At 65.3% G+C, this 112,622-nt stretch carries 103 protein-coding genes, 1 pseudogene and 1 riboswitch (2 of these 105 only partly in view); of the genes and pseudogenes, 46 read left to right on the forward strand and 58 right to left on the reverse strand.

From position 1 onward, the window contains the following. Together cphA and ACPEE1_RS19535 are read left to right on the forward strand one after the other, a co-directional pair. A protein-coding gene (gene cphA / locus ACPEE1_RS19530) for a cyanophycin synthetase (RefSeq protein ID WP_116924538.1) crosses the window boundary here: on the forward strand, positions 1-2,427 show its 3' portion. 156 nt of this gene lie to the left of the window's left edge; the window shows 2,427 of its 2,583 coding nt (coding positions 157-2,583); its start codon lies beyond the left edge, outside the window; the stop codon is at positions 2,425-2,427. Positions 2,428-2,492: 65 nt separating this feature from the next. Beyond that, positions 2,493-2,981, forward strand: a complete 489-nt coding sequence (locus ACPEE1_RS19535; protein ID WP_021025503.1) for a CreA family protein — start codon at positions 2,493-2,495, stop codon at positions 2,979-2,981. 818 nt (positions 2,982-3,799) lie between these two features. On the opposite strand, the gene cobA is transcribed toward ACPEE1_RS19535, so the two are convergent. From cobA to ACPEE1_RS19635, 20 genes are all read right to left on the reverse strand, one after another. Then, positions 3,800-4,606 carry a uroporphyrinogen-III C-methyltransferase gene (cobA, locus tag ACPEE1_RS19540; RefSeq protein ID WP_116924537.1) on the reverse strand — a complete coding sequence of 269 codons (807 nt, stop codon included), beginning with the start codon at positions 4,604-4,606 and terminating at the stop codon, positions 3,800-3,802. A gap of 20 nt (positions 4,607-4,626) precedes the next feature. Continuing rightward, positions 4,627-7,488: a nitrate reductase gene (locus ACPEE1_RS19545; protein ID WP_182345006.1), complete on the reverse strand. Its 2,862-nt coding sequence runs from the start codon at positions 7,486-7,488 to the stop codon at positions 4,627-4,629. A gap of 26 nt (positions 7,489-7,514) precedes the next feature. After that, positions 7,515-7,943, reverse strand: a complete 429-nt coding sequence (gene nirD / locus ACPEE1_RS19550; protein WP_116924886.1) for a nitrite reductase small subunit NirD — start codon at positions 7,941-7,943, stop codon at positions 7,515-7,517. A gap of 23 nt (positions 7,944-7,966) precedes the next feature. After that, positions 7,967-10,477, reverse strand: a complete 2,511-nt coding sequence (gene nirB / locus ACPEE1_RS19555) for a nitrite reductase large subunit NirB (RefSeq protein WP_116924535.1) — start codon at positions 10,475-10,477, stop codon at positions 7,967-7,969. 295 nt (positions 10,478-10,772) lie between these two features. Further along, a complete protein-coding gene (locus ACPEE1_RS19560) occupies positions 10,773-11,606 on the reverse strand; it encodes an ABC transporter ATP-binding protein (protein WP_116924534.1) in 834 nt (277 codons plus the stop codon). Further along, the gene (gene ntrB, locus ACPEE1_RS19565; protein WP_182345565.1) at positions 11,603-12,484 is read right to left on the reverse strand and encodes a nitrate ABC transporter permease; all 882 of its coding nucleotides are present in this window, start codon (positions 12,482-12,484) and stop codon (positions 11,603-11,605) included. Before ntrB ends, ACPEE1_RS19560 begins: the two co-directional genes overlap by 4 nt. Before the next feature lie 97 nt (positions 12,485-12,581). Then, entirely contained in the window at positions 12,582-13,877 is a 1,296-nt protein-coding gene (locus tag ACPEE1_RS19570) for a CmpA/NrtA family ABC transporter substrate-binding protein (RefSeq protein ID WP_182345004.1), read from the reverse strand. 309 nt (positions 13,878-14,186) lie between these two features. Then, complete coding sequence (locus ACPEE1_RS19575) at positions 14,187-15,503, reverse strand: nitrate regulatory protein (protein ID WP_182345003.1); 1,317 nt, start codon at positions 15,501-15,503, stop codon at positions 14,187-14,189. Between the two features lie 78 nt (positions 15,504-15,581). After that, positions 15,582-16,400 (reverse strand): M55 family metallopeptidase, encoded by an 819-nt coding sequence (locus ACPEE1_RS19580; protein ID WP_116924531.1) that lies wholly within the window; start codon positions 16,398-16,400, stop codon positions 15,582-15,584. Between the two features lie 4 nt (positions 16,401-16,404). After that, entirely contained in the window at positions 16,405-17,499 is a 1,095-nt protein-coding gene (locus ACPEE1_RS19585; protein WP_260718876.1) for a P1 family peptidase, read from the reverse strand. Then, on the reverse strand, positions 17,492-18,529 hold the full coding sequence (locus ACPEE1_RS19590) for a tripartite tricarboxylate transporter substrate binding protein (protein ID WP_423934514.1): 1,038 nt from the start codon (positions 18,527-18,529) through the stop codon (positions 17,492-17,494). The genes ACPEE1_RS19585 and ACPEE1_RS19590 overlap by 8 nt, the downstream gene beginning before the upstream one ends. Before the next feature lie 142 nt (positions 18,530-18,671). Then, positions 18,672-19,139 (reverse strand): GNAT family N-acetyltransferase, encoded by a 468-nt coding sequence (locus ACPEE1_RS19595; RefSeq protein ID WP_116924529.1) that lies wholly within the window; start codon positions 19,137-19,139, stop codon positions 18,672-18,674. A 57-nt stretch (positions 19,140-19,196) separates the two neighbouring features. Continuing rightward, on the reverse strand, positions 19,197-22,070 hold the full coding sequence (locus ACPEE1_RS19600; RefSeq protein ID WP_182345001.1) for an Hsp70 family protein: 2,874 nt from the start codon (positions 22,068-22,070) through the stop codon (positions 19,197-19,199). A gap of 315 nt (positions 22,071-22,385) precedes the next feature. Next, positions 22,386-22,796 (reverse strand): GNAT family N-acetyltransferase, encoded by a 411-nt coding sequence (locus tag ACPEE1_RS19605; protein WP_182345000.1) that lies wholly within the window; start codon positions 22,794-22,796, stop codon positions 22,386-22,388. Positions 22,797-23,234: 438 nt separating this feature from the next. After that, on the reverse strand, positions 23,235-23,444 hold the full coding sequence (locus tag ACPEE1_RS19610; protein ID WP_116924526.1) for a DUF4287 domain-containing protein: 210 nt from the start codon (positions 23,442-23,444) through the stop codon (positions 23,235-23,237). A 398-nt stretch (positions 23,445-23,842) separates the two neighbouring features. Beyond that, a complete protein-coding gene (locus tag ACPEE1_RS19615) occupies positions 23,843-24,073 on the reverse strand; it encodes a hypothetical protein (protein ID WP_182344999.1) in 231 nt (76 codons plus the stop codon). 100 nt (positions 24,074-24,173) lie between these two features. Beyond that, a complete protein-coding gene (locus ACPEE1_RS19620) occupies positions 24,174-24,665 on the reverse strand; it encodes a hypothetical protein (RefSeq protein WP_116924524.1) in 492 nt (163 codons plus the stop codon). A gap of 90 nt (positions 24,666-24,755) precedes the next feature. Continuing rightward, on the reverse strand, positions 24,756-25,340 hold the full coding sequence (locus ACPEE1_RS19625; protein WP_182344998.1) for a TetR/AcrR family transcriptional regulator: 585 nt from the start codon (positions 25,338-25,340) through the stop codon (positions 24,756-24,758). 107 nt (positions 25,341-25,447) lie between these two features. Further along, entirely contained in the window at positions 25,448-26,206 is a 759-nt protein-coding gene (locus ACPEE1_RS19630; RefSeq protein WP_420093982.1) for a hypothetical protein, read from the reverse strand. A gap of 313 nt (positions 26,207-26,519) precedes the next feature. Continuing rightward, positions 26,520-27,398 (reverse strand): alpha/beta hydrolase, encoded by an 879-nt coding sequence (locus ACPEE1_RS19635; RefSeq protein WP_182344996.1) that lies wholly within the window; start codon positions 27,396-27,398, stop codon positions 26,520-26,522. 361 nt (positions 27,399-27,759) lie between these two features. Here ACPEE1_RS19635 and ACPEE1_RS19640 point away from each other — a divergent pair, with 361 nt between their 5' ends. Next, positions 27,760-28,095 carry a four-helix bundle copper-binding protein gene (locus ACPEE1_RS19640; RefSeq protein ID WP_423934521.1) on the forward strand — a complete coding sequence of 112 codons (336 nt, stop codon included), beginning with the start codon at positions 27,760-27,762 and terminating at the stop codon, positions 28,093-28,095. Positions 28,096-28,229: 134 nt separating this feature from the next. On the opposite strand, the gene ACPEE1_RS19645 is transcribed toward ACPEE1_RS19640, so the two are convergent. The 7 genes from ACPEE1_RS19645 to ACPEE1_RS19675 form a co-directional block, all read right to left on the reverse strand. Then, entirely contained in the window at positions 28,230-29,120 is an 891-nt protein-coding gene (locus ACPEE1_RS19645; RefSeq protein ID WP_182344995.1) for an NAD(P)H-binding protein, read from the reverse strand. Then, a complete protein-coding gene (locus ACPEE1_RS19650) occupies positions 29,117-30,217 on the reverse strand; it encodes an ABC transporter substrate-binding protein (RefSeq protein WP_182344994.1) in 1,101 nt (366 codons plus the stop codon). Before ACPEE1_RS19650 ends, ACPEE1_RS19645 begins: the two co-directional genes overlap by 4 nt. 24 nt (positions 30,218-30,241) lie before the next feature. Next, entirely contained in the window at positions 30,242-31,864 is a 1,623-nt protein-coding gene (locus ACPEE1_RS19655; protein ID WP_423934525.1) for an ABC transporter substrate-binding protein, read from the reverse strand. Positions 31,865-31,896: 32 nt separating this feature from the next. Then, the gene (locus ACPEE1_RS19660; protein WP_423934528.1) at positions 31,897-33,126 is read right to left on the reverse strand and encodes an acyl-CoA dehydrogenase family protein; all 1,230 of its coding nucleotides are present in this window, start codon (positions 33,124-33,126) and stop codon (positions 31,897-31,899) included. Continuing rightward, entirely contained in the window at positions 33,123-34,676 is a 1,554-nt protein-coding gene (locus ACPEE1_RS19665; protein WP_423934531.1) for an amidase, read from the reverse strand. Before ACPEE1_RS19665 ends, ACPEE1_RS19660 begins: the two co-directional genes overlap by 4 nt. Then, on the reverse strand, positions 34,673-36,262 hold the full coding sequence (locus ACPEE1_RS19670) for an ABC transporter substrate-binding protein (protein ID WP_182344991.1): 1,590 nt from the start codon (positions 36,260-36,262) through the stop codon (positions 34,673-34,675). The genes ACPEE1_RS19665 and ACPEE1_RS19670 overlap by 4 nt, the downstream gene beginning before the upstream one ends. Before the next feature lie 132 nt (positions 36,263-36,394). Beyond that, entirely contained in the window at positions 36,395-37,579 is a 1,185-nt protein-coding gene (locus ACPEE1_RS19675; RefSeq protein WP_260718860.1) for an LLM class flavin-dependent oxidoreductase, read from the reverse strand. A 436-nt stretch (positions 37,580-38,015) separates the two neighbouring features. Between ACPEE1_RS19675 and ACPEE1_RS19680 the strand changes: the two genes are divergently transcribed. The 7 genes from ACPEE1_RS19680 to ACPEE1_RS19710 all read left to right on the forward strand — a co-directional run bounded on the left by ACPEE1_RS19680 (position 38,016) and on the right by ACPEE1_RS19710 (position 46,601). Further along, a complete protein-coding gene (locus ACPEE1_RS19680) occupies positions 38,016-39,002 on the forward strand; it encodes an ABC transporter permease (RefSeq protein ID WP_423934534.1) in 987 nt (328 codons plus the stop codon). Continuing rightward, positions 39,002-40,027: an ABC transporter permease gene (locus tag ACPEE1_RS19685; RefSeq protein WP_182344988.1), complete on the forward strand. Its 1,026-nt coding sequence runs from the start codon at positions 39,002-39,004 to the stop codon at positions 40,025-40,027. The genes ACPEE1_RS19680 and ACPEE1_RS19685 overlap by 1 nt, the downstream gene beginning before the upstream one ends. Beyond that, on the forward strand, positions 40,028-41,023 hold the full coding sequence (locus tag ACPEE1_RS19690; protein WP_182344987.1) for an ABC transporter ATP-binding protein: 996 nt from the start codon (positions 40,028-40,030) through the stop codon (positions 41,021-41,023). 7 nt (positions 41,024-41,030) lie between these two features. Then, a complete protein-coding gene (locus ACPEE1_RS19695; protein ID WP_182344986.1) occupies positions 41,031-42,011 on the forward strand; it encodes an ABC transporter ATP-binding protein in 981 nt (326 codons plus the stop codon). A gap of 21 nt (positions 42,012-42,032) precedes the next feature. Then, positions 42,033-43,073 (forward strand): aldo/keto reductase, encoded by a 1,041-nt coding sequence (locus ACPEE1_RS19700; protein ID WP_182344985.1) that lies wholly within the window; start codon positions 42,033-42,035, stop codon positions 43,071-43,073. An 18-nt stretch (positions 43,074-43,091) separates the two neighbouring features. Continuing rightward, positions 43,092-44,318, forward strand: a complete 1,227-nt coding sequence (locus ACPEE1_RS19705) for an acyl-CoA dehydrogenase family protein (RefSeq protein ID WP_182344984.1) — start codon at positions 43,092-43,094, stop codon at positions 44,316-44,318. Between the two features lie 234 nt (positions 44,319-44,552). Then, positions 44,553-46,601 (forward strand): DUF5979 domain-containing protein, encoded by a 2,049-nt coding sequence (locus ACPEE1_RS19710; RefSeq protein ID WP_182344983.1) that lies wholly within the window; start codon positions 44,553-44,555, stop codon positions 46,599-46,601. Between the two features lie 90 nt (positions 46,602-46,691). On the opposite strand, the gene ACPEE1_RS19715 is transcribed toward ACPEE1_RS19710, so the two are convergent. The 5 genes from ACPEE1_RS19715 to ACPEE1_RS19735 all read right to left on the reverse strand — a co-directional run bounded on the left by ACPEE1_RS19715 (position 46,692) and on the right by ACPEE1_RS19735 (position 55,998). Beyond that, a complete protein-coding gene (locus ACPEE1_RS19715) occupies positions 46,692-48,548 on the reverse strand; it encodes an Hsp70 family protein (RefSeq protein WP_423934539.1) in 1,857 nt (618 codons plus the stop codon). Between the two features lie 3 nt (positions 48,549-48,551). Further along, positions 48,552-49,226 carry a DUF2760 domain-containing protein gene (locus ACPEE1_RS19720; RefSeq protein ID WP_182344981.1) on the reverse strand — a complete coding sequence of 225 codons (675 nt, stop codon included), beginning with the start codon at positions 49,224-49,226 and terminating at the stop codon, positions 48,552-48,554. Between the two features lie 409 nt (positions 49,227-49,635). Continuing rightward, positions 49,636-51,780, reverse strand: a complete 2,145-nt coding sequence (locus ACPEE1_RS19725; protein WP_423934542.1) for a TonB-dependent receptor family protein — start codon at positions 51,778-51,780, stop codon at positions 49,636-49,638. A gap of 82 nt (positions 51,781-51,862) precedes the next feature. Then, positions 51,863-54,193 (reverse strand): helicase C-terminal domain-containing protein, encoded by a 2,331-nt coding sequence (locus ACPEE1_RS19730; protein WP_423934545.1) that lies wholly within the window; start codon positions 54,191-54,193, stop codon positions 51,863-51,865. After that, positions 54,190-55,998 (reverse strand): VRR-NUC domain-containing protein, encoded by a 1,809-nt coding sequence (locus ACPEE1_RS19735; RefSeq protein ID WP_423934547.1) that lies wholly within the window; start codon positions 55,996-55,998, stop codon positions 54,190-54,192. Before ACPEE1_RS19735 ends, ACPEE1_RS19730 begins: the two co-directional genes overlap by 4 nt. 301 nt (positions 55,999-56,299) lie before the next feature. Here ACPEE1_RS19735 and ACPEE1_RS19740 point away from each other — a divergent pair, with 301 nt between their 5' ends. The 4 genes from ACPEE1_RS19740 to ACPEE1_RS19755 are packed head-to-tail and all read left to right on the forward strand — an operon-like array spanning position 56,300 to position 58,957. After that, positions 56,300-56,785 carry a hypothetical protein gene (locus ACPEE1_RS19740; protein ID WP_423936475.1) on the forward strand — a complete coding sequence of 162 codons (486 nt, stop codon included), beginning with the start codon at positions 56,300-56,302 and terminating at the stop codon, positions 56,783-56,785. Continuing rightward, positions 56,782-57,276, forward strand: a complete 495-nt coding sequence (locus ACPEE1_RS19745; RefSeq protein ID WP_021028932.1) for a hypothetical protein — start codon at positions 56,782-56,784, stop codon at positions 57,274-57,276. Before ACPEE1_RS19740 ends, ACPEE1_RS19745 begins: the two co-directional genes overlap by 4 nt. 55 nt (positions 57,277-57,331) lie before the next feature. After that, positions 57,332-57,958 carry a superoxide dismutase gene (locus tag ACPEE1_RS19750; RefSeq protein WP_423934550.1) on the forward strand — a complete coding sequence of 209 codons (627 nt, stop codon included), beginning with the start codon at positions 57,332-57,334 and terminating at the stop codon, positions 57,956-57,958. 60 nt (positions 57,959-58,018) lie between these two features. Then, a complete protein-coding gene (locus ACPEE1_RS19755) occupies positions 58,019-58,957 on the forward strand; it encodes a ZIP family metal transporter (protein ID WP_423936477.1) in 939 nt (312 codons plus the stop codon). Between the two features lie 80 nt (positions 58,958-59,037). Here the strand turns inward: ACPEE1_RS19755 and ACPEE1_RS19760 are convergent, their stop codons facing one another. Together ACPEE1_RS19760 and ACPEE1_RS19765 are read right to left on the reverse strand one after the other, a co-directional pair. Beyond that, positions 59,038-59,445, reverse strand: a complete 408-nt coding sequence (locus tag ACPEE1_RS19760; protein WP_423934552.1) for a hypothetical protein — start codon at positions 59,443-59,445, stop codon at positions 59,038-59,040. A gap of 188 nt (positions 59,446-59,633) precedes the next feature. Next, positions 59,634-59,918, reverse strand: coding sequence for a helix-turn-helix domain-containing protein (locus ACPEE1_RS19765; protein WP_182344975.1), 285 nt, complete (start codon positions 59,916-59,918; stop codon positions 59,634-59,636). A gap of 88 nt (positions 59,919-60,006) precedes the next feature. Here ACPEE1_RS19765 and ACPEE1_RS19770 point away from each other — a divergent pair, with 88 nt between their 5' ends. After that, positions 60,007-60,435, forward strand: coding sequence for a hypothetical protein (locus ACPEE1_RS19770; protein ID WP_423934556.1), 429 nt, complete (start codon positions 60,007-60,009; stop codon positions 60,433-60,435). A 680-nt stretch (positions 60,436-61,115) separates the two neighbouring features. On the opposite strand, the gene ACPEE1_RS19775 is transcribed toward ACPEE1_RS19770, so the two are convergent. Next, positions 61,116-62,111 (reverse strand): TonB-dependent receptor, encoded by a 996-nt coding sequence (locus ACPEE1_RS19775; RefSeq protein WP_423934558.1) that lies wholly within the window; start codon positions 62,109-62,111, stop codon positions 61,116-61,118. A gap of 99 nt (positions 62,112-62,210) precedes the next feature. On the opposite strand from ACPEE1_RS19775, the gene ACPEE1_RS19780 reads away from it, so the two are divergent. The 10 genes from ACPEE1_RS19780 (at position 62,211) to ACPEE1_RS19825 (ending at position 67,422) form a co-directional block, all read left to right on the forward strand. Beyond that, entirely contained in the window at positions 62,211-62,834 is a 624-nt protein-coding gene (locus tag ACPEE1_RS19780; protein WP_027011382.1) for a TetR/AcrR family transcriptional regulator, read from the forward strand. 397 nt (positions 62,835-63,231) lie between these two features. Then, a complete protein-coding gene (locus ACPEE1_RS19785) occupies positions 63,232-63,459 on the forward strand; it encodes a hypothetical protein (RefSeq protein WP_116927743.1) in 228 nt (75 codons plus the stop codon). A gap of 78 nt (positions 63,460-63,537) precedes the next feature. Then, positions 63,538-63,873: a DUF4148 domain-containing protein gene (locus ACPEE1_RS19790; RefSeq protein WP_116927742.1), complete on the forward strand. Its 336-nt coding sequence runs from the start codon at positions 63,538-63,540 to the stop codon at positions 63,871-63,873. Between the two features lie 58 nt (positions 63,874-63,931). Beyond that, positions 63,932-64,714 carry a DUF692 family multinuclear iron-containing protein gene (locus ACPEE1_RS19795; protein ID WP_182344973.1) on the forward strand — a complete coding sequence of 261 codons (783 nt, stop codon included), beginning with the start codon at positions 63,932-63,934 and terminating at the stop codon, positions 64,712-64,714. Next, positions 64,687-64,968 carry a putative DNA-binding domain-containing protein gene (locus ACPEE1_RS19800; protein ID WP_182344972.1) on the forward strand — a complete coding sequence of 94 codons (282 nt, stop codon included), beginning with the start codon at positions 64,687-64,689 and terminating at the stop codon, positions 64,966-64,968. The genes ACPEE1_RS19795 and ACPEE1_RS19800 overlap by 28 nt, the downstream gene beginning before the upstream one ends. Continuing rightward, entirely contained in the window at positions 64,931-65,386 is a 456-nt protein-coding gene (locus tag ACPEE1_RS19805) for a DoxX family protein (RefSeq protein ID WP_232539524.1), read from the forward strand. Before ACPEE1_RS19800 ends, ACPEE1_RS19805 begins: the two co-directional genes overlap by 38 nt. A gap of 12 nt (positions 65,387-65,398) precedes the next feature. Next, on the forward strand, positions 65,399-65,968 hold the full coding sequence (locus ACPEE1_RS19810; protein WP_182344970.1) for a sigma-70 family RNA polymerase sigma factor: 570 nt from the start codon (positions 65,399-65,401) through the stop codon (positions 65,966-65,968). After that, positions 65,965-66,180, forward strand: a complete 216-nt coding sequence (locus ACPEE1_RS19815; protein ID WP_423934564.1) for a hypothetical protein — start codon at positions 65,965-65,967, stop codon at positions 66,178-66,180. Before ACPEE1_RS19810 ends, ACPEE1_RS19815 begins: the two co-directional genes overlap by 4 nt. A 147-nt stretch (positions 66,181-66,327) precedes the next feature. Continuing rightward, a complete protein-coding gene (locus ACPEE1_RS19820) occupies positions 66,328-66,729 on the forward strand; it encodes a DUF3224 domain-containing protein (RefSeq protein WP_423934567.1) in 402 nt (133 codons plus the stop codon). A gap of 207 nt (positions 66,730-66,936) precedes the next feature. Next, complete coding sequence (locus tag ACPEE1_RS19825) at positions 66,937-67,422, forward strand: hypothetical protein (protein ID WP_423934569.1); 486 nt, start codon at positions 66,937-66,939, stop codon at positions 67,420-67,422. A gap of 126 nt (positions 67,423-67,548) precedes the next feature. On the opposite strand, the gene ACPEE1_RS19830 is transcribed toward ACPEE1_RS19825, so the two are convergent. Then, complete coding sequence (locus ACPEE1_RS19830) at positions 67,549-68,757, reverse strand: TonB-dependent siderophore receptor (RefSeq protein ID WP_423934572.1); 1,209 nt, start codon at positions 68,755-68,757, stop codon at positions 67,549-67,551. Between ACPEE1_RS19830 and ACPEE1_RS19835 the strand changes: the two are divergent. Next, positions 68,756-69,534, forward strand: a pseudogene (locus ACPEE1_RS19835) (ATP-binding protein). The gene ACPEE1_RS19830 and the pseudogene ACPEE1_RS19835 sit on opposite strands and share 2 nt — an antisense overlap. 84 nt (positions 69,535-69,618) lie before the next feature. Here the strand turns inward: ACPEE1_RS19835 and ACPEE1_RS19840 are convergent. After that, positions 69,619-70,026, reverse strand: coding sequence for a BLUF domain-containing protein (locus ACPEE1_RS19840; RefSeq protein WP_116927733.1), 408 nt, complete (start codon positions 70,024-70,026; stop codon positions 69,619-69,621). A 204-nt stretch (positions 70,027-70,230) separates the two neighbouring features. After that, complete coding sequence (locus ACPEE1_RS19845; protein ID WP_116927732.1) at positions 70,231-70,797, reverse strand: hypothetical protein; 567 nt, start codon at positions 70,795-70,797, stop codon at positions 70,231-70,233. Here ACPEE1_RS19845 and ACPEE1_RS19850 point away from each other — a divergent pair. Next, positions 70,796-71,161, forward strand: coding sequence for a hypothetical protein (locus tag ACPEE1_RS19850; RefSeq protein ID WP_423934575.1), 366 nt, complete (start codon positions 70,796-70,798; stop codon positions 71,159-71,161). The genes ACPEE1_RS19845 and ACPEE1_RS19850 overlap by 2 nt on opposite strands. Then, positions 71,143-71,664, forward strand: a complete 522-nt coding sequence (locus ACPEE1_RS19855) for a DUF6314 family protein (RefSeq protein ID WP_116927731.1) — start codon at positions 71,143-71,145, stop codon at positions 71,662-71,664. The genes ACPEE1_RS19850 and ACPEE1_RS19855 overlap by 19 nt, the downstream gene beginning before the upstream one ends. Positions 71,665-72,058: 394 nt before the next feature. Here the strand turns inward: ACPEE1_RS19855 and ACPEE1_RS19860 are convergent, their stop codons facing one another. Further along, on the reverse strand, positions 72,059-72,604 hold the full coding sequence (locus ACPEE1_RS19860; protein ID WP_260718848.1) for a MarR family winged helix-turn-helix transcriptional regulator: 546 nt from the start codon (positions 72,602-72,604) through the stop codon (positions 72,059-72,061). Between the two features lie 64 nt (positions 72,605-72,668). Between ACPEE1_RS19860 and ACPEE1_RS19865 the strand changes: the two genes are divergently transcribed. The 3 genes from ACPEE1_RS19865 to ACPEE1_RS19875 all read left to right on the forward strand — a co-directional run bounded on the left by ACPEE1_RS19865 (position 72,669) and on the right by ACPEE1_RS19875 (position 75,375). Beyond that, on the forward strand, positions 72,669-73,541 hold the full coding sequence (locus ACPEE1_RS19865; RefSeq protein WP_260718847.1) for an EamA family transporter: 873 nt from the start codon (positions 72,669-72,671) through the stop codon (positions 73,539-73,541). Between the two features lie 45 nt (positions 73,542-73,586). Beyond that, positions 73,587-73,787 carry a nitroreductase family protein gene (locus ACPEE1_RS19870; protein ID WP_116927728.1) on the forward strand — a complete coding sequence of 67 codons (201 nt, stop codon included), beginning with the start codon at positions 73,587-73,589 and terminating at the stop codon, positions 73,785-73,787. A 121-nt stretch (positions 73,788-73,908) separates the two neighbouring features. Beyond that, positions 73,909-75,375: a hypothetical protein gene (locus ACPEE1_RS19875; protein ID WP_423934579.1), complete on the forward strand. Its 1,467-nt coding sequence runs from the start codon at positions 73,909-73,911 to the stop codon at positions 75,373-75,375. A 53-nt stretch (positions 75,376-75,428) separates the two neighbouring features. On the opposite strand, the gene ACPEE1_RS19880 is transcribed toward ACPEE1_RS19875, so the two are convergent. Both ACPEE1_RS19880 and glmS read right to left on the reverse strand, forming a co-directional pair. Next, entirely contained in the window at positions 75,429-75,719 is a 291-nt protein-coding gene (locus ACPEE1_RS19880) for a putative quinol monooxygenase (protein ID WP_423934582.1), read from the reverse strand. 368 nt (positions 75,720-76,087) lie between these two features. Further along, positions 76,088-77,977, reverse strand: a complete 1,890-nt coding sequence (glmS, locus tag ACPEE1_RS19885) for a glutamine--fructose-6-phosphate transaminase (isomerizing) (RefSeq protein ID WP_423934584.1) — start codon at positions 77,975-77,977, stop codon at positions 76,088-76,090. Positions 77,978-78,113: 136 nt separating this feature from the next. Between glmS and ACPEE1_RS19890 the strand changes: the two genes are divergently transcribed. Further along, a complete protein-coding gene (locus tag ACPEE1_RS19890) occupies positions 78,114-78,623 on the forward strand; it encodes an Lrp/AsnC family transcriptional regulator (RefSeq protein ID WP_423934587.1) in 510 nt (169 codons plus the stop codon). 303 nt (positions 78,624-78,926) lie between these two features. Beyond that, positions 78,927-80,030 (forward strand): GGDEF domain-containing protein, encoded by a 1,104-nt coding sequence (locus tag ACPEE1_RS19895; RefSeq protein WP_182344959.1) that lies wholly within the window; start codon positions 78,927-78,929, stop codon positions 80,028-80,030. Between the two features lie 87 nt (positions 80,031-80,117). Here the strand turns inward: ACPEE1_RS19895 and glmU are convergent, their stop codons facing one another. Beyond that, positions 80,118-81,536 (reverse strand): bifunctional UDP-N-acetylglucosamine diphosphorylase/glucosamine-1-phosphate N-acetyltransferase GlmU, encoded by a 1,419-nt coding sequence (gene glmU / locus ACPEE1_RS19900; RefSeq protein ID WP_423934591.1) that lies wholly within the window; start codon positions 81,534-81,536, stop codon positions 80,118-80,120. Positions 81,537-81,811: 275 nt separating this feature from the next. Further along, the gene (locus ACPEE1_RS19905; RefSeq protein ID WP_116927721.1) at positions 81,812-82,234 is read right to left on the reverse strand and encodes a DUF2917 domain-containing protein; all 423 of its coding nucleotides are present in this window, start codon (positions 82,232-82,234) and stop codon (positions 81,812-81,814) included. 272 nt (positions 82,235-82,506) lie between these two features. Here ACPEE1_RS19905 and ACPEE1_RS19910 point away from each other — a divergent pair, with 272 nt between their 5' ends. Then, the gene (locus tag ACPEE1_RS19910; protein ID WP_260718843.1) at positions 82,507-83,481 is read left to right on the forward strand and encodes a LysR substrate-binding domain-containing protein; all 975 of its coding nucleotides are present in this window, start codon (positions 82,507-82,509) and stop codon (positions 83,479-83,481) included. A 156-nt stretch (positions 83,482-83,637) separates the two neighbouring features. Continuing rightward, positions 83,638-84,621: a Bug family tripartite tricarboxylate transporter substrate binding protein gene (locus ACPEE1_RS19915; protein ID WP_260718842.1), complete on the forward strand. Its 984-nt coding sequence runs from the start codon at positions 83,638-83,640 to the stop codon at positions 84,619-84,621. 261 nt (positions 84,622-84,882) lie between these two features. Here the strand turns inward: ACPEE1_RS19915 and tyrS are convergent, their stop codons facing one another. Continuing rightward, the gene (gene tyrS, locus ACPEE1_RS19920; protein ID WP_116927718.1) at positions 84,883-86,115 is read right to left on the reverse strand and encodes a tyrosine--tRNA ligase; all 1,233 of its coding nucleotides are present in this window, start codon (positions 86,113-86,115) and stop codon (positions 84,883-84,885) included. 246 nt (positions 86,116-86,361) lie between these two features. Between tyrS and ACPEE1_RS19925 the strand changes: the two genes are divergently transcribed. Both ACPEE1_RS19925 and ACPEE1_RS19930 read left to right on the forward strand, forming a co-directional pair. Next, positions 86,362-87,726, forward strand: coding sequence for a peptidoglycan DD-metalloendopeptidase family protein (locus ACPEE1_RS19925; protein ID WP_423934595.1), 1,365 nt, complete (start codon positions 86,362-86,364; stop codon positions 87,724-87,726). A 110-nt stretch (positions 87,727-87,836) separates the two neighbouring features. After that, entirely contained in the window at positions 87,837-88,958 is a 1,122-nt protein-coding gene (locus ACPEE1_RS19930) for an anhydro-N-acetylmuramic acid kinase (protein ID WP_423934598.1), read from the forward strand. A 3-nt stretch (positions 88,959-88,961) separates the two neighbouring features. Here the strand turns inward: ACPEE1_RS19930 and mdtD are convergent, their stop codons facing one another. The 4 genes from mdtD to rplM all read right to left on the reverse strand — a co-directional run bounded on the left by mdtD (position 88,962) and on the right by rplM (position 91,855). Then, the gene (gene mdtD / locus ACPEE1_RS19935) at positions 88,962-90,386 is read right to left on the reverse strand and encodes a multidrug transporter subunit MdtD (RefSeq protein ID WP_312989413.1); all 1,425 of its coding nucleotides are present in this window, start codon (positions 90,384-90,386) and stop codon (positions 88,962-88,964) included. A gap of 98 nt (positions 90,387-90,484) precedes the next feature. Next, a complete protein-coding gene (gene erpA / locus ACPEE1_RS19940) occupies positions 90,485-90,850 on the reverse strand; it encodes an iron-sulfur cluster insertion protein ErpA (RefSeq protein WP_021026899.1) in 366 nt (121 codons plus the stop codon). A gap of 172 nt (positions 90,851-91,022) precedes the next feature. After that, positions 91,023-91,415 (reverse strand): 30S ribosomal protein S9, encoded by a 393-nt coding sequence (gene rpsI / locus ACPEE1_RS19945; RefSeq protein WP_021026900.1) that lies wholly within the window; start codon positions 91,413-91,415, stop codon positions 91,023-91,025. An 11-nt stretch (positions 91,416-91,426) separates the two neighbouring features. After that, a complete protein-coding gene (gene rplM, locus ACPEE1_RS19950) occupies positions 91,427-91,855 on the reverse strand; it encodes a 50S ribosomal protein L13 (protein WP_021026901.1) in 429 nt (142 codons plus the stop codon). A 332-nt stretch (positions 91,856-92,187) separates the two neighbouring features. On the opposite strand from rplM, the gene ACPEE1_RS19955 reads away from it, so the two are divergent. Further along, positions 92,188-93,075 (forward strand): 23S rRNA (adenine(2030)-N(6))-methyltransferase RlmJ, encoded by an 888-nt coding sequence (locus tag ACPEE1_RS19955; RefSeq protein ID WP_021026902.1) that lies wholly within the window; start codon positions 92,188-92,190, stop codon positions 93,073-93,075. 105 nt (positions 93,076-93,180) lie between these two features. On the opposite strand, the gene ACPEE1_RS19960 is transcribed toward ACPEE1_RS19955, so the two are convergent. From ACPEE1_RS19960 to ACPEE1_RS19980, 5 genes are all read right to left on the reverse strand, one after another. Then, a complete protein-coding gene (locus ACPEE1_RS19960) occupies positions 93,181-94,044 on the reverse strand; it encodes a septal ring lytic transglycosylase RlpA family protein (RefSeq protein WP_260718839.1) in 864 nt (287 codons plus the stop codon). Between the two features lie 70 nt (positions 94,045-94,114). After that, positions 94,115-94,942, reverse strand: coding sequence for a methylenetetrahydrofolate reductase [NAD(P)H] (gene metF / locus ACPEE1_RS19965; RefSeq protein WP_021026904.1), 828 nt, complete (start codon positions 94,940-94,942; stop codon positions 94,115-94,117). 24 nt (positions 94,943-94,966) lie between these two features. Next, the gene (locus tag ACPEE1_RS19970; protein ID WP_260718838.1) at positions 94,967-96,178 is read right to left on the reverse strand and encodes a TlyA family RNA methyltransferase; all 1,212 of its coding nucleotides are present in this window, start codon (positions 96,176-96,178) and stop codon (positions 94,967-94,969) included. 134 nt (positions 96,179-96,312) lie between these two features. After that, positions 96,313-97,743 carry an adenosylhomocysteinase gene (ahcY, locus tag ACPEE1_RS19975; RefSeq protein WP_116927713.1) on the reverse strand — a complete coding sequence of 477 codons (1,431 nt, stop codon included), beginning with the start codon at positions 97,741-97,743 and terminating at the stop codon, positions 96,313-96,315. 73 nt (positions 97,744-97,816) lie between these two features. Next, a riboswitch (S-adenosyl-L-homocysteine riboswitch) is annotated at positions 97,817-97,915 on the reverse strand. 18 nt (positions 97,916-97,933) lie between these two features. Then, complete coding sequence (locus ACPEE1_RS19980; protein WP_423934605.1) at positions 97,934-98,638, reverse strand: response regulator; 705 nt, start codon at positions 98,636-98,638, stop codon at positions 97,934-97,936. 112 nt (positions 98,639-98,750) lie between these two features. On the opposite strand from ACPEE1_RS19980, the gene cobG reads away from it, so the two are divergent. From cobG to cobJ, 4 genes are read left to right on the forward strand one after another with little or no spacing between them, the layout of a single operon-like run. Then, positions 98,751-100,016: a precorrin-3B synthase gene (gene cobG / locus ACPEE1_RS19985; protein WP_423934608.1), complete on the forward strand. Its 1,266-nt coding sequence runs from the start codon at positions 98,751-98,753 to the stop codon at positions 100,014-100,016. Next, complete coding sequence (locus ACPEE1_RS19990; RefSeq protein ID WP_116927860.1) at positions 100,016-100,645, forward strand: precorrin-8X methylmutase; 630 nt, start codon at positions 100,016-100,018, stop codon at positions 100,643-100,645. Before cobG ends, ACPEE1_RS19990 begins: the two co-directional genes overlap by 1 nt. After that, entirely contained in the window at positions 100,635-101,396 is a 762-nt protein-coding gene (gene cobI, locus ACPEE1_RS19995) for a precorrin-2 C(20)-methyltransferase (RefSeq protein ID WP_260718836.1), read from the forward strand. Before ACPEE1_RS19990 ends, cobI begins: the two co-directional genes overlap by 11 nt. Further along, positions 101,390-102,193, forward strand: a complete 804-nt coding sequence (cobJ, locus tag ACPEE1_RS20000) for a precorrin-3B C(17)-methyltransferase (RefSeq protein WP_423934612.1) — start codon at positions 101,390-101,392, stop codon at positions 102,191-102,193. Before cobI ends, cobJ begins: the two co-directional genes overlap by 7 nt. Here the strand turns inward: cobJ and ACPEE1_RS20005 are convergent. Next, positions 102,163-102,921: a cobalt-precorrin-6A reductase gene (locus tag ACPEE1_RS20005; protein ID WP_423934615.1), complete on the reverse strand. Its 759-nt coding sequence runs from the start codon at positions 102,919-102,921 to the stop codon at positions 102,163-102,165. The two genes, cobJ and ACPEE1_RS20005, sit on opposite strands and share 31 nt — an antisense overlap. Here ACPEE1_RS20005 and cbiE point away from each other — a divergent pair. The 4 genes from cbiE to cobF are packed head-to-tail and all read left to right on the forward strand — an operon-like array spanning position 102,920 to position 106,279. Then, positions 102,920-104,113 (forward strand): precorrin-6y C5,15-methyltransferase (decarboxylating) subunit CbiE, encoded by a 1,194-nt coding sequence (cbiE, locus tag ACPEE1_RS20010; RefSeq protein ID WP_423934618.1) that lies wholly within the window; start codon positions 102,920-102,922, stop codon positions 104,111-104,113. The genes ACPEE1_RS20005 and cbiE overlap by 2 nt on opposite strands. Further along, positions 104,110-104,589, forward strand: coding sequence for a cobalamin biosynthesis protein (locus ACPEE1_RS20015; RefSeq protein WP_116927856.1), 480 nt, complete (start codon positions 104,110-104,112; stop codon positions 104,587-104,589). The genes cbiE and ACPEE1_RS20015 overlap by 4 nt, the downstream gene beginning before the upstream one ends. After that, complete coding sequence (gene cobM / locus ACPEE1_RS20020; RefSeq protein WP_182344945.1) at positions 104,586-105,434, forward strand: precorrin-4 C(11)-methyltransferase; 849 nt, start codon at positions 104,586-104,588, stop codon at positions 105,432-105,434. The genes ACPEE1_RS20015 and cobM overlap by 4 nt, the downstream gene beginning before the upstream one ends. Next, complete coding sequence (cobF, locus tag ACPEE1_RS20025) at positions 105,431-106,279, forward strand: precorrin-6A synthase (deacetylating) (protein WP_423934621.1); 849 nt, start codon at positions 105,431-105,433, stop codon at positions 106,277-106,279. The genes cobM and cobF overlap by 4 nt, the downstream gene beginning before the upstream one ends. On the opposite strand, the gene ACPEE1_RS20030 is transcribed toward cobF, so the two are convergent. From ACPEE1_RS20030 to kdpA, 4 genes are all read right to left on the reverse strand, one after another. Beyond that, positions 106,236-108,926, reverse strand: coding sequence for a DUF4118 domain-containing protein (locus ACPEE1_RS20030; protein ID WP_423934624.1), 2,691 nt, complete (start codon positions 108,924-108,926; stop codon positions 106,236-106,238). The genes cobF and ACPEE1_RS20030 overlap by 44 nt on opposite strands. A gap of 25 nt (positions 108,927-108,951) precedes the next feature. After that, positions 108,952-111,039, reverse strand: a complete 2,088-nt coding sequence (gene kdpB, locus ACPEE1_RS20035; protein ID WP_260718829.1) for a potassium-transporting ATPase subunit KdpB — start codon at positions 111,037-111,039, stop codon at positions 108,952-108,954. Then, positions 111,036-111,734: a potassium-transporting ATPase subunit KdpC gene (gene kdpC, locus ACPEE1_RS20040; protein ID WP_423934627.1), complete on the reverse strand. Its 699-nt coding sequence runs from the start codon at positions 111,732-111,734 to the stop codon at positions 111,036-111,038. The genes kdpB and kdpC overlap by 4 nt, the downstream gene beginning before the upstream one ends. 80 nt (positions 111,735-111,814) lie before the next feature. Continuing rightward, positions 111,815-112,622: the 3' portion of a potassium-transporting ATPase subunit KdpA gene (gene kdpA, locus ACPEE1_RS20045; RefSeq protein ID WP_423934630.1), read on the reverse strand. It continues 902 nt past the right edge of the window; only the last 808 of its 1,710 coding nucleotides appear in the window; its start codon lies beyond the right edge, outside the window; the stop codon is at positions 111,815-111,817.

The raw sequence follows: 112,622 nt of genomic DNA on the forward strand, positions 1-112,622 counted from the left end.
CCGCTTCAGCCCCATGGCGCCGACCAGGCGCTGTCGCTCGCGCATGTGCTCGAAATCGCCGCGCTGTCGCTGCAGGCGCAGGCCGGCTGCCCGGTCACCTTCAGCCGCACCCATGTAACCACTGAGCCCGGCACCTACCAGGTTGTCGTCGAATACACCGAAGAAGCGGTGGGCAAGCTGGCGATGGAAAAGGCCGAAGCGCTGATCCAGGCCACCTTGAACGACAGCCCCTTCGATGCCGACGCCGCCATTGCGGCGCTGCGCGAGTTGGATGAAGACGAGCGCATCGGTCCCTCGACCGGCGCCATCGTCGATGCCGCTGTCGCTCGGGGCATCCCGTTTCGCCGTTTGACCAGCGGCTCGCTGGTGCAGCTGGGCTGGGGCTCCAAGGCGCGCCGCTTCCAGGCGGCCGAGATCGACTCGACCAGCGCCGTGGCCGAATCCATTGCGCAGGACAAGGACCTGACCAAGCGCCTGCTGCATGCCGCCGGCGTGCCCGTGCCCATGGGCCGCCCCGTGGCCGATGTGGAAGAGGCCTGGCGAGTGGCGCTGGAAGTGGGCCTGCCCGTCGTGGTCAAGCCCCAGGACGGCAACCAGGGCAAGGGCGTGGTGGTCAACATCACCACCCGCGAAGGCCTGGAAGCGGCCTACAAGACGGCCAGCGAATTTGGCGACGAGATCATGGTCGAGCGCTTTTTGCCCGGCCACGACTTCCGCCTGCTGGTGGTGGGCGGCCAACTGGTCGCCGCGGCCCGCCGCGAGCCGCCCCAGGTGCTGGGCGACGGCCAGCACACCATCCGCGAGCTGGTGAACCTGGTCAACCAGGACCCGCGCCGGGGCACCGGCCACGGCACGGCGCTCACCAAGATCCGCCTCGATGACATCGCCATCGCCCGCATTGCCAGCGAAGGCATGACCCCCGACAGCGTGCCCGGCCAGGGCCAGCGCGTGGTGCTGCGCAACAATGCCAACCTGTCCACTGGCGGCAGCGCCACCGATGTGACCGATGACGTGCACCCCGAAATTGCCGCCCGCGCGATCGAAGCGGCCCAGACCATTGGCCTGCACATCTGCGGCGTGGACGTGGTTTGCGAGACCATGCTCAAGCCGCTCGAAGAGCAAAGTGGCGGCATTGTCGAAGTCAACGCCGCCCCTGGCCTGCGCATGCACCTGGCGCCTTCGTTCGGCAAGCCGCGCCATGTCGGCGTGCCGATGGTTGACGAGATGTTCAGCGCCGGCAACGACGGCCGCATCCCGCTCGTCGCCGTGACCGGCACCAATGGCAAGACCACGACCACCCGCGTCATCGCCCATCTGTTCACCTCGCACGGCTGGCGCACCGCGATGACCAACACCGATGGCGTCTACGTCAACGGCCGCCAGATCGACAGCGGCGACTGCTCGGGCCCGCGCAGCGCGCGCAACGCCCTGGCCCACCCCGAGACCGATGCGGCCGTGCTCGAATGCGCACGCGGCGGCATTCTGCGCGAAGGCCTGGGTTTTGACCGCTGCCAGGTGGCCGTGGTCACCAACGTCGGCGAAGGCGACCACCTGGGTCTGAACTTCATCACCACCAAGGAAGATGTGGGGGTCTTGAAGCGCGTGATCGTGCAGAACGTCGCCCCCACTGGCTACGCCGTGCTCAACGCCGCCGACCCGCTGGTCGCCGCGATGGCCCATGTCTGCCCCGGCAAGGTGATCTTCTTTGCCGCTGACCGTCACCACCCCGTGATGGCCACGCACCGCGCCCAAGGCAGCCGCGTGGTGTATGTCGATGGCGACAGCATCGTGGCCGCCGAAGGCTCCTGGCGCGAGTCGATCCCGCTGCGCGAGATCCCGATCACCCGCAATGGCGCGATCACCTTCCAGGTCGAGAACGTCATGGCCTCGATTGGCGCCGCCTGGGCCGCCGGCCTGCCCTGGCAGACCATCCGCCGAGGCCTCGCCGGCTTTGTCAATGACAGCGACAACGCCCCGGGCCGCTTCAATGTGATGGACTACCGCGGTGCGACGATCATTGCCGACTATGGCCACAACCCGGATGCCATCCGCGCGCTGATCCAGGCCGTGGAAGCCATGCCCGCCAACAAGCGCAGCGTGGTCATCAGCGGCGCCGGCGACCGCCGCGACGAAGACATCCGCGTGCAGACCGAGATGCTGGGCGAGGCCTTTGACGATGTGATCCTCTACCAGGATGCCGCCCAGCGCGGCCGCGCCGACGGCGAAGTCATCGCGCTGCTGCGCCAGGGCCTGCAAGGCGCCAGCCGCACCAGCTACGTGACCGATATCCACGGCGAGTTCATCGCCATCGACCACGCGCTCGCACGCCTGCAACCGGGCGACCTCTGCCTGGTGCTGGTCGACCAGGTCGAAGAAGCGCTCGAGCACCTGCAGCGCCACGTGGCCCAAGCCGCCGCTCAGGCCTGATCCGGACCCCGCATGCACCGGCCAGCGCGCCGGTGCAGCCCTCTCTTCTTTTTCGGACGCCCTCCATGCTGATCACCTCTTCCTGGCGCCGCACCCTCGCCGCCGCAGGCTGCCTGGCCGCCACCGCCGCCTGGGCCCAACCGGACACCATCGGCTCGGTGGACACGGTGTTCAAGTTCATCGGCCCCGACCACAAGATCGTTGTCGAGGCCTATGACGACCCTTTGGTCAAGGGCGTGACCTGCTATGTCTCCCGCGCCCGCACGGGCGGCGTCAAGGGCGCACTGGGCCTGGCAGAAGACCGCTCCGAAGCCTCGATTGCCTGTGTGCAGGCCGGGCCGATCAGTATCGACAAGCCTTTGAAGCAGCAGGAGGAGGTGTTCAGCGAGCGCACTTCGCTGCTGTTCAAGCGGTTGCGGGTGGTGCGCATGGTGGATGCGGCGCGCAATACCTTGGTGTACATGACGTATTCGGACAAGGTCATTGAGGGCTCGCCGCAGAACAGTGTGACGGCGGTGGCGGTGCCTGCTTCTACGGTTATTCCGGTCAAGTGACCGGTACCTGCTCTGCGCTTATTTAATTTTCAGTTTTACTAGTGGCGCAGAGCTGCTAGCTCTTTGTTAACAGCGCCTAATCGTGGGCGCTGTTTGCTACTGGCGTAGGGCTGCTGGCCGGATTTCGCCCGGCGAGCGAGGTACTTTTCTTGGCGACCAAGAAAAGTACCCAAAAGAAGGTCGCCCCTGCTGCTTGCGACCCTTCGCTTTGCGAAGGGCAACCTGTGTCGTGGCGTTTGCGGGGTGTGCCGCGAAACTCACTACGCGCCGTAGGCGCTCCGTTCGAACAGACGCGGCAAGCTAGTTGACGAAGCGCTGGCACTCTTCGGTGCCAGCGCCACCCCGCAAACACCACGCCCCAGGCGCATGCAAAAGGGGAATGCGAACACCCCAACAGCCAAATACCAATGGGCCATCGCTACGCTCGGCCCCCAAACAGGCCGAGCGCAGCGATGGCCTGAAGGCTGTTGGCTGTCCATCACCCCTTTTGCCAGCGCCGAGGAGACCAGAGCATGGGGTGGTTTGGCTGCCGAAGAGCAGCCAAACTTCGTGAACTGACTTGCGGCCGCTGTTTGAACGGAGCGCCTTGGCGCGTAGTGAGTTCGGCCGCACACCCCATGCTCTGGTCCCCGCAGGTTGCCCCCAAAGATTCGCTACGCGAAGCTTTGGGGGTCGCTGGCAGCAGGGGCAGCCTTCTTTTGGGTACTTTTCTTGGCTGAGCAAGAAAAGTACCTCGCCCGCCGGGGCGAGACCCGGCCAGCTGCCCTACGCCAGTAGTAACCAGAGCCAATAAACAAGCGCTGCCGAAAAACAAAAAATCAAGCCTGCCGCTCAAGAGGCTCAACCAACCCTTGCCACAACAGACTGGCATCCGCCAACCCAGCCACCCGACCAATCACCATCATGCAAGGACTCCCCAACCCACTCCCCTGCAAACAACTCACCAAACAAGACAAGGACGTCAACACCGCCCGCTGACTCGGCAAACTGGCGTTCTGCACCAAGGCCACCGGCGTATCCCGCGCCAGGCCACCGGCCAGCAAGCCCGCTTCGATCAAAGGAGCTGCCGCCACCCCCATGTACACCACCAAGCTAAGAGACATCGCCTCTGCCGTCGCCCCCAGCTGCCGCCAATCCAGAGGCGCGCCACCGGGCTTGGCATGGCCGGTCACAAAGACCACGCCGTGGGCATAGTCGCGGTGGGTCAGCGGCACACCCAGGCTGGTGGCGGCAGCCAGGCCCGAGGTGATGCCGTTGATGACTTCCACCTGCACCCCCTGGGCCTGCAGGTGCGCGACCTCCTCACCGCCCCGGCCAAAGATAAAGGGGTCGCCCCCTTTGAGGCGCACCACCGTCTCGCCCTGGCGGGCGGCCATCACCATCAGCTTTTCGATAAAAGCCTGCGAGGTGCTGGCCCGGCCGCCGCGCTTGCCCACATAGATGGTGCGGGTGGCAGCCGGTGCCAGCGCCACGATGTCGGCGGAGACCAGGTCATCCACCAGCAGCAAGGTGGCCGCCTGGATCGCGCGCCAGGCGCGCAGCGTCAGCAGCTCGGGGTCGCCGGGGCCGGCTCCTACCAGGTAGCAGCGGCCGGCGACAAAGGGAGTGGTGGCAATGGCATGCATGGCAAGACCTTTCAAGAGCATCAAACAGAAGGCGCCAATGCGGCTGGGGCCACGCGCTGCACCAGCTGCTTGAGTTGGGGAATGCAGGAGCCGCAGCGTGTGCCGCAGCCCAGCGTGTTTTTGAGCTGCAGCAGGCGCTGCTCCGGCGCGCCATCCATCGTGGCCAGGGCCTCGCCAATGGCGGCCTCGTCCACATTCATGCAGGCGCAGACCTGGCGCGCACGGGTCGGCAAAGCAGCTGGCGCCTGGCTGCCCGAGGCCAACAGCAGGCGGCCAAAGCTGCGCGTGGGTTGCTCATCGCGCAGCACCGGCGCCAGCCACTGGCCGGCACTGGCATCGCCGCAGAGCAAAAAGGCCTGCAGCACCGGCTCGCCCGCCTGCTCGCCCATGGCGATGGCGCGGCTGCACTGGCGCTGCGCATCAGCATAGCGCAGGGTCTGCGGGCCATCGAGCTGCAGCAGCTGCTGCAAACGCGCCAGCAAGGCCGCCGGCGGCGCCTGGCGCGCAGCAGCGCGGAACTGCACGCCATTGCGCCCCTGACCGGCAGCGCCATCGAGCGGCACGGCCCGGCCAAACAGCACGCTGCTGGCAAAGTCAAACTCGCCCATCAAGGCCGCCAGCGCCTGGCGCGTGGCCAGCACCTGGCGGTCATCGAGCCAGGCCATGCCCAGGCACTGCCAGGGCAGCTCGGCTTTTTCCAGCTGCACCGCCACATGCTTCAACTCGGGCTGCTTGGAGCGCGGGCAGCGCTCGGGTGTGGTCAGTGCATTCACCCCTGCCAGGCGCTGGCCGTCCACCGTGCTGCCGCTCAGGTGCATGCTGCCCCAGTGCATCGGCAGATTCAGCTGCGCGGGCTGCAGGCCGGCATCGGCTTGCACCGGCACCACCAGGCTGCCGTAGCGGCTGTGCAGCTGCACCAGGTCGCCGTCATGCAGCTGCAGCCGGCACATGTCCTGCGGGTGGGCCTGCACGCTGGGCTCGCTGGCCTGAGCAAACAGGCGGCCGAGCTGACCGGTGCGGCTCATGCCATGCCACTGGTCACGCAGCCGGCTCGTGTTGAGGCTGAAGGGGAACTGCGCATCGCGCGGCACCGCCACCGGCTTCCAGGGCTGGGCATCAAAGCGCGCGCGGCCATCGCCGGTGGCAAACCGGCCATCGCTGTAGAGGCGCTGGCGCCCTTGGGCCGCGCCGCTGGGCAGCGGCCACTGCTGCGGGCCTTGCGCTTCCAGCAGCGCCCAGCTCAGGCCCGTGATGTCCAGGTCGCGCCCGCGCGTGCTGTCGCGGTGCTCCATCCAGATGGCTTCGCAGCCGCGCTCGGCCTGCTCGGTGTCATAGGCAAACAGGCTGGGGCGGCCAGGGCGCAGATGGCGCTCGAGCCGCTGGGCAAGCTGCACGCCAATCTGCCAGTCATGGCGCGCCTGGCCGGGCGCGGCCACCGCAGCGCGCACCCGCGATATGCGGCGATCGCTGTTGGTGACCGTGCCCAGTTTCTCGCCCCAGGTGGTGGCGGGCAGCAGCCAGTCGGCGTAGGCCGTCGTCTCGGTCTGGGCAAAGGCCTCCTGCACCACCACCAGCTCGGCCCGCTCCAGCGCACGGCGCACCATGGCCTGCTCGGGCAGGCTTTGCGCCGGGTTGGTGCAGGCAATCCACAAGGCCTTGATCTGGCCATCGGCTGCGGCCTCGAACATTTCCAGCGCCGATTTGCCTGGCAGCGCCGGCACCGCATCCACGCCCCAGTGCTGGGCCACCTCGGCCCGGTGCTGCGGGTTGGCCATGTCGCGGTGGGCGCTGAGCAGGTTGGACAGGCCGCCCACCTCGCGCCCGCCCATCGCATTGGGCTGGCCGGTCAAGGACAAGGGGCCGGCGCCGGGCTTGCCGATCTGGCCGGTGGCCAGGTGCAGGTTGATCAGCGCCGCATTGTTGGCCGTGCCGCTGCTGCTTTGGTTGAGCCCCTGGCAGTACAGGCTGAGCGTGGGCTGGCGCTCGCTATTGCTGCCCGGCGCATCGGCCCCGCCCCAGGCCAACCATTGGGCGGCCAGGTAGAGATCTGCCAGCGCCAGGCCGCAGACCTGGGCCACGCGTTCCGGCGTCGCTTCGCGCACGATCGCATGCAGCTGCGCAAAGCCGCTGGTGTGCGCATCGACAAAGGCCGCATCGGCCCAGCCCTGGGCCAGCATGATGTGCAAGAGGCCGTGGCAGAGCATCACATCGGTGCCCGGCTGCAAGGCCAGGTGCAGATCGGCCAGCTCGGCGGTCTCGGTGCGGCGCGGGTCAACAACGATGATCTTGCGCTCGGGATGGCGCGCCTTGGCCTCTTCCACGCGCCGGAACAGGATCGGGTGCGCCCAGGCCATATTGCTGCCGCTGATGAACAGGCAGCCGGCCAGGTCGATGTCTTCGTAGCAGGCCGGTGGCGCATCCGCGCCCAGGGTGGCCTTGTAGCCGGCCACCGCACTGCTCATGCACAGGCGCGAGTTGGTGTCCAGGTTGTTGGTGCCCAGCAAGCCTTTGACCAGCTTGTTGAACACATAGTAGTCCTCGGTCAGCAACTGGCCGCTCAGGTAAAAGCCCAGCGCATCGGGGCCATGGTCGGCGCGGATCTGCAGCAGCTGGGCAGCCAGGCTGTCCAGCGCCGTGTCCCAGCTGCGGGCCTCGGGTGCGGCGCCGCGCTGCAGGCGCTGCATCGGCTGCAGCAAGCGGCTTTGCCGCGCCAGCGCGGGCGCTGCCGTCAGGTGCAGGCTGCTGCCCTTGGTGCAGAGCTTGCCCAGGTTGGCAGGGTGCGCCGGGTCGCCGCGCACGGCGGTGATCTGCTGGCCGTCGGACGTGATGATCACGCCGCAGCCCACGCCGCAATAGGGACAGGTCGATCGGGTCTCTTGCATGGGCGGCTCCGTCCGGTGGGGCAGCCTTAAGCGGCCACGGAGGATGGCGACGGGCTGCAACTGGAGGCGGCAGAACCGCAGCGCCCCAGGCCCACCGGCCCTGCTACAGGCCGGGTCTGCGCCAGCGCATGCCCGGCCAGCTCATCGGCGCGCAGCTGTACCGCGCTGCCCTCCAGCCGTACCGCAAAGCGCGGGGTACAGCCCTCATCGGGGGCAGCGGCCTCGCCGGTGGCCAGTGCAATCGTCCAGTTGTGCAAGGGGCAGGCCACGCTGCTGCCAAACACCAGGCCTTGCGACAAGGGCCCGCCTTTGTGCGGGCAGCGGTCGAGCAGCGCAAACACCTCGCCGCTGGCGGTGCGGAATACCGCCACATCCAGGCCCTGGGCGCGGGCGACGCGGCGGGCGCCCAGCACCGGAATCTCATCGATGGCGCAGATGGTGATCCATTCATTCATGTCGGTCTCCTGGTGGCGCAGCATCATGCGCCGGCGGTGGTGAGGGGTGAGGAAAGGGCTGGCAGCGCAGGCGTAGCCTGCAGTGGGGGCAGCACCGGCAGCGGCTGGAACTGGCGCAGATCCACAGCCGCCTTGTCGGTCTCGAACCAGGGGTCGGGCTCGCCTTCCAGCGCCTGCTGCAGCTGGGCCCACAGCGCCTGGCGGCCAGCGGCATCGTCCAGGATGCGGCGCTTGACATGGTCGAGCCCCACGCGGCTCACGTAGTGCACCGTGCGCTCCAGGTACCAGCCCTCCAGCCGGTACAGCTGCATGAAGGCGCCGGTGTACTCCAGCACCTCCTCGGCGGTCTTGAGCTTGGTGAGAAAGTGCGCCACCTCGGTCTTGATGCCGCCGTTCCCCGCGATGTACATCTCCCAGCCCGAATCCACGCCGATGATGCCGACATCCTTGATGCCCGATTCGGCGCAGTTGCGCGGGCAGCCGCTGACGGCAAACTTCACCTTGTGCGGCGCATACATGCGCCACATCGCGCGTTCGAGGTCCTTGCCCATCTGCGTGCTGTCCTGCGTGCCCATGCGGCACCACTCGCTGCCCACACAGGTCTTGACGGTGCGCAGCGCCTTGGCATAGGCATGGCCGCAGGGCATGCCTATGTCGTTCCACACCCCTTGCAGGTCTTCCTTTTTCACGCCCAGCAGGTCAATGCGCTGGCCGCCGGTCACCTTCACGGTGGGGATCTGGTACTTGTCCACCACATCGGCAATGCGGCGCAGCTCGGCGGCCGTGGTCTCGCCCCCCCACATGCGCGGGATCACGCTGTAGGTGCCGTCCTTTTGGATATTGGCGTGGCTGCGCTCATTGATAAAGCGGCTTTGCGGATCATCGCGCGCCTCCTTGGGCCAGGTGCTGATCAGGTAGTAGTTGATGGCCGGGCGGCAGCTGGCGCAGCCATTGGGCGTCTTCCATTCCATAAAGCGAAAGACGCTGTCAGTCGTCAGCAGCCGGTGCTCGCGGATCGCATCGCGCACCGCCTGGTGGCCGTGCTCCGTGCAGCTGCACATCGGTTTGGTCTTGGGCGATGCCGAATAGTCGCCACCGACGGTGAACATGATGATCTGCTCTACGAGGCCGGTGCAGGAGCCGCAGCTGGCACTGGCCTTGGTGTGCTTGCGCACCTCGTCCAGGGTGAACAGGCCCTTGTCCTTGATGGCCTTGCAGATGGCACCCTTGCTCACGCCATTGCAGCCGCAGACCTCGTCGCCATCGGCCAGTGCGACGGCCTTGTTCTGGCCCTGGTGGCCGGCATCGCCCAGGTTGGATTCGCCAAACATCAGCTTGTCGCGGATATCGGCCACGCTGCGGCCTTCGCGCAGCAGCTTGAAGTACCAGCTGCCATCGACCGTGTCGCCATAGAGGCACGCGCCCACCAGCCGGTCTTCCTTGATCACCAGCTTTTTATAGACGCCTGAGTAGGGGTCGCTCAGCACGATCTGCTCGGTGCCCTCCCCGCCCTGAAAATCCCCGGCCGAGAACAGGTCAATGCCGGTGACCTTGAGCTTGGTGGAGGTGAGCGAGCCCTGGTAGCGGCCAATGCCCATCTCGGCCAGGTGGTTGGCCAGCACCTTGCCCTGCTCAAACAAAGGCGCCACCAGCCCGTAGGCAATGCCCCGGTGCGCCGCGCACTCGCCCACCGCATAGATGCGCGGGTCGGTGATGGTCTGCATGGTGTCGCTGACGACAATGCCCCGGTTCACATGCAGGTGCATGGCCTCGGCCAGCGCCGTGTTGGGGCGGATGCCGACGGCCATCACCACCAGATCGGCGTCGATCTCGCGGCCATCGGCAAAGCGCAGCGCGCGCACCCGGCCTTCGGCATTGCCCAGCAGCTCCTGCGTCTGCGCCTGCATGAAAAACTGCATGCCCCGCTCGATCAGCGATTTCTTCAGCAGCTGCCCAGCCTGATCATCGAGCTGGCGCTCCATCAGCCACTCACCGGCATGCACCACCGCCACCTGCATGCCGCGCTTCATCAGGCCGTTGGCCGCTTCCAGCCCGAGCAGGCCGCCGCCAATGACCACTGCATGGCGCCAGTGCTGGGCCGCATCGATCATCGCCTGGGTATCGGCAATATCGCGGTAGGCCAGCACGCCCTGCAGCTCCTTGCCGGCAATGGGCAGCATGAAGGGGTTGGAGCCGGTCGCCAGAATCAGCCGGTCGTAGTCGGCCGTCACCGCCTCACCATCGGCATTGCGGGCATGCACCACGCGGCGGGCGCGGTCCACCGCATGCACCGTGCAGCCGGCATGCAGGCGCACGCCATGCGTCTCGTACCAGCGCCAGTCGTTGAGCACGATGTCATCCAGGGTCTGCTCGCCCGCAAGCACTGGCGACAGCAGGATGCGGTTGTAGTTGGGGTGGGGCTCTGCGCCAAATACCGTTATCTCGTACAGATCCGGCGCCAGCGCCAGCAGCTCTTCGAGCGCACGCACACCCGCCATACCGTTGCCAACCATGACCAACTTGATTTTTTTCATAGCGTTTCCCGTGGGCAGCACAAAAAAAAAGACGTCTAGGCGCCGCATGCCAGGCATGCGCGCATAGACGTCTTTGTCTTTGGACGGCAGCGCCACTGTGCACCGCCACCCGGTGGCCGCCATGGCCACGCCAAGGACTATGCAAGTTCCATACCAAGTTGACATGCGGGGAGCGCCCAGCAGCCGAACTCAGCGCTGCACATTTTTTGTGCGGCTCAGGCGCCGCCTCGCCTCATTTGCGTGCACAAAAAAGGCGCTCCATATAGAGCGCCTGTTGCTAGCTAAGTAGGCTTTATCAGGCCACCTTCTCCACATGGGCCTGGCGGGTGTAGAGAAAGTCGATCACCGCCTTGCGGCAGGCCTGGTACTGCGCATCCTCGGCCAAGGCGACCCGGTTGCGCGGGCGGGCCAAGGGCACCGGCAGCACCTCGCCAATCGTCGCAGCAGGACCATTGGTCATCATCACGATCTTGTCGGACAGCAGCACGGCTTCGTCCACATCATGGGTCACCATCACCACGGTGCTGCGCGTGCGCGCAACGATCTCCAGCAGCTCGTCCTGCAGCTTGGCGCGGGTCAAGGCATCGAGGGCGCCAAAGGGCTCGTCCATCAAGAGCACCTGCGGCTCCATCGACAGCGCCCGGGCAATGCCCACGCGCTGCTTCATGCCGCCCGATATCTCGCCGGGGCGCTTGTGCGCTGCATGGGTGAGGCCCACCAGTGCCAGCGCGGCATCGGTACGCGCAGCCAACTGGGCCTTGCGCTCACGCCCGCCAAACACCCGCTCCACCGCCAGGTGTACATTGGCCCAGCAGGTGAGCCAGGGCAGCAGCGAATGGTTCTGGAACACCACGGCACGTTGCGGCCCCGGCCCCTTGATCTCGCGGTTGGCGCAGAGCAAGGTGCCTTCGCTGGGGCTGGTGAGGCCGGCAATCAGGTTCAGCAAGGTCGATTTGCCGCAGCCCGAGTGGCCGATCAGGCTGACAAACTCGCCCTGGGCAATCTCCAGGTTGATGCCCTGCAGCGCCTGGAACAGGCCCTTGGCGGTCTTGAAGCTTTGCGCCACCTGCTGGATCTCGATGTACTTGCCCTGGGGCGTCGCGGGAATGTTGGGCGTATTGGGCGTCATGCCTTGACCTCCTCAAAAGTGAATGCCGAGGCCAGGCGGATCAGCGCCCATTCCAGCAGCAGGCCGACCAGGCCGATGACAAAGATCGCAATGATGATGTTCTTGACATTGAGGTTGTTCCACTCGTCCCAGACCCAGAAGCCAATGCCCACGCCACCGGTCAGCATCTCAGCAGCGACGATCACCAGCCAGGCGGTGCCGACTGCCAGGCGCACGCCCGTCAGCATATAGGGCAGCACGGCGGGGAAGAGGATGGTCGTGGCAATCTTCCATTCGCTCAGGTTCAGCACCCGCGCCACATTCATATAGTCCTGCGGCACGCGCTGCACGCCCACCGCCGTGTTGATCACCATCGGCCAGATCGAGCAGATAAAGATGGTCCAGATTGCCGCCGGGTTCGCGCCCTTGAACACCAGCAGGCCAATGGGCAGCCAGGCCAGCGGCGACACCGGGCGCAGCAGGCTGATCACCGGGTTGAACATGCGCGAGAGAAAGTCAAAGCGGCCAATGACAAAGCCCAGCGGAATGCCGACCAGTGCCGCCAGCCCAAAGCCGATGCTCACCCGCTGCAGCGAGGCCAGCACATTCCAGCCCACGCCCTGGTCATTGGGGCCGTTGCGGTAGAAGGGATCGCGGAAGATCTCCTGCGCCTGGGCCCAGGTCTCCTGCGGGCCCGGAATGCCGGGGTTGCCCTGGGCGACGATGGACCACAGCACCAGCAGCAGGCCAAAGCCCAGCACCGGCGGCAGCAGGCTTTGCACCAGCGCGCCAAAGCGCTGCTGCCAAAGGGCAGCCATATCGCGCTTGGCGGCGGCAGGCACGGCAGGCGTGGCAGCAGCAGGCTGGCTGCCCGCTACCACCGGCAAACTCCGCGCCATGTGCTCATGGATGGACAACACTTTGCGCTCGGCCGGGGCCGGCGTGGGCAGGGGCGAAACACTCTCTCGCAATGCAGCGGGCATGGGGCTCTCCTTGTCAGGCCTTGATGGCAAAGCTGTCGGCGTACTTGGCGGGGTCCGAGCCATCCCAGACCTTGCCGTCGATCAGCGGGCTGCTGCGCATGTCCGACTTGGGCACGGCGATCTTCAGCTGCGCAGCCGCTTCCTTGTACAGGGCGGTCTGGTTGATCTTCTTGGCCACAGCCAGGTAGTCGGGGTGGCTCTTGAGCAAACCCCAGCGCTTGTGCTGGGTGAGGAACCACATGCCATCGGACAGGTAGGGGTAGCTGGCCTCGCCCTCGGCAAAAAACTTCATGTGGTTGGGGTCGTCCCAGGTCTTGCCCAGGCCATTTTGGTAGCGGCCCAGAATGCGCTGGTTGATGGCATCGACGCTGGTGTTCACATAGGCCTTGCCGGCAATGGTCTCGGCCATCTTCTGCTTGTTCTGCAAGCTGGCATCGATCCAGCGGCCCGCCTCCAGAATCGCCATGGTCACCGCGCGCGCGGTGTTGGGGTGGCGGCTGACAAAGTCCTGCGTGCAGCCCAGCACCTTTTCCGGGTGGTCGCGCCAGATGTCCTGGGTGGTGATGGCCGTGATGCCGATGCCATCCATGATCGCGCGGTGACCCCAGGGCTCGCCCACGCAAAAGCCATCCATATTGCCCACGCGCATATTGGCCACCATCTGCGGCGGCGGCACGGTGATCACTTTCGCATCCTTGAGCGGGTGGATGCCCGCGCTCGCCAGCCAGTAGTACAGCCACATCGCATGGGTGCCGGTCGGAAAGGTCTGCGCAAAGGTGTATTCGCGCTTTTCCGCGCCCATCAGCTTGGCCAGTGACGCCGCATCGACGGCGCCCTTGTCGGCCAGCTTCTTGGACAGGGTGATCGCCTGGCCATTGCGGTTGAGCGTCATCAGCACCGCCATGTCCTTTTGCGGGCTGCCCACGCCCAGCTGCACGCCATAGACCAGGCCATAGAGCACATGGGCAAAGTCCAGGTCGCCATTGACCAGCTTGTCGCGCACGCCGGCCCAGCTCGCTTCCTTGGTCGGCGTGATCTTGACGCCGTACTTCTGGTCCAGGCCCAGCACCGAGGCCATCACCACGCTGGCGCAGTCGGTCAGCGGGATAAAGCCGATATTGACCTCTTTTTTCTCCGGCGCATCCGAGCCGGCGGCCCAGACGCCCTGGTGGCCCAGCGCGCTGTAGACAAAGGTGGCTGCCGCTGCCTGGGCGCCATGGCGCAAGAACTGACGGCGGCCGGCCAGCGGCGAAGAAGCGGGCGAAGCCTCTGCCGCCGGGGCGGTGTCAGGGGTGGGGCGTATCGTCATTCTTGTCAAACTCCATCGAAGGCGTTGCAGATTCCAAAAACAAAAAACGGCGTCCTTTCGCTGAGGGCTTGCACCATCAGGAAAGGGACGCCGTTGTCCCGAAATAACTCGCGATTACCGGAAACAGGCCGCCTTTGGCCTGGTTGGGAAGATCAATGCATATTCCATGCCAATTCAAAAATTGCAGTGCTTCCCTCTGAAGAGCCAACCTGGGCCGGCGCTGCACACCGGCCCGGATCCCTGCAATGGTGCATTGCAGCAGCCTGCGGGCCAACGGCTGCCATGCTTTGGTGCGCGGGCGGAAAGCTGCTAGCGCTCAGCTGCAGCAGGGCCTGCGGGCGCTGCAGGGGCTTGGGGCACCAAGGCCGCCATCGCCAGCACGGCCTCGGCCACCTCCAGCATGCGCTTGTTCTGGTTCATCGCCGTCTGGCGCAGCAGCTGGTAGGCATCGCTCTCGCTGAGCTGGTGCTGGGCCATCAGCAGACCCTTGGCGCGCTCCAGGGTCTTGCGCTCGTGCAGCGCAGTGCGCGCCTCCTGGATCTGGCTCTGCATGGTCTGCAGCCGCTGCGATTGCTGCTGCACCAGCGACAGGATATCGCGCCCCAGCGCCGGCGCGCCCACGGCATCGAGCGACCAGGTATCGGGCGGTGCCGAGGCCTCAAAAAAGGCCATGCCGGCTTCGCTGCCCTCAGCGCCCTCTGCGCCCTCTTGGGCAGGTTCAGCGCCCGGTGGCAACGCCTGCAAGGCCGCCAGCGCTTGTTCCTGCGCCTGCAGCTTGTGCAGGCACAGCACCTGCAGCTCCTGCGCGACCAAGGTCTCCACCCCATGCAAGGCATCGAGCCGGTGGCTGCAGGCGGCAAACCAGTCGGCGCTCCAGCTGCGGCTCAGGCTCGATCCGCTCGCGGTATGGGCCACGCGGCGCATGCGCTCCACCGCCGCCATGTCGGTGTCGCCCGCCATATGGGCCTGCCACAGCACCAGCACGCGCGGCGTGGCCAGGCTGGCAAACACCTCAAAACAGCGCTCCTGCGACTCGATCAAATGCAGCCACTGCGCCCGGGCACTGGGCTGCAGCTGGCCTGAGGCAAAGGCGCTGGTGCCGCAGGCGCGCTCCTGCCCGGCCAGCTCCTTGCCCTGCATCAGGTGAAACAGGGCCACCAGCATGCGCGATATCTCGGGCTCATTGGCGCTGTCGGCCGCCTCAAACACGACGGACAGACAGCCGGCAATCAGGCGCGCAAAGGCGTCGGTACAGGCGGAGGGCGTGAGCCGCCCGGCCTGCACCTGGGCGCGCAGCGCAGGCAGCGCCGCCACGCCTTGCAAGGTATAGGCAATCGCATTGCACAGCCGCGCGCCGCTGCCGCCGGAGGGGTGTGGGCCCAGGCGATCGAGCTCATCGCGCACGTGGGCGATCTGCGCATCCGCCAGCAGGCGCTGGGGCGCCAGCAGCTCGGCGCCCTGCGCGCCGCCGCTGGCCAGCACCATGTTCGACAGCCCGCGCTCCTTTTGCAGCGCATGCACCAGCGAGGACATCGCTACCACCAGCGAGCAGGCCTTACCCAGCTGCTCCAGCGCGGCCATCTCATGCTGGCGAGCAGCGACCAGAAAATGCAGGGAAGACTTCATAAACGCGCACCACCGATGTTGAGCGCTCTACCCAGCAGGTTTCATGCCATGCCAGCCGGGGGCCTGCCCCAGCGCCGCTCAGCGCAGCATGCTGGACATGGCCGAGAGGCAATTGGTCATGCGCACCGCCGATTCGATGTCCGGCGCGCTAAAACGTACCGTGCGGCCATCGACCCGCTCCAGCGTCGGCCACTGGCAGAACAGATCGGCCATGCCGGGCGAGGTGGCGACAATCTGCACCTGCACCGGGCTGGCGGTGTGCAGTGGCTGGCAGCGCCCGCGCCCGGCCAGGCCCTGCTCCACCCCGGCGCGGATGGCTTTTTGCGCCTGCTCAGGCGAGAGGCTGATGCCGCTGCCCTGGCCGGTGGCGCGCTTGGTCTGTACAAACACCGCCTGCGGGAAGATCGCCTGGTTCTCCTCGCGCAGCACATCATCGCCAGCCAGCATCACCACCGGCGCGCCATAGGCGCCTGCCAAGGCGCCGTAAAGGCTGGCCTCGCTGGCCTCCTGCCCATTGATATGGATGCTGGCAAACGCAAAGCTGTTGATCGTGTGGGCCAGAATGCCCCGGCCCTGCGCGCGTGAGTGGTAGCCGACCATGCAGACCGCTTCCACCCCCAGCTCCACGCCAGCGACCATGCTCAGGTAGCGCGGTTTGCCCTGGATGACCTGGGCGCGCGCATCGAGCAGATCGGGCGGCATATTGCGAAAGCCGCCATGCGAGTCATTGACATAGACCTCGAGCGCGCCAGCGGCAAAAGCGCCTTCGACGGCGGCATTGGCCTCCTGGGCCATCAGGCGGCGCGCGCGCTCATACTCGGGGTTGCCCGCTCGCACCTGCTCGGGGTGGTAGACACCGGCCACGCCTTCGATATCGACAGAAATCAGTACTTTCATCGCCTCAGTCCTTGCACAGTTCTTGCAGACCCCAACGCTGGTGGCCGTCACGCCCTTGCACGCTCTGCGCATGCCACAGCGCATTCAAAATCGATTGCTCCACCGCATCCGCCGCCGCGCGGAACAGCGGGTCGAGCTGCGCCTCATGCAGCATCGCCAGCGCCGGCATCGGCGCGGCCGCATCGGCCGGCACGGTGTAGGCGGTCGAGAACGCCAGCGCAATATCGCCGCTGCCGTGGCCGTAGCAGGATCCCGTATTGGCCAGGCCGGCAGCGGCACGCCGCGCCACGCGGCTGAGCTGGCGGCTGTCCAGCGGCGCATCGGTGGCCAGCAGCATGATGATGCTGCCTTTGTCGACGCCATCGCCCGCTGCGCTGCCAGCTGGTATGCCCGCCGCCAGCTTGGCCTGCAGACGCCGCTCCAGCGCCGCGCCCACCGCCTGGCCGCCCCAGCGCAGATCGGCCAGCTTGCCCATATTGGCCAGCACCAGCGCGCCCACGGTATAGCGCTGCTCGCCCAGTGTGACCAGGCGCGATGCGCTGCCGATGCCGCCCTTGAGCTGAAAGCTCGACATGCCCCGGCCCGCGCCCACCGCGCCCTGCACTACTTCGGGTGAGGCTCTGTCCAGCGCCGCCTGGTAGTGTTCCGGCCCCACTGCCATGCGCTGGATATCGCTCAGGTAACCGTCATTGCATTCCAGCACCAGCGCATTCACCGTCGGCAGGCTGCGGCCGCATTCGGGGTTGGCGGCAATGCACTGCGCAATCTGCGCCTGCACCACGGCCGAGACGCCAAAGGTGTTGGTCAGCGCAATCGGCGTTTCAATCTGGCCCAGCTCGGCCAGTTGCACCAGGCCGGCGCTTTTGCCAAAGCCATTGATAACGGCCAGGCCCGCTGGCAATTTGTGCATAAAGGGGTTGTCCAGCGGCGGTATCAGCACGGTTACCCCTGTCTGCAGATCGCCATCGGCCACCGTGCAGTGCCCCAGGCGCAGGCCCGCCACATCGGTGATCGCATTGCGCGGGCCCGCAGGCAGCAGGCCGACCACGGGCAGTTGCTGGCAGGCGGCCAGCGGCGCCGAGTCTTGGGGTTCAGTCAATGTGCGCTCCCGAGTCCTGCACCACCTGCTTCCAGTAGGCCAGCTCGGCCGGCAGGCTGGCCTTGAAGCTCTGCGGCGTGGACACCACCGATTCGGCGCCCAAGGTCTTCAGGCGCTCGGTCATCACCGGCGTGGCCAGCACCTTGGTGATGGCGGCATGCAGGCGCACGACGACGGTCTCGGGCGTGCCGGCCGGCGCAAACAGCCCATACCAGCTGGTAACAGCCAGGCCCTTGCCCAGTGGCACGATCTCGGGCGCGAGCTGCGTGGGCTTGTCCGAGGCCACGCCCAGCACCCGCAGCTTGCCGCTGCTGACAAAGGGCATCACGCCGGGAAAGCTGCCAAAGGTCATCGGCAGCTGGCCGGCCACCACATCGGTGGCAGCGGCCGAGGCGCCCTTGTAGGGCACATGCAGCAGGTCCACACCCTTTTGCTTTTTCAGCATCTCGCCCAGCAAATGGTTCAAGGTGCCATTGCCGGCCGATGCGTACTCGACCTTGCCGGGGTGCTGCTTGGCATAGGCCACCAGTTCGTCCAGGTTCTTGGCCGGAAAATTCCGGTTCACCACCAGCAAATACGGGGCGACTGCCAGCTGCATCACCGGCGTGAAATCCTTGATCGGGTCAAACGGCACCGAGCTGTAGAGCGCCGGGTTGATCGTGTAGGCGCTTTGCGCGGTCACCAAAAAGGTGTAGCCATCGGCCGCGCTGCGCGCCACCTGGCTGGTGCCCACATTGCCATTGGCCCCTGCCCGGTTCTCCACAATCACCGGCTGCCCCAGCGACTGGCCCAGGCCCTGCGCAATCGCGCGGGCAATCACATCATTGGCACCGCCGGGCGCCTGGGGCACCACAAAGGTGATGGGCTTGCTCGGCCAGTTGGCGGTGCTGGCCTGTGCCCAGGCCTGGGGAGCGCCCACCGCTGCCCATGCCAGCGCAGCCGTTGCCGCCAGCAGCACACGCCGTTTGCCTGCGGTGCCGGCACGCCATGCGCCCTGCGCTTTGTGGTGATGGGGGTTTTGTTGTTGCATGGCCGGGGCACTCCTTGGATTGGCTTTGTCGGTAAATGGCGACATTGTTGCATTGCGCAGCCGGCCCGCTGCGCACTGGGCCCTGGCTATCGCCAACCAAGAGCCCATCCTGCTCGGATGGCGAAGGCCAGCCGCGCCCGCCCTACTGCGGCGGCCTGGCGACAAAGGCCTGCTTGCTGCTGCCGTCAAAACCGGCATTGGCATAAAAGCGCAGGGTCGCCTCTTCCTTGCTGCCGGTCATCAGCATCACCTTGTAGCAGTGCTGGGCCCAGGCCCGGTCCAGCGCCGCATGCAGCAAGGCCTTGCCGTAGCCGCGTTGGCGATGGCCGCCATCGGTGACCACATTCTCGATCAGCCCATAAGGGCGGCAGCCGCGCGTGAGGTTGGGAATCACGACGAGCAGGCAGCTGCTGACCAGCTGTGCATCGACAAAACCACCCAAATAGTGGTTGCGTGGGTCTTCCAGCAAGCCTTGCCAAATGGCCTGCACTTGGTCCTGCGCTGGCAGCGCCTCATCCTGCGGATGAAGATGGGTGTAGAGCTGCAGCAGCGCCGTCAGGTCAGACAGGGCCAGCGGACGAATGACCAAGGGGGAAGAAGGATGGGACATCACAAAGGCTCAGAAATGGGAGGCGATGCTGCATCCTAAGCGCTTTCCCGGCTAGGCCTACAGCAGCACCAACCCCGGCGGCAGGCTGTCGCCCAGGCTGCGCTGCTGGTCTTCGGCATCCATCTCCACCACCTGGCTCACCATCGTGATCCAGCGCTCGGGCGCGCCGCTACTGCGCATCTTGTCCAGCACGTCCGAGCGCAGCGCATCGGGCAGATCGCGGGCGCGGTCGCCGGTCATGCGCGCCATCTGCAGCGCAGCAAACATGGCGGTCTCGTTGCGGCGCCAGTCCTGGGCCAGCGTGGCCTGCACAAATTCCTGGGCTGCGGCAGGCGGCATCACCAAGTGCGCATTGGCGGCCATTGGCTGGCGGGCGGCCAGGCGGCCAATGGCCCACCAGGTCTGCACGGTTTCGCCCTCGCGCTTCAAGCGCTGCAGCATCCACTGGCCCATCTCCTGGCGGTACTGCCAGGGGACAGCCTCCATCGCGGCAAACAGGCGCAGCATGTCGTCATAGCTGCCATGGCTACTCTTGCCGCCACTGCCATCGGCGCGCTTGCGGGCGGTTTGCTGCACGGCCTTTTGCATGTGGCCGGCCACATCTTCGAGCAGCTCCATCTGCTGCGCTTCATTCAGCCCGGCAGCAACGCGGCGCCAGAACACCCACCATTCCGTCCAGTTGCCCGGCTCCTTGCCATGGCCCAGGCCTTGCGGGTACAGCGCCCAGACCTGCTCCACGCGCCAGGCATCGAGCTGCGCGCCCAGGCCCGGGCGCAGGCACCAGCCGGCCAGGTTCAGCCAGGCGCGCTCATGCTCGGGTGTGCGGCGGCGGCGCTTGGCACGCGCCAGCAGCGCATCAAACATGGCCCGCAGCAGGGCCAGGTCCCAGCTCGTGCGCGGGCCCAAGAGCCGCTCCAGCACCAGGCGCAGCTGGCGTACTTCCTTGGCGTCCACCGCCTGCGCCTGGTTGCCAAAAATGCGGTCGATCTGCGCAATCGCCTGCTCCCGGCGCGCGCTGGCCCGTGCATCGTCGGCACTGTCATTGGTGGCTGCGCTGTCATCCGCTGCCTGCACGGCGCCGCGCAGGCTGAGTGGCAGCAGCCAGGATTGGCGGGGGTCATCGACGGCCAGGCAGCGCACCTCCAAGGTGCCGACTTCGGTCATGCTGGCTTGCAGCTGCACCTCGATCTGGCTCTTGTTCTGGCCTTCGGGCGCGGGCAGCACGGTGGCGAGCGGTGGCAGCTCTACCCAACCCTCCCCCTGCAACGCTGCCAGCTGCCCGGCCTGGGCCGGCAGGCTGGGCAGGCTGTTGGCCAGCAGGTCAAAGCGCACCGCCTGGCCCAGCTTGAGCGCAAAGCGCCGGCCCGACAGAACGATTCGCACGCCTTCCTGCGTGCCGCGTGGCAGCAGGCACAGACCCTGGGGCGCTGCGCCTTGGGCACCGGGCAGCAGCAGCCAGTAGCTGCGGGCCGATCCGCCACCAATCTGCGGCAAACGGCTGCGCAGGCTGGCCGCAGGCGGCGCTGCTGCATCGTCAGTTGCGGGCATTGCTACAGCTGGCTCAGGCTCGGGCGCAAAACGGGTCAGGCCATAGGCGGCCGCGCCCCGGGCCACGGCCCAATCCGGGTGCGGGTTGTGCAGCACGCGCACCGGCGCGCCGCGCCAGGCTGACAACTGCTGCGTCAGCCGCTCCACCACCGCATGCGCATGGAACACGCCGCCATTGAGCAGCACGGTATCGGGCAGCGCCTGCGCCGCGCCACTGCTCGCATGCTGCGCCAAGAACTGCGCGAGGTGCCGGGTGATGGCCGCATCGGCCGGATAGGGCAGGCCAAAGCCGCGCAAGGCGCCCTGGCGTTTGCCGGGCACCGCGCTGCGCTCGGCCAGCGGCAAAAATCCTTCAACCACCCATTGCTGCACCTGGGCGCGGCTCAGGTGGGCGGTCTTGCTTTGCGCCAGCAGCCGGCTGCCGCCGCCCAGCAGGGTCACCGCCACCTGCTCGGGCGCATCGGCGGCCAGCAACTGCTCCTTGGCGATGCGGCAGCGATGCACCAGCTGCGCAAAACGGGCAGCGGGCAGGCGCTGGCCCTCGGGTGCAAACTGGGGTTCGAGCTGATGCGCCAGGGCCAGGTCCATGTTGTCGCCGCCCAGCATCAGGTGCTCGCCCACGGCAGTGCGCGTCAGGCTGGGCAGGCCGCCATCGGCAGCGGACTCGACCTGGATCAAGGTCAGGTCGGTCGTGCCTCCACCCACATCGACCACCAGCACCAACCGGCTGTCCGCCAGCCGTGCGGCCAGCTGCTCCCCCTGCAGCACCAGCCAGTCGTGGAAAGCGGCCTTGGGCTCTTCGAGCAAATGCACCTGGGGCAGGCCCGCCAGCTGGGCGGCCTCCAGGGTCAGCGCACGCGCGCCCTCGTCAAACGAGGCCGGCACCGTCAGCACCACGATCTGCGCGTCCAGCGGCGCCTCTGGATGCGCCTGCTCCCAGGCCGCCTTGACATGGGCCAGGTAGGAGGCCGATGCCGCTAGCGGCGATATCTTGGCGACCTCGTCACCCGCGCCCCAGGGCAGGATGGCCGCGCTGCGGTCCACCCCCGTGTGCGACAGCCAGCTTTTGGCGCTCGCCACCAGGCGGTTGGGCACCGCCGTGCCCAAATCCCGGGCCCAGCGGCCCACCACCGCCGGCGCTGCATCGCTCGCGCCTTGCGGGGGCCAGGGCTGCTGCCAGGCATCACCCAGCTCGCCTTCTGCCGCTTGGTAGCGCACCGAGGGCAATAGCGTTTGGGCCTGTATCTCGCCTGCGCTGCTGCGCTGGGGAAGGGTCAGCAGCGCAATCTCCTCGCCCGTCCCCGTCAGTGGTGCATAGGCCACCACCGTGTGGCTGGTGCCCAGATCGATACCAATGACATAGGAGGGAGACGAGGAATTCATAAACGGCCAAGCGAGACGGCAACACCCGGCAAAGGCCTGCCGGGTAGGCGAATCGTAACAATTCTTGCAAAGACCTGGGGGGCCTCTGCAGAACCCTGGCCCAGGGGATGGGCGGCGATCGGGATGTGCCGCCACGGTAGCAGCACAGGGAGAGGCGGAGATCGGTGCTGTGAAGGCTGATGGCGTGGTGGCTCAATCCACGTAGCCCTATGGGTTGCTTCTGACGGTCTCTGAACGATCCGATGCTGCCGCTCAGCCTATTCCGTAGCTGGAATTCGACTTAGCCCGAAATAGGATTGTGGAAATGGCATTGATTTAAGGACGCTTGAAAAGAATAGTCATTTCAGCCAGCGGAACTTTGTAGCCACAAGCTTTAAAAAAGTGCTTCGCCTCACCCAGGGCTTTGATATAAATTGGCACGCCCGGCCATTGCTTTTCGACTACCTCAAGCATCGCCCGCCCAACTCCATGACCCTGAAACTGGTTGTGTACGATCAATTCACCGAGCATGGTGCTAAAAGCTCCGTCGCTGAAAGCAGACAAATATCCGATGAGCAGTCCTGAAGTTTCACGAGCATGAACAACCAAGGGGTATGCAGCATTGGAGACAACGAACAATTTGCTGTCCTCTTCGCTTCCCCAACCAACAGAGCGAGCGATTTGCGCATACTCTTCAGCAGTGACGTCTTTATTTGTTGAGACACGAAAATCAAAAGAATCATTCATATCTTGAATGCAAGCTGAGTGGCTAGGCCAAATATCAACGCACGCAGATGAGCATGATCTCCAGCGGAAAACGCTTGCGTTTGATCACTGGCTTGAGGGTTTCTGGCGTGGGCTGTGCGCAGGATTTCATCACATCATCCGACCAGTCGTGGCTTACTGCGACATAACCATGACGCCTTCCTAGTAGGAGCTCGTTACTGTGGAAGTAAACAAATGATTGAACGGCAGCAACTGGCCGGATGCACCCGTGCCCGCAACGCTTGGCCTCATTCCCCTTTTGGCACAATTAACGCCTCTTGGAGCTGCTCCATCCGCATATGGCTGGGTCCATAGGCTCAAGCTCGGTAGCGAGTGCGGCATAAGCAGTGGCGCGATGCATGTGTGGTGGAAGTGTCCGTTTGTGGCCCAGATGCAGCCTGGGGCAGGTTTCTAGTCGTGCTACTTCTTCATGAGGAACGCTGCAACCAGGGCGTTCGCGTGCCCATGACCGATCTGGTGCTGGGTCTTGAGGCAATTGACCAGCTCCATGTGCTTCAACGGACCCGCATTCTGAAGAATCTCCATCCAATGCGTTATTGGCTTGGCGTAGGTCTTTTCGATGGAAGGAAAGTACGAGGCAGGTCCTTTTACCTTGGATGTCTCGGCCATGGAGTGCTCCTTTGAAGGGTGAGGATAGTGTCCCCGTGCAATGCCTAGTTCGGCATTCTGACTGAGTTGCGGGCCCCTGCCTAGATAACGAAGTTTGGCCAGTTTCTGCCGCAGGGGCGAAGAGCCGCTCCTGGCTGGCCGTAGACACGCTGAGCGTCTATTCGGCCACCCTTTCCGCTTAAATTTTCACCATGTGCACAGTCCGTGGGGAATGCGCTGAAAACGGTTGCGCGAGGGCCCGCGCATCATCGGGTGTTGCATCCTTGTGATGTGCACCAGGAACCATGAAGCAGGAGTTCGACCCGGCACCGACAGCAAGGCACCGTTCCCAATCTCCAGCCAGCCATTGGCAAGCCAGACGGGCAACGCAGCCGCCCGCCCATCCCGCATCATCCCCCTCAAGCGGCCACCGCCAGTGCGCTCAGCGCCTCCGCCAAAAAGCGCTCCGTCGTCCACGCCTCGCGCACCAGCACCTGGCGCGCCGTAGCCGTCAAAGCAGCCGCATACCCCGGGCGCAACAGCGCAAACTCGCCATGTACCTGGGCGATAAAGGGGTCAGGCGCCGCTGCAGGCACAGGCGCGCCAGCGATGATCGGCCGGCCCAACAGGCGCGATGTGATCTCGGCCACACACAGCGCGCCGGGCTGGTGCGAGAGCAGGAGCAGCCAATCAATGCCAACAAGGGCCTGCCTATCCCAAGACAAGCAAGACAAAAAATGCGCTGCCTATTCAGCGCTTGCGTTGTGACCGCATCCACCACATTTGCCATGCGGCTCCCACCACAAAAATCGCCAGCCAAGCGAGCACCGTGCCGCGCACCAAAGGCGATTCAGGGCCTGAGGCCAGAGGATGGCTGACCGGCAGACGCGTCAAGGTTTCACCGATGGCAGGGACCAACAACAGAAAGAAGCTGAAAGAAAAGCCGAACTGCGACAGGTAGGGAGCGAGGCGTGGAAACAGCGGCAGCTGCCGGATGAGCAATGACCCGCCCATCACCAACAGCGCCAGAATGCCCAAGGCATGGCCGGCGTTGAATCCTCCGGTGCTGGACAGGCCGAACGCCGTCAGCACGGACAGCAGCATGCCGACCAGGTACAGCTGACCCGAGCGCTTGGCCGGCTCAATGGCGCGGTAGCGGACAAAGCTGTACAAGCCGGCAGCGAGCGGCAGCACACTGATGGCGGTATGGAAGGCGCCAAGCGAGGAGATGGGATGAGGCATAGGGTGGTCTTTCTAAAAACAACCGACTAGTTGATTGGTTACATGGGCAAAAAATAGAGGGCCCGACACCCTGGGTGACCGGGCCATTCTTCAAGCTGCCAGCCGATGTATCGCCACGCGCACGATCGTCTGGAAAGCATCGGGATCCCCCAAGGCGCGGGCCGTCAGCATCGCGCCATGCACGGTGGACATCAAGGCGAGCGCTTCTACCGGCGCATTCGCTTCTGGCTTGAACTGCGCTTTAGCCTGGCCTTGCGAGATCACCGCTGCCAGCCACTGCGTCAGATCCTGGAAATAGCCGCGCACTTCCGCCGCAATTTCAGCCGGGATCATCGGCGCTTCTGCGGCCAGCATCGCGCAGATGCACATCGTCGATGAACCGTCGCGTATGCAGCGCGCCCAGTAATCGACATAAGCGTTCAATTGGGCTTGCGGGTCATCGCCCAAATGCTGCTGCATCGCTGCCAAGCCCTCCACAGATTGCTGCCGATGCCGTTGAACCACCGTCAACACAAGATCCGCCTTGCTGGGGAAGTGGTGGTGGATGCTGGCCTTTCCTATCCCTACCTTTTCAGAGAGATCCGCATAGCTGAAGCCGTTGTAGCCGCCAGCGGCCAGCAATTGGCGGGCATGTTCTGCCAATTCCGTGGCGCGGGGGGAGAGTTCAACAGTCATCGGGTGGGCAGCTAGCGCTTTCAAAGATGAGCCATTCTACTAGTTGATCGGTTGGCGTCAAGCCTCTTTGACTGTTGGCCGAGCCACGCTGTCGCAGCAGCCCTAGCTCACACAGAAGCGCGTAAAAGCCGTTCGGACAAGGCAGAAAAGCGCACGCTGGGCAGCAGAAAGCAGAGCGCCTCCGGGTCCGCATCCAGCCTCTGCAGCACAGGGCAGTCCAGGGTTTGCGTGTCCAGCAGCAAGGGCTGCACCGAGGCGACATCCACCGGCAAGTCAATTGTGGCCAAGGCCGACCTGCCAGGGGCGCCCTCCACTGTTGGCACCTCCACCACCGCAGCGTCCTGGGAGGCCAGGCGCACGATTGCATCCGACCAGCCATCGAACATACCGGACCAGGGCGGCGACAAAACGGCGTCCCCTGCCCTCACCGCCCTGGCCCCCAATCTCGGCGCGCTGCCATCGCCGGGCGCGATGTCGACAATGGCCTCATCAGCGTTCACGCGGAAATCGAAGCCAGCTGGCCAATGGGATGGCAAGGCATCACTGAACAGGCGCGTCCCGGCCACATGGGCGAGGCTGTCCATCACGTTGTAGACAAAGGCAACGGTGGGAATGGGCGGCGCATCAGCCAGCGGCTCTGCCAGGTACAGACGCCAGTTGCTCTGCAATGGCGAAGGCATAAACCGCCTCAAGGGCCCCATCCACCGAGGACCAAAATGCCCATGCCGATAGGTCAGCACCGTAAGAGGCGTGCGACCTTGGTAAGACCAGAGGCGCGCGCCCGGTGGGGCAAACGGGGCGGCCAGGGCTTCGTCCACCAGCCATGTCATGTAGACCACATCCACCACATCGCTGTCCAAGATCATGAAGGGCAGACGAGACATCAGCGCTCGCCGATAGCTGGCAAAGCGACGCGAATTGAGCAGTTTGGCCAGGCCATTGCCAAACCTGCCCTGGTAGGGGTGTGTGTAGAGGTGATGCATGGAAGCGGTAGACAGCAGCGCTGGCTGGCACCGTTGCGCGGTGGTGGCTAAAGGCCGTTTCTGGCCGAAAACGCCATATTAGCGCCAGCAGCCCGTCAGCATGGGACTCTCGCCACGATGGAGCAACCTAGGGACCGGCTGCTAAGCAAGCTTGTCGCCGCGACACAACCGGTCACGGCTGCTATCACATGAGGGGTCATTGCACCCGTTTCGGATCCCCGCGTACAAAGTCCAGCACCGTCGGCAGTACCGGGGCTAGCCAGTCCAGCGGCCGGGCCAGGGCGGCGACGGTCGTCACGTGGCTGAGGTGGTCAAAGATCCGTATATCCACGTCGGTACCGGCAGCCCGCAAGCGGTTTGCCAGGCCGACGGTGTTGCGCTGCGTGTCCACCACCTTGTCATTGCGTGCGGCCAGCAGCAGGGTGCGGGGGGCTTTGGCGTCGGCGTAGAAGATCGGCTGGGAATCGGCCGGGGTGTGTGGCCAGTTAAACGCCACCTGGACCTGGGGGTCCACAATCGGCAAAAAGTCGTAGGGCCCGGCCAGCCCAATCCAGCCCGCAAGCCGATCGGGTGTCAGGCCCAAAGGTGCCAGCCAGCGCGGGTCCAGCGCCAGCATCGCTGCGTTGTAAGCCCCGGCCGAATGGCCCATCACCATCACCCGCGAAGGGTCGCCACCCAGGCTGGCGGCGTGCGCGAAGGTCCACTGCAGCGCCAAGGCGCAATCGCCCAGAAAGCCCTCGTACTGCACCTGGGGGCTCAGCCGGTAGTCGGCGACCACCGCGATGATGCCGTTGGCCGCCAGCGCTTCGCCGACAAACCGGTACTCGGCCCGCTCGCCACTCGTCCAGTTGCCGCCATAAAAAAACAGCACCACCGGTGCATGGCCGGGCGACGTGCCTGTCGCTGGCTGGTACACATCCAGCAGATGCCTTGCATCGAGCCCATAGCGCACGCCGGTGGGGCCGTGGTAGGTGTCATGTGCCACCAAGTGGTCCAGTACTTGGGCACCAGAACACCCGGACAGCAGCGCTGCGATGGCGGAACCGATGCCGAGGAGGCTCAGACGGCGACTCATGGGGGTGGAAAGTTTAGAAGAAATGGGCATGTGCGCTATACGCCGCTATACGTCTTTTGGATTCATACCCTGGAGTGTGCGGAACGCCCTACCAGCGGCAGCTCCTTCAAGCAGTTATTTCCACCAGTCTGCGTTGAAGCTAGTTCTACGCCTCTCAGCGGGTACCGGAAACTTATGTAGGCCGAATGAGCGCTATAGGTTGAAGTGGCGCTATGACCCCAGTGCTGCCACCCCAGCTCCAACCTCGGTTCACCTTTGGCCAGTTGCATGCCGAACTGGATGCAGAGGAAATGAACGCGTCACTCCTACAGCTTCAGCTGCGCACAAGCCGTACAACAAGGTTTTGCAAAAGGAGACTGTGATGACCACCACCGCCAACCCTTATCAGGCCTGTATTGACGCATGCAACGCCTGCGTGATTGCGTGCAACGAATGCTTTGCAGGATGCCTCAAAGAGGACGATCCCAAGATGATGGCACGCTGCATGGCGCTGGATGTCGATTGCGCAGCCATCTGCTCGCTCTCCGTGGGTGCCATGGCGCGCAACAGCGAAATGGCGAAACACTTCTGCAGGCTATGCAGCGAGATCTGCCTCGCCTGCGCGAACGAGTGCGCCCATCACCAGCATGAACATTGCGTGCGATGTGCGGAAACCTGCAGGGCCTGTTCCAAGGCCTGCTTGGCAATGGTCAACTGACGAGGCGGCGCCAAATGCCAAGCAGGTCGGCACCTGCCCGCTGATTGAACAGCATCCCCACAAGTTGGATATCCGTCCAACCGATGGGGTGCCGTTAATGCACACCGGGCACTGCCAGCCTACTTCCCTCCGCCTCAAACTGCCACAGCCAAAGCCCCCAGCTCCTCCGCCAAAAACCCCTCCACCGTCCGTGCCTCCCGCCCCAGCACCTGCTGCACCGTGGCAGTCACCGCAGCCGCATGCCCCGCACGCATCAACGCAAAAAACTCGCCATGCACTTGCGCGATAAACGGGTCAGCCGCGGCGGGGGCGGCCACAGGCGCGGAGGCGGTGATGGGCCGGCCCAGCAGGCGCGATGCAATATCGGCCAGTTTTTGCGGGCGCAGCGCCTGGTTGCCGGTCAGCACCCAGGGGCCGGGGGCGCCCAGCCGCTGCTGGGCGGCCTCGGGGTTCAGCAGCGCTTCAACAGCAACATCGGCGATGTCGCGGGCATCGATATAGGAGACACCAGCGCCCAGGTGCTGGGAGCGGATCACAACGCCGGTGCGCAGCTCCCCGGCGATGCGCGACAAACCCACCTGCATCCAGGCATTGGGGCGCAGCACAACATGGGAGATGCCACTGGCCTGCAGTCCCTCTTCAATGCGGCCATGGGCATCGCCGGACAGCGAATGGCCGGGCGGGGCTATGGTCCAGTCCGAGCCGGAGAGCTTGACGATGTGCCGCACGCCGGCAGCGCGCGCGGCTTCGACCACGCGCAGTTGCTGCTCGGCCAGCGCAGGGCTGATCGGAGAGAGCAGGAAGAGACGCTCAATGCCGACGAGCGCCTTGCCCAAGGTGGCCGCATCCTCAAAACAGCCCTGCGCTATCTCGACGGTATCGCCCCACAGCGCCCGCGCAGTAGCGGCCTGGCGCACGAACACCCGGGGTCGCGCTTGCCGGGCCAGCAGGCGCGGCACCAGCAGCTGGCCCAGGCGGCCGCTCGCGCCGCAGACCAGCACGCGGGGATGCGGGTGCGCACTCATGCCCGCAGCGCCTCGGGCTGCGCCACGCTTTGCGCGGGCGCATTCTCGGCCAGCAAACGGTTCAGCGGCCGGGCATCGACCCAGTCGGTGACCGAGAAATCGGCCGGCAAAAAGCCCCACTCCAGCAAAAAGTCCTTGAAGTAGCCGATCGCATCGACCAGTTCGGGCTCCAGGCTGATGCCCAGATGGCGGTGGACATCGGCGCCGTTGGAGGCCAGGATGGCCTCTTCGCTGGTGGCGATCTCGCGGGCCACAAAGCGCAGGGTCTCATCGGGATGGGCCTGGGCCCAGCGGCCGGCGCGCTGCACCACGCGCAGCAGCGCCAGCACCAGGTCCGGGCGCTGGTCGGCCAGTGCGGCGTCCACCGTCAAGGTGCGCGGCGTGCCATTGTTGATGCGCACGCGCGGGTCGGGGTGGCGGCCAAATTCGCTCACCAGCTGCGCGCCGATCAGGTTGGCCACCAAGAGGCCCTCGGCGCCTTTGACAAAGATCGCATCGACCTCGCCGCGCACCAAGGCCTCCGCCTCGCGGAAGTACGGGTGGCGGCGGCGCAGCCCAAACAGGCTGGGCGTGCCATGCTGCTGGATCACCGACTCCTCGATCACCAGATCGACCAGTTGCACATCGCTGTGCTGCAGGCCCACCAGCGACAGGCCCGAGACCAGGCCCTTGAGGGCGGTGGCGCGGTGGAAATCGATCAGGTCATTGACGCGCTGGGGCACGCCAAAGCGCTTGCCCGCCAGGTCCTCGGGCTTGCCGATGCCCCGGCCCGGCAAGGTCACCAGCGCCTGGAACTCGTCTGTCCAGGTGATGGCCACCAGGCGTGTATCGCTGCCCTTGGCGCGCGCCCAGATCGGCGGAATATTGCCGCCCTGGCGGAAGGACCAGGGCAGGCGGTGGTCAAAATGGCTCTCGCGCACACTGCGGTCCTTGGAGTCAAAGATGGACTCGACCCCAATGCCCAGGGCCGCAAAGGCCTGCTGCAGCCAGCCGTGCTGCGCGGCAATGCCCAGTGGCGACGGCACCGGGCAGCGGGTGTACCAAAGGGAGCTGGGTTGTTGACCTTGTACGTTCGATGTTTCGGAAGGGCTTGTCATCGGTTTCTCCTTGGGGGAACGGGATCAGGACGCGGCCAGCCAGACGCCGGCCAGGTTGCCGGCCACGCCGTCTGCGCCCACGGTGTGGTTGCGCACGCGTTTGTCGGCAATGGTGTAGATGTCGGGGGCGACCAGGGTGATGTCGGGCAGGTCGGTAGCGATGTGTTTCTGGAACTCGGCCACCTCGCGGATGCGCTGGGCCTCGTTCATCTCGACGGCGGCGGACTCCAGCAGGCGGTCCACCTCAGGGCTGGCGTAGTGCGAGCCGTTGGAGAACGGCAGCCCGCGCTGAAAGCTCTTGGACCAGTACAGGCGCTGGATGCCCACCGTCGGGTCAAAGGTGTTGCTCATCGCGCTCACATGCAGGTCAAAGGCGCGGGCGGTGTAGATGCGCTTGATGTAGGTGGCAAAGTCCTGGCTGTTGATCTGCACATCGATGCCGATGCGCCCCAAGGCCTGCTTGAGGAAGTCACCCGTGCGCTGGCCGCCCTCGTTGGGGATGGGGGTCAGGTTCAAGCGCGCGCGCCACTGGCCGCCGGCCTTGCCGCGCGTGAGGCCCGCGTCGTCCAGCAGCTTCTCGGCACGCTTGAGGTCATAGGGCAGCACCGGCAGATCGGGCACATAGAACTTTTTCAGCGCCGGGTGCACCGGCCCGGTGGTCAGCTTGCCCTGGCCGTACCAGGCCACCTTGAGCAGGTTCTCGCGCTGCAGCGCGTGGGCAATGGCCTGGCGCACGCGCAGGTCCTTGAGCAGCTCGCTCTCCAGGTTGAACTCCAGCCGGTAGACGCTGTTGATGTACTCGTAGCCCCGGGTCTCGAACTGCAGGCCCGGCTTGGCGCGCAGGCGCTCCACCTCGGCAAAGGGCACCGGCGAGCTGGGCGCAATCTGCACCTGGCCGCTTTCGATGGCCGCCGTGCGCGCGGCGGCATCGGGGATAAAGCGCACCACCAGGTGGTCGATATAGGGCTTGTCGCCATCCCAGTAATGGGGGTTGCGCTCGTAGATCACATGGCTGCCGCGCACCCATTCCTTGAACACAAAGGGGCCCGTGCCCACCGGCGCATTGTTCGCCGGGTTGGTATCGGCCCGGCCGCTGGCATACAGGTGCTTGGGCACGATGGGCGACTCTGAGGCCGCCAGTGCCGTGATCAGGTAGGGGATGGGGCGGCTCAGCTGCAGCACCACGGTATGCGCGTCGGGCGCCTGCACCTCCGCCACGCCCGCAAAGGTGGCGCGGCCCCGGGGGTGGAACTCCTTGAGCAAGGCAATCGAGTGCACCACATCGGCCGAGGTAAAAGGCTTGCCGTCATGCCATTTGACGCCCTGGCGCAGCTGGAAGCGGTAGACCAGGCCATCGGGGCTGATCGACCAGGCAACAGCCAGCTGCGGCTGCGGGTTGAGGTTGAAGTCATAGGTCAGCAGCCCCTCGGTGACCTTGCCCGAGATCGTCACCGACGAGCCGGCGGTGTGCGCAATCGTCGTCAGGGTTGGCGGCTCGGGAAAGAGCAGCAGGTTCAGGGTGCCGCCTTTTTGCGGCTTGTCCTGCGCCCAGGCCAGGCTGGGAACTGCCGTGCCGATGCCGGAGGCAGCAGCGGCCAGCATAAAGTGGCGGCGCGTGGCGAGCGAGAAATCGGAATCAATAGACATGCGAGGTACCAAGGGTAAAAACAGGGCAGCGCTCAGGCAGCGGCCTGGTGCCGTTGCAAGGCCGCGCGGCCGGTGTTGCTGCGGATCAGGCTGTTGGCCGGTGAATGGATCTGGCTGCACAGCACATTGCGCAGATGGCGCTCCAGCGGATTGCGCCGCGCCAGGCCGTGGTTACCGGCCAGCTCCAGCGCCAGCTGCACCACGCGCAGCGCGTTGTCCACCGCCACATGCTTGGCCACGGCAACCAGGCCATCGGGGGCCGTGCCGCTGTCGTAGGCGCGGGCATGGCTGTCCAGCAGCCAGTCGCTGGTCTGCAGCAATACCTCGATCTCGCCAAACTTTTCCTGCACAGTGGCGAGCGACGCCAGGTTGGCACCGCCCAGCGCGCTGGGGCGGCGCTGGTTCAAAAAAGCGCCCAGCCAGTCGCGGGCTGAGCGCGCCGCGCCGTCATAGACCGTTGCCACCAGGCTGAAGTACCAGGCAATGCCATGGGCCTCGCGCTGCAGGCCCAGGCTGGCTGGGCGCAGGCCCACCGCATGGTGGTCGGGCACCCAGGCGCCGTCGAGCACCAGGTCCTGGCTTGCGGTAGCGCGCATGCCCAGCGGGTTCCAGGTATCGACCAGGCGCGCACCGGCCGTGCCTCGGGGCAGCACAAAACTGCCCAGGCGCGGCTCGGGCTCATCAGTCAACGCCAGCACGCTGATCCAGGCCAGCAGCGGGCCGCCGGTCACATAGACCTTGTGGCCGCTCAGCTGCCAGCCACCGGCCACGCGCCTGGCCCGCGCCGCTGGCAGGCCGCCGTGCGAGGGGGAGCCCAGCTCCGGCTCCACCTGGGCGGCGTTGAGCAAGGCGGGGCCTTGCAGGCTGGCTGCGATCAGCTCGTCCGCCAGCGCTGGCGGCCACTCGCCCTGCCCCGCGCGCTGCGAGCGGGCAATCGCCGCATGGTTGCTGTAGTGCATCGCCAAAATCAAAGCGACTGCCGGGTCGCCCTGGGCAATGGCTCCCACCACTGCACGCGCGCTGGCCAGGCCGGCGCCATGGCCACCGGCCTCGCGGGCAATGGTCAGCCGCAGCAAGTCGGCCTGGTGCAGCAGCGCAAACTGCGGCGCCGGTGCAGCGCCACTGGCGTCATGCGCCTCCGCCAGTGCGGCCAGCTTGCCGATCAGCGCCTGGGCGCGGGCCAGCAAGGCGGCCTCGTCCAAGGCCGGGCCCGGGCTGGCCGCTTCCCGTGGCGGCTGCAGCACTTGCAGCACGGCGCTCATGCATCCCCCTGCGCATAGCGGGGCGGCACCACAAAGCCGCCCTGGGCCTGCTCCCAGGCATGGGCAAAGGCAATCGTGGTGCGGTCTTCCAGATAGGGGCCGACCACCTGGGCGCTGATCGGCAGGCCGTCATCGTCCAGCCCGACCGGAAAGCTGGTCGCAGGCAGGCCTGGCAGCACCGGCAAACCGGCCCAGTAAAACAGCTCGCGAAAGCCGATCTCGCGCACCCCATCGGCATAGGCCACGGGAAAGCGGCGCTCCTCCTTGTGGCCCTGCTGCTGGTGCGCAAAAGCGGGCGTCGGTGCCACGGGGGTCAGCACCACGTCATAGTCCTGGAACAGCTGCTCCCACTGGTGGCTCAGCGCATGGCGGTGCTCGTTGTCCTGCAGCCAGGTGGCATGGGGCAGGCTGGGCGCGCGCAGCAAGGCGGCCTCGGCGCTGCGGTCGTCGGGCTCCAGCTCGGCCAGGCGCTGCTGCTGCGCCTCGGTCAACGGGGCCGCGTTAGCCACCGACGAGCCCAGCAGGCTGCGGTAGGTGCGGTGCTGCTCGCTCAGATCAGGGCGCTGCGCAGGCGGCAGATCGCGCCACTGCGTGGTCTGCACGCCCTGGGCCTGCAAGGCGCTGACGACGCGCGCGATCACCAGCTGCTCGGACAGGCTCGCCTCCTGGCCCGGCCAGGCATCCAGCACCAGCACCCGAAAATCCTGCAGCCGCTGGTGGCGCGGTGGCGGCAGACTCGCCTGCCAGCCCTTGGCCTGCAGCGGATCAAGGTTAAGCAGCTGCTCCAGCGCCAGCTCCAGGTCGAGCGCAGTGCGCGCCAGCGGCCCGGCCACCGACAGATCACGCGCGCTAAAGCGCCCTTGCGGCGCGCCGGTGCCGCGCATCGAGATCAGCCCATAGCTGGTCTTGTGGCCAAACACGCCGTTGAAGTGCGCGGGGATGCGCACCGACCCACCAATATCCGTGCCCAGCTCCAGCGCGACAAAGCCGGCCGCCACGGCCGCCGCGCTGCCGCCCGATGAGCCGCCCGGTGTGCGCTGCAGATCCCAGGGGTTGCTGCTGCTGCCGTACACGGCGTTGTAGCTTTGCAGATCGCTCAGCGCCAGCGGCACATTGCTCTTGCCGATCAGCACCGCCCCCGCCGCGCGCAAGGCCGCGACTGCCGGCGCATCCTGCCGGGCGATATTGCTGCGGTAGTCCGGGTTGCCCACGGTGGTGGGCAGGCCGGCGACATCAAAGTTCTCCTTCACCGTGATCGGCAGGCCCAGCAATGGCTTGCGCTCGCCCCGCTGCAAGGCGGCGTCTGCCGCCTGGGCATCGCGCCGGGCTTGCTCTATCGCCCGCACCGGGATCGCATTGAGCTCGCCATCATGGCGTTCGATGCGGGCCAGCGCCTGCTCCAGCAGCTCGACCGCGCTGACGCGGCCATCGGCCAGCGCTTGCAACTGCGCACGGGCGCTGGCAAAGGCCAGGCTGGCGGCAATGCCGGGCGACGCTACTGCGCTCTCGCTCAGGGTGGTTTCGTTGGGAAAGTCGATGGTCGTCGTCATTTGCTAGCCTCCAGCCACAGGTCAGAAAAATCTCCAGACGTCAGGTCAATGCTGTTGTTGAGCCCATGCACCCGCGTGCTGTGTACCCGCAGCGCAGAGGGCACGGTGGCGATCGGGTAGACGGGGAGATCACGGCCAACGATCTGCTGAATCTCGCGGAACTGCGCGGCACGCTTGGCCTCGTCGACCTCGACAGCGGCCTGGCGGAACAGGTTGTCGACCTGTGGGTTGTTGTAATGCGAGGCGTTGATCCAGATCAGCGGGTTCTTGATGCCGTCGGACCAGTAGATGCGCTGCACGCCGACCGATGGATCAAACAAGCGGCCCAGGCCATTGAGGTTCAGGTCAAACTCACGCGCGGTGTAGGCGCGCTTCAAAAAGGTGGGCAGGTCGCCGTCCAGAATGTCCACCTTGATGCCCACGCGGTTGAGCGCCGAGCGCAGGTACTCGGCAGTCTGTTTGAACTGCGCGCCCGGGATGTAGGTGAGCTTGAGCGCAAAGCGTTGGCCATTGGCCTGGCGCGGGTAGCCGGCGCTGTCGAGCAGCTGGTTGGCGCGGGCCACATCAAAGCCGTAGTTGAACTCGCTGTCGTCGTAGTAGGCGCCCAGCACCTTGGGGATGGGCGAGTTCACCAGCTCGGCCTGCTTGTAGTAGACGTTGTTGACGATGAAATTGCGGTCCACCGCATGGGCAATCGCATGGCGCACCTGGGGCTTGGACAGCACCGGGTTCTCGACGTTGAACTCCAGGAAGGAGGCATTGTTCAGGAACGCGTCATAGCTGGCGTCAAGCTTGAGCGTGGGCTTTTGCAGCAAGCGGCCCAGGTCGGCCAAGGCCAGGTTCTGCGCCACATCGGCCTCGCCGGTTTCGATGGCGGCCGAGATGGCAGCAGGGTCACGTACAAAGCGGATCACCACCCGGTCCACATGGGGCACACCCGGGCGCCAGTAGTGGGGGTTGCGCTTGAGGATCACATGGCTGCCACGCACCCACTGCTCAAAGATGAAGGGGCCCGTGCCCACTGGCGCATTGGCGTTGGGGCTGCCCAGCGGGTCGCCATCGCCATAGCGGTGCGCCGGCACGATGGGCAGCTCGGCCGATGACAGCGACTTGAGCAAAAACGGCGCGGGCTTGGACAGCACCAGCACCGCCGTGTGCGCATCGGGCGTATCGACCCGCTCCAGGTTCTGCAAGGTGATACGGCCGCGCGGGCCGAGCTTCTTCTGGGTCAGGAAGGAATAGCGCACATCGGCCGAGCTGAAGTCGCGCCCATCATGGAACTTGACGCCCTCGCGCAGCTTGAAGCGGTACTGCAGGCCATCGGGGCTGACCGTCCAGGATGTTGCCAGCAAGGGCTGGGGCTGGAACTTGGCGTCATAACGCAGCAGGCCTTCGGTGATCTTGGCGCTGACATCGCGGTTGTCGGTCTTGGTGTCGAGAAAGGACACCAGCGAGGTCGGCTCTTGCGCGACCACGGACGTGACGGTGCCGCCCTTGACGGGCGTGGCCGGCGCCTGGGCGTTGGCAGCCCCAAAGCTGCTGGCAGCCAGCAGGCCCCAGGCCAGGTTTTTGTAGAGAGTTCGCATGGGCAATGGTCCAGGAGAAAAGGCGCAGACAAGGCGCGGGTAGCACGCAAAAGCGCAAAGTAAAAACGGGAGGGACGGAGAAAGTCTGTGGATAAGTGCGGTGCACAGTGCAGTGCAGCGCAGGTGCTGCGGCTAGAAGCGCAGACCCGCCTGCTTCATCAGCGGCAAAATGCGGTCGCCAAAAAACTCCAGATCCGGCTTGAAGTCGAAGAAGCTCAGCTGCAGCCCATCGATGCCGGCGCGCTTGAGCTGCACAAACTGCTCGACCACCTGCTCGGGCGTGCCGATCACTTCGATATTGCCGCCGATGGCGCGGCGCTTGGGGGCATCAAGGGCGGTGCGGCCGCGCCAGGCATGGGCATCGCTCTTCAAGCTGCTAAAGCCCTCGGGCGTGCGCTGGTCCTGGTGGGCGACGATGGCATCGTGGTAGGCCCAGGTCTCAGCCTCGGTATCGCGGCTGATGACCATGGGGTTGAGCAAGGTGCGCACCGTGCGGCCGGCATTGCGCGCCTCTTGCTTGACGCGGGCGGCATGGGCGGGCAGCACCTCGATGGCTCGGGCAAAGTCCGATGCGCCGGGACTGGTGATAAAGACCAGGTCCGAATGCCTGGCTGCAAAGGCAATGCCGGCGTCCGAGCCGGTGGCATTGACCAGCGCGGGCCGGCCAAAGCGCGGCTTGGGGCTGACAAAACCGCCGCCCAGCTTCCAGGGCGAGATGCCTTCAAACGAGTAGTTCTCGTCGTAAGACCACAGGCGCTGCACCACCTCGATGAACTCCGAGGCCAGGTCATAGCGACGGTCATGCTCGATCTGGTCCCAGCCAAACATCCTGTGCTCCACCTCGCGGTGGCCGGTGACGATATTGATGCCCCAGCGCCCGCCCGAGATATGGTCCAGCGTAGCCCCCCACTTGGCCAGGTGCAGCGGGTGCAACGGGCCGTAGAGCACATGGATGGTCGAGATCAGCATGATGCGCCTCGTGACCGAGGTCAGCGCCGCCGTGGTGGCAAAGGAGTCCAGCGCATCGCCATTGAACACCCCGCCATAGCCGCCCTTGGGCAGCCACTGCGACAGCGCAAACACCAGATCGAAGCCGAGGTTCTCGGCCTTGAGCACCAGGTCCTTGTTGTAGTCAAAGCGCCAGTCGGTGCTGCGCGGCAGGGTGGAGGCACTCCAGCCTCCTGCCTGGATCGGCAGAAACAGGCCCAGCAGAATCGGCTGCGCAAAAGCCTGCGACAGGGGGCTGTCCGGAAAATCCAGCGGTGAGGCGAATGTCTCTCTATCAGCGAGTTTTTCCAGCGGTATTGCAGAGTTCATGGGGCGGCCAAGGTTGTCAATACAAAGGAAGCCGAACCAGCCTTGAGATAACCAGCTATTCAGCATCCGCATTGGCTTGAATAATCCCATGAATCACCACCCCGCTCTTGCGCCGATTTTGCATTTGCATATTTAAAAATCAGCCATTGGCGCAGGCATACAAACAGAGCCGCAGGCGCAATGCCAGCGCTCTGCACAGCCTCCATCCGCGCTTATAGCTTGCGAAAATATGCAGCAAGCCAAACAAAATATGCCGTCTCAGGTGCGAATCACCACAAAAAACTTTGGCGAGCAGCCACCAACCGATAAAAATCAGATACCGATATTTGTTATTTAATTTACGCCTTTTGATATATGAAATGGCATGCTGCAAATACCGTTGATAACGCAGGAACGCTCCTATCATGCACAGGTCACCTCCCGATGAATAATGCGCATGAATACCACCCCACGTTTATTGCGATCGCTCTGGTTCAATGCCAAATATGCAGTGCCAACGGTGCTGGGCGTCGCGATTTTGAACTTTTTGCTGCTGCAGCTCACGCCCGGTGATGCGGCCGATGTGATGGCCGGCGAATCGGGGGCCGCGACGGCCGAGACCCTGGCGGCGCTGCGCTCGCGCTTTGGGCTGGACCTGAGCGTGCTCGAACAATTGCAGGCCTACCTGGGCAACCTGGCGCATTTCAGCCTGGGCTTCTCCCCGCGCTACAACATGCCGGTGATGGAGCTGATCGGCCAGCGCCTGCCCAGCACCTTGCTGCTGATGGGGCTGGCGCTGGCGATTGCGCTGAGCCTGGGCATTGCGCTGGGCACGGCCATGGCCTACTTTGCCGGCCGCCTGCCCGACCGCCTGCTGTCCGTGCTGTCGCTGCTGTTCTATTCGGTGCCGGGCTTTTGGACCGGGCTGATGCTGATCGTGCTGTTCTCGGTCAAGCTTGGCTGGCTGCCCAGTGGTGGCTCGGCCAGCATTGGCTCGCAGCTGAGCGGCCTGGCCGCTGTGCTCGACCAGCTGCGCTACATGGTGCTGCCGGCCACGTCGCTCGCACTCTTTTATGTGGCGATCTATGCCCGCCTCACCCGCGCGGCGATGCTGGAGGTGCAGTCGCAGGACTTTGTGCGCACCGCGGCGGCCAAAGGCCTCTCGCCCTGGCGCATCACCGTGCGCCATGTGCTGCGCAATGCGCTGCTGCCGGTCACCACGATGGCCGGCATGCACCTGGGCGGCATGCTCGGCGGCGCGGTCGTCGTCGAGACCGTCTACAGCTGGCCCGGCCTCGGGCGCCTGGCCTTTGAGGCCGTGCTCAGCCGCGATTTCAGCGTGCTGATGGGTGTGCTGTTTCTCTCTTCGCTGCTCGTGATCGCCGCCAATGTGCTGGTCGATCTGCTGCATGCCTGGCTGGATCCCCGAATCGAGGTGCGTTGATGTCTTTGTCTTCCTCTACCCAGGCGCTGCCGATCCCCCCGGCCGCCGCCCACCCGCTGGCGGCCGCACAAGCGGCGCACAGTACCACCAGCAACGCCGAGCCCGATGCCGCGCCCTGGCCGAATCTGCATGCGCCCGATGCGGTGCGCACCAGCACCAGTGCCGCCAACGCCGGCAGTGGCAGCCAGGGCTACCGCGCGCTGCGCGTTTTCCTGCGCAACCCCACGGCCATGCTGGGCTGTGGCTTTTTGCTGGCCGTGCTGCTGCTGGCGCTGACAGCGCCCTGGCTCTTCCCCGGTGACCCGCTGGACATGGTGGCCCAGCCCTTTCTCTGGCCCGGCCAGGATGGGACCTATTTGCTCGGCACCGATTCGATGGGCCGTGATGTGGCCGCCGGCATTGCCCATGGCGCGCGGGTGTCGCTGTTGGTGGGCGTGTCGGCTACCTTGATCGGGCTGAGCCTGGGCATTGGCATTGGCGCCGTCAGCGGCTACTTTGGCGGCTGGGTCGATGACTTGCTGCAGCGCGTGGTGGTACTGTTCCAGACGATTCCCAGCTTTATCTTGCTGGTGGTGCTGGTGGCGATTGCCCAGCCTGCGATCAGCACCATCGTCGTCGCGATTGGCCTGGTGACCTGGCCCACGGTGGCACGCCTGGTGCGGGCCGAGTTCCGCGCGCTGCGCCACAAGGAGTTTGTGCTGGCCGCCCGCGCGCTGGGCTACTCGCACAGCCGCATCATCCTGCGTGAGATGCTGCCCAATGCGCTGCCGCCCATCATCGTCACCTCATCGGTGATGGTGGCCTCGGCCATCTTGCTGGAATCAGCCCTGTCCTTCATGGGCATGGGCGACCCGAACGTCGTCAGCTGGGGCAGCATGATCGGCATGGGGCGCGACCTGCTGCGCACGGCCTGGTACCTGACTGCGGCTCCGGGCCTGGCCATCGTGTTTGCCGTGCTCGCCTTCAACCTGATTGGCGATGGCTTGAACGACGCCCTCAACCCCCGTCTGTCGCAGGAGCGCTGAATGTCCGAAACCTCTTTGTTGGATGTGCGCGGGCTGAGCATCCGCTTTCCGCAGCTCGATCCGGTGCGTGGGCTGAGCTTTTCGGTACAGGCTGGCGAAACCCTGGCCATCGTCGGCGAGTCCGGCTCGGGCAAATCGCTCACCGCCCTCGCGCTGATGCGCCTGCTGCCACGCGCGGCCCGCATTGCGCAGGGCGAGATCCGCTTCAACGGCCAGAACCTGCTGGACCTGAGCGAGCCGGCGATGCGCCAGCTGCGCGGGCGCGAGATCGGCATGATCTTCCAGGAGCCAATGACGTCGCTCAACCCGGTCTACACCATTGGCTGGCAGATTGCCGAGGTGCTGCGCCAGCACGAGGGCCTGAGCGCCAAGGCCGCGCGGCTGCGCGCCATCGAGCTGCTCGATACCGTGCGCATCCCCGATCCGCAGCGCAGGGTCGATGATTTTCCGCACCAGCTCTCGGGCGGCATGCGCCAGCGCGTGATGATTGCGATGGCCATTGCCTGCCGCCCGCGCCTGCTGATCGCCGACGAGCCCACCACCGCACTCGATGTGACCATCCAGGCCCAGGTGCTGGACCTGCTCGACCGGCTGCGCAAGGACTTGTCGATGGGCCTGATCCTGATCACCCACGACCTGGGTGTGGTCTCGCAATGGGCCGACCGCGTGGTGGTGATGTATGCCGGCCGCGAGGTCGAGCAGGCCCGCCCTGGCCCACTGTTTGACGAGCCCCTGCACCCCTACACCCAGGGCCTGCTGGCGGCATCGCCCCGGCTGCAGCCCGGCGCGCATTACCTCGATGGCCCGCTCACCGAGATTCGCGGCAGCATCACCTCGGCCATTGGCCAGACCGGCTGCGCCTTTGCGCCGCGCTGCCCGCGCGCCCAGGCCTATTGCCACAGCGTTGTGCCGCCCTTGCAAGTAGCAGGCCCCCAGCGCCTGAGCGCCTGCCCCATCACCCTGCCTGCGTCTGCGCGCAGCGCCCACCTTGCCTAGGACCGCCATGAGCCTGCTGACTGTCAGCGATCTTCAGACCCATTTCAAACTGCCCAAGGGCGTGCTGCGCGCCGTCGATGGCGTGTCGTTCCACATTGCCAAGGGCGAGACCGTCGGCCTGGTCGGCGAGTCGGGCTGCGGCAAATCCACCCTGGGCCGCAGCCTGCTGCGGCTGGAGACGCCCACCGCCGGCCAGGTGGCGCTCGACGGCGAAGATATTCTGCCCTTGCAAGGCGCGCGGCTGCGCAGCCTGCGCAAGCGCATGCAGATGATCTTCCAGGACCCGTTCGCCTCGCTCAACCCGCGCCACAGCATCGGCACGATCTTGGAGACCCCTTTGCAGGTGCATGGCCTGGGCGACCGCGCCCAGCGCCGCCGCCAGGTCGAGCGCCTGCTCGACCGCGTGGGCCTGCCGCGCAACGCGCTGGGCCGCTACCCGCATGAGTTCTCCGGCGGGCAGCGCCAGCGCCTGGGCATTGCCCGCGCGCTGATGCTGCAGCCCGATCTGGTGGTCTGCGACGAGCCGGTCTCGGCGCTGGACCTGTCGATCCAGGCGCAGATCCTGAACCTGCTCGTTGAGATGAAGCGCGAGTTCGGCCTGTCCTACCTGTTCATCTCGCATGACCTGTCGGTCGTGCAGTACTTTGCCGACCGGGTGCTGGTGATGTACCTGGGCCGCATCGTCGAGAGCGCCGACCGCCGCAGCCTCTGGAGCAGCCCGCGCCACCCCTACACCCAGGCGCTGCTCGATGCCGTGCCTGACCCCACCCGCCACCGCCAGGCCGCCCCGTTGGGCGGCGACCTGCCCAGCCCGCAGAACCTGCCCACGGGCTGCCGCTTTCATCCGCGCTGCCCGCGCGCCACGGCGCTGTGCACTGCGCAGGAACCGCTGCTCAGCGACGGCGGCAATGGCCACCTGGTGGCCTGCCACCATCCGCAGCTGCCACCGGCCTCTGGCACGCAGACCTCCGTGATTTCCTTTCACTAACCCTTCGTTTTTTCTTTTGCCATGACCTACCGTTATCTCGGCCGCAGCGGCCTCAAAGTCTCCCGCCTGGCACTGGGCACCATGATGTTTGGCGGCCCGACCGACGAGCAGACCGCGCACGCCATCATCGCCAAGGGCAAGTCCCAGGGCATCAACTTCATCGACACGGCCGACGTCTACCAAAAGGGCCTGACCGAGCAGGTGGTGGGCCGTGCGCTGGCCAAGGACCGCCATGACTGGGTGCTGGCCACCAAGTTTGGCAACCCGCTGGGTGAGGGCCCGAACCGGCGCGGCACCTCGCGCAAATGGATCATCGAGTCGGTCGACAACAGCCTGCGCCGCCTGGGCACCGACTACATCGACCTGCTCTACTTTCACCGCGCCGATTTTGATGCGCCGCTGGGCGAGGCGGTGCGCGCGATTGGCGACCTGGTGCGCGCGGGCAAGCTGCGCTACTTTGGGCTGTCCAACTTTCGCGGCTGGCGCATTGCCGAGGTGGCGCACCTCGCGGACGCCGAAGGCATTGACCGGCCCATTGCCAGCCAGCCGCTCTACAACATCGTCAACCGCACGGCCGAGGCCGAGCAGCTGCCCGCTGCCGCCGCCTATGGCCTGGGCGTGGTCTCGTACAGCCCGCTGGCCCGGGGCGTGCTGACGGCCAAGTACCCGAATGTGGAAGCGGCCGAGCCCGGCTCGCGCGCCGCGCGGCTGGACAAGCGCATGCTCGAGACCGAGTGGCGCCCCGAGTCCATCGACATTGCCGCCGAGATCAAAACGCACACCGACGCGCGTGGCATCAGCCCGGTGGACTTTGCGCTGGCCTGGGTGCTGAACAACCGCCTGGTGACCGCCGCCATCGCCGGCCCGCGCACGCCCGAGCAATGGGATGGCTATATCCGCGCGCTGGACTACCAGTTCACCGCCGATGACGAGGCCCTGGTCAACCGCCTGGTGGCTGCCGGCCACCCCTCGACCCTGGGCTTTACCGACCCCGGCCACCCGGTCGAAGGCCGGGTGCCTTATGTGGCAGCTACGCAGGCCCCCGCGCCAGCGGCCGCCTAACCCAACAGGTCCACCGCCATGAATGCCTCGGTTCCCCCCCTGCGCTCCCGCCACCCCAGCCGCGATGACCTGCTGGCCCGCCTGCCCCAGCTGGCCGCCGATATTGGCCAAGGCGCCGCGCAGCGCGAGCTGCTGCGCGAGCCGCCCTGGGCGGCCTTTGACCTGCTGCGCGCATCGGGCCTGGGCGGCCTGCGCATTGGCCGCGAACAGGGCGGGCCGGGCGGGTCAGTGGCCGATGTGGTCGAGGTGGTCAGCACCCTGGCCGCAGCGGATTCCAACGTGGCCCATGCGCTGCGCACCCACTTCAACACCACCGAGCTGCTGCGGCTGGAGACCAAGCCCTCGGCGCTGGCCCAGCGCCAGAACGCCTGGGCCCTGCAGGGCAAGCTGTTTGGCGGTGCCTTTACCGAGCTGGGCACGGCACGCGCCGGCATCAGCACCTCCACCCTGCTGCGCGAGGGCCTGCACCACCGCTTGAATGGCAAGAAGTACTACGCCACCGGCACGGCCTATGCGGATTACTTCAACGTCTTTGCCACCAATGACGAGGGCCAGGGCGTCAATGCCGTGATCCCCGTGCAGCGCGAAGGCGTGCGGGTGCTCGACGACTGGGATGGCATGGGCCAGCGGCTGACCGCCAGCGGCAGCCTGGAGCTGAACAACGTGCTGGTCTATGACGACGAAATCAGCCCCGGCGCCCGCAACCACCTGGCCGGCCGCCATGCCTCTGCGCTGCGCCAGCTGATCCTCGTGGCGACTGCCGCCGGCATTGTGCGCAATATCCTAGCCGATGCACGCCACTATGTGCTGCAGCTGGGCAGGCCCGCGATGCACAGCCCCGCCGAGCGCTCACGCGACGACCATTTTGTGCAGGCCGTCATCGGCGAGCTGGCGGCCGCCAGCTATGCGATCGATGCCTTGATCGCCGCCAACGCCCGCCAACTGGACCAGGGCGCCTATGCCATCGTGCACGCGCCGCAAAGCGCGGACGATGTCGTGCTGCAAGGGGCTCTGGCCACCGCCCAGACCCAGCTGGTCGTCAGCCGCCTGGCGCTGAATGCCGGCGAGCGCCTGTTTGAAGTGGGCGGCGCCTCCGCCACCTCGCGCCAGCTGAACCTAGACCGGCATTGGCGCAACCTGCGCACCATCTTTAGCCACAACCCGCTGCTGCACAAGACCCGGGTGGTGGGGGACTATGTGCTCAATGGCACGCGGACGCATTTGGAGGAAGGGCGGGTGTTTTGAGGGCGGCCACCGGCGAGCAAGACCGCAGGCATGCCCCAGCCGACGCACAAATCAAACACTCCATAAACAAACCGAATGACTTTATTAAAGTTCACATTTTTTAGAGTCGTTTGGGGAGCAACGCTCTAGCGTAATTAAATTGTTGCGGTTATCTTGTAGAAATTACTTATTCAGTATATTTATTACAAATACGCCATGCACCTCGCTTCCGAATCCGCGACTTCGCATCTGAACTTGTCCCGCTCCGTTACGCCTTTGGGCAAGGCTGCCCTCCATGGCAGCTTGCTCGCAGGGTTGTTTGCAGCACCTCAGATAGCGCTGGCCTGCCCAGCCAACCTCAGCGCATCGACTTACACCACGCAGGCTTCGGACAATGGTCTGACCTGCGTCTACACCGCAGACCCCATGGCCGTTACCGTCAATGGATGGCTGGCCACCGGTTTGGTGCAAATCACTGGCAACACCACCGTCAATGGCGTGCTGACCGTCACCGACACCAACGGCGACAACAGCCGGGGCATCCTGTTGTCTGGTGCTGGGAATGGCGCTTTTTTGAAGGACGTCACGATCAACAAACCCAGCGGTGCCAACAATGCCGCTGGGATTGAGAAAGCCGGCTCCGGCGTGGTCACCTTCCAGGGCAATGTCACGGTCAGTTCCAACACCGGAGCGCCTTCGGCCAGAATCAACACCCGCGATGGAGTGCGCAACAACGCAGGCACGGCCAACTACCAAAAAGACCTCAGCATCACCAGCCAAGGCGGCACCCGCTCGGGCCTGTATGTGGGCGCGGGCACGGTCACGGTGGGCGGTAATCTCACGCTCGATTTCCAATCCACCTACTACGCCGGCTACAGCTACGCACCGCTATGGAGCCAGGGCGGCACCACCACCGTAACAGGTACCACCACGGTCAACACGGCAGCCGCCTCGGGCCTCACGCCAGGCGTCGTGGTGACGAATTCCCAAGTCACCCTGAATGGCGCTACCAGCGTGACGGTGGCAGGCACAGGTGCTGCAGCCGTGGATATCCGCATCGGCGGCGTTGCCGGGTGGCCGCTGGCGGGCAACACCATCACCGCATCGGGTGCCGCAGGCATTGGCCTGCAACTGCGCAGCAATGGCAGCTTTAGCGCAGGCTCGGGCCTTGTCGTCAACGCGCAGGGCAGCTCTTTCAACTACCTCTCGGCCAGCGGAAGTACCAGCCTGGATGCAGTCACCGCCACGACGGCCCCGGTGGTCTGGAACGCCGATGCCACCAGCACGGCCACCTACACCGGCAACGAAGGCCACTACAAGGGCAGCAGCCAGTTGGCGAGCGGCGGTCAGCTGACCTTGAACCTGAACCGCGCCGCCTTGTGGGAGGCCACCGCCGCCTCGTCCTTTACGGTGCTGAACCTGCAAAGCGATGCGCTGCTCGATGCCTCCTTGCTGCCCAGCCTGGCAGCCACGGGCAACCTGAGCAATGCCGGGGGCATCGTGTCGCTCGCTCGCAGCGATGCCAGCCCCAACAACACCCTGGCCTTGGCGGGTACCTACACCGCCAATGGCGGCAGCCTGGTGCTCAACACCGTGCTCAACGATGGCTCCACCTCGGTGAGTGATGTGCTGCAGGTGAATGCGACAGCGGCAGGTGGCAGCCCCACCCTGCTCTCGGTGCTGCCCGATGCGGCCAGCGCGCCGGCCTTCACCACCGGCAAAGGCATTTTGGTGGTGCGCGTGACCGGCGGCGCAGCCAGCTCGGCGGCCAGTGTCTTTGCGCTGCCAGACGGTTTCCTGGACGCCGGCGGCATCCGCTATGAACTGGTGCGTGACGCAGACGATGGCAACTGGTACCTGCGCTCTGTCGCCGCTGCGCAGCTGACCGTGAACAAGGTGGTCACCGGGCCTGCAGGCGCGGCGCCCTTTGCCGGTGAGATTCCGTTTACCGTGAGCTGCACCGGCCCGGCAACGTCCTTCAGCGGCAGCCTGGTGGTGGCGGCCAACCAGGGCAGCGCTGCCCCCATCACCATCCAGCAAGGCAGCGCCTGCACGGTGGCCGAAGGCGCGCTGCCCACCGCCCCTGCGGGCTACCGTTGGGCCGAACCCAGCTACACGCAGCCTGCGGCCATTGCCGCTGGTGCCAACACTGCGACCATTACCAACACCTTGGTCTCTAACGCCACCCCCACCGATGCCGGGACGCTCAAGCAAGTGCCGACCCTGGGCACCTGGGCCGTCAGCGCGCTGTCGCTCACCATGGCACTGCTGGGCCTGGGCCGCATGCGCCGACGCACGACCTGATCGCGCTGCCTTGCTGCGGCCAGACGCAAAAATGCCACCTCCTGGTGGCATTTTTTTTGGGCGGTGCTGCGTTGGCCAGCCTAGTTCAATTTACTGCTCCGCCGCCGCCTGCGCCCGCACATCAAACTCCACCTTCCAGCGCTCGCTGCCGCCCACGGGCACGGCGTTGAGTTCCAGCGTGCCGATATCGGTCACGCGGGCATGCAAGGTGACGGGGACGACCTCGCCCTTGGCGCGGCCTTCGGCGGGCAGGTTCAGCTCGATCTCCTGCAGCTCCAGCAGCTCCTCGGGGCCCCAGAAGTCGAGCATGGTGCCGACGGCATCGCTGCGTCGCACGCTGGAGCCAAAGAAGCGCATGCGCACTGGCTCGCCCACGACGAGACCAAACTCCTGCGTGTCGAGGGCTGCCTCGCTGCCCTCTTCCATGCCAAACGGTGCCAGGCACAGCGCGGACATAGGGGGCTCCATGCCGGGGATCGCAGGCATGTTGGATTCGACGCCGACATAGTAGGACTGCGCGGTGCCGCCCCGGATGCGCACACCCCGGCCTTCGCGCACATGGCCGTAGTAGGCAGCGCCACGGGCGACGGCCAGGTCCAGGTTGGCGCCGTCCAGCAGGCGCGCGGGGGCGGCGCCTTCGGCGGCCAGCCAGCTGTTCAGCACTTCGGTGATGCGCTGCTCAATCTGTGGCGCCTTGAGCACGCCGCCGTTGAACAGGATCGCGGTGGGGTGCAGAAAGCTGGCGCCTTCGGGCTGGGTGCCCTGCAGGCCATCGATCTGCTCGGTCACGCCGGCCTGGCGCGACAGGAAGGCGGCCAGGTGGCGGGTCACCGCAGCATCTTGCGCATAGGGCAGACCCAGCTGCGTCAGCGCGCCACGCGCGCGGCTGATGGGCTTGTCGCTGACGGCCACTTGCGGGAAGAAGCCTTCGACCAGGGTGGCCAGCACTTCGCTGCGGGTCACCTCGGTGCGGATGCTGCCGCCGATCAGCTTGCTGCCCCGGCTGGGCACCACCACGGGTACGGATTGCAGCGCCGCATCGGACAGCAGCTGCTCCTTGGCGGCGCGGCAGCCATGGGCCAGTGCGCGGGTTTGCCAGGCGTCGAGCTGCTTGCCTTCTTGCGCCAGCTTTCGCGCCACGGCGTAGGCCAGGGCCAGGTCCATGTTGTCGCCACCCAGCAGGATGTGCTCACCTACGGCCACGCGCTGCAAGGCCAGGTTGCCATCGCGCTCGAGTACCGCAATCAAGGACAGGTCGGTGGTGCCACCGCCCACGTCGACGACGAGGATCACATCGCCGCTTTGCACCTGCTTGCGCCAGTCGCCGCCGCTCGCCTGGATCCAGCTGTAGAGCGCCGCTTGCGGCTCTTCGAGCAAGCTGAGCTTCTGGAAGCCGGCCGCCTTGCAGGCCTCGGCCGTCAGCTCGCGCGCGGCCGGGTCAAAGGATGCGGGGATGGTGACGGTGATGTCCTGCGCATCAAACGGCGCCTCGGGATGGGCCTGCTCCCAGGCCCAGCGCAGGTGCGACAGGTAGCGGATCGAGGCCGTCAGCGGCGATACGCGGTGCACCTCGGCCGGGGCATCGGCTGGTAGTAGCGGGCTGCGGCGGTCCACACCGGGGTGGCACAGCCAGCTTTTGGCGCTGGAGACCAGGCGGATCGGCGTCGCCGCGCCGCGTGCGCGGGCAAACTCGCCGACGACAAAATCCTGCTGCGCGCCCCAGGGCAACGCCATGTCGGCGGCGCTCAGCTCGCTCTCATGGGGCAGGTACAAAAACGACGGCAGCAAGGGCCGCGCCTCGATGCTGGCGGGCGCCGTGAGCTGGGGGATGGCCAGCACATGCTGGACCAGGTTGTCACCATCGCTGGCGCTCTTGTCCACATAGGACAGCGCGCAGTGCGTGGTCCCCAGGTCGATACCGATGCTGAATTGGGCTGGTGTTTGCATGGTTTAGAGCTCCACCTCAGCCTGGGCCAGCACCTTGGCGGCGGCCGTGTCGGTCAGCTGCGGCAGCTTGACCTCCGTCACCTGCCAGCCCCGGTGGCCCAGGGTGCCGGTGAACGGGGCCTGGCCCACCACATGGCCGGTCAGGCGCACGGCTGCGGCATCAAAGCCGGCCTGCAAGGTGATGCGGCTGCCTTCGGCCTCGGTACGCACAGGGGCCAGCGCGAAATGCTCGCGCAGCACCTTGCGGCAGCCTTCATGCACCACGCGGGCGGCGGCGCCAATCTCGGCATCGGTGTAGGGCGCCACGTCTTCCTGGATAAAGTCGACAAAGCGGGCCTCGCGCTGGAGCAGACCCAGCAGCTGCAGCGCAGCGGTCTCGGTGGGCAGCTGCACGGTTTTTTCGACGACCTTCTCGACCAGCTTTTCCACCGGCACTTCGACCCGCTTCTCTACCGTCTTCTCAACGATTTTCTCGACCGGCACTTCGATGCGGACTTCAACGATCTTCTCGACCGGCACTTCAACGCGCACTTCCTGCGGAGGCACATCGGCCGCCAGGCGCTCACCGCCACGCACGCGCTGCACATCGGCGGCCAGGCGGCCATTGCCCAGAATGGCGAAGAAGCTGCCGATCGCAATGGCGATGCGGCTGAAAAAAGATGGGGGGGTGTTGTTCATGGAGGCACCAACAGACACCCGCCAGGACGCTGTGGCGCTGCGCGGCCAGGGCCGGGGCAGTTGCACCGCGCAGGCGGGTGGTTTTAAAAATGGGGTTTGCGGCAAGCACTGGGCCCGGCACCTACAGCCAGCGGCCAGCCCGCAAAACCGGGGATTTTACCGGCTGGCCCTATGCCCCCGTGCGATGCACCAGCAAGCCGGGAGCGCCGGCTTGGCGGTGGATGGACGCTCAACGCCGCTAACACGGCCCAGCAAACCGAAGGTTTGCGGTTGAGACTAGGCGTCCCCGACTAGGCGTCCCCGACTAGGCGTCCCCGACTAGGCGCCAAGCCGCAGACAGTACGTTAGTACGGCAAGGCTTGGCGCGGCCGGCGAGGCAACGACGTATCAAGGGTCGTGTTAGTGGCGCTTAGAACTGGTAGCTGACGTTGACGCCACTGGCCCAGTTGCGCCCCATCGCGCTTTCAAAATAGCGCTGGTTGCCGTCATTGACGATGACCGAGCCGATGTAGTTCTTGTCGAACACATTGTTGACGCGTGCAAAGGCGGCCAAGGTCCAGCGCGGGGCGATCTGTGCGCGGTAGCCCAGGCTGAGCGCGGTGGTGGCGTAACCCGGGGCGGCCTGGGTGTTGGCATCGTTGGCCTGCACATTGGAGCTGGCCTGCACACCCATGCCGACGGTCCAGGCCGGGGCAAAGTGCCAGTCAGCGCCCAGGTAGGCGTTGTGGCGTGCCAGGCCGGGCAGGCGCTGGCCGGCGGTGCCGCTGCCCGACTCCTCGCGAAAGCGCGCATCCAGCCAGGTGTAGGCGGCGCGCAGCTGCCAGTCACGCATCAGATCCAGCTGGGCCGACAGCTCCAGCCCCTGGCGCCGGGTCTTGCCGGCATTGCGGTAGGTGGTGCGGCCACCAGCGCTCTGGTCGGTCACGATCTCGTCACTGCTGTGCGACTGGAACAGCGCCGCACTCCAGAGCCCGCGCAGCGCATCGCCACGCAGCTGCTGGCGGTAGCCCAGCTCCCACTGCGTGCTGCTGGTGGGCCGCAGATCGGTGTTCAGGCCCGAGCCGCTGTTGCGGTAAGACATCTCGGTGATGCTCGGCGTCTCAAACCCGCGCCCCACGCTGGCGTAGATGGTCTGCTGCGGGCTGAGCTGGTAGGAGAGCGAGGCAACAGGCAGCAGCTTGCTGTGGCGGCTGCTGCCACTGTCGTCGCCATTGCCGGGGGTGATGTAGTAGTCGTCCGAGCTGAAGCGCACGCGGCTATAGCGCAGGCCGGTGTCCAGGCTCCAGCGCGGGGCCAGCTGCCAGCGCGCCTGCACAAAGGGGTCAGTGCTGCTGACCTTGTTTTTCTCATCGCGGCGCAGCTGGCCGCGCAGGCCATAGGTGTCGCCGATAAAGTTCTCGTAGCCCTGGCGGTTTTCGGTCATCTGCTGCAGATCCAGCCCCGCGCTCAGCTGCAGCGGCACGATGGTGTCGAACTCGCCCACCCAGACCAGGCGGGCGCCCGCATAGTCGCGCGCCATGTCGATCACGCCGCCGGCGTGGCCCGACGCCAGCTGCGGCGCCTTGGGGATGGACTGGTACTGCAGCATGCTACGGTGGCCGTAGTAGGCCGACAGGCTCAGGCTTTGGCGGGCGTTGATGCGCAGGTCATAGGTGGCGCCCAGCTGCTGCTGCTCCAGCGATTTGCGCGTGTTGTACTGCTCGGCCACGCTGCTGGCTTGGCGCGGATTGGCCTGCCACTGCGCCATGGTCAGGCCCTGCGGGTCTTGCGCATCGCCCCGGGTGTGGTTGGCCACCAGGGTCAGCTTGTCGTCATGCGCCAGCGGAATCACCAGCTTGGCATTGAGCAGGTTGCGGTCGGCCTCGCTGTGCTCGCGGTAGCCATCGGTCATGAAGCGGCTGGTGCTCAGCACATAGCCCATGCCGCCTTCCGTCTGGCCGCTGGCCTTCAGGCTGTAGCGCTGCTGGCCATCGCTGCCCACGCTCACGCCGGTCTCCAGCTTCAGCGGGCCTTGCGGGTCTTCGGTGTAAAAGCTCAGCACGCCCCCCGAGGCATTGCCGTACAGCGCCGAATACGGGCCGCGCAGCACCTCCACCCGCTCCAGACTGGAGATATCGACATTCGAGGTCTGGCCCTGGCCATCGGGCATGGTCGCGGGGATGCCGTCGACATACAGGCGCACGCCGCGCACACCAAAGGTGGAGCGCGCGCCATAGCCGCGCACGCTTAGCTGCAAGTCCTGGGCGTAGTTGTTACGGTTGTTCAGCGTCAGGCCCGGCACGCTGCCCAGCGCTTCGGACAGGTTGACCTGCATCTGCCGATCCTGCAGCTCGCTGCCCTCCACCACATTGGCCGATGCCGGCAGTTGCAGCAGATCGGCCGTGCCAACGGCCGAGCGCACCGACACGGTCGGCAAGGTGGCTTCGGCAGCGGGGGTTTCAGCGGTGGAGGGGGTTGCTGGTGCGGTCTGCGCGGCGGCGGACAGGGCGCACAGCAGCGCAGCGGCCCCGGCCACAGGGCGCAGGGGCGAGAGAGAAAAGGCTTGGATCGGCATAGAGGCCGCTATTTTCTTACAGCGTTTGATGCTATGGGAAATTTGGTACATAAACCCCTGCTCTCCTCTGAGAAACCCCAATCTACCACCGTTGCGGCTGCCACCAGCTAGGCAGCAGCGCGCGCACCTGGGCGCGGTGAAAGCGGTCGTCGATCAGCACCACCACGCCCCGGTCATCCTCACTGCGAATCACCCGCCCAGCCGCCTGCACCACCTTGCGCAGCCCCGGGTAGAGGTAGGTGTAGTCATAGGCCTTGGCAGCGCCAAAGCGCTGGGCCATGGCCTGCTGCATATGCGTGTTGATGGGGTTGACCTGGGGCAGGCCCAGGGTGGCAATAAAGGCGCCTATCAGCCGGTTGCCCGGCAAGTCCACCCCTTCTGAAAACGCCCCGCCCAGCACGGCCAGGCCAATGCCCTGCCCGGCCTCGTCAAAGCGCGCCAAAAAGGCGGCGCGCCCGGCATCATCCATGGCCGAGGTCTGGCAGAACAGCGGCAGCTGCGGCTGCAGGCGCTGCATGCATTTGGCCGCGCGCTGCAAATAATCAAAGCTGCTGAAAAAGCAGAGGTAGTTGCCCGGCTGGCGGGCAAACTGCGCTGCCACCACTTCGGCAATCGGCACCAGCGACTGCGCCCGGTCCTGGTAGCGGGTGGAGATATGCCCCGCAATCTGCACCTGCAGCTGCGCGGCCTGGAAGGGCGACGGCACATCGACCCACTGCGTGGTGGGCGGCAGGCCCAGCAGATCCTGGTAGAAGGCCTGCGGCCCCAGGGTGCCGGAGAACAGCACCGTGGCGCAGGCGGCGCTATGGCGCGCGGCCAGGTGCGGCGCGGGCACCACATTGCGGATGCAGAGCGTGGACATCGGCCCCCGGCGGCCGGCAGATGCACCGCCCAAAGCACTGCCCCATAGGCTGATATCAAACAGCGCATGCGGCCCCAGCTGCTCGGCCAGGTTCAGCCAAGAGAGTGCCTCCAGGTAAAAGCCCAGCACCGCGTCGCCCGGCAGCATGGGGCTGTCGCCCTGGGCCTGGGCAATGGCGGCCACGGCGCGCTGCACGGCGCCCAGCAGGCCGGGTGGCAGCTCGGCATAGACCTGGTAGTCCTGGCCGCCCTCTTGCTGGGCCTTGTTCAGGGCCGTCCATTGCCGGTTCAAGGCATCCAGCGATTTCTTGACCGGGCCGGTTGCCGCCTTGCGCGCTGCTGCCAGGGTGTGCTGCGGCAGCTCGGCCGTGTACATGCGGCGGGCGCGTTCGAGCAGGTTGTGGGCCTCGTCCACCAGCACGCCCACCTTCCACTGGTGGGCCTGGGTCAGCGCGTACAGCATCGCGGCGCTGTCGTAAAAGTAGTGGTAGTCGCCAACGACCACATCGCTCCAGCGCGCCAGCTCCTGGGTCAGGTAATAGGGGCAGACCTGGTGCTGCAGCGCCAGCGTACGTACCCTGTCGGGCGTCAGCATCGGCTCCTGCGCCAGGGCCTGGGCGCGGGCAGCGGGCAGGCGGTCGTAAAAGCCCTGGGCCAGCGGGCAGGATTCGCCATGGCAGGCCTTGTCCGGGTGCTCGCAGCTTTTGTCGCGCGCCTGCAGATCCACCACGCGCAGCGGCACCGCGCCCGTCTGGCCCTGCAGCGCCGTCTGCAACAGGCCCAGCGCATGCAAGGCCAGCCGATGGCCGGTGGTCTTGGCGGTCAGAAAAAACAGCTTGTCCAAGCCTTGCTCTGCACTGGCCTTGAGCATGGGGAAGATGGTGGCCACGGTCTTGCCAATGCCGGTGGGCGCCTGCGCCATCAAACAGCTGCCGCCGCCCGCCTGCAAACCCGCCTTGGCCGTGCGGTACACCGCCACCGACAGCGCCCGCTGCCCGGTACGGAACTGCGCAAACGGAAAGCGCAGCGCCGTGAGCGCCGCATCCCGCGCGCTGCGGTGCGCGGCCTCGCTGCGCGCCCAATCCAAAAACAAGCGGCATTGCTGCTCAAAAAACGCCTGCAGCTCGGCGGCGCTGAAGGGCTCGGCCAGCACCGTCTCTTGCTGCGTGCCCACGTTGAAATAGACCAGCGCCACCTTCAAGCGGGGCAGGCCCCGCTCCAGGCACAGCAGATGGCCGTAGACCTTGGCCTGCGCCCAGTGCAGGGCGCGGTGGTTGTCGCGCACGCTGTCGATCTGGCCCCGGTAGGTCTTGATTTCTTCGAGCTGACCCAGGGCCGGGTCAAAGCCATCGGCGCGGCCGCGTACCTGCAGGTCTTCAAAGCTGCCCGCCAGGCGCAGCTCCGCCTCATAGCCCGCGCCCCGGCGGGCACGCACCAGGCCATGGCCTTCGATGCCTTCCAGCGCCGATGGCGCTGGCGTAAAGCGCAAATCCAGATCGCCCGCGCGGGCGGTGAACTCGCACAAGGCGCGCACCGCCACGGTGTAGCTCATGCGCCCGCCTCGCGCCACTGCACATGGCAGACGCCCACGGGGATGCCATGGGCGGCGCAGTATTCCAGCCAGCGGATCTGGTTGTCCTGCAGCTTGTCGCCTGGGCCCTTGACCTCCACCAGCTGGTAGCGCCCTTCCTGCGGCCAAAAGCGCACCAGATCCGGAAAGCCCGTGCGGTTGGCCTGCAGGTTGCCAAGCAGGCGCTGGAACAGAAGTTGGAGGTGGGCCGCCGGTATGCAGGCCAGCGCATGGTCCAGCAGCGCCTGCGTCAACGTGCCCCAAAACACAAAGGGCGATTGCAGGCCAGCCTTGTCGGCAAAGCGCTGGCGGATTACCTCGGCGTAGCTACCGTCGTCCAAGGTCGCCAGACAAGCCTCAAACAGCGCCGCACGCCGCGCAACAAAATCGGGCGCATAGACATCGGCCGGCCCCGCCTGGAACGGATGAAAAAACGCCCCCGGCAAAGGCGCAAAAATCGCCGGCCAGCACAGCAGACCAAACAGCGAGTTGACCAGCGCGTTCTCGACATAAAACACCGGTGCGTCCTCGCGGTGCCAGTGGTCGCGCAAGGCGTACTCCACCGGCATCAGGCGCAGGCCTTCGGTGGCATCGGCGGTGTTCATCGCGTCGCCAGCGCGCAAGGCGGCCTCCAACGCGGCCGCATCGCTCAGCGCATCCATCGCCGCCAGATCGGGCGCCATGCGTGGCATGCGCAGCACGCGCTCCAGCGCCACATCCTCGCGCAGCTGCGCCACCTCGGGTTTGAGCGCGCGGCGGCTGGCGCTGCGCTGGCCCAGGTGGCGGCGCAGGCGTGGCAGCATGCGGGCCAGGCGCTGGCTTTCTTCATCGCTTTCGGGCTGCTGCGCGGCTGCGCTGGCGAGGGCCAGAGCCTCGTCAAAACGCTCCATGCGTTCGAGCACGCGCATGCGGCGGTGGCGTGCGCCCGGATAGCGGCTGGCGGCATAGGCCTGCTCGGCCAGCGCCCAGCTTTGGCTGCGCTCGCAGGCCTGGCCCAGGCGCAGCAGCACCTTGGCGTGGCGCTGCTGCAGCCAGGGGTTGGCGCTGCGCCAGGCGGCCAGCGCGTCCATCAAGGCCTGGCGGTCTTCGTCCTCATCCACCGCCTGGCGCCACTGCTGCAGCTGGCGGTAGCCCTGCACATCGGCACGGGTCTGGAAGGCGCGCGACTGCGCATCAAAGGCCACCGTCTCGTATTTGAAGATGCCCAGGTCGGCCAGCACAAACTCCGACCAGTCCTGGTGCAGATTGCCAAAGAACATCAGCCGCAAGCCTTCGGCCAGCTCGCCGACCGTCACGCGCCAGGCGGCATGCTCGGCCTGGGGGTGCCAGCTTCGGTAGGGCTGCAGCTGCTCTTGGGCTTCTTGCTCGGTGCTTGGATCAGACTGCTGAGCCCATTGCGCAAGCTGGGCCAGCATGTCTGCCTTGCGCAGCGAGCGTGCCAATCCGGCGTTGGCAAAGATCTGCAGCAGCTCGGGCTTGGTGTGCAGCGCAAACAGCTCGGCCAGCGCCATGTCGGCATCGGCATCGATCCAGCCCAGTGCCAGCAGGGGCTGTGCGGCAGCATGCACATCGGGGATTTCGTCGTAGACCAGCTTGTCCGCGCGGAACCAGGGCCCGCGCCGCATCAGCATGCGCACCATCAGCGCCTGCGACGGCATGGGGGCCTGCGCAAAGTCCGCCAAAAACTGCTGCTCCTGCGCATCGAGCACATCGCCATAGCGTTGCCCCAGCCACTGCAGCGCGCGCTCGAAGTTGTGCAGGTAGTAGTAGCGGTGGGGGGCCAGCATGGGGGGTCGGATGCGGTGAAGGTGAGTGATAGCTTATCTGTATTTTTATACAGCTATTTTAACTTTGCCGCCATGTCCCCTTCTGGCCCTCAGGCTCGCGCAGCCGATAGCACTATTCCACTGCTTGCAGGCAGGCTATATACAAATGAGTTTGCGAATAGAAACGATTCTCATTTATTATGTTTTTATTTGACGCTGCCTTGATGCCGAGCAAAGTGTTTTCCGTTTATCCCGTGGAGGCGAGCCAACCGTGCCAAACCCAGACAGTGACATCCATCCGTTGGTGCAGGAGCACGGTGTGATGCTGCGCCACTATGCTGCACTGCAAGCGCGCTGCACGGCCCAGGTCGATGCACTGCGCGCGGAAGTCGAGGCGCTGCGCGCCCAAGTCACCCAGCTGCGGGCCCAGGTCATCATGCGCGACAGCGCCCTCATCTGGGAGCGCGAGGACCGCCTGGTGCACCTGTCGGCCATCGCCAACCGCGCGGCCGTCACGGCCGTGCGCCGCTGTGTGGACCCGGCCGCGACGATGGAAGTGGCCGCCGTGCCCCCGCCCCCACCCGATGCCTATCTGCAAGAGCTGGGCCAGCATGCCACCAACCTGGTGATCTGCCAGACCGGCTGCATCAGCCACGGGGGTTACTGGCGCGAGCATGACCAATGCAAGCGCCTGGGCAGCACCTGCCTGCTCGAAGACCCCCAGGCCTTTGTCCCCACAGAAACCGCCAAGGCCTCGCACGCCTGGGTGATGACGGCGGCCAGCGTGCCCGCCAAGGAGCTGCCATGAGCTCGCGTTTTCCGTCCTCCGTATCGGGCCCGCTGCTGCTGCGCGAATGGGAGCGCCTGACCCAGACCGGCGTGGAAGCCAGCCGCGACAACCGCCCCGAGCAAGCGCTGGCCTGGCATGAGCATGCACTGCGCGTGGCGCACCAGCTGTTCCACGATGCGCCGGCCGGCGTCTGCGCCGATGACCGCCTGGCCGCCTTTGTGGTGGCGCACCTGAACCTGGCCGACTGCTTCAACACCTTGAGCCAGCCGATATCGGCCGGCGAGTGCATCAACTGCGCCCACCACCAGCTGCTGGCCTTGACGCGCGACGACCATGCCAGCGCCGATCTGCGATCGGCCGCCTGCAAGCACCTGCACCACACCTTTGCCGCCTTGACCGAGCACCACAACCGCTGCGCCGCCCGCGAGCGCGAGGATGCGATGGAGCGGCAGGCCCACAGCGTTCCCATGCCTTCGGGCAACCCGCCGCCGGGCACGCTGCTGCACTGACAGCCGCCGCACCGGCATTAACCCACTGTTCTCCACTCAACAACTGACACACGATATGTCCTATACCCTGCCCAAGCTGGCCTATGCCTACGATGCCCTGGAGCCCAATATTGACGCCCAGACGATGGAGATCCATTACAGCAAGCACCACCAGACCTATGTGAACAACCTCAATGCGGCGGTTGAAGGCACGGAGTTCGCCAACCTGCCCGTCGAAGCGCTGGTGGCCCAGGTGGAATCGCTGCCCGAGAAGCTGCGCCTGCCCGTGCGCAACAACGGCGGCGGCCACGCCAACCACAGCCTGTTCTGGGAAGTGATGTCGCCCAGCGGCGGGGGCCTGCCCCAAGGCGATGTGGCCCAGGCCATCGATGCCGACCTGGGTGGTTTTGACGCGTTCAAGGATGCCTTCACCAAGGCGGCACTGAGCCGTTTTGGCAGCGGCTGGGCCTGGCTGACCGTGACCCCTGCAGGCAAGCTGGCGGTGGAAAGCAGCGCCAACCAGGACTCGCCCCTGATGAAGGGCATTGGCTCGGGCAACACCCCCATCCTGGGCCTGGATGTGTGGGAGCACGCTTACTACCTGAAGTACCAAAACCGCCGCCCTGAATACATTGCCGCTTTCTACAATGTGGTGGACTGGGGCGTCGTTGCCCGCAAGTACGCCGCTGCACTGGGCAAGTAAGTCACTCCCTTCTTCGAGCACGCGAGCACGCACATGACCCCAGGCAACCAACCAATGGAAATGGACAACCAGCCCGATCCGCGCGATGACGCATCGCGCAGCACCGCCAGCCCTGCGCCAAAACCGGCGCTCAAGCTGCAAACCCGCATCGGTCTGTTGATCTGTGCCCTGGGGGTATTTGCGCTGGCCGCACTGATCTGGGATGGCTTGAAAAACCAGCCCTCGGTGCGCAACGCATTGCTGGGCGGCTGCATGGCCGCGCTGGCCACTGCCTTGGGCACCTTGCCCGTGCTGCTGGCCCAGCGCCCGTCGGAGCGCACACGGGATACCTTGTTTGGCTTTGGCGCCGGCGTGATGCTGGCCGCCTGCGCGTTCTCGCTGGTCATCCCCGCACTGGATGCCGCACGCGCCTCGAATATCTTTGGCGGCAGCGCCTGGGCTGCTGGCGGCGTCGTCGGCACCTCCATCCTGCTGGGCGGCATGGCCCTCTTGGTGATGGACCGCCTGCTGCCCCACGAACATTTCATCAAAGGCCGGGAAGGCGCCAGCGCCCAGCAGCTGCGCCGCACCTGGCTCTTTGTGTTTGCAATCATCCTGCACAACCTGCCAGAAGGCCTGGCCATTGGCGTGGGCTACGCCGGCAATGAAGGCATGCGCGCCAATGCGCTCGCCATCGGCATCTCCATCCAGGATGTCCCCGAAGGCTTTGTCGTCGCCGCCGCACTGCTGGCCGTCGGCTACAGCCGAGGCTTCTCCGTCCTGCTGGGCATCGCCTCCGGCCTGGTCGAACCCCTGGGCGCCGTCGCCGGCGCCGCCATCATCGGCAGCTCCGCCCTGCTTCTGCCTTGGGGCCTGGGCTTCGCCGCCGGCGCCATGCTCTTCGTCATCAGCCACGAAATCATCCCGGAATCGCACCGCAAGGGGCATGAGTTTTTTGCGACTACGGGGTTGATGGTGGGGTTTGTGTTGATGATGGTGTTGGATACGGCGCTGGGGTGAGGGGGCTGCGGGCGCGTTAGAGATACGCGCCAGTACTGCACGCGGCGTGCTAAGTGGCCCAGCGGATTCAGGAAAGATTGCTAACTCGCTGCGGTGGCAGCTAAGCCCGTCTGATATTTGAAGAGGCGCAACTCATGCTTGGCCCTAGATCGCTTATGCAGCAGTTCCTCAATGTCCAACACCCCAATATCAACACCATAGATGTCGTTCAGGTTGGTTGAAAGATCCTCAGCGACGAATACGTCGTCGAGATCGAAGATACCAACCGCTTCGAAATTTGTTCGATCGCCTGGCCCTTCGTGGTTCGCATCGCTCAAGCCAGGGAGCATGTCCACAGCGCGGCTGTATGCCGCCTCTGGGTCGCCGGCTGCGAACATATGCAATGCGAGAAAGTGATGTTCTTCACTGCGAAGAACCTCGTACGGCGGTGGATTGTTCAACCAAAGGTTTTCCTCCTTCATGAGGAAGTGAGCCACATACAAAGGCATAAGTGAGGTGCTTTCAAGGGATAAGGTTTACGGCGAATTTACGCCCTAATCGAGGAGAGCCTCTATCTCCGCTCCTTAACAGGAAAGAACAGGCAAAGGCACCAGATACACCGGGGCTATCCGACTTTCTCCACGCTCGCTCGCACACGCAGTTTTCCGCAACCCAAAGCTGCGTAGTCTGCCCCCTTTTAGCTTCGGCTTCTCGTCTTCTTGCTAGCTGCGAATAGGTTGCTATCCCGTCTTTCGAGGTATTCCGCAAGGACCTCCAACGGTGGCACACCAAGCGCCTCAGCGAACTCCACCAATTCCACAGCATCAATGCGACGCTCGCCGCGCTCGCACTTGGACACAAACGTCTGCGTGTTGCCAAGCCGCTGTGCCAGCTCCACTTGCGACACGCCCATACGCTTGCGCGTGGCAGTGAGAACGGACAGTAAGAGCTGGTAGTTGGGATTGTGGGTGGAGCGGTACATGGTGGATGGACATGAAACTGCTCACAAGTTAAAGTCCGTTCTGGAATAGTCTGAAATGGACTATTTCTGCAACCAAACCGCCCTCTGAATGCTTGCAAGCACGCCACCCGAGCGTCCGCATTTATGTATCAACCTGAAAGGATTTATTGCTATGGAGCACGAGCACAAGCTCCTTGTCGTGACCGATGAAGTCGTCAGTCAAACTTCCTTGGGTGAAGGCCTTATCGAAGTTGATCCCTCTGGTTCCGGAGTGGATGAGCAGGATGATGCTCGCATGCACCAACAAGCGCTGCGACGGTTCAGGCCTATACAGCTATGGATCTGTCTGCTGTTTTTCGTTGAAGGGGTCTTGGGAGTGTTTGTTGTTGGCTGGCCGGCGCTGATTCTTTGCATTCTGGGAATCTTGTATATGGCATGGGTGGCCAAGCGGTCTAATGCGCCAGCAAGTGAGGACATGAATCAAGGGCACATGTATGGCGGAGATGCAAGACTGCCGACCACCCGATGGCGGCCATAACGCCTAGTCAAATTGATCGACCGCATCCAGCCTAAAACAGCGATCAATGGCTGAGCACTGCCATCAGAAGCTCGATACCAACTTCGATGCAACGTCTACCCCTTTGAAGATCTCCCGGCCTCCGCCAACCCGAACTCCAAGAATTGCCGTTTACGATTCATCGGCTCTCTGCACCCCACCCCAATCCCCCCACAACCCCAAAGCTTATTTGCGAATGATTCTCAATTGAGCGTATACTGCACCCATGGCGTAGCAATTGCGGCTACTCCAAGGTTCATCGTGGGGCGACTTACCGGAACTGTCCGGAAGTCGTTTTTGCCAGCCAATGGTTCACACTAGCCACGCATTTTTTTGCGATGAACACCGGCTTCGATAGCGCCATTGCAGCGCAGCGATCCAGTCTCTGAAAACGCCTTTGCTCTGCCCTGCCAATGTTTGGCAAGCCAGCACCACCAGACCTTCTGTCTACCCTCCCCTGATCTCTCTCTATCTACACACATGCTGAGGGCATGTTTTTTTGCGTCTGCACAGTGCCTCGCGTTGACGGCATCTGCGCGCTTCAAACCGGGCCAACCCAACAAAAAGCCCAGACGCCCCCTGCCAACGGCAGCAGCAATCTGGGCTCACTCACATCACCCACCGCAGCGGCAAGCGCTGCAGCGGGCTAGCTACTAACTTAATTAAAAATCCACCGACGCCGACAGCGCAAACGTACGCGGCGCGCCCAGCGCCAGGCTGGACAGCTGGGGCATGCCCCAGTACGACTTGTTGGTCGCGTTCAGAACAGATGCCCGCAAGGTGACTGGTTTGTCGGCCACCTTGGTGATGTAGCGGGCGCCCAGGTCATAGGTGGTGCGGCCGGCGGCCCAGAGGCTGTTGTCGGCGCTGATGTACTGGCGGGATACGGCGGTGGCGTTGGCGCTGAGGGCCAGGCCTTGCACGCCAGGAACATCCCACTCCGCACCCAGCTTGCCTTGCCACTTGGGGGTGCCGGTGGCGAGCTTGCCTTGGTTGACGCCACCAGCGGTTTGCGTCAGCTTCGGGGCAGTGTAGGCCACGCCGCCCATCAAGCGCAGGCCGTGCATGGCGCTGCCGAAGAAGCTCCACTCAATGCCTCGGTTGCGCTGCTCACCGCCGAACGAGAAGACGTTGGTCACAGGGTCGGTATAGCTGCTGGGCCGGGTGATTTCGAACAGGCTGACGGTGTGGGCGAAGTCGCCCAGGTCGAGCTTCAGGCCCATCTCCTTTTGCTTGCTCTTGCAGGGCGCAAACACTTCGCCGGCGTTGGCGGCGGTCATCGGTGCGGTGGCGCCCTGGCTCAATCCTTCGATGTAGTTGGCGTAGAGCGAGAGGTTGTCGCTGGCCTTGACCAGCAGCGCAGCGGCGGGCGAGGTGGCGCTTTCGTCATAGCGCGAGGTACGCGCACCGGTGTTGATGTTGTAGCTGTCGCTGATCACCTGCTGGCGGCGCACGCCCAAGGTGAGCTGCACGTGGTGTTGCGCCATCGACAAGGTATCGGCCACGCCATAGCTGGCCAGGCGCACCTCGGTGTGCGAGATGTGGGGCGCGACAAAGTCGGCTGCCGGGCCCCATACCGGGTTGTAGAGGTTGGTGGTCCAGTCGGCGCCGGGCACACGATAGACAGCCCGCCCCAACGCGAAACGCAATAGGAACAATAGTTAGTTTAATAATACTAAACTAATAAATTACCGTACATCTTTTACAGCTATCGCAGCAGCGGTTTGGCTGACAATGGCCTGGCACCTGGAGAGAACATGGACCCTGAGAAAAAAGCAGCCCCGCGCGGGCGCCCGCGCCTGATCACGCAAGAGCGCATCGCCGATGCAGGTATCGAGATGGGCTTGCCCAACATCACCTTTGTGGGCGTGGCCAGCGCGCTGGGCGTGACGCATATGGCGCTGTACAAGCATGTGCCCAGCCTGGCCGAGCTCAAGCACATGGTGGCCGAGGAGATTTTTCGGCGCTGGGAGTTTTCTCTGCCCAAGGTGGGCGAACAAGAGGGCCTGCAGAACTACCTGGTCCGCTTCAGCGATTCGGTGCGCCAGTTCGCCAAGACCTACCCGGGCGTGACGCCCTATGTGATCCGCAGGCTGGTCGCCACCCCGGCGATGCTCGAGAAGATCGATACCCACCAGGAAGAAGTGGCGCAGGCCTACCGCATTGGCAAAGAGCAGTCGCGCTGGCTGCTGGCGACCATCGCCTTCCACGGCCTGGCCGCTGCCGATTCGGTGTACTCGGCCGCGCGCCAGGAGAGCGTGGTGCCCACCAGCTACGAGGCTGAGACCGCCGAGATGGAAGGTGATCTGGCCCAGGGCATGCATGCGCTGATCGCCGGCGCGCTGCTGCAGCTGCAGCTCGATCCGCAGCTGCAGCCCTGACGCTCTCGGGTCTGCCCCAGGCGCCCTCTGCCATGCGCCCCGCTACAGTCTGAACGCCGGCCCTGCTGACCCGCTGCATGGTCAGCCTTGGCCATGACTACGGCTCGCCTTCCAAAAAACGCCTTGTGCCTCATCGCTATCCGCTTCCATGCCATGGGCGCGAGCTCTGCAGCCACTAGCTAGTTGCTAGCCCGCAGCACCAGCAGCACTCACTCTCCCTGAAAACATCCACACCCTGGCCACTTTGGCAGGGCGGGCGCAGCCTTGCGCCTGCTTTTTTTGGCGGTCTCGATAAATATTTTCAAAAATATGTCAGGAATCGATCAGGTCGAACGACTTCATCAACGTGGCAGCGCTGTGCTGTGCACTTTCAACCTTTCATCACAGGAACGACACCATGAACATCAAGACCCTCACCACCTTGGCCGCCGCTGTCCTCGCCACCTCCGCCTGGGCCGCTGGCAGCCAGGACAGCAAATGCGGCGCAGGCAGCTGCGGCAAGAAGGAATCGAGCACCAAGGACGCCAACTGCTCCAAGAAGGATGGCGGCTGCTCGAAGAAGGACGGCGGTTGCTCCAAGAAGGACGGCGGCTGCTCCAAGAAGGATGGCGCGGGTACCCACTGACCCACTCCGTAACACACCACACAACACCAGGGTGAGCCTCCACGCTCACCCGCCCCCACCACAGAAAGGGTTCCAACCATGTCGACCACTACCAAGATCACTACCCGTCTTCTTCTGGCCGCCAGCCTGGCCTTTGCCGGCAGCGCCCAGGCCATGAGCACCGCCCCCGTGGGCAACGGCTCGGACTACCCGGCTTATGCCCCCTCCAACAGCAGCCTCAGCCGCGACCAGGTCCGGATGCAGTTCACCCAGGCCCGCATGGACGGCACGTTGCGTTTCGACGGCAATTTTGATGCGCCGCAGTTCAAAACCCAGCAACCCGGCATGGGCTTGAGCCGTGCCCAGGTCATCGAGGCCGCTTCCCAGGCCCGCATGGCCGGCACCTTGCCACAGGGTGACAGCTTTGGAGAGTAACGTTGGATGCGGGTTGGCCAAGCGCCAACTCGTGCCTCCACAGAAATGAGGACACCACATGATTGGCCTTGGCTTTCGACGTGAAATGCTCGACTGGGACATGTCCGCCGTGCATGCCGACTTCTTTGAGGTCGCACCCGAGAACTGGGTGCGCCGGGATCTGGCGCCGCTGCAGGCGCTGATCGACTCGGGACGCCCGGTCAACCTGCATGGCGTGGCCCTCAATCTGGGCGGCGCCGCACCACTGGACAGGTCCTTTCTGCGCGATCTGCGCCAGCTGATTGATGACCTGGGCACCCCGCTGTACTCCGACCACCTGGCCGCCAGCGGCGACAGCTTCCAGCTCTATGACCTGTTTGCCGTGCCTTTTACCGAGTCACATGCGCGCCGGGTGGCCGACCGCATCCGCGTCGTGCAAGATGCATTGGGCATGCGCATCGCGGTCGAGAACACGACCTGGTACACCAATGTGGGCGCGATGCCCGAAGCGGATTTTCTCGGCATGGTCCTCGACCAGGCGGACTGCCATCTGCTGCTGGACCTGAACAACCTGTCGGTCAACCACAAGAACCATGGCGGCCCCAGCCCGAGCGAATTCGTGCAAGGCCTGGACATGGGCCGCGTGAGCTACATGCATGTGGCGGGCCATGAGTTCGATGCGCGCTTTGACCTGTTCATGGACACGCACAGCCAGCCGGTGGAAGCACACACCCAGCAGCTCGCACGCAGCCTTGCCGAGCGCCATGGCACCCCCGTGCTGCTGGAATGGGACAACGATGTCCCCGGTATGGAGGTCATCAACCAGGAGCTGGCATGTCTGCGCACTTCTACGACTATGTAAGAGGTCTGTCCGACCAGGTGCCTGCGGGTTACAGCGACAACGGCATGCGTGCCTACCGCCACCTGGTCCACCTGGGCGCCAGCCAGATGGTGGAGGCGCATTTTCCGGAACTGCGCGAGCAACTGGGCGACGAGGCCTGGCGGGAATTGATCACCGCCTTTGTGCGCGACTCGCGCTGGAGCTCGCCCTACTATGGAGATATGAAAGATGCATTCCTTGAATTCATTGCACGTGAAAGCACGCGAGAAGATTGATGGCCTGGGTCTGCTGCTGCTGCGCCTGTGGGTGGGGCAGGAGTTTGTGCTGGCGGGTTTTCGTAAACTGTCATCGGGCTGGGAGGCACCGGCCTGGTTTGCAGGCCTGGACTTTCCCATTCCGGTGAGCTGGCTGCCTGCCAGCCTCAACTGGGGCATTGCAGGGCTTGCCGAGCTGGTGCTGGGCGTGGCGCTGATCATCGGGCTGGCATCGCGCATTGCCGCGCTGGGGCTGATCTTCATCACCTATGTGGCGGTGTACAGCGTGCATTTCGACCTGGGCTGGGCCGGTTGGAACCAGATCGACAGCGATGACGGCCTGGGCTTCAAGGTGCCCTTGATGCTGGGCATCATGCTGGTCGCCATTGTCAGCCAGGGGCCGGGCCGCTGGTCCCTGGACCGTTGTTGCCATCGATAAGCAAAGGAGTGTATGCACACCATCGCAGCAGAGATCACCGTCCAATGGCGCAGCGCCATGCTGCGCTTTGCAATGCTGCACCTGCCCTCGCGTGAAGAGGCTGAGGATGCCGTGCAAGATACCTTGGCGGCGCTGCTGCAGCTGGACCGCAGCAGCTTTGACGCCGCCCAGGCCAAGAGCTACCTGTTTGGCATTTTGCGCAACAAGATCAGCGACCGGCTGCGACAGAAATACCGCGCGCCCGTGAGCTATGACGAGGCTTTCCAGGACGACCTCGACCAAGTCCTGTTTGACAAGCGGGGCCATTGGGTTGAGGGCGTTGCGCCCACTACCTGGGTCAACCCCCAGCAGCAGCTGCAAAACGACCAGTTCTTCATCGTCGTCGACCTGTGTGTGCACAAGCTGCCGGCCAAGCCAGCGCGGGTGTTTTCCATGAAGGAGTTTCTGGAATGCGAGGCCGAGGAGATTTGCAGCACCTTGGGCATCACCAAGGCCGATTACTGGCAGTGCATGAGCCGCGCGCGCAAGCAGCTGCAGCTGTGCCTGCACCAAAACTGGTTTGACAAAGAGACTGCTTCATGAAATGCCGTGAATACATTTTTCAACTTACCTCCGGGCAAATGGAAGAGGCCGGCACGGCCGGCAAAATCGCCGCCTGGCAGCACCGCATGATCTGCTTTCGCTGCCGCGCCTTTACGCGCAATGACCAGGCGCTGCAAGACATGCTCAAGGGCTACAGCGATCATCTGCAAACGCCACCGAACCCGCCCGCCAAGCCCTCCTCGGAGAACTAAGGCCCGGACAGGATCGCCGGGGCACCGTCCCAACGACGGGTTGCCCCGAAGCGCACAGCCTCATCACCATGGAGATCACGATCACGACCCATGACTGTACATAAATACAGTGATAGATGAAAATGCCATTTTTGCCAGGACACTGCCATGGACCACATCGCCACCGGACGCTTTGACATCAAGCTGCAACCCGAAGGCCTGAGCCCGGTTGCCGAGGCCACCGGCCTGGGCCGGTTCTCGCTGGACAAACAATTCAGCGGCGACCTGCAGGCGACCAGCCAGGGCGAAATGCTGTCGTTCCGCAGCACGACCGCCGGCTCGGCCGGTTATGTGGCGATGGAGCACGTGCAAGGCAGCCTGCATGGCCGCAGCGGCAGCTTTGTGCTGCAGCACAGCGCCAGCATGGCGCAGGGCGAGTCCACGCAAAGCATCAGCGTCGTACCCGATTCGGCCACCGATGCACTGCAGGGCCTGCGCGGCAGCATGCAGATCACGATCGACAACGGCCAGCATTCCTACCGCTTTGTGTACCAGCTGCCTGAGGCTTGACGAGCCCCCAGCACCTTCGGCGACTGAAAAGTCCCGGGCCTGCAATCGCATGCAGGCCCGGGACTTTTTGCATGGGGCATCGTGGCCATGTTCCGAATACGTAGCCGCCCCGTAGAATCCAGATCCAATCTGTGCAGCTCCCTGGCGACCCCGCTGGTGGGTTCTCCACTTCAGCGCCCCATCCGCGCCCCGCGCAAAAGGCATGACATGACCCATGGATTCCGCGACAGCGCCGATGGCCTCCGTTACGAGGAGCACATCAGCTGGCCGATGCGGCTGTTTGTCGCGGTGATGGGCCTGGCGATGTTTCTCATCCCGGTACCCTTTGTCCAGCATGGCCACTGGGGCCTGCCCTGGTGGCAACTGCTGCTGCTGGCCGCCTGCATCACGGCGCCGGTGGTGCTGGGGGTGTTCTTTCTTTGCCTGGCATGCGGGCGCTGCCTGCGGCTGCATTTTGACCAGCGCCAGCACTGCCTGGTGCGCCATGGCCGCCTGCCACGGCCCCCGCGTGCCATTCCCTATGCTGATATCGAGCCGCCCAGCGTGCTGGAGCGCAGTGCCGAAGATGGGCCCTACTATGTCGTGCGCCTGCGTGTACGGGGCGAGCGCGCCATGCACCTGAGCAGCTTTGGCCTGCAGGCAGAGGCCCAGACCTGGTGCCAGCGCATCGCGGACGAGCTCCAGCAGCGATAGCGCAGACGGCCACAAAAAAGGACTCTGCAGCGCCAGCACAGGCTGGCACTGCAAAGTCCAGGGCTGCAGAGTGGGCTGCAGCATGGCAGATCTTGGCGGATCTGCCTTAGGAACGCGGTCCTTGGTTTAGAAGGTGGCCTTCAGGTTCAGACGCACGGTCCGGGGCTCGCCATAGATGGCGCCCGAGTAGAAGCCGTACTGGCGGTAGTAGGTCTTGTCGAACAGGTTGGAGATGTTCAGGGTGGCGACCAGGTCCTTGTTGATCTCATAGCGCGCCATCGCATGGAACAAGGTGTAGGCCTTCAGGTCGATATTGACATTGGCGCCTTCGGTCGGGTGGCTGGTGCCGGTGGCGACCTGGTGCATCTTGCTCTGTGCCGTGAGGCCCGTGCCCAGGGTAAGCTTGTTCCAGCTGCCGGGCAGGCGGTAGCTGGTGTTCAGGCGCAGCAGGTGCTTGGGATCATCCTCTGCGCCGGTGGCGTTGGGGTTATTCACCGACAGATAGGTGTAGCCGCCATAGACGTTCCAGCTTGGCGTGATGCGGCCGGAGAAGTCCAGCTCAATGCCCTTGGTGGTCAAGCCCGATGCGCCGTTGAGATAGGTGGTCACGCCCTCGTCGCCGGTCACGTAGAGCGGGTCGCCGTTGGCATCACGCGCAATCGTTGCCACATCCTTTTGCTGGTTGCGGAACACCGCCAGCGAGCCATCGAACTGGCCATCGAGCCATTCGCCCTTGACGCCCACTTCCATCGCGGTGCCGGACTTGGGATCGAGATACGTGCCATCGACGCGGCGCTGCGACTGGGCTTCGAACACATCGGTGTAGCTGGCGTAGAGCGAGTAGTTGCGATTCAGGTCATAGACGGCGCCCAGATAGGGCGTGACCTGGTGGCTGAAGTCCGAGGTGACGACGCCGTTGGAGAAGTTGCGCTGCCAGCTCAGGCGCGCGCCGACGATGACCGACAGCGGATCGGTGATGCTCAGGCGCGTGGCCGCATAGCTGCCATAGGTCTTGATGCGCGTGACGGTGTCCTTGCCGTTGCGGGCGGTGGTCACTTCGCCAATGCCTTGGCCGGTGCGGATGAACTCGCGCCAGTCACCGATCGCAAAGCCGTTGCTGATGCGGTTCATGCAGGCCACCGACTGGCCGGCGCTGTTGAAGCAGTCCAGGCCATAGGCGGTCGATGTGTTGTCGTTGTAGTTCGCGCCCATCATGAACTGGTGGCGCCGGCCCAGCGCCTCAAAGGGGCCGTTGAGCGTCCACTGCAGGTACTTGGTGGTGGTGTTGCTGGTGCTGCTGGCGGTGCGCTGGGTGGTGACCCCACTGCTGCGCATGGGCCAGGCCGCGCAGGCGCTGGAGCGCGATGTGGTCGCCGCGCCGCGCATGGACGAGGACGGCCCACGCGAAGTACGCCAGGCCGCGCATGCCTTGAACCGCATGCAGCAGCGCATTGCCGCCAACCTGACCGAGCGCACGCATTTTCTGGCCGCCGTATCGCATGATCTGCGCACGCCCATCACGCGCATGCGGCTGCGCCTGGAGCTGCTGGACAGCGCCGACCTGGACAATGGCAAGCAAAAGCTGCGCGGCGACTTGAGCTGCATGGAAGGCCTGATCGACAGCACCTTGGCCTTTATCCAGGCGCGGGAGCACCAGGGCCCGCTGCAGCAGATTGACCTGGATGCACTGGCCCGCAGCATCTGCCAGGACCGGCAGGAGCTAGGCCAGCCCGTCGATATCCGCGGCCACATCCGCGCGCCGGTGATGGGCCAGCCTCTGAGCCTGCGACGCGCGCTGGACAACCTGATCGACAACGCGCTGCGCTATGCCGGCAGCGCCAGCTTGGTGCTCGATGAAGATGAGGACCTTGCCCAGGTCTGCGTGGAGGACCGGGGCCCGGGCATGCGCCCGCGCAGCTCGAGCGCATGCGCCAGCCTTTTGAGCGCGGGGACGCATCACGCAACCAGAATACGGGTGGCCACGGCCTGGGCCTGAGCATTGTCGATGCCATTGCGCAGGCGCATGGCGGCGTGCTGTTGCTGCACAGCCGCGAACCGCAGGGCCTGTCGGCCTGCATGCGCATCCGCAAAAACAGGGTCAGCGCACGGTGATGGGCCTGGGGCATCTTGCTGGCCAAGGGTCCGCCACCACCATCGAGCGCGCTCGCCATCAGCGAGGGCGGCTAGGCCTTCCGGTCAGAGAATATCCAAGGTCTTGACCGCTTGGGCAAAGCGCTCCAGCGCCTCATAGGTATCTGCCTGGGCCAGCGCCGAGATGTTCAAACCGGTGCTGTCGATATCGCCATCCGCATAACCCATCACCCAGTTGGGAAAGCGCCGCTCGGGGCCGGACAGCCCCGAATCGATGACCCGGAAATCGGAATGCCGGGGGTCTGCCTGCAGATGGGATTCCAGCACCAGCATGGCCTCGGGCGCGCCCTCCACATACTGTGCAAACCAGTCGCCATCAAACACCAGCACGCCGGTGATGCCATGGATGGCATTCATCTCACGTGCCTGCTTGACGATGCGCCCCACCTCGGTGGGTCCATAGCCGGCAGCCAGCCTGCTGGTGTAGAGAAGGGATCGGAGAAAAGAAGGCATGGCTGCACTTTCGCTGTCAATATGTATGCAATGTACTGCTTGCCTCGGCGGGTGAGTGCCGGCTGAGGTCTTTTTTCTGCTCCAGAGCCTGGCAGCGATAGCAGGCACTTGCCATCACCGCACAAAACCAGCCCCTGATGGCCATCGCAGATGGTGCATCAGGGGCTGGTGACAACGCCTTCGCAGGCGCAGCATCAACGCAGATTACTGGCCAAATTTGCGCTTGGCATCGGTCACGCAGGCGTCCTTGGCATCACCGGCCATGGCATCGCAGCGCTCCTTGGCAGCCTTGTAGTCGGCTTCACGCGACTTGTCGGCAGCGTCCTTGCGCGCATCGGCCACATCCGATGGATTGGACGATGGCTTGGCGCTCACCTCAGCGACCTTGGCGGCTTCCAAAGCCTTCACATGGGCTGCCTTGGCTTCCTTCTGGCAGACGTCCTTGGTGTTGCCCGTGGCGTCGTCGCACTTTTCCTTGGCCACGTCGTACTCGGCATCTGCCTTGGCCTTGGCCAGGTCGTGGCGGTGGCTTTCGGTAGGTTCTGCACGGTGCTTCAGGTCAGCCATGGCAACCTTCTTTTGGCCATCAGCCTGCTTCTTGCAGACATCCTTGGCATTGCCCTTCATGGGCTTGCACTGGTCGCTGGCCGCCTTGTGCTCGGCTTCAATGCGGTCCTTCTCGACCTTTTGCTCGGCAGAGGTCATGGCGAAAACGCCACCGGAGAAGAAAGCGGCTGCACACAGGGCGGCGATGGTAGGTTGGAGCTTCATGGTTTTTTCCTTGGATCGTTATGGTGAAAGAGCTGACTATTTTTTGGGCCTATCAATGAAGCGCAAAAAACAGTCTCCTGGCATGTCATTCATGCAATACCGCCACAATGGCTGCGTTGCTGGCCTCAATGGCGTGAATGAATTATCAGCAGCCCCAACCGCGCAGGCTGTGGGTGGCAGGACGGACACATGGTCAGATTTCACCTACCGCCCAAACGAGCGGCTCCAAGCCGTTGGCAGCGATAGGGCGGGCGAGAAAACCCTGGCAAAATCTGCCGCTGCCCACGGCACCTCGGCACAAGGGCGTCAGGCGCTGAGAGGGTCTGCAACAGAGATGCTCCGCCTATGGAAAACACCGCAATGACTACCGAGCACCCCCTCCCCTGGGTGGCAGAACACCTGCTTGCCGCGCTGCAAGGCGAATGGCGTTTTTCCCGCAGCTTGCAAGATCTGGTGACCCGCAACCCCATTGGCACCGTGCAGGGCCAGGCGCGCTTCACGCCCGAAGGGGCGAGCGCGGCCCACTACACCGAGAGCGGCCAGATGGTGCTGCAAAGCGGCGGCTCGTTTCGCGCCAGCGGCAGCTATTTCTTCAGCCAGCAAGGGGCCCATTTGTGCATCTATTTCGATGCCCAGCAGCAGCGCCTTTTTCACCGGCTGCATCCTGCCGTCGACCAGGACGGGCAGCTGAGCGCCAGCAGCTCGCACCTGTGTATTGCGGACCGCTATGACAGCAGTTACGAGTTCCTGCGCAGCGGCGGCTTTGTCATCGAGCACCAGGTGCGTGGGCCGCACAAGTCCTACCGCAGCTATACCTTGTATGAGCGGCTGGCGGGCGCCCCGACCACCAGCAGCACAGCGATCTGAGACGTCTGGGAGGCAGCCTAGACCAGCGGATTAAAAGTCCGTTGATCCAAGAACCTGTTCAATGTCTCCTCGCGCCGCGACAGTGTCTTTGCGGGATGGGATGCGAGGGGGCGCTTAGCCGCGCAGTGCTTGCCAATAGCCCGCTATTGGCAAGCACTGCAACGCCGCAGACCGCCCCTGCCCGGGCGGCCCTAGTCGGGCACCCCTTGCCGGGCGCCCACAAAGCCACTGTCCCTACGGGTTGGAGTGAAATCGGGCGATTTCTGCGCGCTGGCTCTTGCTTGCACCCCGGTGCAAGCTGCGTTCCATCCCTTCGAACTCATCCCGATTGCACTCCAACACGGCTGCGTAGAGACTGTGAACAGGTTCTAAACACTGCCCCCTCAACAACGCATCAACTGCCCTGCTCATCCTCTGAGCTGCCTGCGCCGCCTTCCAGCACCGCCAGCAACGCCGACAGATGCGTATTGAGCGCCGCCAGGCTTGCTGCGGGCAAGGGCTGCAGCAGCGCACGTTCCTTGTCCACATGGGCGGTAACGGCGGCATCAATGAGCTTGAGGCCGGGCTTGGTCAGCTGCACCAGCATGCTGCGCGCATCTTGCGCATGGGGCACCCGCTCGATCCAGCCATTGGCTTCCAGGCGCTTGAGCCGGTGGGTCATGGTGCCCGAGGTCACCATCAAGGTGGAAAACAGCTCGGTGGGGCTGAGCCGGTAAGGCGCGCCCGAGCGCCGCAGCGCGGCCAGCATATCGAACTCCCAAAAGCTCAGGCCGAACTGCGCAAAGTTCACATCCAGACTTTGCTCGATCAGTGCGGAACAGCGCTTGATGCGGCCAATCGGACCCATCGGGCTGGCATCCAGATCGGGCCGCTCGCGCGCCCATTGCGCCAGGATCGCGTCCACGGCATCACCCGCAGAGGACAAAGGTTTTTTTAGCATTTGTCTTGATATCAAGATATTTAAAGGTTAGCATTCATTTTATCTTGATTTGAAGATAAAACCTATGCAAACCCTCCCACGCCCTTCCCGCTGGCAAGACATCGCCCTCACCGCGCTGGCCCCTATGGTCTGGGGCTCCACCTATATCGTGACCTCGGAGCTGCTGCCACCCCACCGCCCTTTCACCGCCGCGCTGATCCGGGTGCTGCCCGCTGGCCTGCTGCTGGTACTGGCCATGCGCCGGCTGCCCGCGCAGCAGCACTGGCTGCGCCTGCTGATCCTGAGTGCGCTCAATATCGGCGCCTTCCAGGCGCTGCTGTTTGTGGCGGCCTACCGTCTGCCCGGTGGCCTGGCCGCCGTGCTGGGCGCCATCCAGCCGCTGATGGTGATGGCGCTGGCCTGGTGGGCCGACGGAAAATCCCCCGCCCGCAGCACCTTGGCGGCGGCCGTGGCCGGGGTGCTGGGCATGGCGCTGCTGCTGGTATCGCCGCAAACGGTGTTCGAGCCCATCGGCATTGCCGCGGCCTTCTTGGGCGCCGCCTGCATGGCCAGCGGGGTCTGGCTCACGCGCCGTTGGCAGCTGGACTTGCCGGTGATGGCGCTCACCGGCTGGCAGCTGCTGCTGGGTGGCCTGATGCTTGCACCGCTGGCCTGGTGGCTGGATGCACCGCTGCCGTCGCTCAGCGCTGCACAAGGGCTGGCCTATGCCTATCTGTGCCTGGCAGGCGCGCTGCTGGCCTATGCGCTGTGGTTTCGCGGCATTGCACGCTTGCCCACCGTGGCCGTCGCATCGCTGGGCCTGCTCAGCCCCCTCACCGCCGTCGTGCTGGGCTGGGCGCTGCTGGGCCAATCGATGACCGGCATGGCGCTGGCCGGCCTGGTGGTGGTGCTGGTCAGCGTGCTGGCCGTGCAGTGGACGGCGGCGCCTTCTCGCTGATGCCGACCTGCCCGTTTTTTCACCCCTTAGCCACTCAACCTGACCATGACCAATCCCGTACAACAAGCCATTGAAAGCCGCGTCTCCGTCCACCGTTATGTCGATGGCCCGCCGCTCGGTGAGGCCCGCATCCAGGCCTTGATCGCACAGGCAACGCGTGCCCCGTCGCCCTATAACATGCAGAACTGGCGCTTTATCGCCGTGCGCTCTGACCGGCTTCTCAACAGACGTGAGCAGCCAAGGTGACTGGGCAAACCCCTGGAAGGTCGGAGAATCGTTGTAATAAATAACGACATCTTTTCTATGCCAGGCATGACCCTAAAAGCGCTGCGTTTGCAGCCAGCCGCCCCACAGCAACAGCGCGGTGATGCATAGCTACCTGCTTTGGGCGACGCCTACCTTGGTGGTGGCGCTGGCCATTGCCTTTCTGAAGTGGAACGCGAGCCGGGCGGCGCTGCTGGGTCTGGCGCTGACGGTGCCCATTGCGTTTTTCAGCGGACCCATTCCGTTTTCCATCGACAAGCTCGGTGAGTCGCTCATGCGGGGGGCCTGGATTGGCGGGACCATCGCGCCCTATATTCTGGGCGGCCTGCTTTTTTGGCGCGTTGCGCCCAGCAAACATGCGCTCGGCGGCGCTGAAGCTCCCTCTGCGGGTCTCGACCCCCATGCGCGCCGCAGAAGGCTTTTCTTTGCCTGCTTTTTGGTCGGCCCTTTTGCCGAGTCTGCGACTGGGTTTGGCGTCGGAATGGTGGGCACGGTGATGATGCTGCGCCACCTGGCCCTGGCGCCTCGCCACCTGATGGTGTTTGCCTTGCTCAGCCAGACCTTCATTCCCTGGGGTGCAATGAGCAGCGGCACGCTGCTGGGTGCAGCCTACCTGCGGGTGTCGCCCACGGACCTGGCCCTGTATTCAGCCGTTCCTGTCGCGACCTTGATGCTGCTGTGGCTCACCCTGTTCTGGGTCACTTTGCACCAAGGCAAAGAGCACATGTCGCTCCGCGAGTGCGCGCGGGAGTTGCTCTGGGTGGCGGCAAGCCTGGTAAGCCTCGTTGCCTGCACCTACTTGCTGGGTCCGGAGACCGCACTACTTGCCGCCTTCAGCCCGCTCATCATTCTTCGCTACCTGGTGGATGAGCGCCCCAATGGGCAGCAAGTTCGCCAACGTGCCATCGCCTGCCTGCCCTATGGTCTGATCATTGGATGGCTGGCCGCGACCAGGCTCCTACCCAGCCTCAGGGAATGCCTGTCGACGCTGCTATGGTTCCGGCCCTTTCCCGACCTGCCCACCTTGCTGCCGCTGATGCATTCCGGCCTGTGGTTCCTGGTGGCCGCGCTGTTGACGGCGGCTTTGCGCAAGCGCACGCATACGCTCAAGGCCGAGGTCGCAGCCTCCTGGTCCACCGGCAAGCAGGCTGTGTGGACAGTACTTCTCTTTGCGATGATGGCGGAAATGCTCAATAAATCGGGCATCGCCCAAGGCCTGGCCAATGGCCTCTTTGCCGCGTGGGGGCGGGATGCGGTGATGCTCACCCCTGCACTGGCTGGCGCGCTGGGCATCATTGCCAACACCGGAAACGCTGGCAACAGCCTGCTGCTGCCACCGCTGTCCACGCTCGCGTCGCAGGCCGGCATCAGCCTGCTGGCCACGGGCGCGGTGGTGCATGTGTCCGGGCTCGCGCTGGGCTTTTTCTCACCGGTGCGCATGTCGATTGCGGCCAGGCTCAGTCATGGGGCTTCAGAGGAGCGGTCGGTCTACCTGTTCCTGCTGCCGTTTGCGCTGACGGCATTCGCGGTGATGACCTGTTTTGCCTGGCTCAGTACCTGGCACAGCTAGCACCGGCCCGGTGCAGCCGTTTCAGTAGCCAGGGAGATGGGTACCGAGGCCGGCTAGCCTGGCCCCTGCCACTCGACAAATTCCACCCTTTGGGATTCACACAAGCGGTTCAGCGCAGCGACGCCCAGCACAAAGTGCGCCTCCTTCTCATGCGCAGCCAAAGCCTGGCGGTCGGTCCATGCCTCAAAGAGATAGACCAGCTCCTTGCCCACCGCCATGTCGTAGCGCAGGCAGCCAGCTTCTTGCCGGCTGGCCTGCGCCAGCGTCGTGAGCGTCGAGACGACATCCGGCAAACAGCCCGCGCGCGGCTGCAGCGTGACGATCAGGTTCAGCGGTTCCGTCAAACCAGGCCTCCTTGGGTGCGCTGAGCAAACCATGCAGGCATGTCTTAGAACCTGTTCAATGGCTCTACGCAGCCGCGTTGGAGTGCAATCGGGATGAGTTCAAAGGGCTGATCCGCCGCTTGCACCGGGGTGCAAGCAAGGGCCAGCGCGCAGAAATCGCCCGATTTCACTCCAACCCGCAGGGACAGTGGCTTTGCGCTGCCCGGGAAGGGGCGCCCGGCGAGGGCCACCCGGGCAGGGGCGGTCTGCGTCGTTGCAAATCCTCGCAATAGCTGGGCTATTGCTGCGGTATTGCGCGGCTGGGCGCCCCCCTAGCATCCCATCTCGCAAAGACACTGTCGCGACGCGAGGAGACTTTGAACAGGTTCTTACTCCACCGTGACCGACTTGGCCAGATTGCGCGGCTTGTCCACATCGGTGCCGCGTGCCACGGCCGTGTGGTAGGACAGCAGCTGCAGCGGCACCACATGCAGGATGGGGCTGAGCACGCCGTAGTGCTCTGGCATGCGGATCACGTGCATGCCTTCGGCATTCTCGATATTGGTGTGGGCATCGGCCAGCACATAGAGCACGCCGCCGCGCGCGCGCACTTCCTGCATATTGCTTTTCAGCTTTTCCAGCAGCTCGTCGTTGGGGGCGACAGTGACGACGGGCATCTCGCTGTCCACCAGCGCCAGCGGGCCGTGCTTGAGCTCGCCGGCCGGGTAGGCCTCGGCGTGGATGTAGCTGATTTCCTTGAGCTTGAGCGCGCCTTCCAGCGCGATCGGGTAGTGGATGCCACGGCCCAGGAAGAGCGCGTTTTCCTTGCGCGCAAAGTCCTCGGCCCAGCTCACCACCTGGGGTTCGAGCGCCAGCACGGCTTGCAAGGCCAGCGGCAGGTGGCGCATTTTTTCCAGGTAGGCGTCGGACTGCGCTTCGGTGATGTAGCCCTTGCTTTGTCCCAGGGCCAGCGTCAGCAGGAACAGGCCCGCCAGCTGGGTGGTAAAGGCTTTGGTTGAGGCCACGCCGATCTCCATGCCCGCACGGGTGATGTAGCTCAGCTTGCACTCGCGCACCATGGCGCTGGTGGCCACATTGCAGATGGTCAGAGTGTTGGTCATGCCCAGGCCCTGGGCATGGCGCAGTGCTGCCAGCGTATCGGCCGTCTCGCCCGATTGGCTGATGGTGACGACCAGCGCCCGGGGGTTGGGCACGCTCTTGCGGTAGCGGTATTCGCTGGCCACTTCCACATTGCAGCGGATGCCCGCCAGGCCTTCGATCCAGTACTTGGCGGTGCAGCCGCTGTAGTAGCTGGTGCCGCAGGCCAGGATCAGCACCTCGTCGATCTCCTTGAACACGCGCCAGGCGGCATCGCCCTCCACGCCATCAAACAGCTCGGGCACCACCCTTTGCACGCCTTCGAGCGTATCGGCAATCGCGCGCGGCTGCTCGAAGATCTCTTTTTGCATGTAGTGGCGGTAGGGGCCCAGCTCCACCGCGCCGCTGTGCGCATGCACGGTCTTGACGGGGCGGTCGGCCGCCTCCAGTGTCTTGCCGTTGTGGTCCACCACCCAGTAGCGGCCAATCTGCAGGTCGACCATATCGCCTTCGGCCAGGTAGACGATCTGGTCGGTCACGCCGGCCAGCGCCATTGCATCGCTGGCCAGGAAGTTCTCGTTGTTGCCCACGCCCAGGATCAGCGGCGAGCCAGCCCGGGCGCCGACCACGCGGTGGGGCTCGTCCTTGTGCATGACAGCAATCGCATAGGCGCCGCGCAGGGACTTGATGGCCTGCTGCAAGGCCGTGAACAGGTCACCGTCGTAGTGGCTGTCCACCAGGTGTGCAATCACTTCGGTATCGGTCTGGCTCAGGAACTGGTAGCCGTTGGCCTGCAGCTCGGCGCGCAGCGCTTCGTGGTTCTCGATGATGCCGTTGTGCACCAGGGCCACGCGGCCGACGGCCTGCACATCGGCCACGCCCGGGCCTGCGCTGAAATGCGGGTGGGCGTTGTGCACGGCGGGCGCACCATGCGTGGCCCAGCGCGTATGGGCGATGCCGGTGGCGCCCTGCACCTGCTCGCTGGCCACCTGCTCCATCAGTTCAGCCACGCGGGCCGTGCTGCGGGCGCGGCGCAGGCCTGCCGGCTGGCGGCCATCAAGGCTCGCCTCATGCACGGCCACGCCGCAGGAGTCATAACCGCGGTACTCCAGCCGCTGCAGACCTTGCACCAGCACCGGGACGATATTGCGCGTAGAGACTGCACCAACAATGCCGCACATAGTGTTCACTCCTTGATCAACAATGGCTGCAGTGTAGACAGGTAAGCATTTTATTTTCTTTCCATTTTTGCGAGATTTTGAAATAATATTTCTTATTAAATATCTATTGAAATAAAATTTCAAAATGAATGAGAATTTGAATGATTTCACACTGGATATCATCGACCTGCAGCTGCTCGATGCCTTGCAGAAGGATGCCTCGGTGAGCAACCACGCGCTGGCCGACAAAGTGCATGTCTCGCCCCCCACCTGCCTGCGGCGCATCAAGCGCCTGCGCGAGATGGGCCTGATCGCCGCCGAGGTGGCCCTGCTCTCACACGATGTGCTGGCCAAGGTGCAGGGCTTTGGCCTGTTCGCGCTGGTGGAGGTCAGCCTGGATCGCCAGGGCGCCGAAGAGCTCGATGCCTTTGAGGCCGCCGTGGTGCAGAACGACCAGGTGCAGCAATGCTGGCGGGTCAGCCCGGGGCCGGACTTTGTGCTGGTGGTCTACGCCCATGACATGCCCGGCTACCTGGCGCTGACGCAAAAGCTCTTCACCTCGCAGAGCAATGTGCGCAATGTAAAAACCTACTTCGCCACCAAGCGCAGCAAGTTCATCACCCGCATCCCCTTGCCCAAGGGGCCGCACCTGTCGCACCACGGCTAACACCATTACCGCGTAGTTTGCGGCTCCGGCGCCCTCTGGAGCCCTGCGATTACCCGCTTGGTAAAAACGGGCATTGCGCCACAGCCTTGCCACCCGGCCCGCTGCAGCCACGATGCATGGCCGCGATGTGCATGACCACTCTCAGGCGGTCGTTGTGGACGAAAACATTCAACAAATGTAATAAGCCCGGACTGGCTTGTCTTGGCGATAGTCCGGCCTCATACTTGCACCGTGAGTATCAAACAGTAACATTGCGAGGCCATCCTGCGCAGACTGTGACTCACTGGGTAAGAGAGGCAATACATGGTGCATATCAAAATGGACAGCACCCAGCAGCGCAGTGACTGGGGCCGCATTGTTTTCCTGGCGTCCTGTGCGCTCGCTGCCGCAGGCGCACTGTGGCAGCGCAATGCCTCCTGGCCCGTCGGGCTGGCCGTGGCGCTGCCGCTGCTGGCCTGGCCCCTGCTGGCCCGCTGGCGCACCCGGCGCACCGGTGGGTCGGACGTCAACGATGTCATCCTCAGCTTTGTCGACGGCCTGGTCATTGGCGTCTGGGTGGCGCTGGTGCATTTCCACCTGCTGACCAGTGCCATCATGCTGATGGTGCTGGTGCACTGCACCTACGCCATGCAAAGCGTTCGCCATGCCATGCTGGCCGTGGTCGGCGCCATTGCAGGCCTGGCCGTCACCGGTCTGCTCACCTCGTTCGAGGTCCAGCACCACACCAGCACCTACACCATTGTCGGCAGCCTGCTGGCCGTCGCCCTGTATTTGGCCATGCAAGGCATTGCCACCGGCCACCTGCTGCGCAGCCTGGCCCACAAAGAACAGATGCTGATGGTGATGCGCCGCGTCGATGCGATGACCGGCTTTTTTGGCCGCATGTACTGGCAGGATCTGGCGACCCGTTTGTTCGCCTATGCCAAGCAAAAAGACATTCCGGCGTTCCTGATCGTCGTGGATGTAGATAACTTCCGCGAGCTCAACAGCCGCCATGGCGAGACCGCTGGCGACGAGGTCATCATTGCCGTGGCCAACACCTTGCGCACCTGCGTGCGCCCGGGCGATGCCACCTGCCGCTTTGGCGGCGACTCGTTTGCCGTGCTGCTGTCGGGTGTGAACCTGGACATCGCCAACCAGATTGCCGACCGCATCCACAGCCAGGCGCTCAACCGCCGTCTGCGCGACTGGCCCGATGTGCAGATCAGCGTCAGCATCGGCATTGCCAGCCTGGCCAAGTACCACCAGTCGGTGGACGACTGGATTGTGCAGGCCGAAGCGGCATTGGAACAGGCCCGGGGCGCCCCGCGCATGTACGGCAGCTATGCCGAGCTGGAACCGATCTCGGCCGCGCACCTGGCTGAGCTGGCCAGCATGCCTGGCCCTGGAGCAGCCGCAGGCGCTTGACCGCAGCCCTCATCCCATAGCGCCGGGCATAGTGGATCCCGGGTCCACGCCAGACGCCTGTGCGGACATGCTCAGGCGCACTGGGGCTCAAGACTTCTTCTGTGGCCGCGCCCAATTGGCAATGCTGACCTGCTTGCCGCGCGCCACGCTCAAGGCGCCCGGCGGTGTGCTCTTGGTGATCGTGGAGCCGCCGCCCACGGTGCCGCCGGCGCCAATGGTCAGCGGCGCTACCAGCACGCAGTTGCTGCCCACATGCACATCGGCCTCGATCACGGTGCGGTGCTTGTTGGCGCCGTCATAGTTGGCGGTGATGCTGCCCGCGCCGTAGTTAACCCGCTCGCCCACCTCGGCATCACCCAGGTAGGCCAGGTGGTTGGCCTTGGCACCATCGGCCAGGCGCGAGTTCTTGACCTCGACAAAATTGCCGATGTGCACCTGCTTGCCCAGCTGGGCACCGGGGCGCAGGCGGGCAAAGGGTCCGACCAGCGCGCCCTCGCCCACCTGGGCGCCAGCAGCTTCGCCGTCGATATGCGTAAACGGGTGGATCACCGCATCGGCCGCGATCTCGGCATTGCTGATATGGCAGTAGGCGCCAATGCGCGCGCCGTCACCAATGCGCACCTGGCCGCCAAAGATGCAGCCCACATCGATCTCGACATCCTGGCCGCAGATGAGCTGCGCCTTGCCGCCGCGCGCATCGTCGCGCAGGTCAAAACGGGCCGGGTCGGCCATGCGCACACCCTGGGCCATCAGCGCCTGGGCCTGGCGCATCTGGTGGGCACGCTCCAGCTCGGCCAGCTGCTGGGGGCTGTTGATGCCGGCCACCTGCAGCACATCGGCAATGCAATGGCCTTCCACCGCCACGCCGTCGGCAACGGCCATCGCCACAACGTCGGTCAGGTAGTACTCGCCCTGGGCGTTGTGGTTGTTCAGCTGGGCCAGCCAGGGCTTGAGCCAGCGCAGCGGCACGGCCATGATGCCGCTGTAAACCTCGGTGATCGCACGCTCGTCCGCATTCGCATCCTTTTGCTCGACGATGCGCTGCACCGTGCCCTCGGCATTGCGCACAATGCGGCCGTAGCCCGTGGGGTCGGGCATGTTGACGGTGAGCAGGGCCATGCGGTCGCTGCCCGCGGCATTGAGCAGGCCTTGGAAGGTGTCCGCCTGCGTCAGCGGCACATCGCCGGACAGCACAATCGCCATGCCCTCATCGGCCAGCAACGGCACCGCCTGCTGCACCGCGTGGCCCGTGCCCAGCTGCGGCTCCTGGCGCGCAAAGGCCAGCTGGCTGATGCCGGCGCTGCTCTGGCCGATGGCCGCCTCCACCTGGTCAGCACCATGGCCGGTGATCACCACCGCCGAGCGGGCCTGCAGCTGGGCAGCGGTATCGAGCACATGCTGCAGCAGCGCGCGCCCGGCCAGCTTCTGCAACACCTTGGGGTGGCGGCTTTTCATGCGCGTGCCCTTGCCAGCGGCCATGATGATGATGTCGAGTGGAGCGGTCATGGTGAATCAGCGAGGCGGCGCCGGGCACCGCCTCTAATAGACAAAACCCTGTGATTATCGCGCGCTCTACAGGCTTTCAGCTTCCGCAGCAGCCACTGTCTTTGGGCAAAAAAACAGCCTGCGCAAGGCAGACTGTTGTGGGCAAGTGTTCGAATGAGGGACTTAGACAGCCCAGCAAACCGAAGGTTTGCGGTTGAGACGAGGCGTTCAGCCGCAGGCAGTACAAACGTACGACAAGGCTGGACAACGACGTATCAAGGGCTGTGTCAGTCACTCTATATGTTGTAGAGCATGCTGCCGTCGGTCTTACCCCATTGGAAGCGCGTGAACCAGCGTGCGGGCTGCTCATCCAGGTTGGGCTGGCCGCCCTGGTTCTTGGGGAAGTGGTAGACCAGCGCGTCCTGGCGCTTGCTCTCGATAACGACCGATTGGCCGGCTTTGAGCACGACCGTGTGACCGGCGTGCAGCACCAGGTCACCGGCTTGCAGGCTGGCTTCATTGCTCAGCCCCAGACCCAGGGTGACCCAGGCGGTGCCTTCGGAGATGCGCAGCACGACGTCGCGCTGGGGCACAAAGCTGACGGCCTTGCCGGTGGGCAGAATGCGCATCTCGGCAGCGGCCGAGGCAGCGCGGCTGGCACGCGCAGGGCGCGCAGCGATGGAGCCAGCAGACAGAACATGAGATGCAGACATTGCCATGGTGATTTCCTTTGCAGGGCCCTGGTGTCGTTGCGATCCTAGGGTTTACCCGATATGCGTATCTTGCGCCTTGGCGGCGCCTGCGTCCAATGAATAAAAGAGGGCCGATCGATGCAGCCACAGCATTAATGGTTTACCCTAGGTTTTTGGCTTTCCGCAGCTCCAAGGCCACACCAAGCCAGCGGCAGCTATCGAAGCAGGAGCATGATGGTTGGCCTGCCTCGGGGATACACCCTGGCGCAGTGTGTACTTCTTGCTACAGTGCCTCCACCATGCCAGACCTGCCTCTGCCGCCTTCCCTGCTCCGCACCCGGCCCATCGCCGTGGGCCATCTGCGTGCTTTTCTGGCGGTAGCTCGCTACCTGAACTTTCGCGCCGCCGCCGAGGAGTTGGCATTGACCCAGTCGGCCGTCAGCCGCCAGATCCAGGCGCTGGAAGACGAGGTCGGCATTGCGCTGTTTTTGCGCCATACCCGCGCGGTGGAGCTAACCAGCGCCGGCGCCCAGCTGCAGCGCGCCGTGTCGCCGGCCATCGAGCGCATCGACTCTGCCGTGCGCCTGATCCGCCAGACCAGCGGCCGCAAGAGTGTGGCCATCACCACCTGGGCCAGCTTTGCCTCGATGTGGCTGATCCCGCGCATGGAGGCCTTCCAGCGCGACAACCCCGAGATCGACATCCGCATCGATGCCACCGACAACGTGCTTGACCTCGAAACCTCGGATGTGGACCTGGCGCTGCGCTACAGCCTGCCCCAGCATGCCAGCAACGGCGCCCAGCGTTTGTTTGGCGAGCAACTGGCCGTCGTTGCCAGCCCCTGGTTGCTGCAAAGCCACCCGCGCATCCACCAGCCCGCCGATGTGGCCCGCCACACCTTGATCGAGGCAGGCGACGCCCACCGCCTGCAGCACCTGGACTGGCTGACCTGGGAGCGCTGGCTGGAGCTGCATGGCTGCGGCAATCTGCAACCCAAACGCTGGCTGTATCTGAACTACGCGCACCAGATCGCGCAGGCCGCCCTGACCGGCCAGGGCCTGGCGCTGGCACGCATGCCGCTGGTGGCTGATGCACTGGCCAATGGCGACCTGGTCGAGGTGCTGCCCGAATACCGCATGGATTCACCACTGGCCTACTGGCTGATCATTGGCCCGCGCAGCCAGCAACGCCCCGAGGTGACGGCCTTTTGCGCCTGGCTGCAGCTGCAGGCCGCCGCTACCCGCACCGCCATCGGGGATACCACCGGCAGCTGATTGCCGCTTGAATCACACGCACGCTGATACGCCTGTCCTCTCAGCCCCGGCCAATTCACTATTAGACAAGCCTGAGCCCCCTCCCTACAGTCAAAGCGGCGGCCTGCGCGCTCCACACCCGCAGGCCGCCATCGATAACGACACAAGGAGACAGCCATGTTCAACCCTCGCTTTGGCCGCCGGCAGGCGCTGGCGCTGTGTGCGGCGCTGCTCGCGGGCGCCGCCAGCCCGGCGCTGCAGGCCCAGGACTTTCCCAGCAAGCCCATCAAATTCATCGTGCCCTTTGGGCCGGGCAGCGGCACCGATACGTCGGCGCGCTACTACGCCAAAAAGCTGCAGCAGCTCAGCGGCCAGCCGGTGGTGGTGGAGAACCGGCCCGGCGGCAATGGCTTTATTGCGGTCAAGCAGGCCTTGTCTGCTCCGGCCGATGGCTACACCGTCTTTATTGGCAGCAACTCCACCTTGGCGGTGAACACGGCGCTGTTCAAGGAGCTGCCCTATGACCCGCAAAAGGACTTTGCGCCGCTGACGATGATGATGCGCGCGCCGGCCATTGTCGTGGCGCCGGGGGATGCCGATACCAAGCAGCTCAAGGATTTGGTGGCCAAGGCCCAGGCCAGCCCGGGCAAGATCAACTTTGGCGCGGGCTCGGCCGGCTACCAGCTGATGGGTGAGCTGTTCAACGATGTGGCCAAGGTGCAGACCGTGCATGTGCCCTTCAAGGGCGCGGGCGAAGTGGCCACCGCCGTGGCCGGCCACACGGTGGACTACGCCTTTGCCGAGGCCACCTCGGTGCAGGAGCTGATCAAGGCCGGGCGGCTGACGGGCCTGGCCGTCGCCTCCGACAGCCGCGTGGCCGCCCTGCCCAACGTGCCCACCGCCCGCGAAGCGGGCCTGCCGGGCATCGAGGCCTACACCTGGGTGGGCGCGATGGTCAACAGCAAGACGCCGGCGGACACCAGCGCCAAGCTGGCGGGCTGGTTCATGCAGATTGCGACCGAGCCCGAAACCCAGCAGTTCTATGCCAACCTGGGCGCCACGGCGATGAGCGGCGGCCCGGCGCAGATGCGCCAGTTCCAGGCCGATGAGATTGCGCTGTGGAAGCGCATTGCGACCCAGGCCAAGATTGAACTGCAGTAAGGCTGCAGGCCCGCCTGGTTCAAAGCGATCCAGCGCGCGGCCCGCGCACCCGTACACCCGGCTGCTCAGCGGCTGGTGCTGGTCGTCAGCCTCCCAGGGTCCAGGTCTTCCTTGCGGGCTGGCGCGTGGCAGCAGCTGTCAAAAAGAGGCGTTCAGAAAAAAGAGCCGCTCCCCAACGAAGGGGAGCGGCTCTTTGATCGATCAGCCAGCTTGGCCAGACCAGCCCGGTAAAGCCAGCTTTAGGCGGGAACGGCGGTAGCTTTAGGCCAAGGTCACGCGGGCAAACTTGCGCTTGCCCACTTGCACGACAAAGGTGCCGGCAGGCAGCTTCAGGCCCTTGTCTTCGATCACCACGCCATCCACACGCACACCGCCGCCGTCGATCAGGCGGTTGGCTTCGCTGGTCGATGGTGCCAGGTTGGCCTGCTTGAGCAGCGCGCCAATGCCCAGCGGCGCGCCGCTGAGCGCCACTTCGGGGATGTCGTCCGGAATTCCGCCCTTGCTGCGGTTGATGAAATCCTGCTCGGCCGCATCGGCTGCAGCCGCGCTGTGGAAGCGCGCAGTGATTTCCTTGGCCAGCAGCACCTTGGCGTCCTTGGGGTTGCGGCCGCCTTCGATCTCCAACTTGAGCGCGGCGATTTCGGGCAGGCCCATGAAGGACAGCAACGTGAACCAGTCCCACATCAGGTCGTCCGAGATCGACAGCACCTTGGCAAACATGGTGTTGGCGTCTTCGGTGATGCCGATGTAGTTGTTCTTGGACTTGGACATCTTGTGCACGCCGTCCAGGCCCACCAAAAGCGGCATGGTGAGCACGCACTGCGATTCCTGGCCATATTCGGCCTGCAGGTGGCGGCCCATCATCAGGTTGAACTTCTGGTCGGTGCCGCCCAGCTCCAGGTCGCTCTTGAGCGCCACCGAGTCATAGCCCTGCAGCAGCGGGTAGAGGAACTCGTGCAGGCTGATGGAGCTGCCTTCGTTGAAACGGGTGTGGAAGTCGTTGCGCTCCATCATGCGCGCCACGGTGTACTTGGCCGACAGCTCGATCATGCCGCGCGCGCCCAGCTTGTCGCACCACTCGCTGTTGTAGCGCAGCTCGGTCTTGCTCGGGTCGAGCACCTTGTAGGCCTGCTCGCGGTAGGTCTCGGCGTTCACCTGGATCTGCGCAGCCGTCAACGGCGGCCGGGTGCTGTTGCGGCCCGAGGGGTCGCCAATCAGGGTGGTGAAATCGCCGATCAGGAAGATCACGGTATGGCCCAGGTCCTGCAACTGGCGCATCTTGTTGAGCACCACGGTGTGGCCAATGTGGATGTCCGGGGCCGTGGGATCCAGGCCCAGCTTGATGCGCAGGGGCACACCCGTCGCCTCGGATTTGGCCAGTTTTTTGACCCATTCCTCCTGTGGCAGCAGCTCATCCACCCCACGCAGACTTACCTGCAAAGCCTCTTGCACACGGTCGGTAACAGGGTAAGTTGTAACAGTCGATTGATTCATATGGGGTTTCTCAGGTTGCCAGCAAAGCCGAGGGCGTTATACTGCGTCCCTTGCGTTGCAGCGTTTTATTCTAGCCGCGTCTGTCAGACGATGTCCCAAGGGGACTTCATCCAGACCCGCGAACGCTGTTCATGAATTTTTTTGTGCCATCTTGTTAAAAAACACCCTACCGCGCCTGCAGACGCAGTTTGTTTTGGCTCCGACTACGCAGCCGGCAAGACGGCCATCCATAACCGGGATGGAACATTGAACAACGGATTCATCACCGCTGGCAGCCTCGTCATTCGCCAGCTGGTCAATACCGCCCAAACACACCCCAAGCGTCTCGCTGCTGCCCTCGCCGTCATGTTGATGACCGGTGGCGGCGCCGCTTTTGCCGTGGCTGAGCTGGGCCCCAATCCGTCCGACATGCCTGTGCAGACCGTGGAATACCCCGTCGAGTCGCTGGCTTCGGACATTTCGATCGCAGACCTGGTCGACGGACCAGGTTTTTCTTTGTACCGCACCGACGAGGTGCGCAGCAACGACACGCCCGAATCCCTGCTGCGCCGCCTGGGCGTGGCGGACCCGGCTGCAGCGGCCTTCATCCGCAGCAATGCCAAGGCGCGCAGCGCCATCATCGGCAAAGCTGGCCGCCAGATCACCGCCGAGACCACCCAAAGCCATGAGCTGACCACCCTCACGGTGCGCTGGGCCGGTGACAGCAGCGATGTGTTCCAGCGCTTTAGCATCCGCAAGGCCGATGGCAAGTTCGACACCCTGACCGAATTCCTGCCGCTGACCCATGGCACGCGCCTGTCGGGCGGCATCATCCGCAGCTCGCTGTACGCGGCCACCGATGCGGCCAGCCTGCCCGACAACGTCTCGAACCAGATGGTCGAGGTGTTTGCCGACAAGATCGATTTTCGCCGTGCGCTGCGCGCCGGTGACCGCTTCTCGCTGGTCTACGAAACGCTGGAAGCCGATGGCGAGGTGCTGGGCACCGGGCGCCTGCTGAGCGCCGAGTTCCGCAACAATGGCAAGACCCATGAGGCGCTGTGGTTCCAGGACTCGCCCAAGGACAAGGGCGCCTATTACAACTTCGCCGGTGAAAGCGGTGAGCGCAGCTACATCAGCTCGCCGGTCAAGTACACCCGCGTCTCCAGCGCCTTTGCCATGCGCGTGCACCCCATCCACAAGACCTGGTCGGCCCACAAGGGCACCGACCTGGCGGCCCCGCAAGGCACGCCCGTGCGCACCGTGGGCGATGGCCTGGTCACCTTTGCCGGCGTGCAAAACGGCTACGGCAATGTGATCTACATCGACCACGGCAACAAGCACGAAACCGTCTACGCCCATTTGAGCCGCATCGCCGTCAAGCAAGGCGCGCGCGTGGGTAAGGGCGACGAGATCGGTGCCGTCGGCCAGACCGGCTGGGCCACCGGACCGCACCTGCATTTTGAGTTCCGCGTCGCTGGGGAGCAGCGTGACCCGCTGGCCATGGTCGCCGAGAGCGAAACCAGCAAACCGATCAGCCGCCAGGCCCGCGCCAAGTTTGACAACCTGGCCAACAGCATGCGCCTGGCGCTGAACGACCAGATGCTGATGCTCGAGACCAGCGCCAACCAGTAAGCTGCTACGCCCGTCCGCCGGTAAGCAGCACGTAACAACTGCTGCCACCGCCCCCAGGCCCTCACAATATTGGTATTGTTGGGGCCTTTGCTTTTGCAACCTTGAAGACAATGACTGAACGCTTTATGGGCCTGATGTCCGGCACCTCGCTGGACGGGGTGGATGGGGTGATTGCCCAGTGGCAGGACGGCCGCATGGAGGTGCTGCAGTACGCCAGCACCGGCTTTGCCCCCGAGCTGCGGGCCGAGCTGCTGGCGCTCAACAGCGCTGGCGAGCAGGAGCTGCACCGCGCAGCACTCGCGGGCAACGCGCTGGCACGCAGCTATGCGCAGGTGGTCGATCGGCTGCTGGCGCGCAGTGGCTTGCAGCCGAGCGACATCACGGCCATTGGCGCCCACGGCCAGACTGTGCGCCACCAGCCCGGCCTCTGGGATGGTACTGGCTATACCTTGCAGCTCAACAACCCTGCGCTGCTGGCCGAGCTGAGCGGCATTGCCGTGGTGGCCGATTTCCGCAGCCGCGATGTGGCCGCTGGCGGCCAGGGCGCGCCGCTGGTGCCCGCCTTTCACCACAGCGTGTTTGGCGGTGGCGACGCGGCAGGCAGTCTGCGCTGGGTGCTCAATATCGGCGGCATCTCCAACATCAGCCGCCTCGACGGCGATGACATCCGCGGCTGGGACTGCGGCCCGGGCAATGCGCTGATGGACCACTGGTGCCAGCTGAACACCGGCAACCCCTATGACGACGGCGGCCACTGGGCGGCCAGCGGCCAGGTGATTCCAGATTTGCTGGCAGCCTTCATGGAAGAGCCTTTTTTCCAGCTGCCACCGCCCAAGAGCACCGGGCGCGACCTGTTCAACCCCGCCTGGCTGGCCCCGTTGCTCGAGCGCCATGCGCCCGGTGCTGCCCCTGCCGATGTGCAGGCCAGCCTGACCGCCTTCACCGCGCTGGCCATTGCGCAGGACATGCAGCGCCATGGCGCAGCCGAGGGCCAGACCTTGATCGTCTGCGGCGGCGGCGCGCTCAACCAGCACCTGCTGCAACGCCTGGCCGATCTGCTGCCCGGCATCGCGGTGGACAGTTCGGCCGCACATGGCCTGCCCCCGCAGCAGGTCGAGGCCAGCGCCTTTGCCTGGCTGGCCCGCCAATGCTGGCAGCGCCTGCCGGGCAATCTGCCGGCGGTGACCGGTGCACGCGGGCCCCGGGTGCTGGGCGCAATCTACCCGCGCTAGCGGTTAGGCATCCCCGCCATCGGGCGCCGGCTTGACCGGCTCATCCTTGTCGAGCTGGCTGAACACCAAGGTAGCGGCCAAGGTCATCAAAGCCACGGTCAAAAAGGTGGCGTGGATGGCGCGCAGCGACTTGTCCGGGTCGGTGATCCAGCGATCGGCATAGCCCGACAGCAGCGCGCCAGCCAGCGCCACACCAATGCCCATGGCCAGCATCTGCACCATCGACAAGAGGCTGTTGCCACTGCTGGCAAATTCGCCGTCCAGGTCTTTCAGGGTGACCGAGTTCATCGCCGAGAACTGCATGGAGTTGAAGCCGCCAAATACAAACAGCTGCAGCAGCAGCAACCAGGGCGGCTGCTGGGCGCTGGTCAATGCAAAGCTCGCCAGCATGATGGCGACCATCACCGAGTTGACCTGCAGCACGCGGCGGTAGCCAAAGTGCTGCACCGTCTGCACCGCAAAGCGCTTGACCAGCATGCTGCCCATGACGGTGGCCAGCATCATCATGCCGGCGTTCATCGGTGCCATGCCCAGGCCCACCTGCAGCAGCAGCGGAATCAGAAATGGCGCAGCCCCCGTGCCAAAGCGGGCAAACAGATTGCCCAGCAGGCCCACGCGCAGCGAGCGCACGCGGAACAGCATCGGCGGAAACAGCGGCTCGGGCACGCGCAGCGCATGCATCCAGTAGCTCGCCAGGCTGGCCAGGCCAAAGACCATCAGCACCACCACCATCGCCATGCCCAGGCCCATGCCGGACATGCCATCCAGGGCCACCGAAATGGCCACCATGCCAAACGACAGCAGCGCATAGCCCAGGCCATCGAACTTGCGCGGCACCGACCAGGTGGTCTCGGGCATCCAGCGGCGCGCGGCCCAGACGCCAAAGAGGCCCACGGGCACATTGATCCAGAAGATCCAGTTCCAGGTCGCCACCTCCACCAGCCAGCCACCCAGGGTCGGGCCCAGCAAGGGGCCGATCTGGCCGGGAATGGCGATAAAGCTCATCGCGCGGATGAAATCGCCCTTGGGGTGGCTGCGCAGCACCGCCAGGCGCCCCACGGGCAGCATCATCGCCCCACCCACGCCTTGCACCACGCGCGCGGCAATCAAAAAGCCCAGGCTGGGCGAGAGCGCGCACAGCACCGAGCCCAGCACAAACAGCGCAATCGCCCACATGAAGACGCGGCGCGTACCAAAGCGGTCGGCGATCCAGCCCGATGCAGGAATCAGCATCGCCGTGGTCAGCGAGTAGGCGACGATCACCGACTGCATCTTCAGCGGGCTTTGGCCCAGCGAATGGGCCATGGCCGGCAGCGCGATGTTCAGGATCGTGGCGTCGAGCGACTGCAGAAAAAAGGCAATCGCCACCAGCCAGAGCAGGCGCTCCTTGTGGGGCGCAACGGGGCGGGGGGTCAGTTCAGCGGACATGGACAAAACAAAAGCCGCTGGTCAACAGCGGCTTGTGGCAAGGTGGTGGGCCAGAAGGCAAGCACAGGAGCAATGCCTTCCATCACAGACTGCGCGGCTTATACCGAGAAGCTCGATCCGCAACCGCAGGTGGTCGTGGCGTTCGGGTTCTTGATCACGAACTGCGCGCCCTGCAGGTCTTCCTTGTAATCGATCTCGGCGCCCAGCAGGTACTGGTAGCTCATCGCATCGATCAGCAGCGACACGCCATTCTTGGTCATGGTCGTGTCGTCGTCGTTGGCAATCTCGTCAAAGGTAAAGCCATACTGGAAGCCCGAGCAGCCGCCGCCTTGCACGAACACGCGCAGCTTCAGATCCGGATTGCCTTCTTCGGCAATCAGATCGGCCACCTTCGCCGCTGCACTGTCGGTAAAGACAATCGGGGTGGGCATTTCCGTCATGGTGTTTTCAGCAACTTCGCTCATGGGAGACGACTCCTGTCTTATTTGATGTACTGCAAAGGATGGTACTCCAATCGCATGTTTCTCGCAGCCTGCGAGCGGGGTGACGCCAATTGCAGTGTGGGAATAGCCAAGCCGTAGCGAGCAGCCATAAAAAAACCGCCCCGAGGGGCGGTTCTTGGCAAGTAGCCAGCAATTAACGCTTGGAGAACTGCTTTGCGCGGCGTGCAGAGTGCAGACCGACCTTCTTACGCTCGACTTCACGTGCGTCACGGGTCACGAAGCCAGCTTGGCTCAGTTGCGACTTCAGTGCTGCATCGTAATCGATCAGAGCGCGGGTGATGCCGTGGCGGGTGGCACCGGCTTGGCCGGATTCACCGCCGCCGTGCACGTTGACCTGGATGTCGAAGGTTTCGACATTGCCGGTCAGCACCAGAGGCTGCTTTGCAATCATGATCGAGGTTTCGCGGCCGAAGTATTGTTGAATGTCCTTGCCATTCACAACAATCTTGCCGGAGCCCTTCTTCAGAAACACACGGGCGACGCTGGATTTGCGACGGCCGGTGCCATTGTTCCAATCACCAATCATCTCGGGACTCCTTAGATTTCCAGCACTTTAGGCTGTTGGGCGGTGTGAGGATGCTCATCACCACCGTAGACCTTCAGCTTCTTGATCATGGCGTAGCCCAGAGGACCCTTGGGCAGCATGCCCTTGACAGCCTTTTCGAGAGCACGGCCAGGGAACTTCACTTGCATGTCGCGGAAGTTGGTGGCAGTGATGCCGCCTGGGAAGCCCGAATGACGGTAGTACACCTTGTCAGTGTTCTTGGTACCAGTGACCTTGATCTTGGAGGCGTTGATGATGACGATGTAGTCACCGGTGTCAACGTGAGGTGTGTAAATGGCTTTGTGTTTGCCGCGCAGACGGAGTGCCACTTCGCTGGCGACACGTCCGAGCACCTTATCGGTGGCGTCAATCACAAACCACTCGTGTTGCACCTCAGCGGGTTTTGCGCTGAATGTAGACATGAGTTTTCTCTTTCAATAGAGGGTTTGGCGAATCCTTTTCCGCGGTCGGTGCTTCTTCTAGACGCAACTCTCGTCACGCAGGAAGCCTCTTAGGCGGTACTCCCTCACATGCGGCGCGTAAGCACTGCACACAAAGTCCTCGCCGCGGGATTCATAAAAATCGCTGCGAAGCTCTCCATTATAAAAGTTTTTCGGCAAGACGTAAAGTGCCTCCTTACTTCCCACCAATGGACTCGGTTCAGGCATATTTTCGGTGTTTTTGGGGCTTGTAGCAGCTGCTGCATGCCCCTTTGGCGCCGTAGCACAGCGCTTGTCGCTACCATTGGCGCCCTATGTTCAGTTACCGCCACGCCTTCCATGCCGGCAATCACGCCGATGTGCTCAAGCACACCATCCTGATTGCCTCCCTGCAATACATGACGCAAAAAGAGGCGGCATTGGTTGCACTGGACACCCATGCCGGGGCGGGTCTGTACCGCCTGGACGGCGACTACGCCACCACCAGCGCCGAGGCCGACGAGGGCATTCGCCGCCTCGAAGGTGCCAAGGACCTGTGCCCCATGCTGCAGGACTATGTGGACATGGTCAAAGCCTTCAACACCAGCAACACCTACAAGGTCTACCCGGGCTCGCCCTTTATCGCGCAGCGCCTGCTGGGCGACCGCGACAAGCTCAAGCTGTTTGAGCTGCACCCCACCGACTGCCGCTCGCTGAGTGGCAATATCGCGCAGCTGAAGGCCGGCCGCCAGGTCCAGGTGCTGCTGGAAGACGGCTTTGAGGGCGTGAAGAAATTTCTGCCCCCGCCATCGCGCCGCGCCTTTTTGTTGTGCGACCCCAGCTACGAGATGAAGACCGACTACGGCCGTGTGCTCGACATGGTGGCCGACAGCATGCAGCGCTTTCCCACCGGCACCTATGCGGTCTGGTACCCGATCATTCCGCGCCAGGAAGCCCATGACCTGCCGCGCCGCCTCAAGACCCTGGCCAACAAGTTTGGCAAGAGCTGGCTCAATGCCGAGCTGACGGTCAAGAACAGCAAGATCACCACCGCCATGCGCCAGGGCGAAGAAAAGCGCCCCGGTCTGCCCGCCAGCGGCATGTTCCTGATCAACCCGCCGTTCACCCTGAAGGACCAGCTCAAGGTGGCCCTGCCCCAGATGGCCGAGCTGCTGCAGCAGGACAGCAATGCCGGCTATGTGCTGGAGAGCGGCGGCAAGTAAGCAGCGCAGGCGGGAAAGACAACGCCGCCCGGGTCAACCCCGGACAGAAAAACGCAGGCCATCGACAAAGATGGGCCTGCGTTTTTGCTTTTGTGTGCTGCGGTTTTACTTTTTGCGCCGTGCTGCGGGTGCGGCCTTGGCAGGCTTGGCCCGGGCCTTGGCGGCGGGTACCACGGCCCGCACGCGGCCAGGGTGCGCCGCGGCCTTGGCCGCCTGGTGACTGCGGGGCGCGGCATCACCGGCCAGTGCCCCGCTGCCGCGCCGCCCGGCCAGCACAAATGAGGGGCAGTCGTCGTCATCGTCATCCAGGGTCCACAGCTCCACCGGCTTGATGCCCAGGCCCAGCATGCCCAGCTCCTGGGCCGCGCCCTGGCTCAGGTCGATGATGCGGTCGCCGGCATAAGGGCCCCGGTCATTGATGCGCACCACCACGGCCTTGCCGGTGACCATGCTGCGCACGCAGACCTGGGTGCCAAAAGGCAGGGTCTTGTGGGCTGCCGTCAGGCCTTCCTTGTCAAAGCGCTCGCCATTGGCCGTCTTGCGGCCATGGAACTGGCCGCCATACCAGGAGGCCATGCCTTGCTGGTCGGCCGAGCGGTAAGGGTCTTGCTTGAGGGCGGGAGGAATATCGGGCACATCCCAAGGGCGCGAGAGCCCATCGATGCTGCTGAGCGGCGCCGACGGCGGCAGCACCAGGCCCAGGCCACGGCGCTCACCGGACAGCGCGGCCAGCTCTTCAGGCGCGGTGGAGGTGATGGCCGACTCGGCGGCCGAGCGCTCGGGGGCTGTGAATGCGGCTTCGGGATGCACAGGGCCTTGCGCTGTGCTCTGCGTCACGCCATCGGGCGCCGTGCCATCGGGCGCAGCGCCGTCGCTGTCGCTGGGCACATGCACGCAGCCACCGGCGAGCGCGGCCAGGCTGACAGCGGCCAGCCAGCCTCGGCATCGCGATCGTGTGGATGAGGGCAACAGCAACTCCTGGTCTTTCCGCGTTCGGCACATTCGGGGCCACCGCGCTGCAAGACCACAGCGCTGTTGGCTACAGCCCCAGCCGGTCGCAGATCGCCAGTGTGGCTGCGCTTTGGTTCATGGTGTAGAAGTGCAGGCCGACGGCACCACGGCGGCGCAGGTCCTCGCACATCTGGGTCACCACATCCAGGCCAAAGGCGCGGATGCTGGCAACATCATCTCCATAGCCTTGCAGTCGCAGACGAATCCAGCGCGGGATCTCGGCACCGCAGGCATCCGAAAAGCGCATCAGCTGCGTCGATCCGGTGATCGGCATAATACCCGGGATGACCGGCAGGTCTACCCCGCGTTTTTGTAAATCTTCTTGAAATCTGCAAAAGGCATCGGCGTTGAAGAAGTACTGCGTGATGGCCGAATCGGCACCGGCTTTCACCTTGGCCAGAAAGGCCTGCAGGTCCGCTTCAGGGTTGCGCGCCTGCGGGTGCATCTCCGGGTAGGCGGCCACTTCGATGTGGAAATCCTGGCCGAATTCGTCGCGGATAAACGTCACCAGATCGCTGGCGTAGTGAAACTCGCCACCCAGGCCATAGCCACTGGGCAAGTCGCCGCGCAAGGCCACCAGGCGCTTGACGCCCATGTCCTTGAGCTGCTGCAGCTGCGCACGTACCGTCTGCTTGGTCGCGCCCACGCAGGAGAAGTGCGATGCCGCATCCACGCCCTCATCAAGGATGGCCTTGACCACGCCAAAGGTGCCCTCTTGCGTGGAGCCGCCGGCCCCATAGGTCACCGAGCAGAACTGGGGCTTGCGCGCATACAGCGCCTGGCGCACCACGCGCAGCTTGTCAGCGCCTTCGGGCGTCTTGGGCGGGAAAAATTCAAAACTGATGGGAAAGGTCATGGCCGTCTTCCAGGTCGTCAATACTCAGCGCTCGTTGCGTTTTTTCTGCTTGCTGCGTGCCGGGCCGGGCTGGCCAAAGCTGGCCGCTTCTGGGTCCACATACAGCTCCTGCAGATCGCGCTTGGCACGCATATCGGCCCGCGATGGGCGCTTGGCTGCGGCCTTCTTCGCTGGCGCGGCAGGCGCGGCAGGGGCCTCATCGCTGGCATCGGCTGCCGCAGGCGCAGGCAGCTTCACCACGGCGCCTTGCTGGGCATGCACAAAGAACTCATGGTTGCCGTCACCGCCATCGATGACCGAATCCAGCCATTGCTTGACCTCCAGGCCCAGCTCGGCGAGGCAGGCGCGGATGCGCTGTTCCACCTCGGCGTACAAGGCCTTGTCGCGCACAATGCCGCCCTTGCCTATCTGGCCGGGCTGCAGCTCGAACTGGGGCTTGACCAGCATCAGCAGCTGGCCGCCGGGCTTGAGCACGCTCACCACCGCTGGCAGCACGAGGGTCAGCGAGATAAAGGACAGATCGCCGGTGACAAAGTCAAACTCGGGGCGGATATCGACGTTCTCGGTGCCGGCGCGGCGGCGGCGCTCGACCGGAGCCGTGCCTTCTGCCTTGGCGCGCTGCTTGGCATTGCGCTCTGCCTTGAAGTCCTCGATCTCCTGCTCTTTGGCGTCCTGGCTGTCGTCGTATTCCTCATCGATCTGGCCGCCATTGCGCATCCAGGCATAAGGGGCCACCGGCTGGGTGTCGTTGTCCTCTTCTTCCAAGACGATCTCGGTCAAAGCCAGATCGCAGGCCGCCTGCAAGGACTCGGGCGTCAGCGCGCGGGCATTGAAGCCCTCGACACAGACCACGCGCGCATCGGCGCGCAGGCGCTCGTGCAGCTGGCCCGTGCCGACATCGACACCGATCACCTGCTGGGCACCGGCCTGCAGCAGGCAGTCGGTAAAGCCACCGGTGCTCTGGCCCACGTCCAGGCAGCGCAGGTCCCGGACCACCAGGCCGGTCGCCACCAGCGCGCCTTCGAGCTTCAAGCCGCCGCGCGAGATGTACTTGGCTTCCGAGTCATCGAGCAGCTCCACCTGGGCGCCTCCTGGAATCTCGTCCCCGTTCTTGGCCACCTTGATCCAGGGGGCCAGCGAGGTGGTGCGCCATTGCACACCCGCAGCAATCAGGCGCTGCGCCTGCGAGCGGGTCGACGCCAGGCCCGTTTCCACCAAAAACACATCTGCGCGCATGCGCGTTCCTTCAATCAAAACGACCGGCTGGCCCGCCCAAGCGGAGCAGCCCGTCTTCACAACAAATGCCCAACAGGGCTGCAGCGCCTAGCGGCACACAACGGTGTCACCAGGCGCTGGGATTACCGCTCAATTTAATAACGGTAGGTTTCAGGCTTGTAAGGGCCTTCCTTCTTCACGCCGATGTAGTCCGCTTGCGCCTGGGTCAGCTCGGTCAGCTGGGCGCCGACCTTCTTCAGGTGCAGGCGTGCGACCTTCTCGTCCAGCACTTTGGGCAACACATAGACCTTGCCCACTTCGTAGGCGTCGGGGCGGGTGAACAGCTCGATCTGCGCCAGCGTCTGGTTGGCAAAGGAGTTGGACATCACAAAGCTGGGGTGGCCGGTGGCGCAACCCAGGTTCACCAGGCGGCCCTTGGCCAGCAGGATGATCTTCTTGCCATCGGGGAAGGTGATGTGGTCGACTTGCGGCTTGATCTCTTCCCACTCGTACTTTTCGATCGATGCGACATCGATTTCGTTGTCGAAGTGGCCGATGTTGCAGACGATGGCCTCGTCCTTCATCGCGACCATGTGCTCGTGGCGGATGATGTCCTTGTTGCCAGTGGTGGTCACGAAGATATCGCACTTGTCAGCGGCGTACTCCATGGTCACGACCTTGTAGCCTTCCATCGCCGCTTGCAGGGCATTGATCGGGTCGATCTCGGTCACCCAGACTTGCGCGCGCAGCGCAGTCAGCGCCTGGGCGCAGCCCTTGCCCACGTCACCGTAGCCAGCAACCACAGCCACTTTGCCGGCGATCATCACATCGGTGGCGCGCTTGATGCCGTCCACCAGCGATTCGCGGCAGCCGTAGAGGTTGTCGAACTTGGACTTGGTCACCGAGTCGTTGACGTTGATCGCGCGGAACAGCAGCGAGCCGTTGGCCGACATTTCGTTCAGGCGGTGCACGCCAGTGGTGGTCTCTTCGGTCACGCCCAGGATCTGGGCCGACTTGCGGCTGTACCAGGTCGGATCGACGGCCAGCTTGGCCTTGATCGCGGCAAACACGATCTTCTCTTCTTCGCTGCCGGGGTTGGCCAGCACGGAGATGTCCTTCTCGGCCTTCTTGCCCAGGTGCATCAGCATGGTGGCATCGCCGCCGTCGTCCAGGATCATGTTCGGGCCTTCGCCTTCGGTGCCCTTGGCGCCGAATTCAAAGATCGCGTGGGTGTAGTCCCAGTAGTCCTTGAGCGACTCGCCCTTGATCGCGTACACGGGCACGCCGGTCTCGGCGATGGCCGCTGCTGCGTGGTCCTGGGTCGAGAAGATGTTGCACGAGGCCCAGCGCACTTGGGCGCCCAGCGCCGTCAGCGTCTCGATCAGCACGGCGGTCTGGATGGTCATGTGCAGCGAGCCGGTGATGCGCGCGCCCTTCAAGGGCTGGGCAGCGGCGAACTCTTCACGCACGGCCATCAGGCCAGGCATTTCGGTTTCGGCGATCTTGATTTCCTTGCGGCCCCAAGCGGCCAGGGAAATATCGGTAATCGCGGAGTCAGCGGGATTGAAGCGAACAGCAGCGTTCATGGTTTTCTCCAAAAATTGAATGAAAAACCACGTTCCGCGGAAGAAGGGAAGAACCATCTCACCGCACAGAAAGCGTGGGTGAGCGTCGTTGCGAGATGAAATCCGAGCCTCACGCCCCATGGTGGTCTGGCGCCTGACCAGACTGGGAAACGCTGCAACGCTCCTCGGATGGAACGCGATTATAAGGGCATCAGCCCTGTAACCCCACCAGGCGGTAGCCCACTTGCAGCTCGGTAAGCAGGTGCCGGGGCTGGGCCGGCTCGGCCTCGATCTTCTGGCGCAGGTTGGCCATGTGCACGCGCAGGTAGTGCGGCCGGTCCAGGTACTCCGGCCCCCAGACCTGCAGCAACAGCTGGCGATGCGTCAGCACCCGGCCCTGGCCGGCGATCAGCGCCGCGAGCAGCCGGAACTCGATCGGCGTCAAATGCACCGCCGTCCCGGCCTGGCGCACCTCGTGCGTTGCCAGGTCCACCTCCACATCGCCAAAGTGCACCGTACTGCCAGGCTGCTCGCCGCCACTGCGCTGGCTGCGGCGCAGCATCACGCGCAGGCGCGCCAGCAGCTCGGGCACGCCAAAGGGTTTGCTCAGGTAGTCGTCAGCGCCCGCATCGAGCGCCGCCACTTTCTCGTCCTCCTGGTCGCGGGCCGAGAGCACCAGCACCGGCAGGCCGCTCCAGCCGCGCAGCTCGGTGATCAGCGTCTTGCCATCGGCATCGGGCAGGCCCAGGTCCAGCACCAGCGCATCGGGCTGGCGGCTGGCCGCCTCAATCAGGCCACGCCTTGCGCTGTCGGCCTCAAAGACCTGCCAGCCTTCGTCCTCCATGGCCAGACGCACAAAGCGGCGGATATGCGGATCATCGTCCACCAAGAGGATGCGGGGGGCAGCAAGCGTCATGCGCCCGATTGTGACAAAAAACCGGGGTGGTTTGTGCCTGCTGGCCGGCAGCAAGCGGGCACTTCGCTACACTTCAGCACCCCGGCATTGCGACTGCGCTGCCGCCTGCTCCATGTTTGCCACCCCACCCTCCCCCCTTCCACAGACCCAAGGCTGGTGCCCTGGCGCCTGGCAGCCCATGGCCTCTGGCGATGGGCTGGTGGTGCGGGTGCGCCCACCGCTGGGCAGGCTGTCGGCCGGGCAGGCGCTGCGCTTGGCCGAGCTGGCCAGCGAGCATGGCGCCGGCCTGCTGGAGCTGACCAGCCGCGCCAATATCCAGCTGCGCGGCGTCGCCCCTGCGGGGCATGGCGCGCTGCTGGCGGCCCTGGCCACCCACGGCCTGCTCGATGGCGATGCCCGCCAGGAGCAGCTGCGCAACCTGGTCATCGACCCGCTGTGCCAGCCCGGTGACGGCGTACTCGCACTGGCCGAGGCCTTGCAGCAGGCGCTGCTGGCCGATACCGCGCTGGAAGGCCTGCCTGCCAAATTTGGCGTCTCGCTGGCCAGCGGCCGCCATGGCGGCCTCGCCGAGGTCGCGGCGGATGTGCAATTGGTTCGCGATGGCGCCCAAGGCTGGCTGCTGCAGGTGCCCGGCTACCCCATCGCCTGGCGGGCAGACAACGCCATCCTCAGCGTGCAAGCCGCCCTGGCACTGGCCCGCTGGTGTGTGGCGCAGGCGCGCGCGCGGCGTGCAGCCGGCGAACACCCCGGCCGCCTGCCCCAGCTGCTGCGCCAGGCCCAAGCCCATACAGGCGCGCTGCCACCGCTGGCGCTGCCCGCTGGCCTGCATGAAGCGCCCCCATACCTGCCCGCACCGAGCCAGCCAAAACCGGGCTGGCAGTGCGGTCTTGGCCCGTTGGTGGCCGCGCCGCTGGGCCGGGTTGCTGCCAGTGCGCTGGCGCGCCTGGCGCGCAGCGGCATCACGGGCCTGCGGCTCACACCCTGGCGCATGCTGCTGGTCGAAGGCCTTGCGCCCCAGGGCATGCCAGGGGCGGGCTTGACCGACCGCGACCACTGGATCTGCGACGCGCAAGATGCGCGGCTGCGCGTCTCGGCCTGCAGCGGCGCGCCCGGTTGCCGCCAAGCCCTGGCGCCCACGCAGGATCTAGCGCTCGCCCTGGCCCCCCATGTGCCCGAGGGCGCGCACCTGCATGTCTCGGGCTGCAGCAAAGGCTGCGCACGCCAGCTGCCCGCCACTGTCACCTTGGTGGCCCAAGCGGGCGGCGATGGGCCCGTCTATGGGCGCGGCCGCCATGCCACGGCCCAGGCCGTCCCCGATTCCCGCTGGAGCGCGCGCAGTCTGCGCGACAATCCCGGGCTGTTGTTTGAAGAAATGTAATGGTTCATACCTACGAAACCAATGGCGCCGAGATCTACCGGCAGTCCTTCGCCACGATCCGCCGCGAGGCCGATCTGCAGCGCTTCACCCCCGGTGAGGAGCGCGTGGCGGTGCGCATGATCCATGCCGCCGGCATGGTCGAGCTGGCCGCGCATGTGCAGTTTTCCGCCGGCGCAGTCGCGGCAGGCCAGCGCGCGCTGGAGGCCGGCGCGCCCGTGCTCTGCGATGTGCGCATGGTCAGCGAAGGCATTACCCGCTCGCGCCTGCCCGCCGGCAACCCGGTGATCTGCACCTTGCACGAGCCCGCTGTGGCCGAGCTGGCGCAGCAAATGAACAATACCCGCAGCGCTGCGGCGCTGGAGCTGTGGCGCCCGCACCTGGCCGGTGCCGTGGTGGCCATCGGCAATGCGCCGACCGCCCTCTTTCACTTGCTCAACATGCTGCAGGACCCGAGCTGCCCCCGCCCTGCGGCCATCATCGGCTTCCCGGTCGGCTTTATCGGCGCGGCCGAGTCCAAAGAGGCGCTGATGCAGGACCTGCCGGTGCCGGCGATGATCGTGCGCGGGCGCCTGGGCGGCTCGGCGATGACCGTGGCCGCCGTCAATGCCATGGCCAGCCATGTTGAATAAGACCAGCGTCGCCACAACGGGCATCATCTGCGTGGGCCTGGGCCCGGGCGATCCCGAACTGATGAGCATCAAGGCCGACCGCCTGGTGCGCGGCGCCCGCCATGTGGCCTTTTTCCGCAAAAAAGGCCGGCCCGGCAAGGCGCGCCAGCTGGTCGAAGGCATGCTCAGCGGCCAGGCCGCCGAGTACCCGATGGAGTACCCGGTGACCACCGAAATCCCGGTGGACAGCCCCGCCTATGTGCAGCAGCTGGCGCAGTTTTACGACGACTGGTGCCTGCGCCTGGCCGAACTGGCCCGGCAGGAACAGGTCATCGTGCTCTGCGAGGGCGATCCCTTTCTCTACGGCTCCTTCATGCACCTCTACACCCGGCTGCGTGCGCGCGGCGATGTGGACCTGCAGGTGGTGCCCGGCATCCCCGGCATGGTGGGCTGCTGGCATGCCACCGGTGAGCCCATCACCTGGGGCGACGATGTGCTGAGCGTGATGACCGGCACCTTGTCCGAAGACGAGCTGGTGCGACGCATGGACACGGCCGACGCGCTGGTGGTGATGAAGGTGGGCCGCAACCTGCCGCGCATCCGCCGCGCGCTCGCCCGCGCGGGCCGCGCCGATGCCGCCTGGCTGGTGCAAAACGGCACCACCGACCAGCAGCTGGTCGCCCGCCTCAGTGACGTGGGCGACGAAGTCTGCCCCTATTTCGCGATCGTGCTGGTGCACGGCCAGGGCCGCCGCCCGGAGGCCGCATGGTAAGCAGCGGCCAACTGACCATTGCCGGCCTGGGCCCGGGCGACCTGGACCAGATCACGCCTGCGGTACTGCAGGCCTTGCTGGCCGCCGACGATGTCGTGGGCTACTTCCCCTATGTGGCGCGGGCGCAGGCCTTGGTGGCGCAGAGCGCAGCCGCTGGCAGCCGCGAGCCGCAATGGCTCGCCTCGGACAACCGGGTGGAGCTCGACCGCGCCCGGCAGGCGCTGGAGTTGGCCGCCCAAGGCCGGCAGGTCGTGGTAGTGTCGTCTGGTGACCCGGGCGTGTTCGCAATGGCATCGGCGGTGTTTGAAGCCATCGAAAGCGCTGAGGGACCACAAGCGCAGGACTGGCTGGCACTGGACGTGCAGGTCTTGCCTGGCGTTACCGCGATGCTCGCCGCTGCCGCCCGCGCAGGCGCGCCGCTGGGCCATGATTTTTGCTGCATCAATCTGTCGGACAACCTCAAGCCCTGGCCGGTGATTGCCCGCCGGGTGGAACTGGCGGCCGAAGCCGATTTTGCGATGGCCTTCTACAACCCGCGCTCGCACAGCCGGCCCGAAGGCTTCAACCGCCTGTTGGCCTTGCTGCGCCAGCATTGCGAGCCCGAGCGTCTGCTGATTTTTGCCCGCGCCGTCTCCACGCCCGAGGAATCGCTGCAGGTCTGCAGCCTCGCCGATGCCCATCCCGAGATGGCCGACATGCGCACCGTCGTGCTGGTGGGCAACCGCCTCACCCGCCGCGTGGGGCGCTATACCTACACGCCGCGCTACTACGGCGCAGTGGATGGCAACGCGCCATGACGCAGCCAATGCAGCACATCCGCAACGCTTTCCGTGCGCGGCCGCAAGGGCAGCACCGGGCGCTGCACCATTACGACCGGCAAGCCCAGCGCACGGGCGGCATCGATCTTGCCGCGCGTGGCGGCGCCACCGGCATTCTTGGCCACCAGCCAGGCGATGCGCTGCTGCTGCAGCAAGGCCAGGTCGTCCTGCATGCCAAAAGGGCCGCGGCCCAGCACCACGGTGTGCCGGGGCAGCGGCAAGCTGCCGAGCACAGGTGCATCAACCAGGCGCAGCAGGTAGTGGTGCTGCGGGTTGGGGGCAAAGGCATCGAGCTGTTTGCGCCCCACGGCCAGAAACACCCGGCTGGGCGCCTGGGGCAGCGCGCTGGCGGCATCGGCCATGCTGGCCACTTCCGTCCAGCGGTCGCCGGGCTGCGCCTGCCAGGGCGCGCGCTCCAGCGCCAGCAAGGGCGTGCCGGTGGCGGCGCAGGCCGCGCAGGCATGGCGGCTCATCTGCGCGGCAAAGGGATGGGTGGCATCCAGCACATGGCTGATGCCCTGGGCGCGGATAAAGGCGGCCAGGCCTTCTGCCCCGCCAAAGCCGCCGCTGCGCGTGGGCAGGGGCTGGGCCAGGGGTTGCTGGGTGACGCCGGCATACGAGAAGCAGGCGCGCACACCCGCCTGGTGCAGGGCCTGGGCCAACTCGCTGGCGCCGCTGGTGCCGCCCAGCAGGAGAACATGCGTCATGGCTGATCCGTGGTTGACATTGATAGGGTTGAACGAGGATGGATTGTCAGGCCTGAGCGCTGCGGCCAAAGACGCATTGGACCAGGCCGAGCTGGTATTTGGTGGCCCCCGCCATCTGCAGCTAGCCGCCATCGATGCGCGCGGCCGCCCCTGGCCCCAGCCTTTTGATGTGGCCCCGGTGCTGGCCGAACGGGGCAAACGGGTCGCAGTGCTGGCATCTGGCGACCCCTTTTGGTATGGCGTGGGTGGCAGCCTGGCGGCGCATTTGCGCCCTGAGGAATGGCGCTGCCATGCCCAAACCTCGACATTTTCACTGGTTGCCGCCCGCCTGGGCTGGCGGCTGGAAGCCTGCGACTGCCTGGGTCTGCATGCCAGCCCGATTGCGCAGCTGCTGCCCCGCCTGGCCCCTGGCCGCCAGCTGATCACCTTGCTGCGCGATGGCGCGGCCGTCGTGCAGTTGGCCGATTGGCTCAGCCACGAAGGCTGGGGCCAAAGCCCCTTGTGGGTGATGGAAGCGGTGGGCGGCCCGCGCGAGCGCTGCCGCATGCTGCGCGCCGATGCGGCCGCCGCTGCGCTGCAGGCCGACCCGGCGCAGGCGCCGGTGACCGTGGCCTTGATCGCCCAAGGCGGCGCTGCGCTGCCAGCGGTGCCCGGCAGGCCCGACGACTGGTATGCCCACGACGGCCAGATCACCAAGGCGCCTGCGCGTGCGCTGACCCTGGCCACGCTGGCCCCCCGGCGCGGCGAGCGGCTCTGGGACATTGGCGGCGGCTCCGGCTCGGTCGCCGTCGAATGGTGCCTGGCCGGTGGCCTGGCAACCAGCATTGAGCAGCATGCCACGCGCGGGGCCAATATCCGCAGCAATGCCGAGCGCTTTGGCTTGCAGGCCCGCATGCAGGTGGTGCACGGCCTGGCGCCAGAAGCTTTGCAAGACCTGCCGGCGCCGCAAGCGGTTTTTGTCGGCGGCGGTTTTGATGCGGCGCTGTTTGCGGCATTGCGCGCCCACATGCCGCCAGGCTGCCGCCTGGTGGTGAATGCCGTGACCCTGGAAACCCAGGCGCTGTTGGTGCAGCTGCATGGCGAGCTGGGCGGCCAGCTGCTGCAGCTGGAGCTGTCCAGCGCGGCAGCACTGGGCCGCATGCGCAGCTGGAAGGCGGCGCGCCCGCTGGTGCAGTGGAGCTGGCAGGCATGACGCAAGCAGCGCCCCACCGCTGTGTGGTGCTGGGGCTGGGTTTGCGTGCGCAGGCCCAGGCCGCCGACCTGCAGGCGCTGTGGCTGCAGGCCCAGCAGCAGCAGCCTGCGCTGGCCGAATTTTGCGCAGTGGCGGTGCTGCAAGGCAAGGAGCAGCGGCCCGCGCTGCAGCAGTGGGCCGCGCAGCTGCCTTTTGCGGTGGCGATGGTGGCGGTGGCGCAAGAGGCCCTGCCCGCGCAGCCGGTGGTCACGCAGTCGCCGCGCCTCTTGGCGCGTTACGGCACCGGCAGCGTGGCCGAGGCCGTGGCCCTGTCTGCGGCCGCACCCGCGCCCCGCTTGCTGCTGGCCCGCCTGGTCGCCGGCGATGGCAGTGCCACCCTGGCAGCCGCGCTGCGCGAGCGTGGCAGCCCCCCCTATTGTTGTCTGGCAGCGGGCCTGCCCCCGGCTGATCCACAAACCCAAGGAGTTACGGCATGACCGTGCATTTCATCGGCGCCGGCCCCGGCGCTGCCGACCTGATCACCGTGCGCGGCCGCGATCGGATGGCCAGTTGCCCCGTGTGCCTGTATGCGGGCTCGCTGATCCCACGCGAGCTGCTGGCCCATTGCCCGCCGGGCGCGCGCATCGTCAACACCGCATCGATGAGCCTGGACGAGATCGTCGAAGAGATCCGCGCCGCCGATGCGCAGGGCCAGGATGTGGCACGCCTGCATTCGGGCGACCTGTCGGTCTGGTCGGCCATGGGCGAGCAGCTGCGCCGCCTGCGCGCGCTGGGCATTGCCTACAGCGTGACGCCGGGCGTGCCCTCGTTTGCGGCGGCTGCCGCCACCCTGGGCGCCGAATTGACCTTGCCAGGCCTGTGCCAGTCGGTGGTGCTGACGCGTACCTCCGGCCGCGCCACTGCGATGCCCGAGGGCGAGCAGTTGGCCGCCTTTGCCGCCACGGGCGCGGTGCTGGCGATCCATTTGTCCATCCATGTGGCCGAGAAAGTGCAAAGCGAGCTGCTGCCGCACTATGGCGCCGACTGCCCGGCTGCCATCGTCTGGCGCGCCAGCTGGCCCGATGAAACCGTTGTGCGTACCACCGTGGGCCAACTGGCCCAGGCGGTGGCCACCAGCATGGAGCGCACCGCCATCATCCTGGTGGGCCGCAGCATCAGCGCCGAGGACTTTGGCGAAAGCCGCCTCTACGCCACCGACTACGACCGCCGCTACCGGCCCCAGGGCACGGAGCCGCGCTTTCCGGCGCCCGCCGCTGCGGTGGATACCGCCACCGACCGGCCGCTCACCTCAAACCCAATCAGCGCTGAAGGCCAAGCATGAGCAGCAGCTTGCCGCCGGTCGCGCTAAGCCTGATCGGCATTGGCACCGGCAACCCCGACCACCTGACGCGCCAGGCCATCGCCGCGATGAATGCTGCCGACCTGCTGCTGCTGCCCCACAAGGGCGAGGACAAGGCCGAGCTGGCGGCCCTGCGCCAGTCGCTCTGCGATGCCGTGCTGCAGCAGCCCGCGCCGCAGACCGCTGGCTTTGACATGCCCGAGCGCCGCAGCCAGGGCGATGACTACCTGAACCAGGTCGACGAATGGCATGCGGCCATCACCCTGCGCTGGCAGGCCGCGATTGCGCAGGCGCTGGAGAGCGGCTTGAAGCCGCGTGCGGGTAACGGCGTGCTGCAGGTGGCCCTGCTGGTCTGGGGCGATCCATCGCTCTACGACAGCACCTTGCGCATTGCCGCGCGCATGCAGCCGGCACCGCTGCAAGTCACGGTCATCGCAGGCATCACCTCGATGCAGGCGCTCACCGCCGCGCACGCGATCGCCGTTAATGACATTGGCCAGCCCTTTACCGTCACCACCGGCCGCCAGCTGCGCGAGCAAGGCTGGCCGGCCGGCGTGGACACGCTGGTGGTGATGCTGGACGGCCAGTGCAGCTTTCGCAGCCTGCCGGCGGCGCAGGCCAGCGATGTCTACATTTGGTGGGGCGCCTACCTGGGCATGGCCCAGCAGTGCCTGGCGCATGGCCCGCTGGCCGAGGCGGCCGAGCGCATTGTGGCCGCCCGCGCCGCAGCACGCGCCCAGCATGGCTGGATCATGGATATCTACTTGCTGCGCCGCATACCCATCAATCGAGCGCCGGCTGAGGCAACACCGGCAGCACCACGCTGAACACGGCCCCCGGCCCAGGCTCGGCCGCAGCGGCATCCAGATGGCCGCCATGGGCCTGCACAATGCGCTGGGCCAGCGCCAGGCCCAGGCCAATGCCGGAGATGCTGGATTCCGTATGGCCCCGGCTGAAGGGCGCAAACAGCTGCTCGGGCGCCAGGTGCGCGGGCAGTCCCGGCCCGCTGTCCTGCACGCGCAAGAGCAGCTGGTCGCGCTCGACCTGCGCCGTCACCCGCACGGCGGTGCCCACGGGGGTGTATTTGCTGGCGTTGTCCAGCAGGTTGACGAGCACCCGCTCCATCATCGCCGCATCGATCCACAGCAGCGGTAAGTCGGCCGGCAGCTGCAGCTGCACCGGGTGATCGGCCAGGCGGCCGCCGAGCTGGCGCAAGGCACTGCCCACCAGCTCATCGACAGGGATCCAGGCGCGCTGCAGGTGCACACCGTCCTGCTGCAGCCGGGCCATGGCCAGCAGGTTGTCCACCAGCTGCTGCAAGGCCTGGGCCTGGTTGCGAATCTGCAGCAGCATGTCTTGCGCCGGGCCCGGCGGCGCATGCGGCAGGCCGGCCTGGGCGGCACCCAGGATGCTGGTGAGCGGCGTGCGCAAATCATGCGATACCGACGACAGCAAGGTGTTGCGCATGCGCTCGCCCTCCATCGCCACCTGGGTCTGCTGGGCCACCTCGACAAAATGCACGCGCTCTAGCGCCAGCGCAATCTGGCTGGCGCAGGCATCCAGCAGGCGCCGCTCCTCGGGCACGCGCAAGCGCTCGGGTGTGCGCAGCTGCAGCACCAGCACGCCGCGCGCCCGCACCGGCGCCATCAGCGGCACATACAGCGCGTCCGACGCGGCCAGGGTGTCCGTGCCCCGGCCGGCCATCTGGCTGTGCTCCATGCTCCAGCGGCCCACGCTGGCGTCAATCGCCGCCTCGCTACCGGGCGCCACATGCAGCTGCTCTTGCGCATCGGGCAGCAGCAGGCCGGTGCGCGCATCGAACACGCCCGAGACCGTCGTCAGCGCCGTCTGCACCACCTGCGCCTGCGTGAGCGCCCCCGACAGATCACGGGCCAGGCGCGCCAGCGCGCCCGCGCGCCGCTCGCGCTCGGCCGCCACCCGCGCCTCATGGCGCAGCCTGGCCATCAGCTGGCCACAGACCAGGGCCACGCCCAGCATCAGGCAAAAGGTGAAGATGTACTGCGTGTCATTGACGCCAAAGGAGTTGCGCGGCGGCACAAAGCAAAAATCAAACAGCAGCACCGACAAGAGCGCCGCCCAGGCGCCCGGCCCCCGGCCCCAGCGCAAGGCCGACAGCACGACCACCAGCAAAAACAGCATCACTACATTGGCCGGGTCAAACACCTGCAGCAAAGCTTGCGCCAGCAGCGCCGCCGCGCCGCAGGCCAGGCTCGCGCCCAGGTAGCCGCGCCAGGGCCAGGGCGCCTCGCGCGCCGGCGCGGGTTCTGGCCGGTTGCGCGGCCGGGGCACGGACAGCAGCAGCACGTCCAGGCCCGGGTCCAGCCGCGCAATCTGCTCGGGCAGGCCCGACGGCGCCCAGGGCCACCAGCGCATCGCCGTTGGCGGCACGCGGGCGAGCACCAGGTGGCTGGCATTGCGCTCGCGCGCAAAATCGACCAGCGCCGCGGCGACCTGGGCGCCGGGTATCGTTGCGGTATCGGCCCCCAGGCGTGCGGCCAGCGCCAAGGTTTTGAGCACGGCCTGCTGCGACTGCGCCGAGCGGTGCTGGCGCGCCGGCGCATCCACATAGACCACCATCCAGTCGGCCTCCAGCCGCCGGGCCAGGCGCGCTACCTGGCGCACGAGCGCGTCGTCCCCCGCCTGACCGCCTACTGCAACCAGCAGGCGCTCGCGCGTGGGCCAGACATCACCGATGGAGCGCTCGCGCCGGTAGTCGCGCATGTCCTCATCGACCCGGTCGGCCGTACGGCGCAGCGCCAGCTCGCGCAGGGCCAGCAAATTGCCCAGGCGGAAGAAATGGTGCGAGGCCCGCTCGGCCTGCTCCAGCGGGTAGATCTTGCCGGCCTTGAGGCGCTTGAGCAGTTCCTCGGGCGGCAGGTCAACGACGATGACCTCGCTGGCATCGTCAAAGATGTGGTCGGGCACGGTCTCATGCACCTGGATGCCGACAATGCCGCCCACCACATCGTTGAGGCTCTCCAGGTGCTGCACATTGAGCGTGGTCCAAACATCGATGCCGGCATCGAGCAGCTCCTGCACATCCTGCCAGCGCTTGGGGTGGCGCGAGCCGGGCGCATTGCTGTGGGCCAGCTCGTCGAGCAGCAGCACCTGCGGGTGGCGCGCCAGCGCGGCATCCAGGTCAAAGGCCTCGCGCTGGCGGCCCTGGTGGGGCAACAGGCGGCGCGGCAGCAGCTCCAGGCCATGGAGCTGCTGCACGGTCTCGGCCCGGCCATGGGTCTCCACCAGGCCCACCAGCACCTGGCGGCCGGCCTGGCGCTCGCGCTGCGCCGCTGCCAGCATCGCATAGGTCTTGCCCACCCCGGCATTGGAGCCAAAGTAGATGCGCAGCTTGCCCCGGGCCGCTTGCTGCTGGTCGGCCTTGAGCTGGGCGACCAGCGCGTCCGGGTCGGGCCTGGCTGCAGGTACGCTGGGGGTGTTGCTGGGGTTGGGCATGGTGGCGCTATTGTGGGCCAAGCCCTTAGACCAAGCCAGTGGCGGTCAGCAGCATGTCGATCAGCTTGATGCCGGCAAACGGCACCAGCAAACCGCCCAGACCGTAGACCAGCAGATTGCGGCGCAGCAACGCAGCCGCGCCCACCGCCCGGTAGCGCACGCCACGCAAGGCCAGCGGCACCAGCGCGATGATGATCAGCGCGTTGAAGATGACAGCGCTCAGAATCGCTGAATCGGCGCTGTGCAAGCCCATGATGTTGAGCGAGGCCAGCTGCGGGTAGGTGGCGACAAAGGCAGCCGGGATGATCGCAAAGTACTTGGCCACATCGTTGGCAATGCTGAAGGTGGTGAGCGCGCCGCGCGTCATCAGCATCTGCTTGCCGGTCTCCACCACCTCGATGAGCTTGGTGGGGTTGCTGTCCAGGTCGACCATGTTGGCAGCTTCCTTGGCCGCTTGCGTGCCACTGTTCATCGCGACCGCCACATCGGCCTGGGCCAGCGCGGGCGCATCGTTGGTGCCGTCTCCCGTCATGGCCACCAGGCGGCCAGCGGCCTGGTGGCTGCGGATCAGCTGCAGTTTGTCCTCGGGCCGGGCCTCGGCCAGGTAGTCGTCCACCCCCGCCTCGGCGGCAATGGCAGCAGCGGTCAGCGGGTTGTCGCCGGTCACCATCACGGTCTGGATGCCCATGCGGCGCAGCTGTGCAAAACGCTCGCGCATGCCGGGTTTGACAACGTCCTTGAGCTCGATCACGCCGAGCACCCGCGCGCCATCGGCGACGACCAGCGGCGTGCTGCCCTTGCGCGAGACGCTCTCCACCGCCAGCTGCACCGCCTGCGGAAACTGCCCGCCCAGCGCCTCGACATGGCGGCGCAGCGCATCGGCCGCGCCCTTGCGCAGGCTGCGCTGGCCTTGGGCTGTGGCGATGTCCAGGCCGCTCATGCGGGTCTGGGCGGTAAACGGCACCGGCTGGGCCTGGGCGGGATCGAGAGCCGCGGGGCTCAGCCCATGGCGCTCCTGGGCCAGCGCTACCACACTGCGGCCTTCCGGGGTGTCGTCGGCCAGTGACGAGAGCTGGGCGGCCTCGGCTAGCTGCGTGGCGCTCACGCCAGGCGCTGGTAAAAATTCGCTAGCCTGGCGGTTGCCCAAGGTGATGGTGCCAGTCTTGTCCAGCAGCAGCACATCCACGTCACCGGCGGCCTCCACCGCGCGGCCCGAGGTGGCAATCACATTGGCCTGCATCATGCGCCCCATGCCGGCCACGCCAATCGCAGACAGCAGGCCGCCGATGGTGGTGGGGATGAGGCAGACCAGCAGCGCCACCAGCACGGCCACGCTGACGGCGCTGCCACTGCCCGATTGCGCCACGGCAAAGACCGAGAACGGCCAGAGCGTGACGATGACCATCAGGAACACCAAGGTGAGCCCCACCAGCAGGATGCCCAGTGCCAGCTCGTTGGGCGTCTTCTGGCGCTTGGCCGATTCGACCATCGAGATCATGCGGTCCAGGAACGACTCGCCCGGGTTCACCGTGACCTCGACCACCAGCCAGTCGGACAGCACACGCGTGCCACCGGTCACCGACGAGAAATCGCCGCCGGCCTCGCGCACCACCGGGGCCGATTCGCCGGTGATGGCGCTCTCGTCGACCGAGGCCACGCCTTCGACCACGGTGCCATCGAGCGCAATCACATCGCCCGCTTCCACCAGCAAGAACGTGCCCTTGGTCAGGCTGCTGGCGGGCTGGGCCGTCCAGGCGGCACCATGCTGCGCTTGCTGCAGCACCTTGGCGACGGTGTCGCGCTTCATGCCGCGCAGGCTGGCCGCTTGCGCGCGGCTGCGCCCTTCGGCCAGCGCCTCGGCAAAGTTGGCAAACAGCACGGTGAACCAGAGCCAACCGGCAATGGCCAACGTAAACCCGCTGTTGCCCTGTGCCGTCAGCAGATTCTGCAGCCACAGCAGACTGGTGAGCCAGGCGCCCAGGTAGACCACAAACATCACCGGATTGGTCCATTGCAGGCGGGGCGAGAGCTTGCGCAGCGCATCCCAGGCGGCGGCCTGCAGCAGCGCCAGATCACCCAGTCCGGCCGAGGCCGTCAGTTTTTTCGTGTTCATGGTTGGCTCCGGGTAGGCAGCGCATCGAGCGCCATATTGAGCGCCAGCACGTTCACGCGCGGCTCACCGAGCAAGTAGCCGGTGCGCTGCTGCGTGGCCTGGTCCAGCAACTGCTGCACCTGGGCGGGGGGCAACTGCCGCTCGCGCGCCACACGGGCCAGTTGCAAGTTGGCATTGGCCACCGAGATATGCGGATCCAGGCCCGATGCCGAGGCGGTTACCGCATCGACCGGCACGGCGGCATCGGCAGCCAGGCCATTGGTCGTGCGGTACTGCGCCACACGTTCGGCCACGCTATCGGCCAGCCCCTGGCTGCTGGCGCCCTGGTTGCTGGCGCCAGACAGGCCCGCGTTATAGGCCGCAGCGATGCTGGCACCCTCCTGATTGGGGTCAGGCGCCGTCGTGGCGCTGGGCCGGCCATGGAAGTAGCGGGCGCTGTCAAAGTACTGGCCGATCAGGGCCGAGCCCACGATCTGCCCATCGCGCAGCACCAGCGAGCCATTGGCGGCATGGGGCAGCAGCGCCTGGGCGACGCCGGTCGTGGCCAGCGGGTAGGCCACGCCGCACAGCAGCAGCACCAGCACGGCGGCGCGGGCACTGCTGCCCAAAGTGCGGCCCCAGCCTGCGTCGGCGGGGGCGGCGGCCTGCTGCGCGCTGGGCGTAGGCAGGCGTTTATCGGAATCAAGGCTTGTCATGTTTTTCTCCTCCGGGCACGGCCTGGCCGTGCCCCGGTTCGCGTCAAATCAGTTGGGATGTCAGGTCAAAGAGAGGGGGCTCAGGGGTAGAGCTGCCCAGCCAGCATCTGCAGGTGTTCGACCACTGGCCCCAGCGCCAGCGCTGGCAAAAAGGTGAGCCCGCCGACCACCAGCACCACAAACACCAGCAATCCGGTGAACAGCGGCGTGGCGGTGGGGAAGGTGCCGGCTCCGGCGGGCACACTGGCCTTGCTGGCCATGCTGCCGGCGACAGCCAGCAGCGGCAGCAGGGTCAGGTAGCGCCCCATCAGCATTGCCAGGCCCAAGGTGGTGTTGAAGAAGGGCGTGTTGGCATTGAGGCCGGCAAAGGCCGAGCCGTTGTTGGCGGTGGCCGAGGCATAGGCGTAGAGAATTTCCGAAAAGCCATGCGGGCCCCGGTTGTTCAGGCTGTCGGCCGCGCCCGGCCAGAGCATGGCCAGCGCCGTCCAGCCCAAAAGGCAGGCCGGGTGCGCCAGCACTGACAGCATCACCAGCTTCATCTCGCGCACCTCGATCTTCTTGCCCAGGAACTCTGGCGTGCGCCCGATCATCATGCCGGCCAGGAACACCGTCAGGATGGCGTACTGCAGCAGGTTGATGAGGCCAACGCCATCGCCGCCAAACACGCAGTTGAGCATCATCAGCGCCAGCGGTGTGATGCTGCCCAGCGGCGTGAGCGAGTCATGCATGGCATTGACCGAGCCGGTGGTGGCCGCCGTGGTGGTGGTGACAAACAAGGCGGTATCGGTAATGCCAAAGCGCAGCTCCTTGCCCTCCATATTGCCGCCCGCTTGCGTGGTGCTCCACTGCTGGTCGGCACCGGCGCGGGCCAGCAGGGCGCTGCCGTTT

Origin of the sequence: Comamonas sp. 23 (genome assembly GCF_049601575.1) — a bacterium.
Classification (GTDB): Bacteria; Pseudomonadota; Gammaproteobacteria; order Burkholderiales; family Burkholderiaceae_C; genus Comamonas; species Comamonas squillarum.

Bases quoted from the DNA above. Each gene is read 5' to 3' on its own strand.
- ACPEE1_RS19910 (WP_260718843.1), top strand. From the start codon at position 82,507: ATGCCAGACCTGCCTCTGCCGCCTTCCCTGCTCCGCACCCGGCCCATC.
- ACPEE1_RS20015 (WP_116927856.1), top strand. From the start codon at position 104,110: ATGACGCAAGCAGCGCCCCACCGCTGTGTGGTGCTGGGGCTGGGTTTG.
- cobF (WP_423934621.1), top strand. From the start codon at position 105,431: ATGAGCAGCAGCTTGCCGCCGGTCGCGCTAAGCCTGATCGGCATTGGC.
- ACPEE1_RS19795 (WP_182344973.1), top strand. From the start codon at position 63,932: ATGATTGGCCTTGGCTTTCGACGTGAAATGCTCGACTGGGACATGTCC.
- ACPEE1_RS19705 (WP_182344984.1), top strand. From the start codon at position 43,092: ATGAATGCCTCGGTTCCCCCCCTGCGCTCCCGCCACCCCAGCCGCGAT.
- ahcY (WP_116927713.1), bottom strand. From the start codon at position 97,743: ATGAACGCTGCTGTTCGCTTCAATCCCGCTGACTCCGCGATTACCGAT.
- cobA (WP_116924537.1), bottom strand. From the start codon at position 4,606: ATGCATGCCATTGCCACCACTCCCTTTGTCGCCGGCCGCTGCTACCTG.
- rplM (WP_021026901.1), bottom strand. From the start codon at position 91,855: ATGTCTACATTCAGCGCAAAACCCGCTGAGGTGCAACACGAGTGGTTT.
- ACPEE1_RS19610 (WP_116924526.1), bottom strand. From the start codon at position 23,444: ATGGCCGAGACATCCAAGGTAAAAGGACCTGCCTCGTACTTTCCTTCC.
- ACPEE1_RS19545 (WP_182345006.1), bottom strand. From the start codon at position 7,488: ATGCAAGAGACCCGATCGACCTGTCCCTATTGCGGCGTGGGCTGCGGC.
- ACPEE1_RS19865 (WP_260718847.1), top strand. From the start codon at position 72,669: ATGCAAACCCTCCCACGCCCTTCCCGCTGGCAAGACATCGCCCTCACC.
- ACPEE1_RS19650 (WP_182344994.1), bottom strand. From the start codon at position 30,217: ATGACAAGCCCTTCCGAAACATCGAACGTACAAGGTCAACAACCCAGC.
- ACPEE1_RS19850 (WP_423934575.1), top strand. From the start codon at position 70,796: ATGGTTTTTTCCTTGGATCGTTATGGTGAAAGAGCTGACTATTTTTTG.
- ACPEE1_RS19905 (WP_116927721.1), bottom strand. From the start codon at position 82,234: ATGGCAATGTCTGCATCTCATGTTCTGTCTGCTGGCTCCATCGCTGCG.
- ACPEE1_RS19990 (WP_116927860.1), top strand. From the start codon at position 100,016: ATGGTTCATACCTACGAAACCAATGGCGCCGAGATCTACCGGCAGTCC.
- ACPEE1_RS19740 (WP_423936475.1), top strand. From the start codon at position 56,300: ATGCTGCGCCACTATGCTGCACTGCAAGCGCGCTGCACGGCCCAGGTC.
- cobJ (WP_423934612.1), top strand. From the start codon at position 101,390: ATGGTAAGCAGCGGCCAACTGACCATTGCCGGCCTGGGCCCGGGCGAC.
- ACPEE1_RS19635 (WP_182344996.1), bottom strand. From the start codon at position 27,398: ATGAGTCGCCGTCTGAGCCTCCTCGGCATCGGTTCCGCCATCGCAGCG.
- kdpB (WP_260718829.1), bottom strand. From the start codon at position 111,039: ATGAACACGAAAAAACTGACGGCCTCGGCCGGACTGGGTGATCTGGCG.
- ntrB (WP_182345565.1), bottom strand. From the start codon at position 12,484: ATGGCGCGGAGTTTGCCGGTGGTAGCGGGCAGCCAGCCTGCTGCTGCC.
- ACPEE1_RS19715 (WP_423934539.1), bottom strand. From the start codon at position 48,548: ATGCAAACACCAGCCCAATTCAGCATCGGTATCGACCTGGGGACCACG.
- kdpC (WP_423934627.1), bottom strand. From the start codon at position 111,734: ATGACAAGCCTTGATTCCGATAAACGCCTGCCTACGCCCAGCGCGCAG.
- ACPEE1_RS19980 (WP_423934605.1), bottom strand. From the start codon at position 98,638: ATGACGCTTGCTGCCCCCCGCATCCTCTTGGTGGACGATGATCCGCAT.
- ACPEE1_RS19675 (WP_260718860.1), bottom strand. From the start codon at position 37,579: ATGAACTCTGCAATACCGCTGGAAAAACTCGCTGATAGAGAGACATTC.
- ACPEE1_RS19830 (WP_423934572.1), bottom strand. From the start codon at position 68,757: ATGCGCAGCAGTGGGGTCACCACCCAGCGCACCGCCAGCAGCACCAGC.
- ACPEE1_RS19665 (WP_423934531.1), bottom strand. From the start codon at position 34,676: ATGACGACGACCATCGACTTTCCCAACGAAACCACCCTGAGCGAGAGC.
- nirD (WP_116924886.1), bottom strand. From the start codon at position 7,943: ATGAATGAATGGATCACCATCTGCGCCATCGATGAGATTCCGGTGCTG.
- ACPEE1_RS19825 (WP_423934569.1), top strand. From the start codon at position 66,937: ATGACCCATGGATTCCGCGACAGCGCCGATGGCCTCCGTTACGAGGAG.
- ACPEE1_RS19575 (WP_182345003.1), bottom strand. From the start codon at position 15,503: ATGAAGTCTTCCCTGCATTTTCTGGTCGCTGCTCGCCAGCATGAGATG.
- rpsI (WP_021026900.1), bottom strand. From the start codon at position 91,415: ATGATTGGTGATTGGAACAATGGCACCGGCCGTCGCAAATCCAGCGTC.
- ACPEE1_RS19860 (WP_260718848.1), bottom strand. From the start codon at position 72,604: ATGCTAAAAAAACCTTTGTCCTCTGCGGGTGATGCCGTGGACGCGATC.
- cobM (WP_182344945.1), top strand. From the start codon at position 104,586: ATGACCGTGCATTTCATCGGCGCCGGCCCCGGCGCTGCCGACCTGATC.
- ACPEE1_RS19780 (WP_027011382.1), top strand. From the start codon at position 62,211: ATGGACCCTGAGAAAAAAGCAGCCCCGCGCGGGCGCCCGCGCCTGATC.
- ACPEE1_RS19810 (WP_182344970.1), top strand. From the start codon at position 65,399: ATGCACACCATCGCAGCAGAGATCACCGTCCAATGGCGCAGCGCCATG.
- tyrS (WP_116927718.1), bottom strand. From the start codon at position 86,115: ATGAATCAATCGACTGTTACAACTTACCCTGTTACCGACCGTGTGCAA.
- ACPEE1_RS19930 (WP_423934598.1), top strand. From the start codon at position 87,837: ATGACTGAACGCTTTATGGGCCTGATGTCCGGCACCTCGCTGGACGGG.
- ACPEE1_RS19895 (WP_182344959.1), top strand. From the start codon at position 78,927: ATGGTGCATATCAAAATGGACAGCACCCAGCAGCGCAGTGACTGGGGC.
- ACPEE1_RS19765 (WP_182344975.1), bottom strand. From the start codon at position 59,918: ATGTACCGCTCCACCCACAATCCCAACTACCAGCTCTTACTGTCCGTT.
- ACPEE1_RS19845 (WP_116927732.1), bottom strand. From the start codon at position 70,797: ATGAAGCTCCAACCTACCATCGCCGCCCTGTGTGCAGCCGCTTTCTTC.
- ACPEE1_RS19725 (WP_423934542.1), bottom strand. From the start codon at position 51,780: ATGCCGATCCAAGCCTTTTCTCTCTCGCCCCTGCGCCCTGTGGCCGGG.
- ACPEE1_RS19570 (WP_182345004.1), bottom strand. From the start codon at position 13,877: ATGACGATACGCCCCACCCCTGACACCGCCCCGGCGGCAGAGGCTTCG.
- ACPEE1_RS19970 (WP_260718838.1), bottom strand. From the start codon at position 96,178: ATGCGCGCAGATGTGTTTTTGGTGGAAACGGGCCTGGCGTCGACCCGC.
- ACPEE1_RS19680 (WP_423934534.1), top strand. From the start codon at position 38,016: ATGAATACCACCCCACGTTTATTGCGATCGCTCTGGTTCAATGCCAAA.
- nirB (WP_116924535.1), bottom strand. From the start codon at position 10,477: ATGAAAAAAATCAAGTTGGTCATGGTTGGCAACGGTATGGCGGGTGTG.
- ACPEE1_RS19640 (WP_423934521.1), top strand. From the start codon at position 27,760: ATGACCACCACCGCCAACCCTTATCAGGCCTGTATTGACGCATGCAAC.
- ACPEE1_RS19720 (WP_182344981.1), bottom strand. From the start codon at position 49,226: ATGAACAACACCCCCCCATCTTTTTTCAGCCGCATCGCCATTGCGATC.
- ACPEE1_RS19600 (WP_182345001.1), bottom strand. From the start codon at position 22,070: ATGAATTCCTCGTCTCCCTCCTATGTCATTGGTATCGATCTGGGCACC.
- ACPEE1_RS20030 (WP_423934624.1), bottom strand. From the start codon at position 108,926: ATGCCCAACCCCAGCAACACCCCCAGCGTACCTGCAGCCAGGCCCGAC.
- ACPEE1_RS19605 (WP_182345000.1), bottom strand. From the start codon at position 22,796: ATGAATGATTCTTTTGATTTTCGTGTCTCAACAAATAAAGACGTCACT.
- ACPEE1_RS19620 (WP_116924524.1), bottom strand. From the start codon at position 24,665: ATGCCTCATCCCATCTCCTCGCTTGGCGCCTTCCATACCGCCATCAGT.
- ACPEE1_RS19625 (WP_182344998.1), bottom strand. From the start codon at position 25,340: ATGACTGTTGAACTCTCCCCCCGCGCCACGGAATTGGCAGAACATGCC.
- ACPEE1_RS19700 (WP_182344985.1), top strand. From the start codon at position 42,033: ATGACCTACCGTTATCTCGGCCGCAGCGGCCTCAAAGTCTCCCGCCTG.
- erpA (WP_021026899.1), bottom strand. From the start codon at position 90,850: ATGAGCGAAGTTGCTGAAAACACCATGACGGAAATGCCCACCCCGATT.
- cbiE (WP_423934618.1), top strand. From the start codon at position 102,920: ATGGCTGATCCGTGGTTGACATTGATAGGGTTGAACGAGGATGGATTG.
- mdtD (WP_312989413.1), bottom strand. From the start codon at position 90,386: ATGTCCGCTGAACTGACCCCCCGCCCCGTTGCGCCCCACAAGGAGCGC.
- ACPEE1_RS19685 (WP_182344988.1), top strand. From the start codon at position 39,002: ATGTCTTTGTCTTCCTCTACCCAGGCGCTGCCGATCCCCCCGGCCGCC.
- ACPEE1_RS19855 (WP_116927731.1), top strand. From the start codon at position 71,143: ATGGAAAACACCGCAATGACTACCGAGCACCCCCTCCCCTGGGTGGCA.
- ACPEE1_RS19645 (WP_182344995.1), bottom strand. From the start codon at position 29,120: ATGAGTGCGCACCCGCATCCCCGCGTGCTGGTCTGCGGCGCGAGCGGC.
- glmS (WP_423934584.1), bottom strand. From the start codon at position 77,977: ATGTGCGGCATTGTTGGTGCAGTCTCTACGCGCAATATCGTCCCGGTG.
- ACPEE1_RS20005 (WP_423934615.1), bottom strand. From the start codon at position 102,921: ATGACGCATGTTCTCCTGCTGGGCGGCACCAGCGGCGCCAGCGAGTTG.
- ACPEE1_RS19840 (WP_116927733.1), bottom strand. From the start codon at position 70,026: ATGCCTTCTTTTCTCCGATCCCTTCTCTACACCAGCAGGCTGGCTGCC.
- ACPEE1_RS19595 (WP_116924529.1), bottom strand. From the start codon at position 19,139: ATGTCCCATCCTTCTTCCCCCTTGGTCATTCGTCCGCTGGCCCTGTCT.
- ACPEE1_RS19820 (WP_423934567.1), top strand. From the start codon at position 66,328: ATGGACCACATCGCCACCGGACGCTTTGACATCAAGCTGCAACCCGAA.
- ACPEE1_RS19760 (WP_423934552.1), bottom strand. From the start codon at position 59,445: ATGCCTTTGTATGTGGCTCACTTCCTCATGAAGGAGGAAAACCTTTGG.
- ACPEE1_RS19745 (WP_021028932.1), top strand. From the start codon at position 56,782: ATGAGCTCGCGTTTTCCGTCCTCCGTATCGGGCCCGCTGCTGCTGCGC.
- ACPEE1_RS19870 (WP_116927728.1), top strand. From the start codon at position 73,587: ATGACCAATCCCGTACAACAAGCCATTGAAAGCCGCGTCTCCGTCCAC.
- ACPEE1_RS19735 (WP_423934547.1), bottom strand. From the start codon at position 55,998: ATGCTGGCCCCCCACCGCTACTACTACCTGCACAACTTCGAGCGCGCG.
- glmU (WP_423934591.1), bottom strand. From the start codon at position 81,536: ATGACCGCTCCACTCGACATCATCATCATGGCCGCTGGCAAGGGCACG.
- ACPEE1_RS19690 (WP_182344987.1), top strand. From the start codon at position 40,028: ATGTCCGAAACCTCTTTGTTGGATGTGCGCGGGCTGAGCATCCGCTTT.
- ACPEE1_RS19755 (WP_423936477.1), top strand. From the start codon at position 58,019: ATGGACAACCAGCCCGATCCGCGCGATGACGCATCGCGCAGCACCGCC.
- ACPEE1_RS19695 (WP_182344986.1), top strand. From the start codon at position 41,031: ATGAGCCTGCTGACTGTCAGCGATCTTCAGACCCATTTCAAACTGCCC.
- ACPEE1_RS19590 (WP_423934514.1), bottom strand. From the start codon at position 18,529: ATGCAACAACAAAACCCCCATCACCACAAAGCGCAGGGCGCATGGCGT.
- ACPEE1_RS19535 (WP_021025503.1), top strand. From the start codon at position 2,493: ATGCTGATCACCTCTTCCTGGCGCCGCACCCTCGCCGCCGCAGGCTGC.
- ACPEE1_RS19770 (WP_423934556.1), top strand. From the start codon at position 60,007: ATGCTTGCAAGCACGCCACCCGAGCGTCCGCATTTATGTATCAACCTG.
- ACPEE1_RS19800 (WP_182344972.1), top strand. From the start codon at position 64,687: ATGTCTGCGCACTTCTACGACTATGTAAGAGGTCTGTCCGACCAGGTG.
- ACPEE1_RS19580 (WP_116924531.1), bottom strand. From the start codon at position 16,400: ATGAAAGTACTGATTTCTGTCGATATCGAAGGCGTGGCCGGTGTCTAC.
- ACPEE1_RS19660 (WP_423934528.1), bottom strand. From the start codon at position 33,126: ATGAGCGCCGTGCTGCAAGTGCTGCAGCCGCCACGGGAAGCGGCCAGC.
- ACPEE1_RS19655 (WP_423934525.1), bottom strand. From the start codon at position 31,864: ATGTCTATTGATTCCGATTTCTCGCTCGCCACGCGCCGCCACTTTATG.
- ACPEE1_RS19670 (WP_182344991.1), bottom strand. From the start codon at position 36,262: ATGCGAACTCTCTACAAAAACCTGGCCTGGGGCCTGCTGGCTGCCAGC.
- ACPEE1_RS19915 (WP_260718842.1), top strand. From the start codon at position 83,638: ATGTTCAACCCTCGCTTTGGCCGCCGGCAGGCGCTGGCGCTGTGTGCG.
- ACPEE1_RS19815 (WP_423934564.1), top strand. From the start codon at position 65,965: ATGAAATGCCGTGAATACATTTTTCAACTTACCTCCGGGCAAATGGAA.
- ACPEE1_RS19955 (WP_021026902.1), top strand. From the start codon at position 92,188: ATGTTCAGTTACCGCCACGCCTTCCATGCCGGCAATCACGCCGATGTG.
- ACPEE1_RS19785 (WP_116927743.1), top strand. From the start codon at position 63,232: ATGAACATCAAGACCCTCACCACCTTGGCCGCCGCTGTCCTCGCCACC.
- metF (WP_021026904.1), bottom strand. From the start codon at position 94,942: ATGACCTTTCCCATCAGTTTTGAATTTTTCCCGCCCAAGACGCCCGAA.
- ACPEE1_RS19630 (WP_420093982.1), bottom strand. From the start codon at position 26,206: ATGATCTTGGACAGCGATGTGGTGGATGTGGTCTACATGACATGGCTG.
- cobI (WP_260718836.1), top strand. From the start codon at position 100,635: ATGTTGAATAAGACCAGCGTCGCCACAACGGGCATCATCTGCGTGGGC.
- ACPEE1_RS19875 (WP_423934579.1), top strand. From the start codon at position 73,909: ATGCATAGCTACCTGCTTTGGGCGACGCCTACCTTGGTGGTGGCGCTG.
- ACPEE1_RS19730 (WP_423934545.1), bottom strand. From the start codon at position 54,193: ATGAGCTACACCGTGGCGGTGCGCGCCTTGTGCGAGTTCACCGCCCGC.
- ACPEE1_RS19560 (WP_116924534.1), bottom strand. From the start codon at position 11,606: ATGACGCCCAATACGCCCAACATTCCCGCGACGCCCCAGGGCAAGTAC.
- ACPEE1_RS19750 (WP_423934550.1), top strand. From the start codon at position 57,332: ATGTCCTATACCCTGCCCAAGCTGGCCTATGCCTACGATGCCCTGGAG.
- ACPEE1_RS19790 (WP_116927742.1), top strand. From the start codon at position 63,538: ATGTCGACCACTACCAAGATCACTACCCGTCTTCTTCTGGCCGCCAGC.
- cobG (WP_423934608.1), top strand. From the start codon at position 98,751: ATGTTTGCCACCCCACCCTCCCCCCTTCCACAGACCCAAGGCTGGTGC.